This window comes from Gracilibacillus dipsosauri (assembly GCF_003176895.1).
GTDB lineage: Bacteria > Bacillota > Bacilli > Bacillales > Amphibacillaceae > Gracilibacillus > Gracilibacillus dipsosauri.
In genome coordinates, this window is sequence record NZ_QGTD01000021.1 from 54,508 (window position 1) to 169,850 (window position 115,343).

General features: G+C 36.3%; 101 protein-coding genes, 6 pseudogenes and 2 riboswitches (1 of these 109 running past the window's edge). Of the genes and pseudogenes, 69 read left to right on the forward strand and 38 right to left on the reverse strand.

All coding sequences use genetic code 11. The annotated features are described in order from the left end of the window. Window positions 1-161 precede the first annotated feature (161 nt). From DLJ74_RS19415 to DLJ74_RS19435, 4 genes are all read left to right on the forward strand, one after another. Complete coding sequence (locus DLJ74_RS19415; RefSeq protein ID WP_109985726.1) at window positions 162-476, forward strand: hypothetical protein; 315 nt, start codon at window positions 162-164, stop codon at window positions 474-476. A gap of 18 nt (window positions 477-494) precedes the next feature. Beyond that, on the forward strand, window positions 495-773 hold the full coding sequence (locus DLJ74_RS19420) for a phage holin (protein WP_109985727.1): 279 nt from the start codon (window positions 495-497) through the stop codon (window positions 771-773). Window positions 774-820: 47 nt separating this feature from the next. After that, window positions 821-1,552, forward strand: a complete 732-nt coding sequence (locus tag DLJ74_RS19425; RefSeq protein WP_109985728.1) for a peptidoglycan recognition protein family protein — start codon at window positions 821-823, stop codon at window positions 1,550-1,552. Window positions 1,553-2,544: 992 nt separating this feature from the next. Continuing rightward, window positions 2,545-3,531 (forward strand): aldo/keto reductase, encoded by a 987-nt coding sequence (locus DLJ74_RS19435; RefSeq protein WP_054788171.1) that lies wholly within the window; start codon window positions 2,545-2,547, stop codon window positions 3,529-3,531. Between the two features lie 199 nt (window positions 3,532-3,730). On the opposite strand, the gene DLJ74_RS19440 is transcribed toward DLJ74_RS19435, so the two are convergent. Further along, a complete protein-coding gene (locus DLJ74_RS19440) occupies window positions 3,731-4,537 on the reverse strand; it encodes a sulfite exporter TauE/SafE family protein (protein ID WP_109985730.1) in 807 nt (268 codons plus the stop codon). 195 nt (window positions 4,538-4,732) lie between these two features. On the opposite strand from DLJ74_RS19440, the gene DLJ74_RS19445 reads away from it, so the two are divergent. The 5 genes from DLJ74_RS19445 (at window position 4,733) to DLJ74_RS19465 (ending at window position 10,786) form a co-directional block, all read left to right on the forward strand. Beyond that, entirely contained in the window at window positions 4,733-5,698 is a 966-nt protein-coding gene (locus tag DLJ74_RS19445; protein ID WP_109985731.1) for a formylglycine-generating enzyme family protein, read from the forward strand. A 366-nt stretch (window positions 5,699-6,064) separates the two neighbouring features. Continuing rightward, complete coding sequence (locus DLJ74_RS19450; RefSeq protein WP_109985732.1) at window positions 6,065-6,559, forward strand: PTS sugar transporter subunit IIA; 495 nt, start codon at window positions 6,065-6,067, stop codon at window positions 6,557-6,559. 39 nt (window positions 6,560-6,598) lie between these two features. Next, window positions 6,599-7,426 carry a PRD domain-containing protein gene (locus DLJ74_RS19455; RefSeq protein WP_054861155.1) on the forward strand — a complete coding sequence of 276 codons (828 nt, stop codon included), beginning with the start codon at window positions 6,599-6,601 and terminating at the stop codon, window positions 7,424-7,426. Between the two features lie 452 nt (window positions 7,427-7,878). Continuing rightward, a complete protein-coding gene (gene ptsG / locus DLJ74_RS19460) occupies window positions 7,879-9,414 on the forward strand; it encodes a glucose-specific PTS transporter subunit IIBC (protein WP_109985854.1) in 1,536 nt (511 codons plus the stop codon). 31 nt (window positions 9,415-9,445) lie between these two features. Continuing rightward, the gene (locus tag DLJ74_RS19465; RefSeq protein ID WP_109985733.1) at window positions 9,446-10,786 is read left to right on the forward strand and encodes a sulfatase family protein; all 1,341 of its coding nucleotides are present in this window, start codon (window positions 9,446-9,448) and stop codon (window positions 10,784-10,786) included. Between the two features lie 192 nt (window positions 10,787-10,978). Here DLJ74_RS19465 and DLJ74_RS19470 read toward each other — a convergent pair whose 3' ends face one another. After that, window positions 10,979-11,872: a LysR family transcriptional regulator gene (locus DLJ74_RS19470; RefSeq protein WP_109985734.1), complete on the reverse strand. Its 894-nt coding sequence runs from the start codon at window positions 11,870-11,872 to the stop codon at window positions 10,979-10,981. A gap of 203 nt (window positions 11,873-12,075) precedes the next feature. Here DLJ74_RS19470 and DLJ74_RS19475 point away from each other — a divergent pair, with 203 nt between their 5' ends. The 3 genes from DLJ74_RS19475 (at window position 12,076) to DLJ74_RS19485 (ending at window position 16,823) form a co-directional block, all read left to right on the forward strand. Then, complete coding sequence (locus tag DLJ74_RS19475) at window positions 12,076-12,840, forward strand: MurR/RpiR family transcriptional regulator (RefSeq protein ID WP_181397687.1); 765 nt, start codon at window positions 12,076-12,078, stop codon at window positions 12,838-12,840. Window positions 12,841-13,016: 176 nt separating this feature from the next. Next, window positions 13,017-14,792 carry a sulfatase gene (locus DLJ74_RS19480; protein ID WP_109985736.1) on the forward strand — a complete coding sequence of 592 codons (1,776 nt, stop codon included), beginning with the start codon at window positions 13,017-13,019 and terminating at the stop codon, window positions 14,790-14,792. A 120-nt stretch (window positions 14,793-14,912) separates the two neighbouring features. Continuing rightward, complete coding sequence (locus tag DLJ74_RS19485; RefSeq protein ID WP_109985737.1) at window positions 14,913-16,823, forward strand: beta-glucoside-specific PTS transporter subunit IIABC; 1,911 nt, start codon at window positions 14,913-14,915, stop codon at window positions 16,821-16,823. Between the two features lie 219 nt (window positions 16,824-17,042). Here DLJ74_RS19485 and DLJ74_RS19490 read toward each other — a convergent pair whose 3' ends face one another. After that, a complete protein-coding gene (locus DLJ74_RS19490; protein WP_109985738.1) occupies window positions 17,043-20,330 on the reverse strand; it encodes a GH36-type glycosyl hydrolase domain-containing protein in 3,288 nt (1,095 codons plus the stop codon). Beyond that, complete coding sequence (locus DLJ74_RS19495; protein WP_109985739.1) at window positions 20,330-22,513, reverse strand: glycoside hydrolase family 3 N-terminal domain-containing protein; 2,184 nt, start codon at window positions 22,511-22,513, stop codon at window positions 20,330-20,332. Before DLJ74_RS19495 ends, DLJ74_RS19490 begins: the two co-directional genes overlap by 1 nt. A 355-nt stretch (window positions 22,514-22,868) precedes the next feature. Between DLJ74_RS19495 and DLJ74_RS19500 the strand changes: the two genes are divergently transcribed. The 6 genes from DLJ74_RS19500 (at window position 22,869) to DLJ74_RS19525 (ending at window position 29,206) form a co-directional block, all read left to right on the forward strand. Then, a complete protein-coding gene (locus DLJ74_RS19500; RefSeq protein WP_109985740.1) occupies window positions 22,869-24,101 on the forward strand; it encodes a sugar ABC transporter substrate-binding protein in 1,233 nt (410 codons plus the stop codon). Window positions 24,102-24,166: 65 nt separating this feature from the next. Next, on the forward strand, window positions 24,167-25,054 hold the full coding sequence (locus DLJ74_RS19505; protein ID WP_109985741.1) for a carbohydrate ABC transporter permease: 888 nt from the start codon (window positions 24,167-24,169) through the stop codon (window positions 25,052-25,054). Between the two features lie 11 nt (window positions 25,055-25,065). Continuing rightward, entirely contained in the window at window positions 25,066-25,887 is an 822-nt protein-coding gene (locus DLJ74_RS19510; protein ID WP_054861161.1) for a carbohydrate ABC transporter permease, read from the forward strand. Window positions 25,888-25,966: 79 nt separating this feature from the next. Then, the gene (locus DLJ74_RS19515) at window positions 25,967-26,953 is read left to right on the forward strand and encodes a LacI family DNA-binding transcriptional regulator (RefSeq protein WP_109985742.1); all 987 of its coding nucleotides are present in this window, start codon (window positions 25,967-25,969) and stop codon (window positions 26,951-26,953) included. Window positions 26,954-26,990: 37 nt separating this feature from the next. After that, entirely contained in the window at window positions 26,991-27,689 is a 699-nt protein-coding gene (locus tag DLJ74_RS19520; RefSeq protein ID WP_054861162.1) for a carboxylesterase family protein, read from the forward strand. A 53-nt stretch (window positions 27,690-27,742) separates the two neighbouring features. Further along, a complete protein-coding gene (locus DLJ74_RS19525) occupies window positions 27,743-29,206 on the forward strand; it encodes a sulfatase family protein (protein ID WP_054788179.1) in 1,464 nt (487 codons plus the stop codon). 250 nt (window positions 29,207-29,456) lie between these two features. Here DLJ74_RS19525 and DLJ74_RS20840 read toward each other — a convergent pair. After that, a pseudogene (locus DLJ74_RS20840) lies at window positions 29,457-29,720 on the reverse strand (MBL fold metallo-hydrolase); the annotation flags it as partial. A 196-nt stretch (window positions 29,721-29,916) separates the two neighbouring features. On the opposite strand from DLJ74_RS20840, the gene DLJ74_RS19535 reads away from it, so the two are divergent. Then, window positions 29,917-30,327 carry an Lrp/AsnC family transcriptional regulator gene (locus tag DLJ74_RS19535; protein ID WP_109985743.1) on the forward strand — a complete coding sequence of 137 codons (411 nt, stop codon included), beginning with the start codon at window positions 29,917-29,919 and terminating at the stop codon, window positions 30,325-30,327. 31 nt (window positions 30,328-30,358) lie between these two features. Here DLJ74_RS19535 and DLJ74_RS19540 read toward each other — a convergent pair whose 3' ends face one another. Next, window positions 30,359-31,240, reverse strand: a complete 882-nt coding sequence (locus DLJ74_RS19540; protein WP_109985744.1) for a MurR/RpiR family transcriptional regulator — start codon at window positions 31,238-31,240, stop codon at window positions 30,359-30,361. A 185-nt stretch (window positions 31,241-31,425) separates the two neighbouring features. Here DLJ74_RS19540 and DLJ74_RS19545 point away from each other — a divergent pair, with 185 nt between their 5' ends. Beyond that, a complete protein-coding gene (locus tag DLJ74_RS19545; protein ID WP_109985745.1) occupies window positions 31,426-32,808 on the forward strand; it encodes a 6-phospho-beta-glucosidase in 1,383 nt (460 codons plus the stop codon). 53 nt (window positions 32,809-32,861) lie between these two features. Here the strand turns inward: DLJ74_RS19545 and brnQ are convergent, their stop codons facing one another. Beyond that, window positions 32,862-34,181 carry a branched-chain amino acid transport system II carrier protein gene (brnQ, locus tag DLJ74_RS19550; protein WP_109985855.1) on the reverse strand — a complete coding sequence of 440 codons (1,320 nt, stop codon included), beginning with the start codon at window positions 34,179-34,181 and terminating at the stop codon, window positions 32,862-32,864. A gap of 656 nt (window positions 34,182-34,837) precedes the next feature. Next, window positions 34,838-34,935: riboswitch (TPP riboswitch) on the forward strand. 117 nt (window positions 34,936-35,052) lie between these two features. Between brnQ and tenA the strand changes: the two genes are divergently transcribed. Further along, the gene (gene tenA / locus DLJ74_RS19555) at window positions 35,053-35,736 is read left to right on the forward strand and encodes a thiaminase II (RefSeq protein ID WP_109985746.1); all 684 of its coding nucleotides are present in this window, start codon (window positions 35,053-35,055) and stop codon (window positions 35,734-35,736) included. A gap of 12 nt (window positions 35,737-35,748) precedes the next feature. Continuing rightward, window positions 35,749-36,999, forward strand: coding sequence for an acetylornithine deacetylase (locus DLJ74_RS19560; protein ID WP_109985747.1), 1,251 nt, complete (start codon window positions 35,749-35,751; stop codon window positions 36,997-36,999). Between the two features lie 196 nt (window positions 37,000-37,195). On the opposite strand, the gene DLJ74_RS20590 is transcribed toward DLJ74_RS19560, so the two are convergent. Then, the gene (locus DLJ74_RS20590; protein ID WP_181397689.1) at window positions 37,196-37,366 is read right to left on the reverse strand and encodes a hypothetical protein; all 171 of its coding nucleotides are present in this window, start codon (window positions 37,364-37,366) and stop codon (window positions 37,196-37,198) included. A gap of 110 nt (window positions 37,367-37,476) precedes the next feature. On the opposite strand from DLJ74_RS20590, the gene DLJ74_RS19565 reads away from it, so the two are divergent. Further along, window positions 37,477-38,394: an SDR family oxidoreductase gene (locus tag DLJ74_RS19565; RefSeq protein WP_109985748.1), complete on the forward strand. Its 918-nt coding sequence runs from the start codon at window positions 37,477-37,479 to the stop codon at window positions 38,392-38,394. Between the two features lie 61 nt (window positions 38,395-38,455). Here the strand turns inward: DLJ74_RS19565 and bioB are convergent, their stop codons facing one another. Beyond that, window positions 38,456-39,442, reverse strand: coding sequence for a biotin synthase BioB (gene bioB / locus DLJ74_RS19570; protein ID WP_109985749.1), 987 nt, complete (start codon window positions 39,440-39,442; stop codon window positions 38,456-38,458). Between the two features lie 197 nt (window positions 39,443-39,639). Here bioB and DLJ74_RS19575 point away from each other — a divergent pair, with 197 nt between their 5' ends. The 7 genes from DLJ74_RS19575 (at window position 39,640) to DLJ74_RS19605 (ending at window position 48,644) form a co-directional block, all read left to right on the forward strand. Further along, the gene (locus tag DLJ74_RS19575; RefSeq protein WP_109985750.1) at window positions 39,640-41,193 is read left to right on the forward strand and encodes a BCCT family transporter; all 1,554 of its coding nucleotides are present in this window, start codon (window positions 39,640-39,642) and stop codon (window positions 41,191-41,193) included. 198 nt (window positions 41,194-41,391) lie between these two features. Next, complete coding sequence (locus DLJ74_RS19580; protein WP_054861165.1) at window positions 41,392-41,697, forward strand: PTS sugar transporter subunit IIB; 306 nt, start codon at window positions 41,392-41,394, stop codon at window positions 41,695-41,697. Between the two features lie 30 nt (window positions 41,698-41,727). Next, the gene (gene celB, locus DLJ74_RS19585) at window positions 41,728-43,008 is read left to right on the forward strand and encodes a PTS cellobiose transporter subunit IIC (protein WP_054788182.1); all 1,281 of its coding nucleotides are present in this window, start codon (window positions 41,728-41,730) and stop codon (window positions 43,006-43,008) included. A gap of 207 nt (window positions 43,009-43,215) precedes the next feature. Further along, entirely contained in the window at window positions 43,216-43,521 is a 306-nt protein-coding gene (locus DLJ74_RS19590; RefSeq protein WP_054788183.1) for a PTS sugar transporter subunit IIA, read from the forward strand. Window positions 43,522-43,535: 14 nt separating this feature from the next. After that, a complete protein-coding gene (locus DLJ74_RS19595; protein ID WP_109985751.1) occupies window positions 43,536-44,924 on the forward strand; it encodes a glycoside hydrolase family 1 protein in 1,389 nt (462 codons plus the stop codon). Between the two features lie 82 nt (window positions 44,925-45,006). Further along, window positions 45,007-46,923, forward strand: a complete 1,917-nt coding sequence (locus DLJ74_RS19600; protein ID WP_109985752.1) for a BglG family transcription antiterminator — start codon at window positions 45,007-45,009, stop codon at window positions 46,921-46,923. Between the two features lie 521 nt (window positions 46,924-47,444). Beyond that, a complete protein-coding gene (locus DLJ74_RS19605) occupies window positions 47,445-48,644 on the forward strand; it encodes an MFS transporter (protein ID WP_109985753.1) in 1,200 nt (399 codons plus the stop codon). 46 nt (window positions 48,645-48,690) lie between these two features. Here the strand turns inward: DLJ74_RS19605 and DLJ74_RS19610 are convergent, their stop codons facing one another. The 4 genes from DLJ74_RS19610 to DLJ74_RS19625 all read right to left on the reverse strand — a co-directional run bounded on the left by DLJ74_RS19610 (window position 48,691) and on the right by DLJ74_RS19625 (window position 51,241). After that, the gene (locus tag DLJ74_RS19610; RefSeq protein ID WP_109985754.1) at window positions 48,691-49,377 is read right to left on the reverse strand and encodes a response regulator transcription factor; all 687 of its coding nucleotides are present in this window, start codon (window positions 49,375-49,377) and stop codon (window positions 48,691-48,693) included. Then, complete coding sequence (locus tag DLJ74_RS19615; protein WP_109985755.1) at window positions 49,378-50,457, reverse strand: sensor histidine kinase; 1,080 nt, start codon at window positions 50,455-50,457, stop codon at window positions 49,378-49,380. A 76-nt stretch (window positions 50,458-50,533) separates the two neighbouring features. Beyond that, complete coding sequence (locus DLJ74_RS19620) at window positions 50,534-50,722, reverse strand: DUF5957 family protein (protein ID WP_054861169.1); 189 nt, start codon at window positions 50,720-50,722, stop codon at window positions 50,534-50,536. A gap of 141 nt (window positions 50,723-50,863) precedes the next feature. Continuing rightward, a complete protein-coding gene (locus DLJ74_RS19625; protein ID WP_109985756.1) occupies window positions 50,864-51,241 on the reverse strand; it encodes a DUF6220 domain-containing protein in 378 nt (125 codons plus the stop codon). Between the two features lie 482 nt (window positions 51,242-51,723). Here DLJ74_RS19625 and DLJ74_RS19630 point away from each other — a divergent pair, with 482 nt between their 5' ends. The 8 genes from DLJ74_RS19630 to DLJ74_RS19665 all read left to right on the forward strand — a co-directional run bounded on the left by DLJ74_RS19630 (window position 51,724) and on the right by DLJ74_RS19665 (window position 63,544). Next, window positions 51,724-52,497, forward strand: a complete 774-nt coding sequence (locus tag DLJ74_RS19630; RefSeq protein ID WP_109985757.1) for a TerC family protein — start codon at window positions 51,724-51,726, stop codon at window positions 52,495-52,497. A 307-nt stretch (window positions 52,498-52,804) separates the two neighbouring features. Further along, window positions 52,805-54,547: a cache domain-containing sensor histidine kinase gene (locus DLJ74_RS19635; RefSeq protein WP_109985758.1), complete on the forward strand. Its 1,743-nt coding sequence runs from the start codon at window positions 52,805-52,807 to the stop codon at window positions 54,545-54,547. A 16-nt stretch (window positions 54,548-54,563) separates the two neighbouring features. Continuing rightward, complete coding sequence (locus DLJ74_RS19640; protein WP_109985759.1) at window positions 54,564-56,078, forward strand: response regulator transcription factor; 1,515 nt, start codon at window positions 54,564-54,566, stop codon at window positions 56,076-56,078. Between the two features lie 129 nt (window positions 56,079-56,207). Then, a complete protein-coding gene (locus DLJ74_RS19645) occupies window positions 56,208-57,164 on the forward strand; it encodes an ABC transporter permease (protein WP_109985760.1) in 957 nt (318 codons plus the stop codon). 12 nt (window positions 57,165-57,176) lie between these two features. Then, window positions 57,177-58,088: a carbohydrate ABC transporter permease gene (locus DLJ74_RS19650; RefSeq protein WP_109985761.1), complete on the forward strand. Its 912-nt coding sequence runs from the start codon at window positions 57,177-57,179 to the stop codon at window positions 58,086-58,088. A 71-nt stretch (window positions 58,089-58,159) separates the two neighbouring features. Continuing rightward, window positions 58,160-59,845 carry an ABC transporter substrate-binding protein gene (locus tag DLJ74_RS19655; protein WP_109985857.1) on the forward strand — a complete coding sequence of 562 codons (1,686 nt, stop codon included), beginning with the start codon at window positions 58,160-58,162 and terminating at the stop codon, window positions 59,843-59,845. A 160-nt stretch (window positions 59,846-60,005) separates the two neighbouring features. Further along, window positions 60,006-60,932: a glycosyl hydrolase gene (locus DLJ74_RS19660; RefSeq protein ID WP_181397690.1), complete on the forward strand. Its 927-nt coding sequence runs from the start codon at window positions 60,006-60,008 to the stop codon at window positions 60,930-60,932. Window positions 60,933-61,006: 74 nt separating this feature from the next. Continuing rightward, window positions 61,007-63,544 carry a glycosyl hydrolase gene (locus DLJ74_RS19665; protein ID WP_109985763.1) on the forward strand — a complete coding sequence of 846 codons (2,538 nt, stop codon included), beginning with the start codon at window positions 61,007-61,009 and terminating at the stop codon, window positions 63,542-63,544. A 55-nt stretch (window positions 63,545-63,599) separates the two neighbouring features. Here DLJ74_RS19665 and DLJ74_RS19670 read toward each other — a convergent pair whose 3' ends face one another. Further along, a complete protein-coding gene (locus tag DLJ74_RS19670) occupies window positions 63,600-64,406 on the reverse strand; it encodes a VLRF1 family aeRF1-type release factor (protein ID WP_109985764.1) in 807 nt (268 codons plus the stop codon). A gap of 168 nt (window positions 64,407-64,574) precedes the next feature. Between DLJ74_RS19670 and DLJ74_RS19675 the strand changes: the two genes are divergently transcribed. Further along, entirely contained in the window at window positions 64,575-65,021 is a 447-nt protein-coding gene (locus DLJ74_RS19675) for a YndM family protein (RefSeq protein ID WP_054861181.1), read from the forward strand. Between the two features lie 80 nt (window positions 65,022-65,101). Then, window positions 65,102-65,656, forward strand: coding sequence for a helix-turn-helix domain-containing protein (locus tag DLJ74_RS19680; protein WP_109985765.1), 555 nt, complete (start codon window positions 65,102-65,104; stop codon window positions 65,654-65,656). Between the two features lie 148 nt (window positions 65,657-65,804). Here DLJ74_RS19680 and DLJ74_RS19685 read toward each other — a convergent pair whose 3' ends face one another. The 7 genes from DLJ74_RS19685 to DLJ74_RS19715 all read right to left on the reverse strand — a co-directional run bounded on the left by DLJ74_RS19685 (window position 65,805) and on the right by DLJ74_RS19715 (window position 73,088). Beyond that, a complete protein-coding gene (locus tag DLJ74_RS19685) occupies window positions 65,805-67,127 on the reverse strand; it encodes an amino acid permease (RefSeq protein WP_109985858.1) in 1,323 nt (440 codons plus the stop codon). Window positions 67,128-67,257: 130 nt separating this feature from the next. Then, window positions 67,258-67,884, reverse strand: coding sequence for a LysE family transporter (locus DLJ74_RS19690; RefSeq protein WP_109985766.1), 627 nt, complete (start codon window positions 67,882-67,884; stop codon window positions 67,258-67,260). 126 nt (window positions 67,885-68,010) lie between these two features. Next, window positions 68,011-69,852 (reverse strand): ABC transporter permease, encoded by a 1,842-nt coding sequence (locus tag DLJ74_RS19695; protein WP_109985767.1) that lies wholly within the window; start codon window positions 69,850-69,852, stop codon window positions 68,011-68,013. A gap of 15 nt (window positions 69,853-69,867) precedes the next feature. Continuing rightward, a complete protein-coding gene (locus DLJ74_RS19700) occupies window positions 69,868-70,632 on the reverse strand; it encodes an ABC transporter ATP-binding protein (RefSeq protein ID WP_109985768.1) in 765 nt (254 codons plus the stop codon). A gap of 132 nt (window positions 70,633-70,764) precedes the next feature. After that, window positions 70,765-71,400, reverse strand: a complete 636-nt coding sequence (locus tag DLJ74_RS19705) for a FusB/FusC family EF-G-binding protein (protein WP_181397691.1) — start codon at window positions 71,398-71,400, stop codon at window positions 70,765-70,767. Window positions 71,401-71,465: 65 nt separating this feature from the next. Next, entirely contained in the window at window positions 71,466-71,771 is a 306-nt protein-coding gene (locus DLJ74_RS19710; protein WP_342767761.1) for a CD3324 family protein, read from the reverse strand. Between the two features lie 357 nt (window positions 71,772-72,128). Beyond that, on the reverse strand, window positions 72,129-73,088 hold the full coding sequence (locus DLJ74_RS19715; RefSeq protein ID WP_109985771.1) for a nuclease-related domain-containing protein: 960 nt from the start codon (window positions 73,086-73,088) through the stop codon (window positions 72,129-72,131). Between the two features lie 90 nt (window positions 73,089-73,178). On the opposite strand from DLJ74_RS19715, the gene DLJ74_RS19720 reads away from it, so the two are divergent. The 6 genes from DLJ74_RS19720 (at window position 73,179) to DLJ74_RS19745 (ending at window position 77,953) form a co-directional block, all read left to right on the forward strand. Further along, entirely contained in the window at window positions 73,179-73,541 is a 363-nt protein-coding gene (locus DLJ74_RS19720; protein WP_109985772.1) for a nuclear transport factor 2 family protein, read from the forward strand. Window positions 73,542-73,581: 40 nt separating this feature from the next. Beyond that, window positions 73,582-74,337 (forward strand): DUF817 domain-containing protein, encoded by a 756-nt coding sequence (locus DLJ74_RS19725; RefSeq protein WP_109985859.1) that lies wholly within the window; start codon window positions 73,582-73,584, stop codon window positions 74,335-74,337. 147 nt (window positions 74,338-74,484) lie between these two features. Next, window positions 74,485-75,423, forward strand: coding sequence for a metal ABC transporter solute-binding protein, Zn/Mn family (locus tag DLJ74_RS19730; RefSeq protein ID WP_181397692.1), 939 nt, complete (start codon window positions 74,485-74,487; stop codon window positions 75,421-75,423). Between the two features lies 1 nt (window position 75,424). Further along, window positions 75,425-76,195, forward strand: a complete 771-nt coding sequence (locus tag DLJ74_RS19735; RefSeq protein WP_109985774.1) for a metal ABC transporter ATP-binding protein — start codon at window positions 75,425-75,427, stop codon at window positions 76,193-76,195. Next, window positions 76,170-77,075, forward strand: coding sequence for a metal ABC transporter permease (locus DLJ74_RS19740; RefSeq protein ID WP_109985775.1), 906 nt, complete (start codon window positions 76,170-76,172; stop codon window positions 77,073-77,075). The genes DLJ74_RS19735 and DLJ74_RS19740 overlap by 26 nt, the downstream gene beginning before the upstream one ends. Next, complete coding sequence (locus DLJ74_RS19745) at window positions 77,072-77,953, forward strand: metal ABC transporter permease (protein ID WP_109985776.1); 882 nt, start codon at window positions 77,072-77,074, stop codon at window positions 77,951-77,953. Before DLJ74_RS19740 ends, DLJ74_RS19745 begins: the two co-directional genes overlap by 4 nt. 71 nt (window positions 77,954-78,024) lie before the next feature. Here DLJ74_RS19745 and DLJ74_RS20595 read toward each other — a convergent pair whose 3' ends face one another. After that, window positions 78,025-78,195, reverse strand: a complete 171-nt coding sequence (locus DLJ74_RS20595) for a hypothetical protein (protein WP_181397693.1) — start codon at window positions 78,193-78,195, stop codon at window positions 78,025-78,027. Between the two features lie 78 nt (window positions 78,196-78,273). Here DLJ74_RS20595 and DLJ74_RS19750 point away from each other — a divergent pair, with 78 nt between their 5' ends. Continuing rightward, on the forward strand, window positions 78,274-79,236 hold the full coding sequence (locus DLJ74_RS19750; RefSeq protein ID WP_109985777.1) for a LacI family DNA-binding transcriptional regulator: 963 nt from the start codon (window positions 78,274-78,276) through the stop codon (window positions 79,234-79,236). A 365-nt stretch (window positions 79,237-79,601) separates the two neighbouring features. Here DLJ74_RS19750 and DLJ74_RS19755 read toward each other — a convergent pair whose 3' ends face one another. Next, entirely contained in the window at window positions 79,602-80,132 is a 531-nt protein-coding gene (locus tag DLJ74_RS19755; RefSeq protein WP_054860872.1) for a YceI family protein, read from the reverse strand. Between the two features lie 139 nt (window positions 80,133-80,271). Here DLJ74_RS19755 and DLJ74_RS19760 point away from each other — a divergent pair, with 139 nt between their 5' ends. The 9 genes from DLJ74_RS19760 (at window position 80,272) to guaA (ending at window position 91,416) form a co-directional block, all read left to right on the forward strand. Then, entirely contained in the window at window positions 80,272-80,595 is a 324-nt protein-coding gene (locus tag DLJ74_RS19760; RefSeq protein WP_054789253.1) for a winged helix-turn-helix transcriptional regulator, read from the forward strand. Between the two features lie 98 nt (window positions 80,596-80,693). Next, on the forward strand, window positions 80,694-81,626 hold the full coding sequence (locus DLJ74_RS19765; protein WP_109985778.1) for a nucleoside hydrolase: 933 nt from the start codon (window positions 80,694-80,696) through the stop codon (window positions 81,624-81,626). A gap of 13 nt (window positions 81,627-81,639) precedes the next feature. Continuing rightward, window positions 81,640-82,509 carry a ribokinase gene (gene rbsK, locus DLJ74_RS19770; protein WP_109985779.1) on the forward strand — a complete coding sequence of 290 codons (870 nt, stop codon included), beginning with the start codon at window positions 81,640-81,642 and terminating at the stop codon, window positions 82,507-82,509. A gap of 5 nt (window positions 82,510-82,514) precedes the next feature. After that, the gene (locus DLJ74_RS19775; protein WP_109985780.1) at window positions 82,515-83,195 is read left to right on the forward strand and encodes a uracil-DNA glycosylase; all 681 of its coding nucleotides are present in this window, start codon (window positions 82,515-82,517) and stop codon (window positions 83,193-83,195) included. A gap of 101 nt (window positions 83,196-83,296) precedes the next feature. After that, complete coding sequence (locus DLJ74_RS19780) at window positions 83,297-84,664, forward strand: TrkH family potassium uptake protein (protein ID WP_109985781.1); 1,368 nt, start codon at window positions 83,297-83,299, stop codon at window positions 84,662-84,664. Between the two features lie 542 nt (window positions 84,665-85,206). Next, window positions 85,207-86,160: an AAA family ATPase gene (locus DLJ74_RS19785; RefSeq protein WP_109985782.1), complete on the forward strand. Its 954-nt coding sequence runs from the start codon at window positions 85,207-85,209 to the stop codon at window positions 86,158-86,160. Next, window positions 86,157-87,431 carry a DUF58 domain-containing protein gene (locus DLJ74_RS19790; RefSeq protein WP_109985783.1) on the forward strand — a complete coding sequence of 425 codons (1,275 nt, stop codon included), beginning with the start codon at window positions 86,157-86,159 and terminating at the stop codon, window positions 87,429-87,431. Before DLJ74_RS19785 ends, DLJ74_RS19790 begins: the two co-directional genes overlap by 4 nt. Further along, entirely contained in the window at window positions 87,428-89,638 is a 2,211-nt protein-coding gene (locus DLJ74_RS19795; RefSeq protein WP_109985784.1) for a DUF4129 domain-containing transglutaminase family protein, read from the forward strand. Before DLJ74_RS19790 ends, DLJ74_RS19795 begins: the two co-directional genes overlap by 4 nt. Before the next feature lie 31 nt (window positions 89,639-89,669). Continuing rightward, window positions 89,670-89,770, forward strand: a riboswitch (purine riboswitch). Between the two features lie 125 nt (window positions 89,771-89,895). Continuing rightward, window positions 89,896-91,416, forward strand: a complete 1,521-nt coding sequence (guaA, locus tag DLJ74_RS19800; protein WP_109985860.1) for a glutamine-hydrolyzing GMP synthase — start codon at window positions 89,896-89,898, stop codon at window positions 91,414-91,416. 586 nt (window positions 91,417-92,002) lie between these two features. Here the strand turns inward: guaA and DLJ74_RS19805 are convergent. Further along, a complete protein-coding gene (locus DLJ74_RS19805) occupies window positions 92,003-92,188 on the reverse strand; it encodes a hypothetical protein (RefSeq protein ID WP_109985785.1) in 186 nt (61 codons plus the stop codon). Between the two features lie 423 nt (window positions 92,189-92,611). Here DLJ74_RS19805 and DLJ74_RS19810 point away from each other — a divergent pair, with 423 nt between their 5' ends. The 3 genes and pseudogenes from DLJ74_RS19810 (at window position 92,612) to DLJ74_RS19825 (ending at window position 94,617) form a co-directional block, all read left to right on the forward strand. Next, on the forward strand, window positions 92,612-93,328 hold the full coding sequence (locus DLJ74_RS19810) for a DNA alkylation repair protein (RefSeq protein WP_109985786.1): 717 nt from the start codon (window positions 92,612-92,614) through the stop codon (window positions 93,326-93,328). 10 nt (window positions 93,329-93,338) lie between these two features. After that, window positions 93,339-94,053 (forward strand): annotated as a pseudogene (locus DLJ74_RS20940) (SDR family oxidoreductase); the annotation flags it as partial. Window positions 94,054-94,344: 291 nt separating this feature from the next. Next, complete coding sequence (locus DLJ74_RS19825; protein WP_245902405.1) at window positions 94,345-94,617, forward strand: conjugal transfer protein; 273 nt, start codon at window positions 94,345-94,347, stop codon at window positions 94,615-94,617. Window positions 94,618-94,880: 263 nt separating this feature from the next. On the opposite strand, the pseudogene DLJ74_RS21060 reads toward DLJ74_RS19825, so the two are convergent. Next, window positions 94,881-94,967: pseudogene (locus DLJ74_RS21060) on the reverse strand (helix-turn-helix domain-containing protein); the annotation flags it as partial. Window positions 94,968-95,083: 116 nt separating this feature from the next. Further along, on the reverse strand, window positions 95,084-95,644 hold the full coding sequence (locus DLJ74_RS19830) for a TetR/AcrR family transcriptional regulator (protein WP_109985788.1): 561 nt from the start codon (window positions 95,642-95,644) through the stop codon (window positions 95,084-95,086). 320 nt (window positions 95,645-95,964) lie between these two features. Between DLJ74_RS19830 and DLJ74_RS19835 the strand changes: the two genes are divergently transcribed. Next, window positions 95,965-96,405 carry a carboxymuconolactone decarboxylase family protein gene (locus tag DLJ74_RS19835; RefSeq protein WP_109985861.1) on the forward strand — a complete coding sequence of 147 codons (441 nt, stop codon included), beginning with the start codon at window positions 95,965-95,967 and terminating at the stop codon, window positions 96,403-96,405. A 250-nt stretch (window positions 96,406-96,655) separates the two neighbouring features. Here the strand turns inward: DLJ74_RS19835 and DLJ74_RS20855 are convergent. From DLJ74_RS20855 to DLJ74_RS19875, 8 genes and pseudogenes are all read right to left on the reverse strand, one after another. Beyond that, window positions 96,656-96,887: pseudogene (locus DLJ74_RS20855) on the reverse strand (site-specific integrase); the annotation flags it as partial. Window positions 96,888-97,034: 147 nt separating this feature from the next. Then, window positions 97,035-97,799: a hypothetical protein gene (locus DLJ74_RS19845; protein WP_109985789.1), complete on the reverse strand. Its 765-nt coding sequence runs from the start codon at window positions 97,797-97,799 to the stop codon at window positions 97,035-97,037. Continuing rightward, a complete protein-coding gene (locus tag DLJ74_RS19850; RefSeq protein ID WP_109985790.1) occupies window positions 97,783-98,718 on the reverse strand; it encodes an ABC transporter ATP-binding protein in 936 nt (311 codons plus the stop codon). The genes DLJ74_RS19845 and DLJ74_RS19850 overlap by 17 nt, the downstream gene beginning before the upstream one ends. Beyond that, window positions 98,715-99,488: a MerR family transcriptional regulator gene (locus DLJ74_RS19855; RefSeq protein ID WP_181397694.1), complete on the reverse strand. Its 774-nt coding sequence runs from the start codon at window positions 99,486-99,488 to the stop codon at window positions 98,715-98,717. The genes DLJ74_RS19850 and DLJ74_RS19855 overlap by 4 nt, the downstream gene beginning before the upstream one ends. Before the next feature lie 175 nt (window positions 99,489-99,663). Next, window positions 99,664-99,843 (reverse strand): DUF3173 family protein, encoded by a 180-nt coding sequence (locus DLJ74_RS19860; protein ID WP_109985792.1) that lies wholly within the window; start codon window positions 99,841-99,843, stop codon window positions 99,664-99,666. Between the two features lie 198 nt (window positions 99,844-100,041). Beyond that, window positions 100,042-101,196 carry an acyltransferase family protein gene (locus DLJ74_RS19865; protein ID WP_245902400.1) on the reverse strand — a complete coding sequence of 385 codons (1,155 nt, stop codon included), beginning with the start codon at window positions 101,194-101,196 and terminating at the stop codon, window positions 100,042-100,044. Between the two features lie 100 nt (window positions 101,197-101,296). Further along, the gene (locus DLJ74_RS19870) at window positions 101,297-101,518 is read right to left on the reverse strand and encodes a hypothetical protein (RefSeq protein WP_054788050.1); all 222 of its coding nucleotides are present in this window, start codon (window positions 101,516-101,518) and stop codon (window positions 101,297-101,299) included. Window positions 101,519-101,542: 24 nt separating this feature from the next. Continuing rightward, window positions 101,543-102,256 (reverse strand): GAP family protein, encoded by a 714-nt coding sequence (locus DLJ74_RS19875; protein WP_109985793.1) that lies wholly within the window; start codon window positions 102,254-102,256, stop codon window positions 101,543-101,545. 96 nt (window positions 102,257-102,352) lie between these two features. Here DLJ74_RS19875 and DLJ74_RS19880 point away from each other — a divergent pair, with 96 nt between their 5' ends. Next, window positions 102,353-102,958: a TetR/AcrR family transcriptional regulator gene (locus DLJ74_RS19880; protein ID WP_054860889.1), complete on the forward strand. Its 606-nt coding sequence runs from the start codon at window positions 102,353-102,355 to the stop codon at window positions 102,956-102,958. 149 nt (window positions 102,959-103,107) lie between these two features. Here DLJ74_RS19880 and DLJ74_RS21065 read toward each other — a convergent pair. Beyond that, a pseudogene (locus DLJ74_RS21065) lies at window positions 103,108-103,323 on the reverse strand (IS4 family transposase); the annotation flags it as partial. A 182-nt stretch (window positions 103,324-103,505) separates the two neighbouring features. Here DLJ74_RS21065 and DLJ74_RS19885 point away from each other — a divergent pair. Beyond that, window positions 103,506-104,048, forward strand: coding sequence for a hypothetical protein (locus DLJ74_RS19885; RefSeq protein WP_054788049.1), 543 nt, complete (start codon window positions 103,506-103,508; stop codon window positions 104,046-104,048). A gap of 1,051 nt (window positions 104,049-105,099) precedes the next feature. Here the strand turns inward: DLJ74_RS19885 and DLJ74_RS19890 are convergent. Together DLJ74_RS19890 and DLJ74_RS19900 are read right to left on the reverse strand one after the other, a co-directional pair. Further along, complete coding sequence (locus DLJ74_RS19890; RefSeq protein WP_109985794.1) at window positions 105,100-105,378, reverse strand: DUF1572 family protein; 279 nt, start codon at window positions 105,376-105,378, stop codon at window positions 105,100-105,102. Between the two features lie 923 nt (window positions 105,379-106,301). Then, complete coding sequence (locus DLJ74_RS19900) at window positions 106,302-107,054, reverse strand: alpha/beta fold hydrolase (RefSeq protein ID WP_054860893.1); 753 nt, start codon at window positions 107,052-107,054, stop codon at window positions 106,302-106,304. A gap of 319 nt (window positions 107,055-107,373) precedes the next feature. On the opposite strand from DLJ74_RS19900, the gene DLJ74_RS20600 reads away from it, so the two are divergent. Beyond that, window positions 107,374-107,514, forward strand: a complete 141-nt coding sequence (locus DLJ74_RS20600) for a hypothetical protein (protein ID WP_181397695.1) — start codon at window positions 107,374-107,376, stop codon at window positions 107,512-107,514. 12 nt (window positions 107,515-107,526) lie between these two features. On the opposite strand, the pseudogene DLJ74_RS19905 reads toward DLJ74_RS20600, so the two are convergent. Then, window positions 107,527-108,436: pseudogene (locus DLJ74_RS19905) on the reverse strand (conjugal transfer protein). 184 nt (window positions 108,437-108,620) lie between these two features. On the opposite strand from DLJ74_RS19905, the gene DLJ74_RS19910 reads away from it, so the two are divergent. From DLJ74_RS19910 to DLJ74_RS19935, 6 genes are all read left to right on the forward strand, one after another. Next, a complete protein-coding gene (locus tag DLJ74_RS19910; RefSeq protein WP_109985795.1) occupies window positions 108,621-109,646 on the forward strand; it encodes an ROK family transcriptional regulator in 1,026 nt (341 codons plus the stop codon). A gap of 186 nt (window positions 109,647-109,832) precedes the next feature. After that, a complete protein-coding gene (locus DLJ74_RS19915; RefSeq protein WP_109985863.1) occupies window positions 109,833-111,038 on the forward strand; it encodes a Bcr/CflA family efflux MFS transporter in 1,206 nt (401 codons plus the stop codon). Between the two features lie 540 nt (window positions 111,039-111,578). Beyond that, window positions 111,579-112,241, forward strand: a complete 663-nt coding sequence (locus tag DLJ74_RS19920; protein ID WP_109985796.1) for a hypothetical protein — start codon at window positions 111,579-111,581, stop codon at window positions 112,239-112,241. Window positions 112,242-112,314: 73 nt separating this feature from the next. After that, the gene (locus DLJ74_RS19925; RefSeq protein ID WP_181397696.1) at window positions 112,315-113,154 is read left to right on the forward strand and encodes an AraC family transcriptional regulator; all 840 of its coding nucleotides are present in this window, start codon (window positions 112,315-112,317) and stop codon (window positions 113,152-113,154) included. 56 nt (window positions 113,155-113,210) lie between these two features. After that, window positions 113,211-114,176 carry a DMT family transporter gene (locus DLJ74_RS19930; RefSeq protein WP_109985798.1) on the forward strand — a complete coding sequence of 322 codons (966 nt, stop codon included), beginning with the start codon at window positions 113,211-113,213 and terminating at the stop codon, window positions 114,174-114,176. Between the two features lie 311 nt (window positions 114,177-114,487). Then, on the forward strand, window positions 114,488-115,343 hold the 5' portion of the coding sequence (locus DLJ74_RS19935; RefSeq protein ID WP_109985799.1) for an ABC transporter substrate-binding protein. Its footprint extends 140 nt past the window's final position; the window shows 856 of its 996 coding nt (coding positions 1-856); its start codon is at window positions 114,488-114,490; its stop codon lies off the right edge, out of view.

The window sequence follows — 115,343 nt, forward strand, 5'->3', positions numbered from 1 at the left end:
TTTTTTTATTACCAAAGGCGGGAGTAGGGATCAGCTACTCCCTGGCACTACCCGCATAGGGTGAGGTAGTGTTAAGAATCATTATACAAAGAAACGCTTGCAAAAGCTAGATAATATTTTGAAATTGAATCTTTATTACTAAAGCGTAGGGGGTTACGAAATTGAATGAAAAAGAGGAGATGGAAGGTGTGGCTGACAAACAAATCACGATACCAGAGGCGTTAATCGATCATGAAGGGCGCATTGTTCGACTAGAAGCAGAGCAAAACAAGTTGTTTGAAAAGCTAGATGACATCAACAATAAGATGGATAAGCAAAACGAGGAGCAAAAGAATCTATTAAACAAATTAATCGAACACCACCTATCGACTAGAAAATTAAATATAACTAGTTTCTGGAAATGGTTTATCAGCATTACAGGAGCAGGCGGATTAATAACTGTTGTCGTAGTGGCGATAGTTAATTTTTTTAAATAATTTTAAGGAGGTGAGAACATGAAATTACAAAGCGAAGTAAAACAAGAAGTGAAGAACGAAGCTGTCAAAGGTTTAATTATGCAGTTTATTGGAGTGCTCACAGCTTTATTACCATTCCTAGGCGTGCTAGGCATCAACTTAGAATGGTTCAATGAGGACTTCATCGGTGGCTTAGAAGTAGTCTTATTCGCAGTTGCTGCACTAGCTATTAACGTCTATACCATATATAAGAATCATTATAGCGGTAAGAAAGCACAACAACAAAATGCTGAATTAAAATCTAAAGGATTAAAATAAGGACGCTGTCTAAATGCAGTGTCCTTTTTATATAAGGAGGATAAATAATGGTTAAAATTAAAAAGTGGATTCTTCCTAATGATGTGGCTAAACATGTTGTCTATGGCTTTAATAACCAAAAGAAAACAATCACTGTCCACCAAACAGGGAACACAAGTAAAGGCGCAGATGCTAAGGCTCATGCTAAATTACAGCTGAAAGGTAACTCTCGTAACGCATCATGGCATTATCAAGTGGATAATTTAGAAGTTATCCAATCATTCGAAGATAACGCTCAATGTTGGCATGCAGGGGATGGCAGAGGACCAGGTAACTTAAATTCCATTGCTGTAGAATTATGTATCAATTCAGATGGTGATTATAAGAAAACACTAGAAAACGGTGCTGAATTAGTTCGCCATTTAATGGACAAGTATAACCTTTCCATTAACGATGTAAAACAGCATTATAATTGGTCTGGAAAGAACTGCCCTGCTCAAATAAGAGCTAATAAAGATGGCATATCATGGTCAGATTTTTTAAATATGGTAAAAAGGAGTGGAAAGCAAATTAAAACTTCAAGCGTTAGCAATTCCGTACTAATCGAAACTGGCGGTCTAGGTATGGGTAGCATTAAAGAAGTGGTTAACTATTGCATGGATAAAGGATGGGCATTCTCTATAAAATATGACGGAGATGGTAATCCTAAGGCTACAGTAGGAAGATTAAATACTAGCATGCAAAGGGAATTTGAATCTTTCCTTAAAAAACAAGACTGGTATTACAAGATAATTGAATAGGATCATAGAATATAAAGCATAGGGGCAATATACATTGCCCTTTTATACATAGAAAGAGCCACTATGACAGGTGGCTCTTAATACATATATTGATAAAAACCGATTAAACATGACAGAACAATAAATGTTATTGCTATCAAAGTTTCCGATCCGCCTATATGCCCTTTTTCTTTCATCTGAAATATTAAAACAAAAGTATAAAATCCTGATCCTAACCAAACAGAAAAAATGGTAAATGATATCATAGTTGATAATGCCATATTTATAACCATCCTTTAAAAAATATAATTATTTACGAATTATAACACTCTTATTATATCAATAGTTGAAACGCTATTGTGTGAGAATGGATTTTCTCACAAAAATCTCACAGTGCAGTTGAAAATTGCGTATACTCATTGAAAATATTTTTCGTTTTATAGATTTTCTTATCAAATTATTTTAAAAATTTGAAGTACGTTTACATCGCTTGAAATGGTCGAAGTATGGGCGGCATGATGTAATAACCGCTCAAACACTTAATGTATAAGGGTTTTTGTTTGTTAACAAAATGCTAATATCAAGTATATAAAAAGGCTTCTCATTAGTTGATTTAACTTTTGAGAAGCCTTTTTCATTGCTGACGGTTAGAGATGATGTATTTTAATAATTACCGAATCATCTAAAAGTGACACCTTAATTAAGGAAAATGTGCTTAAAGAGTAGCATTTCTTCAATAAGAGTGGATCCGGTTTGAGTGAACTAGCAGGTTGGTCGAAGAAATAATGGATAAATGGATGGAGAAGTTTCACTTTTGAAAAACTTTGGAAGGTTCAAAACGACATCCGTTGAACTTTGATTCCATTCATAGTGAGTTGGCGTAGCCTAATACGCTGTCTCCCCTTCTTACCATGATTAATTTTTTCAAAAGAAAAGTAATCAGATTTGTTTGAATTATATTAATCTCCTATAATGTAAGAGAGAAGCTAAGTACATAGGAGGAGGGGAAATAAATGGAATACACCAATCTAGGTCGTACAGGCATGAAGGTAAGTAGACTTTGCTTAGGAACCATGAATTTTGGTCCGTCTACTGAAGAAAAGGAAGCACACAAAATTATGGATGCGGCACTTGATGCAGGCTTAAACTTCTTTGATACCGCAAATGTATATGGTGGTTATCGTGGTCAAGGTCGTCACGGCTGGACAGAAGAAATTATTGGTCGTTGGTTTGCTCAAGGCGGAAATCGCAGGGAGAAGGTTGTACTTGCTACCAAAGTCTATAATAACATGGGGGATCAGAACGATGGACCGAATGAGGGAAGATTTTTATCTGCTTATAAGGTACGTCGTCATTTAGAAGGGTCACTTAAACGATTGCAGACCGATCACATTGAACTGTATCAAATGCACCATATTGATCGTAATGTTTCTTGGGAGGAGCTTTGGGAAGTATTTCAAGCAGAAGTACAGAAAGGCACGATTGATTACGTTGGTTCAAGTAACTTTGCAGGTTGGGACCTTATTAAAGCGCAGGCAGCTGCGAAAGAACGCAATTTCTTAGGCCTCGTATCTGAACAACATAAATACAGTTTACTGTGCCGTCTTCCAGAATTAGAAGTACTACCTGCAGCGAAGGATCAGGGAATTGGTGTGATTGCCTGGAGTCCACTAGATGGTGGCTTGCTTGGGGGAAATGCATTAAATCCAGATAAAGGATCTCGAACTGCTGGTCAAACAGAACGAATTGAAAAACATCGAGCACAATTGGAAGCCTTTTCAGATTTTTGCAAGGAATTGGGAGAGCGTGAAGCTGATATAGCTCTCGCTTGGGTATTGCATAATCCCGCATTAGATGCACCAATTATCGGTCCACGTACACTGGAACAATTTGAAAAATCTCTGCGTGCCGTTGACATCAAATTAGATCAAGCATCCCTGGACCGTTTAGACGAAATTTTCCCAGGTTATGGTGAAGCACCAGAAGCATACGCTTGGTAAAGTTTTTATAGAGTAGAAAGGAATAAGGGCTTGTTATAGTTTTCTATTATTTATAGCTGATTAGCGCCGTGATCATGCTAAAATGTGTGAGGAAATTATTTTAAAACCTTCAGATTCTTTTTGTTAAAGTCTCTGAAGGTTTTTTAGATTTATACTAACTTATAAACTTATGAAAAATGGATTATCATTCTTAAAAGCCTCACCCAAAGTACATCCGAAACCCAATCACAACCAAAACAATCGAAAGCATTTGCATGATGACTTTACCAGGTAATTTCTGAGATAATAAGACACCAAGCTGTGATCCTAAAATAACTCCAATTCCACCCCATGCTACGATCATCCAATCAATACTACTGTAGAATAGCTGTGAAACAACACCAACTGATGTATAGAGACATAAAGAAAAGATCGATGTGGCGACAGCGTAATGGGTAGAAAGCCTAAAAGTATAAATTAAGATGGGAACAAGTAGCCATCCACCACCAATACCTAAATAACTTGATAATATCCCCATGAAAAAGCCTAGCGGAATCAACCATTTAGACTGAATGGCTGTTGTCTTCTCAACAATTGGTTCCACTGCATCAGTTGTCCTAGCTCGAGTAACACTTTCTTGTTGCCTCTTTCTTAAAATCGTGGTGTTCTTACTAAAAAGAAATATTCCTAATCCAACTAAGATTGATGCAAAAATAACGTAAAAATAATTGGATGAGTAGACCTGTAATAACCATACTCCCAACACAGATCCTGGTAATGCACTTATTCCAATAGTGAGACCTGTTTTGTAAACAATTTTCTTTTGCTTAGCATAGCCAATCATTCCTGAGATGGAATTGATCAATACAATAACTAAGCCAGACCCCGCAGCGATGGCAGGGTCTGTATGTAGAATTAGTAGCAATGCCGGTACGAAGATGAATCCTCCCCCGGCCCCGACAATTGTACCATAGCACCCGGCTATTAAGCCGATAATTAATAGTAATAGTCCTGTTGTGATATCCATAGTAGTTGCCCCCAAGATAAATTTTTCTATATACATCATCTCAGAAGTTGGGCTCTTTGAATATTCACTATTTGTAATAGGGTATAACCAAATGGATGACTTGGTTTTCTAGCATTGTTATATAAAAATAATGTACACTAGTAAAAGAACTACAAAAGTATTTGGTTTGGTTTAACTTAAAGGATGTGAATACAAATGGATACAGAGAATACACCATGTTCTTGTTGTGCTGGTAGTCGTGCTGATTTGGAGAAAACGATTAAACCAGAAAAACAAACGGAAAAAATAGAACAAAGTCAACAGATAAAATATAAAGAAAAAATGATCCACCTCACGGGAGGGGAATTTTTAATGGGAACCGAAGATAATGAGGGGTTTCCTGCAGATGGTGAAGGACCGATAAGAAAAGTAACCGTAGCACCATACTATATCGATGCTTATGCGGTAACCAATGAAGAATTCAGTGCTTTTGTGAAGGATACAGGTTATATTACAGAGTCGGAAAAGTATGGATGGTCGTTTGTTTTCTATAAATTTATCTCGCAAAATGTAGCAAAAAGGGCAAAACAATTACCACAAACCCCATGGTGGTATGCAGTAGAAGAGGCTTATTGGTACCAACCAGAAGGGCCAGATTCAAACATTGATGACCGCATGGATCATCCTGTCATACAAGTCAGCTGGAACGATGCGTTAGCTTTTTGTAAATGGGCTGGAAAACGTCTCCCGACAGAGGCAGAATGGGAATATGCAGCAAGAGGTGGCCTTGAGCAGAAGCTTTTTCCTTGGGGGGATGAGCTGACACCGAATGGAGAGCATTATTGTAATATTTGGCAAGGTGATTTTCCAAAAGAGAATACAGAAGCGGATGGCTATACTGGAACAGCACCTGCAAAATCTTTTCCTGCGAATGGATATGGACTCTATAATGTTGCGGGTAATGTATGGGAGTGGTGTGCAGACTGGTTTACAAGGACACCTGATTTATCCCAGGTCGTAAATCCAGTTGGACCGAAGACAGGTCAAAGTAAAGTAATGCGTGGTGGCTCGTACCTTTGCCACAAATCCTATTGTAATCGATATCGAGTTGCGGCACGAAGTTCGAATACGATCGATAGTGCTACAGGTAATTTAGGATTTCGTTGTGTGGTCAATGCATAAGTTAGGGTGAAGATGTATTTCAGGAGTTCTAAGTTAAGTAGTAGAGCTGGAAGTTAATCAATTCCTAGCCACTACTGGCCAAGCAAATCACCAGTAATAAGAACTTGTTATATCCATGCTAACCGTCTCCTAGAATATTTATTTTTTAATCAACATGAATTTTATGCTTGTAAATATTCACTATTTGTTATAGGGTATAACTAAATGGACTGACTATTTTGTTATAAGTTATGGTAAAGTATCGTTATAGTAATCGTAATTAGGTGAATATGAGGATTGTGACTGGTAAAGCAGGCAAGACCTAAGTTGGTGATTAATTTCACTAATTTGGGTCTGTTTTTTTATACGATAAAAGGGGGATTTTCCATGTTTAACAAATTATTTGGAAAAAAGAAAATCACTGAAGAATGGGTTACACCACTATCAGGTAAATTAATTGCTATAGAAGAAGTGCCAGATCCAACTTTTTCTAAAAAATTAATGGGAGATGGTGTAGCGATTGTGCCGAGTGAAGGAAAAGTAGTATCACCTGTAGATGGTGAAATTATTCAATTATTTCCAACGAAACATGCTATAGGGATAAAATCGGAAAACGGAATAGAGATCCTCATTCATATTGGATTAGAAACCGTATCATTGAATGGAGAACCATTTGAGACATATATTAAGACAAATGATAAAGTAAAAGCTGGCCAATTATTAGTATCTTTTAATTTGGAGCAAATAAATGTCGAGGCAGCAAGTATTATTACTCCAATTGTTATTACGAATGAAGATAAAATAGACAACCTTTCTAAACAGGATAGTAGGGAGGTATCCGCTGGAAAGACAGCGATTGTCAGCTATGAAGTAAAAAAGTAAATGGCAGGCTAGCCATCCTAGGAAGAAGGTGATGTACACATGAAAATTAATCGGGTATTGAATAACAATGCGGTTGTTATCAAAGAAGGAAATACGGAGAAAATAATTTTGGGTCCTGGTATTGCTTTTCAAAAAGGAAAAAATGATCTGATTGATCAGGCTAAGGTTGAAAAAATATTTATCTTAAAAGAAGAGAATAAAAAATTTCAAGAGCTATTAGAGACCTTGCCTGAGGAACATATTCTATTAGGAGAAGAGATTATCAGTTATGCAGAAGAAAAACTCGGAATTAAACTCAATGAACATATTCATATCTCGCTTACAGACCATCTGTCCTTTGCGATTGAACGTTCCCAAAAAGGAATTAATATTAAAAATAAGTTAATAAATGAAATAAGGTTACTTTACCATGAAGAATTTGATATCGGTTTATGGGCAGTAGAAAAAATGGAGGAGAGAATGGGGATCCCAATACCAATAGATGAAGCTGCTTATATCGCTGTCCACATTCATACTGCTAAAATGAATTTTCAGAATGTGGAGAAAACGGTGCAAAAGGCTGCGATCATCCAGGATATGGTAGATATTATTTCGAGTGATTTAAATATTGCTATAGAAAAAGGAAGTATGACCTATCAACGACTGATTACACACTTAGAATTTGCAATAAATCGTTATTACAGTGATCAAGATTTTTATCAGTTAGATGAGGAAATGCTGAAGATGATTAAAGAGAAACATGAACAGGCATACACATGTGCATCTGTCGCAGCCAATTTTGCTCGAACCGAATATAATATTGATTTTCCGGAGTCAGAGTTAGCATATATTGCACTTCATGTACAGAGACTGATTTATGAAAAATAAATTTAGTAGTTGACTCATTTTATGTAATGTAATGATAATCAGATAATAATTTAAATAAAGTGGGATTGTGACTGGTAGTGCAGGCAAGACCTAAAATAGTTAAGAGGACTTTGATTATCTTAACTGTTTTAGGTCTTTTTATTTTTTAATGGAAAGGAGACTTCGTGATGACAAACCAAGAGCTTTACCAACAAATTTTATCGAAAGTCGGTGGTATATCGAATGTGACTAGTGTTTCGTTAGATGGATCACGGTTGTCACTTACATTACTAAATCAAGATTTAGTAGAGGAAGAACAATTAAAACAAATGGATAATATCCACGGAGTGTTAGCACGAACAGATCATATTGAACTTATTATTGGAAATGAAATTGGATTTTCTATTTATACCAAAATAGACCAATTGCTACAATCGTCACAAACACCAATAGATAAAAAGGAGAGAGGTTCCATGTTTAACAACTTGTTTAGTAAGTTCCAAGTATTTGGAAAAGCAATTATGCTACCAATCGCTGTACTTCCGGCGGCCGGTTTATTATTAGGGATTGGTGGAGCATTTTCTAATCCAGCAACAATTGAAAATTATCCATTTTTAGATCTAGTATGGCTGCAAGCAATCTTTACGATTATGAGCTCTGCAGGTCAAATAATATTCTCTAACTTACCTATAATCTTTGCTATAGGCATTGCCGTAGGGCTGGCGAAATCAGATAAAGGTGTTGCAGGTTTAGCAGCCATTTTATCCTACTTTGTTATGAATGCGACAATCAATGCTATGTTACAAATCACTGGAAAACTTGCTACGGAAAACCTTGCTGGTGCTGGCCAAGGCATGACGGTAGGGATTCAAACATTACAATCAGGTGTTTTCGGAGGGGTTATTGCTGGTTTATTAACGGTTTACCTACATGGTAAATTTGGTAAGGTTCAATTACCACAATTTCTCGGTTTCTTCAGTGGTTCACGCTTTATCCCAATAATAACTGCTTTTATGTCTATTTTTCTTGGTGTTGCAATGTTCTTTGTTTGGCCGCCAATTCAATCAGGTATTGCAAGTATGTCCGATCTTGTAGATAAAACAGCATACTTTGGTACCTTCCTATTTGGATTTATTGTGAAGTTGTTAGGGCCACTAGGATTGCACCATGTTTTCTATCTTCCGTTCTGGCAAACTGGTCTTGGTGGAACAATGACAGTAAATGGCGAAGTTATCCAAGGTGCACAAAATATCTTTTTTGCTCAATTAGCAGATCCTAACTTAGAACATTTCTTTGTTGGCACATCAAGATTCATGAGTGGTAAATATTTGCCTATGATGTTCGGGTTATTAGGGGCAGCTTTAGCGATGTATCATACTGCTAAACCTGAACATAAAAAAGTTGTTGGTGGTCTGTTATTTACAGGAGCATTAACCTCTTTCTTAACAGGTATAACGGAACCGCTTGAATTTACGTTCCTATTTGTAGCGCCAGTGCTATATGTTATTCATGCTGCTTTGTGGGGAGTTGCTTATGTTGCCGCACACCTTTTAAATATTACAATCGGTATGACATTCTCAGCTGGACTTATTGACTTCACTTTATTTGGAATACTACAAGGAAACGACAAAACAAACTGGATTCTTGTACCAATCGTAGGTATCTTATTCTTCCTTGTTTATTACGTTGTCTTCCGTTTCATGATCGTGAAGTTTAATCTAAAAACACCAGGTCGTGAAGATGAGGAACTAGAGGAAACAACTATCGCAGGGTCAGAACGAGCTCAGGCGATTATTGCAGCACTTGGTGGGGGAGAGAATATTGAGGATGTAGATAATTGTGCAACTCGCCTACGTGTCACAGTAAAAGATGGTGATAAAGTTTCTGAAGAGCAACTCAAAAAATCTGGCGCAAAAGGTGTTTTTGTAAAAGGACAAGGTGTTCAAGCAATTTATGGTCCGCACGTAACGATTATTAAAACAGAAGTAGAAGAAGGTCTCGGTGACTAATAAAGATTCGTTGAAGGAAAGGATGCTATAAATGAAAAGACCAAATATTATCTTTATGATTACTCATGATACTGGTAGATATCTAGGAACCTATGGACACCAAGTAGAAACACCAAATCTTGATAAGCTAGCGGAAAACGGTGTCCGATTTGATCAATACTATTGCCCAGCACCACAGTGCAGCCCAAGTAGGGGAAGCATTTTAACGGGAAAATACCCGCATAACAATGGGTTGATTGGACTTGCACATTTAGGATTTCATATAAATGAAGGAGAAACAACTACACCGAATGAGCTAAGAAAAGCAGGCTACGAAACTTCTTTAATTGGATTCAGCCATGAAACAATTGGAGAAGAGGAATTTGGTCAATACAGTTCCACCTATAAACTAGGTTTTGATCGCTATGAGGCTATCGAGGGCGCACGTTCACCTCAGGTTGCTGACAAGACCATTGAATTTCTTAAGGAAAAAGCGGACAAAGATGATGATCAACCTTTTTTCGCTAATGTAGGGTTTTGGGAAACTCACCGTTCTTTTGATGAATACGAACCATTAGCAGATGATGTCGATTCCATTAATGTGATTGACTACTTACCTGATACGCCGAATATCCGAAAAGATTTGTCACAGTTTCATGGATCGGTAAAGGTGTTAGATGAAGCAGTTGGCCGAATTATGCATGCATTAGAAGAGACGGGTCTTTCAGATAATACAATCGTAATTTTTACAACAGACCATGGAATTGCTTTTCCGAGAGCTAAAGGAACAATGAAGGATGCTGGTTTAGAAACGGCACTCATTTTTTACAACCCAGCACTTTTCGGAAAAGGTAGAGTTATTGGTGATTTACTATGTAACATTGACATGATGCCAACTATTTTAGAATTAACGGAAACCGCGATTCCGGATCAGATTGATGGTAGGAGCTTTGCTTCTTTACTAAGAGGTGAGTCTTCGGTTGTACGCAATGATTTCTTCTGTGAGCTTACGTGGCATGACAAGTACCATCCGATGCGAGGTATTCGCACAAACCAATATAAATATGTAAAAAATTTAAAGGATGGACCAAAAATTTATATGCCTGTGGATATTCACCGAAGCCTTTCAGGTCCCGATGTTCGTAAAGAATATTATGTAGCTAATGAACCTGAAGAGCTTTATGATCTAGAGAAGGATCCGTTTGAGGAGCATAATCTCATAAATGACCCTGCTTATAAAAAGGTTGCAAGTGAATTACGAGAAAAGGTGTCTAAGTGGATGAGGGAAACAAAGGACCCACTATTGAGTGGGCAGGATATTCCAGGTGTTGAGTCAAAGAAATGGGCAGAGGAAACACATAAAGGCAATACTTATGAAGCGATGAAGAAATAATAGAACAGCTATTCAGCATTACGCTGGATAGCTGCTTTTTTTCAAAATAGTAAAAAATGTTGCTGAAAATTATAACAAGACAGATATCCTATCTATTTATTGAAATGTAGAGGAGAAGTAATAAATTTAAATTTTCGCTGTGGATGAAAGCATAAGCTTTTTGTTAAATGGAAAAGATGAATTCCGTAAACTTCATCTTTTTTCCTTCGCACGTATGTATGCCATAAAGATTTGTACACTTTTTTTGGTGAATCTTTTAGATTTCCACACCATCCATAAATTACGTTTTAATTCAGCGTCATGTATTTTCTTTTCATGTAAATATCCTTGCTCAATTTCACGAGCAACGGTTAGTCTTGAGACGATACTAATTCCAAGACCTGCCTCTACCGCACTTTTTATCGATTGGGTACTACCAAGCTCCATATAGCTTTCGATTTTTTCTAATATACCCCATTCATTTAAGAAATTTTCGATAATCGCTCTCGTTCCAGAGGTGGGCTCTCTCCAAATCATTCTCTCTTGAGCAATCTCGTCTATTTTGACTTCACTTTTCAAATTCCAGGGATGATCTGGTGCGTGGATGAGAACTAATTCATCTTCTTTAATTTTATCAATCGATAGTTTTGTATCATCTACGATTCCTTCGACTAGTGCAATGTCAATCATATCGTCTAACAGCAGTGCTAAAACCTTTGGAGTATTTTCCACATATAAAGATAAATGAAAATCGGGGTTTTCCTTTTTAAATTTTCCTAGTAAACCGGGTAATAAGTATTCCCCGATTGTGAGACTTGCACCCATCTTTAATGTGCTTTCATATCCTGCTACACTTGCAATAACTGCTTCCTTTGATTGGTTGTAATCTTGAACAATCGACTTGGCAAATGGATATAGCACATGTCCGCTCTCAGTAAGTAACAATCTCCCGTCTTTTCGATTAAAGAGGAGCGCTCCATATTCTGCTTCGATTTGATGTATTTGCTTTGTTATGGCAGGTTGAGATAAATATAAGGATTTCGCCGCCTGATTGATACTACCAGTCTCTACGACCAGACAGAATGTTTTTAATACTTGGATGTTCATACGATCGGCTCCTTTAATGGTGTTGTAGCGTTTGTAATCATTATATATCGGAGATAGAACTGTGTCACCTTTGGAAAGAATCAAAGGTTTATAATTTTATTTGGTTGTACTATTATTAAATAAATAAGTATCAAACTTGATGATTTATCATGGTGTTAAGGTAACTAGAAACAAAACATCAATAAAATAAGAAGGTGATTCTAGTGAAGCTAGAAGAATTAATTAATGATAACCACACGACCTTTAGTGAAGGAGAAAGGGTCTTGGCAAAGTTTATATTAGATAATAGGAAAGATATCTATGATCTAGGAATTAATGAGCTTGCTAAAAAAAGTTTAAGCTCTAAATCTTCTGTATTACGATTTGCACAGAAGCTAGGGTTCTCTGGATATACAGAAATGAGAAACTTTATGAAGTGGGAAAATCATTCGGAAAAATCTTTTACACAAGAAGACTTCGGAAAAATAGTGATTAGCAATGTAGAGCAGACCGTTAATCAGTTAAATGAAATGGATCTTACTAAAATTTGCGAAGCTATTGATAGAAGTCCAAATGTCTATATAACGGGGACTGGTCTCATGCAACAAGGTCTTGCCAAAGAAATGCAAAGAATGTTTCTAGGTATTGGTAAAAATATGCAAACCCTCCCTTTGGATATTGGTACAAATATCTACCAATTGTTGATGGAAAGAATTTCGGAAGAGGACTTGATAATAGTATTTTCAGGTTCTGGCAACAATGCGACTCTTAAGGAGGCGCTTAGTATTCCCTTAATTAAGAATGTTAATATCGTTGCCATCACTGGTTCTCATCATAACTGGTTAATGAATCATGCAACCTTCTGTATTCCGGTAAATATCAATCATAATTCCAGTTGGTTTTCTTCCTCAAGTGCCTTTTACAGTGTCATCGATATCTTTGCCTATCATTATTTTGAATATAAAAATAAAACGTTACAGGATAAATAAACTATATCGCAGAGGCTATTGCAGTTATGTAATAGCCTTTTTCTCATGATCTAAAATATTCCCATCTCATGAATCCGTTTCCCAATATGGCTGGAAGACCTTCTTTTACAGTGTTTTCTATACTATAATCTCATCATGATAGAGCAACATGAAAATGCTAGGGAAGGAGATAGATGATGAGAGCGATTCAAGTTATGTTTGACACCTTAAAAAGAAATTATTTAAATGCTTATGAACATTCTGATGTAATAACACCTAATTTCGACCGATTGCAAAGAAAGACTGTTCAATTTGATAATTTTTTTGCTGGCAGCTTACCTTGCATGCCTTCAAGGAGAGAGTTGCACACAGGTCGTTACAACTTTTTGCATCGTGGTTGGGGACCAATCGAACCTTTTGATGACTCCATGCCAGAAATATTAAAACAAAATGGGGTTTATACACATCTTGTTACAGATCACAAACATTATTGGAGAGATGGTGGTTCCACCTATCATACTCGTTATTCCTCCTATGAATTAATACGAGGACAGGAAGGAGATAACTGGAAAGCAAAAGTTGATAAGAAAATGGATGTTGAAGGGCTAGACAACCTTCCTGATTTTGCAAAAAAACGAAAGCAGGCTAGTATTTCTCAAGATCTAGTGAATCGAACCTTTATGAAAAAAGAAGAAGATCACTCCTTATATCGAACTGTCGATGCAGGTATGGAGTTTTTGAACGAAAATAAGGATGCGGATCAATGGTTCTTGCAAATTGAATGCTTTGATCCACATGAGCCATTTTTTGTACCTGAGGAGTATTTACATTTATATGGGCTATCGAAAGACGATTTCAATGGTTGGCTCCAATATTCACACGATGATTTTTCTCCAGAAAAAGCGGATGTTGTGAAAGGGTATTATAAAGCCCTATTGACAATGTGTGATGCATATTTAGGGAAGGTACTAGATTTTATGGATGAGAATAATATGTGGGAAGATACGATGTTAATTGTGAATACAGATCATGGACTACTCCTAGGAGAACATGAATGGTGGGGTAAGAATATCATGCCAGTCTATAATGAAATTGCTCATATACCATTTTTTATATGGGATCCAAAACTAGGTGTTCAAAATGAAACTAGAAACCAGTTAGCACAAAACATCGATATACCTGCAACTATATTAGAGTTCTTTGAAGTAGATTTACCAGAATACATGATGGGGAAACCGTTAAGCTCGGTAATTGAATCAGAAGAAATAATTCACGATGCTGCTTTATTTGGTTATTTTGGTAGCAATATTAATGTGGTCGATGGTGACTATATTTATATGAGAGGACCAATGCCTGGTCGAGAAGCGGAGCTACATGAATATACGTTAATGCCAATGAGGATGAATAGACGCTTTACTAAAGAGGAACTACAGGGTGCTGAATTGGATAATTCTTTTGCCTTTACAAAGGGGATCAGTACTTTAAAGATGAAAACGACTGATTATATGGCGAAAAGTTATCAGCGTTTTGGTAATAAATTATTTAACTATAAGGAAGATCCCAATCAAGAAAAGCCGCTTTATGACCTAGAGAAAGAATTTGAAATGATAACAAAATTAAAGGAATTAATGAAGGAAAATGAAGCTCCTGAATCGCAATATCTCTATTATGGTCTAGATCGAATTAATAGTATAGAGGATTTATTAGAAGAGCATAAGACTTTTGATAAAAAGCAAGAAATTGTTTGTGAAAATATTAAATTCTCCAATCACTGTGTGAAAGAGGGCTATTTGGCAATGGTAGCTATCATGAAAGAAGAAAAAGTGGCATTGTTGAAGGCAGATCTTGAAAAAACAAGTGAGCATAATGCAGTAACAGATGAACATTTGAAGAATTGGATAACAGAACATATAGACAAGCAAGATCAAGGATTTATTTTTTATCAATTAGACCTAGCTCTTCGAATAGACTAGCTTCTACTATCGAAAAAGCTCGAAAAATGATCAAAAACTTATGAGGGGTTAAAAAAATGAGATAATCCTGCATGTTACAGGATTATCTCATGAATCTATCAAAGAAAGAGGGTTGGAGAGATGAAATACGAACAATTGGCAAATGACATTATAAAAAATATTGGAGGAAAAGAAAACGTTAACAGTGTTGTCCATTGTGTGACACGCTTGCGTTTTAAATTGAAAGACGAAGATAAAGCAAATACTAGTGTATTAAAAGATATGGATGGTATTGTTACCGTTATGAAAAGTGGTGGGCAGTACCAAGTAGTGATTGGCAATCATGTATCTGATGTATATAAAGCAGTACTATCTGTTGGAGGGTTTGATACTCAATCATCTGCGGATGAGGAAAGTGAAGAAAAGCAGGGATTATTTAACAAATTTATTGATATTGTCTCTGGAATATTTGCACCAATACTGGGTGTTTTAGCTGCTTCAGGAATGATTAAAGGTTTTAATGCTTTGTTTGTTGCATTAGGTTTGTATGCGAATACAACTGGAACCTATCATATTCTACAGGCTGTTGGTGATGCTCTCTTCCATTTTTTTCCTGTATTTTTGGGCTTTACAGCAATGAAAAAATTTGGTGGAAACCATTTCGTTGGGATGGCTATAGGTGCAGCGTTAGTGTATCCTTCACTTTCTGGTATTACGGAAGGGGAACCACTTTATACCTTATTTCAAGGAACTATATTTGAATCACCTATCCATATTACATTCCTTGGAATACCAGTTATTCTAATGAGTTATGCATCTTCTGTGATTCCAATTATATTGGCAGCATATGTTGGATCAAAATTGGAAAAATGGTTTATCAAAGTAATTCCTGATGTTGTAAAGTCCTTTCTTGTACCATTTTTCACATTGCTAGTAATCGTCCCAATCACTTTTATTGTGATTGGACCAATTGCTACATGGATTAGTTCACTATTAGGACAAGCTACTGTCTGGGCATATGATCTAAGTCCATTATTGGCAGGTTTGATACTTGGTGGATTATGGCAATTATTTGTAATGTTTGGTCTCCACTGGGGCTTCATTCCGATTGCAATGAACAACCTAGCAGTTTTTGGTTATGACTTTATATTAGCTTTAATATCAGCCACATCGCTAGCAACAACTGGTGTCGTACTTGGGGTAATGGCTAGGACGAAACAGCAAAAGATTAAAACTCTAAGTATACCTGCTGCTATATCCAGTATCTTTGGTGTGTCGGAGCCTGCGATTTATGGGATTACCTTACCTTTAAAAAGACCGTTTATTATAACTCTTATCACCTCTGCAGTTGGAGGAGGTATTATGGGAGCAACAGGTACGAAAGTATATATGATGGGTGGACTAGGTGTTTTTGGTATACCATCTAAAATTGGTTCCGAGGGTCTTGACATCGGATTCTGGGGTGGAATCATTGCAATGGGAGTAAATTTAGTATTAGGCTTTATACTTGCTTATTTATTTGGATTGAGTAAAAAAAATAAAGATGGAGAATCCCTGAAAGAAGAAGATAACCATAATAGTACAGACAACAATCAAGACGAAAACATCACTAGTCCACTGAAGGGAACTGTTCTATCATTATCAGAAGTGAAGGATGAAGCTTTTTCTACTGGAGCGCTTGGAAAGGGGCTTGCAATTGATCCTACAGAAGGTAAATTGGTTTCTCCAGTTTCCGGGACAGTAACTGCACTATTTCCAACCAATCACGCTGTCGGAATAACAACTGATAATGGTGCTGAAATCTTAATGCATATTGGATTAGATACTGTTCAATTAAACGGGAAGTTTTTTAAATCCTCGATTAAACAAGGAGATAGGATAGAGAAAGGTCAATTACTGATAGATTTTGATGTAGAGCAAATCAAACAAGCCGGTTTTTCAGTAGTAACTCCTGTTCTCATTACTAATAGTGATAAGTATAAAGAGCTTATTCTAACAAATGCAGATAATGTAGATCCTGGTGGACAATTAATCAAAGCAGTGATTCATTAATTACATGACTTTTAGAAAAAAATAGAAAAATCTAGACTTGATAGTTAATTAAGCGACTTCCGGAGTATGGAAATAAAGGGTTTCCAAATGCCTAGTAAAGCTGAGGGGCATTTCCTTTAATCTCAATAGTTTTTCGGAAGTCGCTTTTATTATAAGTATTGTTACTGTACTATACTAATTTATCCAAGTGGTAAAATCCCCACTGAGGGAAGTTTCCCATTATAAATATACTTTTATTATATTTTGTGAACCATTTAAATGGTGTAAAAGTTCTTTTTTATAAAGCTTAAACCCGTTATTGCGATAGCGGTTTTGAACTTTTTTAAATGCTATTTTGTGGTTGTTCACATATACTCTTTTTTCCTTGCTACTTGTATAATAGATAAAGGTAACTGGCTGGTCTTCATATTGAAAATCAAACATTAGTTGATTCAATTCCCTTAAAATGATCGGATCAATAATAAGAGCATCGCTTACTTCTCTAATTCCCAAGACGTTGGAAATCAATTGATTCATAAAGATTCCGGGACCGCTTGAATAAATTCGCCAACCACCTTTTACTTTTACGCTACCATCTTTCAATTGGTTAAATTTTTCTAGAGCTTCATATCTAGTGTGAAATTTCCCATCAGAACTGCTAAAATAAGCATTACTCTGACGAATGTCAGCATTAGGAACTGATTTATTTAGAAGTATTGGGTTAATGACGTTTAAACCGTTCCAAACTTCTTCTTCCTTTCCAAGTTTAGCCATTGCTTCAATGAAGCGTATATGTGCATGTACATACTGTAGTCCTATTTCGCGACCGAAGTTACTTGCTTGCTCTGCACGTTTAAATTGATAACTAACCCCACCGTTGTATGATGCAGGTCGATTCATTAATCGGACACCGTCGGGGAAGAAAAGATGTTTTTTGATATATCCATAATGCATATTTGCCTGGTCAGACGAAAATAATTCACTGATAATAGCACGTTGCATTGGTAGTAAACGGTATTGTATTCCTGTATCGTGATCAGATGGATGTAGCATTTTTTTAACTTTACTAGGATCTTCCATATAGATAAAACCTGGTATAACATCACTATCTAGAATATAATGTTCTATATCATTTTGAAGCAACAATACGATATCTTTTAGTTTCCCTAGCTCCCTTTCATAACAAGTGGTTAATAGTGTTGCTAGCTTTTTCATTGATTGATACATCAATGCGACAGACCAGGTGCTGACCATGTATTGTTTTAAATCCTGATTTGCAGGCTGTAACGTGTCGTCCCAGTCCCCATCATCATAAGCTGGTAATGATGTATTGTGTAAAAAGGTGGATGTAATATAGTTAATTTGTTTTCTTAAATGATCTATTATCGGTATTTCTTCAGCAGAAAAATTCTTAGTAAGACGATCCATATAAGGAACTTTTTCTTCCAGTAAAGTAAAATTTCCTGTCGCTTCAATATAATCACCGATAATTTTGAGTGGCCAGATAATAATGTCTCCGTGGCTATCTTCTTGCTGAATGGAGACATATTGATCAAACATAAACCATTGCGGCCAATCTCCACTATCTTGGTATTGATGAGAATAGATTGTTTTGATAATTTCCTTAGCGGTTTGATAATGTCTAGTTGCCATAAAGTATTCAAAAGGTCCTTGACTCACATCTCGTGTTCCCCATGCAGCACCACCATATTGCTCCAGACCATGTGGAGTGGAGAAATGGACTAGCATATTGTGTGTATACCACCATGCTATTGCATTAGTTTTTTCTAGATATTCCGTTGTATCACCTTTCATAGAAAGGTGGAAACCTCTCATTACATCATGGAAAAATATACGGTAGCGTTCTTTTTCTAATGTAAAGTCTTTTACCTGCAATGGTTGTTGACTATGTTTTAGCTGACCTTCTATCACCATACTCCAGCTATCTGTCTTGTCCGTGGTGAAACATACTAATGAAGTTGAGTTGTTATCTTGAAATACCTTGCTATTAGTGGGTAACTTCATCCGGTATTGTAGATCAGGATATACTTGGTTTGCTTTCTCCTTCCAGTTAAATAGATAGGTACCTGTTGCTTGGTCATTGGTAAAGATAAATCCTTTTGTGTGATCAATTTGCTGTGTAACAAAGTAACGATAGCTCTTCCCTGATGCACTCTGAACTTGCAACTGTACATCATTTGTAGCTACTGCTGTAAAATTAGTAACAATCAATAGATCTTGTTCTGTTTTATAGTACCATTTGCAATAATTAAAGCCCATTTCAAAGGCAGAGGGCATAGCTAACAAATGGAGGGTTTTATCAATTTCTATATAAATTCGTTGTCCAGATGTTTTATGAATATTTAAAGGATTACGAGCATTGGTCGATAATTTATTCATCTCAACATTGCCAACAGATAATTGGGAATTAAAAATGCCATACATGTAAGAAGTTGTAGTAAATACATCATCTCGTATTTGATCATTGCTACCGCTCATTAAGATGTGTCCATGCGGTCTTTCCATCCATCGCTCTTTTTCCTTTAGTACAACATGTTCATACTGATTAGTGAAAAAAGATAATAGATTCCCATTCTTGTACTCCTCTAATTGTCGGATAGGATAATAAGCATTTAATTCTTCCTCGGTTAATGGCAAAGTATTTAGTGATACGTAGTTAAACAAATTAGCATTTATTTCAACCTGTTGATAAGCTGGCGTTGGCTTACTTTGGATACTTTCCCATGTTTGCATAATATCCGCTAGTCCATCCATTTTTGTTATAGCAGGTGGCTGGTTAGGTCGATAGGATCCATAGAAAACAAATTGATCTTTACCCTTCAATGTAACAGCTTCTGTTTGTAAGGCGGTATAGGCAAATTCATATTGATATACTTCCTTTGCCAAATGTCTTTTTGAAAGCACTTCTGGTAGATTGATTAATTTATAGGATATCCCGAAAAATTGAAATCCATCTGTTGAATAACCAGTGGCCTTGTTTAATGTCCCTTGCTGAATAAATGGAAAGCGACCATTTTGTGGTTGATTTTGACGGGAACAGATTGTATAGCCTACCTGTTCGTCTTCAAATACCGTATGATCGATGTATTGAGAAACATATGCTTCATTTGAACGGACAGCTGCTAGCTCGGCAAGTCCTAAATCCTGTCCATATATTATATCTACATCATTGTTGTTTCCCTCTAGGTTGACTTCCCAGAACCAAGTATAATCAACAGCATGAAAAATAACTTCATAATGAACATTAGAAAATGTACCTACCCATTTCAATGTATGATCCGATTGATAAAAGGTACTTTCAGAATGAACACCTAGTAAGGGGTGATAGATGATTTGTCCATTATCCTCTATAATACGTAAGTAAATATTCTGCATAGAACCATCTATAGTATTGGATAATTGCTGGTTTATAAGTAAATTGTCTTTTGTAATAGCATATAAGTCACCACTTGATAAAAAGGAATAGCTTAACCCACCTGTTTTAATTTCAATGTTATTATTGGACATTATTGATCCTCCTTAGTTGGTATTAATTGAAATGAAAGTTCGATTACTTCTGTACTACTACTTCCGACAGAAACAATAAACGTACCAGGATCGCTTTTATATGCTAGATTGCTATGGAAATATCGTAAGTCTACTTCTGACAATTCAAAATAAATCGTTTGTTCTTCATTTGAATCTAATTCTATTTTTTTGAATCCTTTTAATTCTTTTACCGGACGTACGACTTCACCAACCGTATCACTAATATATAATTGAACTATTTCTTTTCCAGAAACACTGCCGGTATTTTTCACATTAAATGAAACAATTAGCTTGTCTGTTTTGGTGATTTGATTTTTTGAAAGTTTCAGATTACTATACTGAAAAGTCGTATAGCTTAAGCCGAAACCAAATGGGAATAGAGGGTCATTTGGACTGTCTAAATATTGGGAAACATAACGTACTTGGGCATCTGGTGCACCTTTAGGACGTCCTGTATTATAATGATTATAGTAAACAGGAATTTGACCTGCTGAGTAAGGAAAAGACATCGTTAATTTTCCAGATGGATTTTGATCACCGAATAAAATGTCACCTATTGCGTTACCGCCTTCTGTACCAGGGTACCATGCTTCTAACAATGCATCAGAATGCTCTATTACACCATGTAAGTCAAGTGGTCTACCATTGAATAGAACCGTTACAATAGGTTTTCCAACGGTTGATATTGCTTTGAGCAATTCTAACTGTGCTTCTGGCAATTGAATATTCGACCTCGATCCTGCTTCACCACTCATACTCGAATGCTCGCCGACAGCCATGACAATTACATCTGCCAATTTAGCTGTCTCGACAGCTTGCTTCTTTAAATCTTCTGTAATCATTGTAATGTCAGAGCCTTTAGAAATAAGGACTTCATTTTTTTTAACTTTTTTGCTTAGACCAGCTGCTATGGTAACCGCATCGTCGGTTGAACCTAGCCAAGACCATTGTCCAAGAATGTCTCCGCTATCCACAAATGGGCCAATTAACGCTATTTTTTGCATTGGCTCTAGCGGAAGTACGTTCTTCTCATTTTTTAACAAGACACAGGACTCTGCTGCTAATTCTCTAGCAGCTTTCCGATGAGAGTTGGACATGACTACTTTTTGCTCTCGCTTAATGTCAGCACCACGATAAGGATTTTCAAATAAGCCTAAATCATCTTTTAATTGCAAAATTCTTATCACTGCTTCGTCGATGAGAGATTCATCGAGTTCTCCACTCTCCACTAAATTTTTTAAGTTTTCTGTATAACAATGAGTCATCATTTCAATATCTGTTCCTGCTTCTAGTGCTTTTAAGGCAGCTTCACGCTCGTTTGATGCAACACCATGGGATATTAGCTCTTTGACAGCACCCCAATCTGAAATAATAACACCATCAAATCCCCATTGCTCTCTCAGAATGTTACGCATTAAATATTTGTTTGCGGTTGCAGGAATGCCGTCAACGATATTAAAGGATGACATGATCATTTTAACTCCAGCATTGATAGCATTTTTAAAAGGAGGTAAATAGTTTTCGTGGAGCTCGCGATCAGACATATTTACAGTATTATAGTCTCGACCTCCTTCTGCAGCTCCATAACCTGCGAAATGTTTTACGCAAGCAGCTATATGATCTAAGTTAGTCTTTAAATCTTTTCCTTGAAATCCTTTCACTTGTGCTTTTGCAAACATACTATTAAGAAATGGATCTTCACCAGTTGACTCCATTACCCGTCCCCATCGCGGATCTCTGACTAAGTCAACCATTGGAGCAAATGTTACATGGATTCCAGAAACTGCTGCTTCTTTTGCAGCTATTTTGGCGCTTTGTTCAGCAAGATCAATATTCCATGAACATCCAATTGCTAAAGGTATAGGAAAAATAGTTTTATATCCATGGACAACATCCGACATGAATAATAAAGGTATTCCTAGTCGGTTTTCCTCTAAATGTTTCTTCTGAATAGATATAATATTTTCAGCCCCTGAGGCACCTAGTACAGATCCAGCGTTTTGAACATTTTTTACGTCTACCTTTAAATGAACCATTGGACCAGTGATTTTACCGTTGTCTGAAGCTCCTTTAAAAAAGGGAGTAGCCAACTGCATAAGTTGATCAATTTTTTCTTCTAAAGTCATTTTTGCTAATAATTCAATAGCTTTATTGCTTTTCATCCGTTGTTACCTCCTGTTAATTGATACACAAAAAAATAAATCTATTGCAATTGATTTTAAAACTACTATAATCTATTTGTAGAAACGTTTCAACAAAAAATATATAATTAAATTTGTGTTTATTAACATATATCGTCTATAAAACAATGTTCACAAAAAAATAAAAATCACTTGAAACCGATTACAGATTAATCTATAATAAAATTGTTGAAACGTTTCGATTCGTTTTTTTGAAAGGGGTTGTTTTCCAAGAACGCACTATCGTTTATAAGATTAGTTTATTGGATGTAAATGAATGGAAGATAATACTTAGAAGAAATTTTATTGCTGTATAAATTTATGAAAGGGTGTTCCTATGTTTAAAGTGAAGCCATTTATTTTTGTATCTTTTTTAACAGCCATCATTACATTAAGTGCATGCTCTTCAGGAGATAGTTCAGGGGAAGATGAAGCAGGTGATAATACTATCCAGGTATGGACAATGTCAGAAGGATTAGATGATTTTGTAACAGATTTTGAAGAAGAAAGTGGCATAACAGTCGATGTTCAATCAATTCCTTGGGATAGTGCACATGATAAATTATTAACTGCTGTTGCTTCTGGAAAAGGACCAGATGTCTTACAGATTGGAACGACTTGGGTGGCAGAGTTTGCGGAAGCAGATACTTTTATGGATATCTCTGAATACATTGATGATTATGAAAATCTAGCTCCGGATAATTTCTATGATAGTGCGATAGGGACAACGGAATTTGATGGTAAAACAATAGGTATTCCGTGGTATGTAGATACGAGGGCATTATTCTATAGAACGGATATTTTAGAAGAAGTAGGCTATCCGAATGGTCCAGAAACATGGGATGATATGATCGATGCTTCCAGAAAGCTAGCAGATAGAGGGGAAGATCAGTATGCGATTGATTTACCTACGACTGATCCGCAATTTCCATTTATTTTAGCATGGGAGCATGGTTGGAATTACGATATCGATAAGGGTGCGGAAAGCTTCGATAGTGAGAATTTTAAGGAAGCGATTGAGTTACATCATTTATTTTATGAGGAAGGACTATCTCAAATGGGAGAAGGGAAAGAATTCTTTCAAGCATTTAGTGATGGGTCAAAACCAATGTTTTTCAGTGGGCCATGGGATATTGGAACAATAAAAGACAGAGCTCCTGAAATTGAGGGTAAATGGAATGTAAAAGTAATGCCGACCGCTGAAAATAATAAGTCTATGATGGGTGGTGCACATCTTTCTGTATTCGCTAATTCTGAAAAGGTGGACCAATCACTAGAATTTATTAATTGGATGGCAGATCCTGAAACACAGGTAAAATGGTATGAAACAAAAAGTGAATTACCTGCTAATAAAGAAGCATGGCAAGATCCTGTTTTAGCCAATGACGGATTGGTTAGTACTTTTGGAGAACAATTGGAGTCGACGCAACCATTACCCTTAATTCCAGAATATGAACGATTAGGTAACGAGATTTTAAATGTCCTAGAGGAAATCAATCGTGGTGGAGCAGATATTGATCAATCATTAGAGGAATTCCAAGTAGAGGCTTCAAAGATTCTCTCAAAATAATGGAGTGTATTAAAGGAGAGGGATGCACGAGATAGCATTCCCTCCTTTGTAAAGGAGTGATTTCGTTGAACGCAATGAAAAAGAAATGGACACCGTTTCTTTTTATCGGACCAGCAGTACTGCTTTTAATAGTTTTTTCGTTTTTGCCTATTATTGTCGCTTTTAGTATTAGTTTCACAGATACTAACTTAATAGGATTAGCGAACTGGTCGCAAATTAACTTTGTTGGCTTAGATAATTATTTTGAATTGTTTAAAGATGAAACATTTATGCAATCAATGAGAAATACGTTTATCTATGTAATTATAGGTGTACCGTTAGCTGTAGGAAGCTCTTTCTTTATCGCTTTCTTTATCAATTTAGTGGGACAGAAATTAGCTTCGACATTTCGGGTGATTTACTATGTCCCTTCGGTGACGAATATTGTAGCAATTGCGGTTGTTTGGGGTTTTTTATATAACCAAGAGTATGGGTTGTTTAACTATCTATTATCCTTAATAGATGTTGGTCGAATCCCATGGTTAGAAGACCCATTTGTAGCTAAATTGTCTTTGATTTTATTGGCTGTTTGGAAAAGTAATGGTGTTAGCATGCTTATTTTTTTAGCTGCATTGCAATCCATTCCAAGAGTATATTACGAAGCTGCGGATATTGATGGAGCCAATAGATGGCAGAAATTGATTAGGATTACATTGCCATCGATGAGCTTTGCTACTTTCTTTGTTACGGTAACAACATTGATTGGCTGGCTACAGTTTTTTGAGGAACCTTTTGTTATGACAGAGGGTGGTCCCTTAAATGGAACGAATTCGATAGCACTTTTTATCTATCAAGAAGGTTTTCAATACAATGAATTTGGCTATGGTGCTGCGGCCTCTTTTATTTTGTTTGCAATCATTATTGTAGCAACATTGATTCAATTCAAATTCAGAAAATCTGATCAAACATTATGAGGTGATCGACCATGTACTTGAAAAATAGAGTGGAAAAGACGGTTGTTATAGGAATTATGACCTTTGGTGGACTGCTCGTTTCCCTTCCTTTCGTATGGATGATCTTAAGTTCGCTCAAAAATGAGCGTGAAGTATTAAATATTCCACCAACATTGTTTCCAAATGAACCAACCATTGAGCATTATATTAATTTGTTCCAAAACTTAAACTTTGATGTATATTTAATTAATACGTTAATCCTTGTCTTTTTTTCCATGGTCGGGCTATTTTTAAACACAATGGCTGGTTATGGTTTTGGAAAATTTCAATTTAAAGGAAAGGAAACATGGTTTATCATTGTTCTGATTACGATGATGTTGCCAGGGCAAGTAACGATGATTCCGACCTACCTTATTTTAAATGAAATGGGATTAACGAATACAATGAGTGGTATTGTATTGCCTGGATTAATAGCAGCTTTTAATATTTTTTTAATCAGGCAATTTATGGTGACGATCCCAGACGATCTAATAGAAGCAGCAAGGCTAGATGGAGCAGGAGAATTTTATATTTTTATACGGTTGATTATTCCGTTAGCAAAGCCTATTCTGGCCGTGCAAGTTATATTAACATTTATCGGCTCATGGAATAGTTTCTTATGGCCGTTAATTATCGCGAATGATGAATCGTTGTATACATTATCGGTCGGATTAGCATTATTGAAAGACCAAAATGTTACCAATTATGGTTTGCAAATGGCAGGTTCTACCTTTATGGTAATACCAGTATTAATCATATTTGTAATTTTTCAAAAATATATTATTGAAGGGTTTAACGTGTCTGGTATTAAATAATCGGATGAAAAATGACTTCAATCTATCGTTCTGATAAAGTTAAATACAAGGAAAAGAAGCAGTAATGGAGGAAGTAGGAATGGCAACAATCAAAGATGTCGCTAAGTTGGCAGGTGTAGCGGTTTCCACCGCTTCATATGCATTAAATAACAGTACAAGGATCAGTGCAGCAACTAAACAAAGGGTGGAGGAAGCGGCCAGGACACTAAATTATAAAAAGAATGGTATAGCTTCTGACTTGAAACGGACGAAGACCAATACGATCGCTTTGATTTTAAGTGACCTATCTGGCCCATACTACTCAGAATTAATTAAAGGTGTTCAAGATGTAACAATGGCCAATGGTTATGATTTAATCGCTTGTAGTTCAATAGGAGGCCCACAGTCAACAGCTGTTAAATTTTTACGGGAAAAACGCGTAGATGGAGCAATTATTTTGGCTCATAACATCAGTGACCAAATTACAATAGAATCTGCCCAAGAGGATTTTCCGCTAATTGTTCTGGATAGAGATATTTCAAATAAATATGTGTATCATGTAGAAGTTGATAATGAGCATGGTGGTTATTTAGCGACAGAATATTTAATTGAGAAGGGTCTTCGTAATATTGCATATATTGGGGGACCGCAAGATTCTAATGATAATAAGAAACGTTTAAAGGGATACATGGAAGCATTAAAAAATCACAACTTAACTGCCTATTCCAATCTGAATTCGATCGGTAATTTTACGAGAGAAGGAGGATATAAAGCAACCAAATTATTGATTGCTCGTGGTGAGTTGCCCGAGGGGATTTTTTATGGTAATGATGAGATGGCAATAGGTGGTTTGCAGGCATTTAGAGACCACCAAATCAAGGTGCCAGAAGAAATTTCTGTCATCGGTTTTGATGATATTCAACTATCTGAATATGTTTCACCACCATTGACAACAATCAAGCAACCAAAATATGAAGCTGGAGCACTTGCTGTAGACCTTATTTTTCAATTGATAGAGGGAAAACAGATCAATCAAAAGTATACATTATCCACGGAATTGGTCGTTCGAGAATCAGTTAGAAAATAGTTATCCATCTATTAGCCAAGAAAAGAGGGGGAGCTTTTTGCAAAAGGAAAAAGTATTTACGAAACAAGAAAAAACTATTCGTTATTTGTTATATTTGCCTGATTCGTTAGAAAAGCAGCCAGAATATACATTTCCATTAATTCTTTTTCTCCATGGGGCTGGAGAGAGAGGTGACAATTTAGAAACTGTTAAATATCACGGAATTCCGTCTTTTCTAGATAAGGACAGTTCCTTTCCGTTTATCGTAGTGTCACCACAATGTTCGGCTGATTCTTATTGGACTGAAGATTTAGACGTGCTAATGTCACTAGTGACAACCATTGTTACTTCTTACCATGTTGATACAAAGCGAATTTATTTAACAGGAATGAGTATGGGGGGAGTCGGTGCATGGAATTTAGCGTTACAATACCCTGATTACTTTGCGGCATTGGTTCCAGTTTGTGGAGCTGTGACATTACCGCAGCATAGAAGAGAGGAATTTACAGAGATAGTCACAGAAGAAATGCTCCCGGAGAAATTACAGGTATTACGACATATGCCGGTTTGGGCGTTCCATGGTGATCAAGATGATATCATACCAATGAATGAATCGGTAATGATAACCAATTATTTGAAAAACATTCACTCTAATGTCCATTTAACGATTTATTCTGGAGTTGGACATGATTCATGGGTAAATGCTTATCAACATCGAGAGTTGTATAAGTGGTTGCTCCAACAGAAATTAACATAGTTAATATAAAGAATCGAAGAGTATTTACAAATTTTTTACTAGGAGGATTCTTCATGCGAGTATTATTGTTAGATTTAGATTCCACAAGACCAGATCATTTAGGGTGTTATGGATATCACCGAAATACAACACCAAATATCGATCGAATTGCAGAAGAAGGAGTCCGTTTTACTAATTATTACACCACAGATGCTCCTTGTGCTCCTTCCAGAAACGCATTTATGACTGGAAAATTTGGCATTCATACAGGGAATGTTGGACATGGTGGCACAGCTGGAGATATGCGAATTGAGGGACCAAACCGAGAATTTTTTGATCAATTAAAAACAGATAGTTTTCCAAATATATTTCGTCAAGAAGGCATGAAAACTGCTTTAATTAGCCCTTTTGCTGAAAGACACTCCTCCTGGCAATTCTATGCTGGCTTTAATGAAATGTATAATACAGGGAAAACAGGAGACGAATCCGCTGAGGAAGTGACGCCGACAGTATTGGATTGGCTAGACCGTAATGGACAAGAGGATGATTGGTTTTTATATGTGAATTACTGGGATCCACATACACCATATCGAGCACCGGAAAGCTATGGAGAACCATTTAAGAATGATCCTTTACCGAAATGGATTACAGATGACGTACTACAAGAACATTTGAAAAGTGTTGGACCACACTCTGCAAGAGAAATCAATATGTATGATAACAATAGCCTGCCACAATTTCCGCGTCACCCTGGTGAAATAACAGATCGTGAGAGTTTAAGAAAAGTGATCGATGGTTATGATACAGGCCTTCGATTCATGGATGAAAACATCGGTATGATTTTCAAAGAAATGGAAAAGCAAGGAATTATGGAAGATACAATTATTATTGTCACAGCAGATCATGGTGAAAATTTAGGGGAATTAGGTATTTATGCTGAACATGGAACAGCTGACCAAATGACATGCCGAATCCCAATGATTGTACGTTGGCCAGGGATGCAGAAAGGGTATGTCGATCATGATTTGCATTACCATTTAGATTTTGCTCCAACTGTTGCAGAATTATTGAACCAACAGCCTAAATCATCTTGGGATGGCCAAAGTTATGCTTCTGTTTTATTAAAAGGAGAAAGTTGTGGCAGAGACTATTTAGTGGTTTCACAAAACGCCCACGTATGTCAACGAAGTGTAAGGTTTGATGATTGGTTGTATATTCGAACTTATCATGATGGTTTTCATTTATTTAAGAAAGAAATGTTATTCCATCTTAAAGAAGACCCATATGAGCAATATAATTTGGCTGAGCAATATCGTGATACTTGTATGGAAGCAGTGTATTATTTGAATGAATGGCATGATGAAATGATGATGTCAATGGATTATGATGTAGATCCACTGTGGACAGTAATGAAAGAAGGCGGACCATATCATGCGCAAATACACAGCCTAAAAGGATATTTAAAACATTTGAGAAATACAGGAAGAGAAGAAGGGGCAAGGGCATTAGAAAATCTCTATGTAAAAGAACTTAACTAAAATTAAAAGGTCAGATCAGACAAGCCAAATGAACCTTACCGAATTCAATGTATTACTTGTGAGTCTATGAGTATATTGACAAATCGTTTATAATCTTGTCAATATACTCAGATTATCAGAATATCAGAGAAAAGTCACAGATCTCTTGGTCTAACAATACTTGCTCCTTGTTTAAAAAACGTCAGGGGAAGTTTATGCAATAAAAAGGGAAAATTTCTCTTGTACAAGTCAAGCATGCGTGTCTTTTATTTTAAAATGTGTAAGATTCACCATCATCAGGGACCAACAGATAAGATCTCTGTAGCAAGCTTCTTAATTCTTCTCTCGATAAGGTCCAGTGGTTGACAGCTTCCATATGAACAGCTATAATCTTTGCCTCAAGAGCAGCCCTGTGCACTTTATAAACATCCACTTTCCTCATTACGAGGGATCCACCTTCCAAGAATGGATTATTCCCAGTATTGCTTACTATAATTTCTGGTTTCTATTTGTCGATCACTTCTTGAACCGCATCATCCAAATGAAGATGTGTGACGATAGCTGCATCTATATTTTCCTGAATCTTATTCATAGATATTGGTAAGTTTTCTAAAATGACTCTTTTCTTTTAAAATTGCTTGTAACACTGTATATTCTAAACTATGAGCTGTAGAACGCTACATAGATAAAATAAAGTATTTTTTACTTTATTAATGAAAGGAATGAAGGTTATGTTAGATCATACAGATAGACATATTTTAGATGAACTTTCCAAGAACAGCCGCCTAACCATGAAAGAATTAGGGGAGAAGGTACATCTGACTGGACCTGCAGTTGCAGCAAGAGTTGCCAAGTTAGAGGATAAAGGAATTATTGAAGGCTATACCATTCACATTAATCAAGTGAAAATGGGCTATCCTGTTCACACAATCATTCATATCTATACCAAGAGCACGAAACACCAGCCATATTTATCCTTCATAAAAAAGCAGAACCAGTATGTTTTACATAATTACAAGGTAAGTGGAGAGAGTTGTTACATTCTCGAATGTAGGTTTCCATCGAATGAAGAATTAGATGAATTTTTGACAGATATCAGTAATTACGTGGGCTATAAACTTTCGATCGTTATTAATAAATAGCTATGTAGAAAACTTAGATTATCAAACAATCTTATTTATCGGAATCAAGCTCTTCCATTACTTTGTTGGAGCTTTTTCTTGGATCAAATGATTTTGATACACCTATTGTATAATGAAGGTTTTTTTGATAATCCACGGAGAATACGCATGAATACAAAATATCCAATAGGAAACAGATCGAATCATTTAAAGTAAAGCTACCTATCTTGGAATACAATCGTTCGCGTGTCGTAAGTCTGAATATACAGTCCGCATATTTAGTTAAAGTGTTATCACCAATACTAGTTAAGGCAATAATAGATGAATGACGTTTCTTTAGCATCGGTAAAAGGCTGGTAGTGCCCGCCGTCTCTCCAGTGTAAGAGATGACAATAGCACAGGTTTCAAAAGTGCAACTCGCAGCTTCATAGTCTGGATCAACCATGGCAAGATCTACTTTTCTACCAATTCGGTTCATTTTTGCTTTGAAATCATGACAGAGGATTAAATTATTTTGGATCGCAAATATTTTTATACTGGTCGCATTTTTTAATAGCTTTGTTGCTTTATGTAGTTCTTCATTATTAATAAGAGATAAAGTATCGTTAATGGTCATTTGATTCAAATGTGCCATTTTATTTGCTATGGTCATCAGATGATCATCTTCATTAAAAGGATAGTTGGCATCAATGTTATGAAAGTGACTGTTGAGATAGTCAATTTCTTCAAGGAAAGCCTCTCTTAAATCGATCCAACCATTAAAACCAAGCTTTTTTCCTATCCGAATGAATGTGGAGGGATGAGTATAGGTTTCCTTAGAGATTTGTTTTACGGTTTTATTTTTAATATTTTCTCTTTCTTTAAACATATAATCAATGATGATTTCTTCGGAAGGGGAGAAAGCTTCCTCCTTCATTTTTTCTGTTAATAACATTTCTATCACCCACTAAACTATAGCATATAAATGGATATCACTTCTATAAAGACACTCTTTGTAAATAGCATTTACAAAAAAGTAAGATTATTATCATGAATTTGAGAATATCAGTTGATTATCACGATAACTTATTGTATCGCTTTCTTCTTTTTCTATAATAGAGTTAAGAGGGAGGAATGAAAATGACAAAAGGTGTAAAAATTGTAACCATTGGTGGGGGCAGCAGTTATACTCCAGAATTAATGGAAGGTTTTATTAGAAGGTATGATGAACTGCCAATAAGAGAGATATGGCTTGTTGATATAGAAGCAGGGAAAGAAAAGCTTGAAATAGTAGGCGAGATGGCACAAAGGATGTGGGACGCATCTCCTTATGATGTGAAGGTTCGTTTAACCATAGATCGACGTGAGGCGTTGAAGGATGCAGATTTTGTCACCACTCAATTCAGAGTAGGACAACTGAATGCTCGTGTTAAGGATGAGAGGATTCCTCTATCTTATGGGATGATAGGTCAAGAAACGAATGGTGCAGGTGGCATCTTTAAAGCATTAAGAACTATTCCTGTTATTCTAAGCATTGTCGAAGATATGAAGGAATTATGTCCAGATGCTTGGTTAGTTAATTTTGCTAATCCAAGTGGTATGGTAACAGATGCTATTATTCGTTATGGAAAATGGGAAAAGGTAATAGGTTTATGCAATGTACCTGTTATGGCGATGATGGAGGAACCAAAATTAATTGGCAAAACTACAGACGAACTAGTGTATTCATTCGCTGGGATTAATCATTTTCATTGGCATCGAGTCCAAGATTTAGAAGGAAATGATGTAACTTCTCAAATAATTGATAAGCTGTATGAGGAAGAAAACGGAACTCCAGCAAATATCTTTGACGTTGCTTACTTTAAAGAACAATTAAAACAAATGAATTTAATCCCATGTGGTTATCACCGTTACTATTACCGCTATGATGAGATGTTAAATCACATGTTAGAAGAATACAATGATCCGAATATAGGAACAAGGGCTCAACAAGTCAAACAAACAGAAGCAGAGTTATTCGAATTGTATAAAGATCCTAATCTACATGATAAACCGGAGCAGTTGACGAAACGTGGAGGGGCATATTATTCAGATGCTGCTTGTGAAACCATTGCATCTATTTATGCAAATAAAAATACACAAATCGTCGTGTCTACGAAAAATAATGGAGCTGTGCCTGATCTTGCCCCAGATGATGTAGTGGAAGTATCTGCTTATATTGGTGCTGCAGGTGCACGACCAATCGCCTTTGGATCCTTTGAACCGGCAGAAAAGGGCTGGTTGCAGCTGATGAAAAGCATGGAACTTTGTGTAGAAAAGGCAGCAGTGACAGGTGATTATGGCGTATTATTGCAAGCATTTATCATCAATCCTCTAATACCTAGTGGAGAAACGGCAAAACGTGTGTTAGATGAATTATTGCTTGCTCATAAAGAGTATTTACCACAATTTGCTGAGAAAATAGAGGAATTAGAGACTGCAGAAGTAATCATTAAAGACGAAATTGCGAGAAATTTAAATTAATAAAAGAAAGGAGCTTCTCATAAGTAAAAAACTATTGAGAAGCTTCTTATCCATTAAGAAACGTCTTTTTTGATCACACTAAAACCATATCCTATTATGCCCCCAACAATTGCTGGAGCTACCCACCCTAGACCTTGATTATATAGAGGGAGAATTGTTTGAAATAAATCATTCACTGCCACAATTTTCAAGCCTGCAGCATTTAATCCATCGAACAATGAAACAATAAAGGTAAATAATATACTAGCTTGATATATTTCTTTTTTTCCTTTAAAGACAGGATGGAGAAAGGTTAAGATCATCAAACACATTGCCATTGGATAAAGCATCGATAAAACTGGAACAGAGAACTCAATAATGGTCGTAAGTCCAAAGTTAGAAATGACGGCACCGAGTATTGTAAAAATAATTGCCCAGATTGAATAGGGAATTTTAGGTATGATTTGATGAAAATAGGATGCACAAGACGTTACTAGACCAATACTTGTTGTTAAACAGGCTGCAACGACAATTACTCCGAGTATGATTTTTCCATACGAACCAAAGTAAAAAGCAGAGGCAGCAGCTAATATTGAACCACCATTCTCCATATAGCCGATTTCTTCGACACTAATCGCGCCAAGGTATGCAAGTGATGAGTAGACAATACCTAGAAGAAGTGCTGCAATTAGTGCAGCTTTCGATGTCGAGATGATTAGCTGCTTTTTCGTGCTATAACCGATGTCCTTCATCGCATTAATAATAATAATTCCAAAAACAAAGGCAGCCAACAAATCCATCGTTAAATAGCCTTCTTGAAAGCCTGTGAAAAAACTGTTCGAGATATAAGCATCTGTCGGTGGTTGGATTTCTCCAATTGGATTTAGAAAGGAAACTATAATTAATAAGGCAATTACCACTAATAGGAGTGGAGTTAACACTTTTCCGATTATATCGATTAGTTTCTTCGATTGTAAGGAAAAATATAGTGTGAAGCCAAAGAATACGATCGTAAAAATAAGTAAGGCAACATTACTTGTCTGGTTACCGAAAAAAGGCGCAATGCCCATTTCATATGCAACGGTATTGGTTCTCGGTAGAGCAAAAAAGGGACCAATAGTTAAATATAAAGTGACAGTGAAAATAAGACCGTATATTGGGTGTACCCGACTTGCTAATGACTGTAAGCTCTCTTTTCCTGAAATAGCAAGTGCTAGGACGGTGAGCACCGGCAATCCGACACCTGTAAATAGAAAGCCTAGGTTTGCTAGAAATAGGTTTTCTCCAGCAGCTTGTCCTAATAATGGTGGGAAAATTAAATTACCCGCACCAAAAAATAATGCGAAAAGCATAAATCCTATCGTGATAATACTTGTTGTGTTTCGTGATGACATAATAACCTCCGCAACAATTAATGTTTCATTTATATGAAATGTTAAGCTTTTATTTTTATTTTCAAAATATTTAAATAGTAGCATGTAATTATTCGAAAAGCAATGATATTTATTGATAATTTGAAAATTAGTCATTTGTTCCACTTACAATACTTAGATAGATAAATTTGGATTTATTGTAATATACCCCAAAATCTCCTTCTTTCCTATTTAAATTGGTTGCATTAATTGCTGGTCTTTCGGATTATATTTAGTAAATATACAAATTGTCATTAATAAAAAGTAAAATTATTAAATAGTTTGTAAAAATAAATAATCTTTACTAGTTATTTACGAAGACTTTACACTCAGCATTTATAATGAACAACAGATTTTTATTATCTACAAACAGAGTTGGCGAATGATAAGGAATACAGAGATTACTTGTGATTAGTAAAGAATAAATCAACAATGCAAGCAGATGTCCAGGTTAGTGAGAAGGACAAGATCACATTATCGACATGTGTAGTCTGTTAGGTCCTGAACAGGGTAGGCTCGTGATTCATGATAAGATAAAGAGCGAGGATGTGCTACACGACTAAGTGACCTCCTTATTTCCAATTAATTTGTCATTCTATAATCGATGTCTTATACTGGTAGGGAATAAAAAAATAAGTAGATTCGACTAGGGGAGCATGTAGGTGCTGAGAGATTTGATCGACCCTTTGAACCTGATCTAGTTAACACTAGCGTAGGGAAGTGGAATTGGCAGTTTGTGCATAGACGAATCATTGGCTATGTATGTTCAACCCATCTCCTTACATTGGTGATGGGTTTTTTGGTTTGTCACGAGATGTTACCGCCTAGTCGGAAATAAAGAGGAGGAAATAAATTGAATCAATTATTTACGGATCATCTTTGGAAAAAGGTGGAACCAATTTGGAGCTCTTACTTAGAGCATCCTTTTGTGAAAGGCCTTGGAAACGGTACTTTAGAGCAGGATAAGTTTAAGCATTGGTTAAAGCAGGATTATGTCTATTTAATGGATTATTCGAGACTATTCGCATTAGGGAGTGCGAAGGCAGAAGACTTAGAAACGATGACTATATTTGCCAAGCTACTACACGGTGTGCTTGATCTTGAAATGGATTTACACAGAAAATATGCGGCTGATTTTGGTATAACCAGAGAGGATCTCGAGTCTACAGAACCTTCCGCTATTACTACTGCCTACACTAGCTATATGCTAAATGTATCTCAGCGTGGAGGGATAGAGAATGTCGTCGCATCGGTACTTGCGTGTGAATGGAGTTATAATTTTATCGGTAAATCACTAGCAACATGGCCAGGAGCATTAGATGAAAATTTTTATAGTAGCTGGGTGAAGATGTATCAATCTCCCGAATTTACAGAGCTTGCAGACAATTGCAAACATTTAATGAACAAAATGGCAAAAGGAAAATCAGAAGAGGATTTAACTAGACTAGAAGAGATTGTCATTCGAACAAGTCAGTTTGAATATATGTTCTGGGATATGGTAGAAAAACGAGAAGATTGGCCAGTAAGCCTAAATTAGGAGGAATAGCTTATGATTGATTTAGTCGATGAACACGCGCAGGAGTTAAAAGAAATATTAGCAAAATTGATTAGCTTTCCTACTGTTAGCCCACCAGCTAGAAATACAGAAGGAATTCAGTCCTATATCGCCAATTTTCTAGAAAAGAAAGGATTTGATACAACGAGGTGGGATGTCTTTCCACAGGATCCTAATATGGTTGCAGTGAAAAAAGGTGAGGAAAGTAGTTCATACAATAGCTTGATTATAAATGGTCATGTGGATGTTGCTGAGGTTGGGGATAAAGCAGATTGGACAGTGCCGATATTTGAATTGACAGAAAAGGCTGGCTTCGTCTATGGTCGTGGTGTTTCCGACATGAAGGGAGCAATTGCTGCTACTTTGTTCGCAATGAAACTATTAAATGAGCAAGGTATCTCATTAAAAGGAGACTTGCAGATTCAAACGGTGATCGGTGAAGAGGCAGGAGAAGCAGGGACATTATCCTGTCTGGAAAAAGGTTATACTGCCGATTTTGCACTAGTTGTCGATGGAAGTGATCGAAAAATCCATGGTCAAGGAGGTGTAATCACTGGATGGATTACTGTAAAAAGCAAGGAAGTTTTTCATGACGGAATGCGTGCAACTATCTTACAAACATCCGAGGGTGCAAGTGCAATAGAAAAAATGATGAAAATTATTGCGAGCTTACAAGATTTGGAGCAAGAGTGGGCAGAAACCAAACAATATCCAGGCTTTAGAAAAGGAACAACTACAATTAATCCTGCGGTCATAGAAGGGGGCAGACATGCGGCATTTGTAGCAGATCAATGTAGTCTATGGGTGACTGTACATTTTTATCCGAATGAGAGCTATCAATCGGTGGTGGCGGAAATTGAAAATCACCTGAGAAATTCAATAAAAGACGATCTGTGGTTCCAAGAAAACCCGCTCCTCTTTCGTTGGGGAGGGAAATCTATGCTAGAGGAAAGAGGAGAAGTTTTTCCTTCTGCCGAAATTAGTAAGGATCATCCTGCAATCCAAATGCTCCAACAATCCCATCAAAAAGTGGAACAATCAAAGGCGATGATAGGTATGTCGGAAACCGTTACAGATGCAGGGTGGTTTCATGAAGGTGGTATCCCCACCGCCATTTATGGACCAGGGAAATTAAAGGAAGCCCATTCTGTTGATGAAAAAATAGAATGGGACGAGTTATTACGCTTTGCCAAAACATTAATGATCTTCATTACAGACTGGTGTAACAAGAGAAAAGAAGGATAAAATCTGGATATCATCGTGTTATAATTGAACCGGATTGCCAAGATATAAAAAGATATATCTTGGCGATCCCAGAATGTCGAGACAACATGGTCAAGATAAAAAGATATATCTTGGCGATCTCGCAATGTCGAGACAATATGGCCAAGATAAAAAAATGCACCTTAGCAACTCCATCATTAGAAATCATAGCTGCACTTTATATAATCGGATAATAAGACTGATAGATCGGATTACAATAAAATGGGGGTCTCGGCCCAATCATGGGAGCTTCGAATGGTTTTGAGTTGTGAGCATATAAGATTTTTTCTTTATGATATGCCTCTGTTAACAGTAAATATTTCACCTCAGGGTTATAATAGTATTGCATGTTTTGCACCTCCTTCTTCTACATTATGCTCGTATAGTAAAAAATGGGCACATATCCATTCTAAATTCATAAAGTATCTATATAACATGTTGATAGGAAGGTGCTTTCGCATGAATGAAGAGAGATCAGATCCACAACATTATCCTATACCTCCTAATTACGGGAAAATAACCAAGTATGAGGAAATAGCGTTGACAGTGCCTGAACAAAGGCAATACCGCCAGCCTGGGGTAGAAAAATTAATGGTGCCAGAACCAGTTGTCGAAAATCCACATTATAAAGGAAGTGAGAAGTTACAAGGGAAAGTAGCACTTATAACAGGTGGAGATAGTGGAATTGGAGCAGCAATCGCTATTGCTTTCGCAAAGGAAGGAGCAAATGTTGCAATTTCCTATTTAGATGAACACGAGGATGCTGGTAGAACAAAAAGAAGAATTGAAGAACTAGGTAGAAGTTGTCTCCTCTTACCGGGAGATTTAAGAGAAAAGCAACAATGTATGACCATTGTAGAAAAAACGGTAGAAGTATTTGGTCAGCTGGATATTCTATGTAATCATGTAGGGATCCAGTTTCAACAATTAAATTTAGAAGATATCTCTGACGAACAATTCGACGAGACCTTTAAAGTGAATGTTTACTCTCATTTTTATACAACCCGTGCTGCATTACCATATTTACATGCTGGTAGTTCGATCATTAATACCGCCTCAGTAGTGGCATTTGATGGAAATGAGCAACTGATGGATTATACAGCAACAAAGGGAGCAAATGTAGGATTCACACGTGCATTGGCGAAGAATTTAATCAAGAAGGGAATTAGAGTGAATGCTGTTGCACCTGGGAGGTTTTGGACTCCTTTGATTCCTGCTAGCTTTTCTCCTGATCAAGTGCCGCTTGCAGGTAACCCAATGGATCGCCAAGGGCAGCCCTTTGAAATTGCTCCAACCTATGTGTATCTTGCTTCTGATGATTCTAGGTTTGTCACAGGACAAACACTTCATGTAAATGGTGGTCAAATCTTTGTCTGATCAAATGGCCAAAGCCCTTGCTAGAAAAAGTTTTAGCTTTTCTTCCCTTATTAAATAAGGGCTAATCATCCATTGTCACATAATCAATTTGGAAACCTAAGTCTTCAATCATTTGATGGTCGCTTAAACCTTCTTGTCCTTTTGTTGTTAAATAATCACCGATAAAAATGGAATTAGCAGGATAAAGTCCAAGTGGTTGAAGACTTCTCAAATTTATTTCTCTCCCTCCTGATATACGAATTTCTTTACTAGGATTTATGAACCGAAATAGGCAGAGAACCTTTAAACAATAAGTCGGATTCAATTCGTTCGTCCCCTCTAATAATGTTCCATCTATTGCATGTAAAAAATTAATAGGTATAGAATCAGCATCAAGTGCCTTTAATGCTCTTGCCATATCGATAACATCTTGTTTTGTTTCTCTCATCCCGACAATGACACCAGAGCATGGCGAGATCCCGACATTTTTCACTTTAGTTACTGTTGCTACACGGTCATGGTAGCTGTGACTTGTCGTGATGCTAGAATGATGGTTTTCAGACGTATTAATATTGTGATTGTATCGGTCAACCCCAGCATCCTTTAGCTTTCGAGCTTGTTCTGGCTTTAACAATCCAAGGCAAGCACAAATACGAATATCATATTGTTGTTTGATGTCTTTAACAGCAGCAGTTACGATATTCAGCTCTTTTTCTGAAGGGCCTCTACCACTTGCTACGATACAGTAGGTTCCAGATTGAAGCTCATGAGCATTTTTCGCCCCTTGGACGATTGTTTCTTTATCCATCATTCTGTATTTTTTTATCGGTGCTGTTGAATCTCTTGATTGAGAACAATAGCCACAATTTTCTGGACATAATCCAGATTTCGTGTTGATGATCATATTGAGCTTAACCCTATTGCCGAAGTAATGCTCGCGAATGTGGTAAGCGCTATGTAATAAAGAGAGCAACTCCTTATTTGGGCATTCTAAAATATGGAATGCCTCTAAATCGGTAATATCTGCTCCATGAAGAACTTTTTCCGCTATTGATTGCCAGTTTGTCATCTTCTCTCCCCCGTTATCTTTATTCGTAAACTCCTATTTTTCCCTTTACTTTTCCTTAACAGCTTAAGCAATAAATTTTCTATTGTCAACCTATAAAATTTATAAGTTAACATATTGACGTGGTTTAAACCAATACAAACGTGGTATAGAGTTTAATATCTCGCAATTTTCATCATTACCACAGGAGGAAGAAGGTTATGGAAAACAAAACTTTACAAAAAAATAGAAAATTAATCGATTATGGGATCTTTCTCCCAGCCTTACTAATCATTCTAATCATTTGCATCCCTTTTTCTTTATATGAGTCTGAATCACTTGCTTTACTAAATAGTATTTTTGATAAGATTGTAGAAGTTTTCAGCTGGGGCTATATATGGTATGCCTTGATTTTATTGGCTGCAGGACTTTATTTATCGTTTTCGAAATATGGAAAAGTAGTATTAGGAGACCCGAAAGAAAAGCCTTCATTTACCATGTTTGAATATGCTTCGATATTAATTGCAATGGGCATCGGTTCTACAATTATGCGTACAGGGATGGTGCAGTGGACACAAGTAGCCATTGATCCACCCTTTGGGGTGCAGCCAGAATCTTCCGAGGCGGTATTGTGGGGAAATACATATAGTATGTTTATTTGGAGTTTTCAAGTTTTTGCGATCTTCGTGATGGCCGCTCCAGCAATGGCGTATATCCTCCATGTGAAAAAAAGACCTTTCATGCGTATTTCTGAGGCTTGTCGTTGTATTTTGGGAGATAGATTCACCGACGGGATTGGTGGAAAGGTGATCGATGTTCTATTCCTAATAAGTATTCTTTCAGGAGCTGCCGTTACACTAGGGCTTGGAACACCAATTATTACATCCAACCTATCCAATTTATTAAATATTGAAGTTACCTTTGGGATGACGATGATTGTAACCATTATATGGGTGGTTTTATTTTCCGTAAGTGCCTATTTAGGAATTGAAAAAGGCATTAAGCGTTTGAGTACCTTCAATATTTATTTAGCAGGTGGGTTAGCCATTTTTATTTTGACAGCAGGACCAGGGATTTTTATTTTAGACTTTTTTACAGACACGGTTGGTCATTTAGTGAACCATTACTTTTCCCTATCCTTTTATACGAATTCAACCGATTTAAACTCCACTACTCATATACAGAGTCATATGATCTTTTGGTTTGCCTATAGTGCAACATGGGCAATGCTTCACAGTGTCTTTGCTGCTAAAATTTCGAAAGGGCGAACGGTAAAGGAAATGATTCTAACTTATTTGTTAGCCCCGACGATGATATCCTGGGTGGCAACAGGAGTCCTAGGTGGATTAGGGGTACACCGTTTTCTAACAGGGGAGGTAAATATTCTTCAATTAGTGGAAAGCAACCAACCTGTTAACGCCATACCCAATATACTAATGACATTACCGTGGTCAGAGGTAATCATGATTCTATTCATTGTGGTTTCGATGATTTTCTTAACCACAACTTTAGATTCCACTACTTATACTATTGCGGCATATACTAGTAGACAAAATATGAGCAAGTATGAACCATCAAGGAATTTAAGAATAATAGTTGCTGCTATTATTACAACACTTGCCCTCATTCTGATGCAGATTGGAGGATTAGCTCCACTTGAGGTCATTTCAGGATTAATGGGCTTACCTATCATTGTGATTCAGTTTCTCACCATTTATGCCGCAAAGAAAATGATGGATCAAGATAAAGCGTGGATTTATAATATAAGAGGATAAGTAGGATTATGTAACTATTATTACCATTATGGCTGACAGAGACATCCCATCTGTCAGCCTTTTTATCTGAAAAGATACTGTAATCGTTTTAGAGACTTCCTACCTATAGAGGAAAAACAATAGGTTCAGTTTTGAAAGCGTAACACTTACAATAATGATAGATTCAAAATAAAACATTAACCATTGGAGGAATTATAAATGAAAAATATTTTACTAGCATGTTCATCAGGTATGTCTACAAGCTTACTAGTCTCTAAGATGGAGGAAGCTGCAGCTGCACAAAATCTTGAAGTGAAGATTTGGGCTGTAGGTCAAGATAAAGCGATTGCTGATATGGAAAAAGCGGATGTGCTTTTAATCGGCCCACAAATGCGTTTTATGAAAAAAAAGTTTGAAACAGCAGCGAAGGATTTTAATGTACCAGTAGATGTCATTGATCCAGTCGCTTATGGAAGAGTAGATGGGAAAGCAGTTTTAGCTAAAGCACTTGAGCTTATTGGTTAAATAAGTTTATTAAATAAGGGGGCAAAACAAGTGAATAAATTTATGGATTTTTTAGAGAGAGTGCTATTACCTATTGCGGATAAATTAAATAATAACCGTTATTTATCTGCATTGCGTGATGGCTTTATGGTTGCATTGCCATTGATCATATTTGGTTCCATTTTTGTTGTTATCGCTAATTTCCCGTTTTTAGATAAGTTTTTAAGTGAGGATGCCTATGCAGCTTACCAGAATGCTCTTGGACCAGCATCTGCTGCAACCCTTAGCATCATGGGTATATTCGTTATCATAGGTATAGGGTATAAACTAACCGAGCATTATGGAGTCGATGCCATCTATGGAGGGGTAGTTGCGCTTGCTGCATTTCTTATCTTAACCCCTCAAGTATTAGAAGGTGTTTCCGGTGTTATCCCAACATCAAGTATTGGCGCTGAAGGGATGTTCTTAGGAATCTTTACTGCCTTTATTTCAGCAGAATTATATCGTTTTTTCGTACAAAAGAATTTAACAATCAAAATGCCAGCAGGTGTACCAGGAGCAGTATCCAGATCATTTAGTGCACTAATTCCGATTACATTAACGTTATCCGTATTTTTAGTGATTCGTATTATTTTCAGCTATACACCATTTGATACCGTACAAAACTTTATTTATACCGTAATCCAACAGCCACTAACGGTGTTAGGAAGTGGACTTCCTGCAACACTTATTGCAGTTCTACTCATCCAAATCTTCTGGTTCTTTGGATTACATGGACAAATTATTATTAATTCCGTATTTGATCCAATTTGGTATGCGTTAAATGATGAAAACTTACAAGCATTTCAAGCTGGAACAGAGCTTCCGAATATTGTAACAAAGCAATTTATTGATACCTTCCTTGTTGGAATGGGTGGATCAGGTATGACCTTAGCTGTTGTTATCTTAATCTTTATGATTGGGAAAAGTAGACAGCTAAAAGAATTAGGTAAATTAGGTGGACCAGCAGGTATCTTTAACGTGAATGAGCCTATTATCTTTGGATTACCGATTATTATGAATCCAATTATCATAATACCGTGGTTAATAGCGCCAGTAGTCGTAACGATCATTACCTATTATGCAATGTCCATTGGGCTAGTTCCACCACCAGCTGGTATTATCGTACCGTGGACAACACCACCAATCTTGAGTGGATTCTTAGCTACCGGTAATGCATGGCAAGGAGCAGTGCTTCAAATGTTCAACATTATTGTAGTTGGTATTATTTGGTGGCCATTCTTGAAAGTATTAGACAAAAATTATTACGAAAATGAAGCAAAAGGTGAATAGAGTGTGACTCTATCAAGGGGGGTAACCTTCTGTGATAAGTATACTTTGGAAAGAGATTTACCATTCGTTTGTCGCCAAATAGCTAGATTTATTGGAAATTGGAAGTGGACGTCAAACGGACAGTCAGCGCAGTATAAATGAAAACCCCCAGGCCTTTCCCTGGGGAAACATTTTATTCTTATCAAATTGTTAGTAGAGGTGAAGAGCATGGACTCAGTTACGGAAATCGCATTTCAAATTATTTTGTATGCAGGAAATGGTAGATCAAGTGCAATGGAAGCAATCCAGTATGCAAAAGAAAATAATTTTGATGAAGCAGATCGTCTAATTAAAGAAGCAACAGAAGAGTTAGGAAAAGCCCATGGCTTTCAAACAAAGCTATTGCAAGAAGAGGCTAATGGAGAAGGATCTAGTGTGAATGTTATACTTGTTCATTCACAAGATCATCTTATGACAGCAATGACCGTTAGAGATCTTGCTGTAGAAATCATTGAGATATACCGTAACAAATAAGAGGGGGTAAAAGGATGACAATCAATTACAAATTTCCAGAAGGCTTTTGGTGGGGAAGTGCAACTTCTGCTACACAAATTGAAGGAGCAGCTGAAGAAGGAGCTAAAGGAAAAAATATATGGGACTACTGGTATGAAGTAGAACCAAATCGTTTTTTTGAAGATGTTGGACCAAAAGAAACATCCGACTTTTACCATCGTTATCAAGAGGATATTCAGTTAATGAAAGAGATTGGTCATAATACGTACAGAATGTCCATTTCATGGTCTCGTCTTATTCCTGGCGGTCGAGGAGAAGTAAACCCTGAAGCAGTCGCTTTTTACAATAAGGTGATCGATGAATTACTTGCCAAGGATATTGAACCATTTGTCAACTTATTTCACTTTGATATGCCACTAGAGCTACAAGAAGAAGGTGGCTGGGAAAGTAGAGCGGTAGTTGATGCTTTTGTTGACTATGCGAAGGAAGCATTTCGTTTATTTGGAGATCGCGTAAAAAAATGGTTTACCTTTAATGAGCCGATTGTGCCAGTAGAAGGTGGATATTTATACGATTTCCATTATCCGAATGTAGTTGATGCTAAAAGAGCAACACAGGTTGCCTATCATACTGCCATTGCAAGTGCAAAGGCAGTGGAGGCATTCCGAGAATTTGAGATAAAAGAAGGAAAAATAGGTATTGTCTTAAACTTAACGCCATCTTATCCTAGAAGCAATAACCCTGCAGATCTAAGAGCTTCTCGTATTGCGGATCTATTCTTTAATCGTAGTTTTCTTGATCCTGCTGTTTTAGGTGAGTACCCACAAGAGCTAATTAATATTTTGGAAGAGCATGGGCAATTACCTGTTACCGAAAAAGGTGACAAAGAGCTACTAAAGCAGAATACAGTTGATTTATTAGGTGTAAACTATTACCAACCACGACGTGTAAAAGCGAAAGAACATTTGCCAAATCCATATAGTCCTTTCATGCCAGAATGGTTCTTCGATCATTACGAAATGCCGGGACGTAAGATGAATGTATACCGTGGCTGGGAGATTTACGAAAAAGGTATTTATGATATTATGATGAATTTAAAAGAAAACTATGGTAATATAGAATCCTTTGTTTCGGAAAATGGAATGGGTGTGCAAGATGAGCATCGTTTCCTAAAAGATGGAGAGATTCAAGATGATTACCGAATTGAGTTTATTAGCGAACATTTGAAATGGTTGCATAAGGCAATAGAAGAAGGCTGTAATGCGAAAGGCTATCATATGTGGACATTCATGGATAACTGGTCATGGTCCAATGCCTATAAAAACCGCTATGGTTTCGTATCCGTAGATGTAAAAACGAAAGAGCGTACATTGAAGAAAAGTGCTCATTGGTTTAAGCAAGTATCCAATCAAAATGGTTTTTAATAAGTTATGCTATGTGAAGGGGCTGGTTTTTACCAGTTCCTTTGCGTACACTTATTGATGATGATGAAGGGAGGGAGACATATTGTTGAACTCACGATTAAAAACGATCTTACGTGAATTAATGGCGGGAGAAGGACCGATATCCGGCACCTATTTAGCTAACATGAATCAAGTGACATCAAGGACAACGAGAGAAGATATTAAGAAACTAAGTGAGCTATTAAATGAAAATGGTGCAACAATTGAAACGATAATGGGTAAGGGCTATCAATTAATGATTCAGGATGATAACCAATATCGGGAATTTTTGAAAACAATGTTTGCAGAGGAGTCTAATTCTGAGAAGCTGCCGAGGTCACCAGAAGAACGAATAGCTTATATTATAAGAAGATTGTTATTAAGTGAGGATTACCTTAAATTAGAGGACATAGCTGATGAAATTTATATAAGTAAGTCAACCATTCAAAATGATATTAAAGAAGTAAGGAAAATTTTATTAAAATATGATATTACATTAGAATCACGTCCAAATTATGGCTTGAAGGTAACAGGAGATGAATTGAAGCTTCGTTTTTGCATGTCTGAATATATTTTCGATCGTAATGAACCAGTTACTGAGGTTTATTTAGATAGTGTCTCACAAAAGGATTCGGACAAGGTCGCAGAGATTATTTTAAAGGAAATTAAATCCCATCACATTACGTTATCCGATATTGCAATGAATAATTTAGTAATCCATATTTTAATTGCTTATAAACGAATTAAGACAGGTAATCATGTAACCTTGTACAAACAGGATATGCAAGAGATTATCGAACAAGCAGAATATAATGTGGCAAAAGAAATTGTCCAAAAAGTGGAAGAGACATTTGATGTTACTTTTCCAGAAGTGGAAGTTGCCTATATAGCGATTCATTTACTTGGAACGAAGTTACTAACACAATCAAGTGATGTGGTAGAACAAGTAATGGATCAATCGATTATAGATTTAGTGAAAAAAGCATTGGATAGAGTGGAAGAAAAGCTTCAATTGGGTATTAGTGAGGACAAGGAATTGATTATGGCATTACGCCTCCATCTTAAGCCTGCGATTAACCGATTTAAGTTTGGAATGAACATCCGAAACCCAATGCTTGAGGATATTAAAAATAATTATCCGCTTGCTTTTGAAGCAGGAATTATTGCAAGTATGGCAATAGAGGAAGAAAGCTCGACGAAAATCGACGAAAATGAGGTAGGATACTTAGCTCTTCACATTGGGGCTGCAATTGAACGAAGAAAGCTAGTGTCTGGACCGAAGCGTTGTATTATTGTTTGTGCTTCCGGATTAGGAACATCCCAGTTGATTTATTATAAGTTAAAGTCCCACTTTGGTCAGTACCTGGATATTGTAGGTTCAACGGAATACTATCAGCTTCACCAATATAACCTGCAAGAAATAGATTTTATTGTAAGTTCTATCCCAATACCTAAAAAGCTGCCAATACCCGTGATTGAGGTGAATGCAATCCTTTCAAACCAGGATTTAGGTAAAGTAGAAACACTCGTCCTAGAAGAAAAGCATGAAATGACACGCTTTCTCGGAAAGGATTTCACTTTTCTAAGAAAACAGCTTCATACAAAGGAACAGGTATTAGAGTATGTTGCAGAGAAATTGGGCGATATTGGTTTAATCGATGATGATTTCCTAGAAGCCATTTATGAAAGAGAGGACGTAGCACCAACAGCGTTCGGTAACCTTGTGGCAATCCCCCATCCGATTACACCGAAGACAAATGAAACCTTTTTATCAATTTGTACATTGGATAAACCTATTATGTGGGCCGAAAAGCCAGTTCAATTTATCTGTTTCCTCTGTGTAAAGAAAAACAGCCAAGAGGATTTACAAGCAATGTATAAGGTTTTAGGAAAAGTAATTGAAAGCAGAAGGCTTGTGCAGCAGTTAATTAAGGCATCAGAGTTCGAGGATGTAGTTAAAGTATTTCATGATATTGATTAAATGGCATTCCAGTAACGGAAAAAGGGAATGTCTTTTTTGTTTGAATTAGAAGCTATCACATTCGCTAAAAGAATAGCGGATGTGCGTTTTTTTAATTTGTAAATTTTTCGTCCCTTATAGAATGCGTTATAATGTGAGGAAATGGTTCTAAAATGTCTGAATAAGGGGTGCTGAGGATGGGCTTAAAATCAAAACTTTTTAAGGCGTTACGAATATATAATAATGTACAAGCTGTCCGAAAGGGAAGAGTACATCATCGAACAAGCAACAGTATGAAACGGAGAATCATTTCCAAATTGATAAGGAAATTTTTTAAATAAACGAAGGAGGGATCTAAGATGGGTCCCCTTTTTTAAAATGTATGTAATACTCAGATAGCCATTTGCAAGAACGATAAGCCGCTTTATTTCCAAAAACAATGGAATAGGAGTACAATAATATTTAGGGAATCGAAATAAATATTAAAGAAGGGATTAGACATTTTAGATCAAGAAAAACGAACAAAACGTAATCTTGGGATCATGTGGTTCGCCAATTTCTTTATTGGCGGTAGTATGACAATGGTTATTCCTTTTCTTTCATTATATATAGAAACACTAGGGGATTATCCTGATAAACTCGTGCAGCAATGGTCTGGATGGGTTTTTGCTATTACCTTCTTCATCGCCTTTTTAGTTGCACCGATTTGGGGGAGATTTGGTGATAAGCATGGACGGAAGAAGTTTTTAGTAATTGCTGGCTTTGGTTTAGGGGTTTGTGTGTTTTTTATGGGGTTTGTTACTACTGTGTTTCAGCTCTTTCTATTACGTATGTTAATGGGCTTTTTCTCTGGATTTATCTCCATGTCACAAGCGCTCATATCGACACAAACTCCAAAACGAATCGCAGGAAAAGTGCTCGGAACATTACAAACAGGTAATGTAACAGGAAGCTTACTCGGTCCACTATTTGGAGGGATTTTAGCTGATTCATTAGGCTATGCAACCACCTTTCAGATCACATCAATCACTTTATTTATGGCCGCTTTCTTTGTCTTGTTTGGTATAAAAGAAGTAAAGGTAGAGCAAAAAACATCCGAACAGCGAAAAAGCTATTCAACGAGAGAAGTATTACAACATATCTTTTTCAATCCAGTACTTGTCATGGTAATGGTTATATCGATGTTTGTGCAAATTGCGAACTTTAGCATTCAGCCAATCCTGTCATTATTTGTGCATGAATTACATGGATCAGAGAGTATCGCCTTTTTCTCGGGATTAGCGTTTTCGGCAACTGGCCTAGGAAATTTGTTAATGGCACGTAATTGGGGAAAGCTCGCCGACAAAGTGGGTTATGAAAAGATTCTAATTTTACTATTGTTCTTATCAGCATTGTTCTATCTTCCAGAGGCTTATGCATCGAATATTTGGCAATTAGTTGGATTGAGATTTTTATTAGGTATCGCTATAGGGGGAATTATACCGTTACGAACTGCTTATATTCGTCAGGTTACACCATTAGCCATTCAAGGAGAAGTACTCGGTTATAATACAAGTGTCCGATTCTTAGGCAATATTATTGGACCATTAATCGGTGGCTGGATTTCTGGCTTATATTCTATTTCCGCCGTTTTTTATTTTACAAGTGCCTTATTATTGATAAGTGGTATTGCATTATGGATAACGGTGTATCGAAATACAAACTCCTCCTCACACCGATATCCAGCTCATTCTAAAGTGTAAAACAGTGGGAGGGAATACCCCTTTCCACTGTTTAAATGGTTTGTTACTAATGCTTAAATCTGTAGCCAACACCCCAAATGGTTTCAATGTAGCGGGGCTTTGCAGGATCCTTCTCGATCTTTTCTCGAAGCTTTCTAATATGAACTGTGACAGTAGTACTATCTCCAAGTGCATCGTAACCCCAAATTCTCTCCAACAACTGCTCTTTACTAAAAACCTGATTTGGATTATTTGTGAGAAAGTATAACAAATCAAACTCTTTAGCGGTAAGAATTCTTTCTTCCTCATTTACATAGATTCTTCGGTCACGATGATCAATTACTAAGCCATTTATTGAGATGCTGGAATCCTTTTGCTGCTGATTTGTTAAACGATCATATCTCGAAATATGCGCTTTTACTCTAGCAACAAGTTCATTAGGATTAAAAGGCTTAACAATATAATCATCTGCTCCTCTGTTAAAGCCTTTTATCTTATCAATATCTTCTTTTCTTGCCGTCACCATCAAAATAGGAATATCTACAAATTGACGGAATTTTTGACATAATTCAAAGCCATCGATTCCTGGTAGCATAATATCAAGGAGAATCAACTCATATTTCACTCGTTTGGCGGAGACGAGCCCTTCATCACCTGTCGAAACAATATCTACTTCAAACCCACTTAGTTCGAGATAGTCTTTTTCTAAATTTGCTATGCTTTCTTCGTCTTCAATGATTAAAATTTTGCGCATTTATCTCACCTTTTTAAATCGGATATAGATGGATGTTCCATTCTTTTCTTTGCTTTCTGCCCAGATCGTACCACCATGTGCATCGACTATTTTCTTGACAATGGATAAACCTAAACCACTCCCGCCTGTTGATGAATTTCGAGAGCTATCAGCTCGATAAAAGCTGTTAAATATAAAGGGCAACTCATCAGGGGCAATGCCTAGACCGTTATCTCTTATCACCATTTCTACATGGTCTTTGACAGATTGTAAGCTAACATCTATTTTTTGATCTTTCTTATTCATATATTTCAAGCTATTCTGCATAATATTGGTAATCGCGCGGTATATTTTATCACGATCCGCATAAATCAGATACTGCTCATTCTGATTTGCATTCAATTCCACTTCTAAATCGTCTTGATAGAAGGTGAGCTCCCCTAAAAAATCACGAAGAAATGCATGTAAATCAAGTGGTTCAAAGTCGAATGGTACTTGAGCTAAATCTAGCTTAGAATACAAAAAAAGTTCATCTATCAAGCCATCCATTTGTTCTGCCTTTTGGTAAATAGTGGATAAATAGCGCGATAGTTTTTCAGGAGAGTTGGCTACACCATCATGAATCCCTTGTATATATCCCTTTATGGAGGTAATCGGTGTTTTTAAGTCATGGGAAATGCTTGCTATTAATTCTTGACGGTTCTCTTCATATTTATCTTGAAGAGTTCTTGCTTCTTTTAGACTAATACGCATTTCTTCAAAGTTGTTGGATAATTTGGCAAGTTCATCTTTCTTATTAGAATAGACACTGTAATCTAAATCTCCTTGTTTAATCCTTTCTGTAGCCTGGGATAGTTTTTGTATAGGTTTGAGAATGCTCCTCGAAACAAAATAGGTTAATAATCCGTTAGTGACAATAAGGACCAATAGAAGAGTAAAAAATCGAAGCCCACTAAAAAGCTCGATTGTTCTGCTATCGGTCTCTCTATTTAAAAATACAAAGAAAATAAACCCTAATACGATTTCAATCACAAATAGGCTCAATATAGGAAGGATGATCATGCCTATATTCGAGAGGATTAACCGTTTTTGGATAGACATGACGGCCACCTCCTTTTACTTTTAGTATGGGATCTTTTCCTCATTATAATAAATACTCAGAAAAAGGCTATACCTTTCACTTATTTTTTTGATCTATTATAGGAACAATAACTGCACAAATGAGGGCAGTATAGTATGGAAGAAATTTAATTCCAATAGGTTGGTGGAAAATGGTCATACCAATAATTCCAATTATACTAGATAGTGCGATACCTAATATGAATCCTCCAATTAATCCCACTAATATGGCAATAAAAACTCTCATAATAATGCTCCTTTCTTCATTTTCTAATAATGATTAAATAAATGATGGTAAAAATAAATAAAGCAATAAAGATTATAAAAATACTAATAATGAAATATTTAACTGAAAGCATTTGTAGAGAAATTTCTAACATTTCCCTATTCACCTTCTAATAAAATGCAATGTTCTTAATACTAATCTGTAGGAAACCAACACGAGAAATACAGCAATAACAGGATGAATAGCCCCGAGCCAAGGTAAATTAGAAGTGATATTTGCGGTGAAATACATCATGAATACACCAAGTAACATGCTAAAAATATACCAATATGCCCATCGTGGAGTTTTAGCAAAAAAAGCTACTAAAAGCATGATCACCGGAAGATTAAAACCAAATAGATGGACAAACATCGTGTGGTTTTGCCAATGCGATGGATGGATAAAAATAGCCGCTCCAGCTAAAAAGATTTGCACCGTAATTGCAGCTGCAAATAACATGGCTAATACGAGAAATAGTGTTTTATTAAAACTTTTGTTCATTATTCAACATCCTTTCTATCTGTTGATACAACAAATATAAAAGCTAATTCTAAATAATTCATTAGCAAAGAATTAAATATTTCTTAAATAAAAACCATAAATTAGACCCTAGATTAAATAATCTGTAAATTGTCTTGACTTTTAAAGGTTTGTTTTGGTATATTTTTATTACGAAGAAGGGGAGTAGCTTTTACAGTATTGTCGTCATTACAGAACATTTTAGTTCTCGGCAATACTGGCGACTTACACGTTGTTAGCAAGACCTTTGCCATGATTGGTAAAGGTCTTTCATTTTTTTAGAGATCTTTGCCAATAATAAGTGGTAAAGATCTCTATTCTCGTTTGGATGATTATAGAAAAAGGCGAGGTATCGCTAGTCGACTTTTGCAAAATGCAATGGAGAATTAGCTTGAAATGAAGACGATCATGATACTTACCATTCCATTCGTTTTGGAGGTTGTTATTTTAAAGGAGGAAATCTGTTGGAATCGATTTGGTTGGAGTATGGTTGGACATTACTAGTATTAATTGGATTAGAGGGGTTGCTATCAGCTGATAATGCATTAGTTTTAGCGGTTATTGCAAAGCATTTACCTGATGATCAGAAAAAACGTGCGATAAATTACGGTATTATTGGTGCATTTGTATTTAGGTTTGGTGCATTATTTGCTATTTCATTTATTGCGAATGTATGGCAAGTACAAGCAATTGGGGCTATTTACTTAATTTATTTAGGTTTAAAACACATTATCCCGAAAAAAAAGAAAGAGGGAGATGCGGAAGAAGAGAAGGAAAAGGCGGGAAGTGGCTTCTGGCCAACTGTTGCCAAAATTGGTTTAGCAGATCTTGCATTTGCGATTGACTCGATTCTCGCAGCTGTTGCTTTAGCAATTGCACTACCTGATTCCCCATTAGGAGATTTCGGGGGAATGGATGGTGGCCAATTTATCGTAGTTGTCATCGCAGGTATTGCTGGTCTAGTTCTTATTAAATTTGCGGCAACATGGTTTGTGAAGTTGTTAGAGATCCGTCCAGGCTTAGAAACTACCGCATATGCTGTTGTAGCTTGGGTTGGGGTGAAGCTTGCCGTAATCACCTTATCTCACCCTTCTGTTGGTGTGTTGGATTCACACTTCCCACACAGTACGGGTTGGACCGTTGTCTTCTGGGGTATATTACTCGGAATCGTTATTGTGGGTTGGTTCCTATCTGGTAAAAATGCTCCAAAGAATCCGGAAAGCACGGAAGTTAACTAATATTAAGGAAAACAGTGGAGAAATAAACATCTATTTCTTCACTGTTTTTTTATCCTCAAAAACATACCTCTAACTACTTTTATCCTGAAAAAATAGCCTAGTTAAAATTATTAAGTTATAATATGATAAAATGTAAGTGTTTTCATTAATATACTTACTTAAAGGAGAAGCTAATAATTAAATTTATTAGCTAATTGGATCAGATTTTTCTTCAAGAAATCATCTCGTTATGTAATATAAGAAGCACATATACTTAAACAAAGAGGTGAGCTATATTAAAAAATACCTTAAAGAGAAAGTCAACCATATGAAATTACGAAATAAGCTTTTTATCTCCTTTGTTTTGGTTGTTTTTATCCCTGTTATCATTATCGGTGGTTATCTGACGAATGAGTTAAGACAAGTAGCCCTAGAAGAGGCAGAAAAGCAAGCCACCATTAATATGGAACGTGTTAAGGAGCGAACATTAGAAGTTTTAAAGGTTCCTGTCTACTTGGCTGATAATATTAGCATCGATAAGCGATTCATCCAACTAGTCAATAAAGAATATCAGTCTGTTTATGATGTAGTAGATGCCTACTGGCAATATGACACATTAAAATATTATCAAGATATGTATAGTTCGGAAATTTCGAATATTCGATTTTATATGGATAATCCAACATTATTAAACAATTGGGAAATAATCCCTGTTTCGAAAGAATTGAAAGGTAAGGATTGGTATCAGCATGCCATGAATAAGGATCCTACTCCACATTGGCTTTATCTGAAAGATGAAACGAAAAACAACTATTACTATTTAAGTTTAGTTAGAAAGATAACCTCATCGGAATTTGACACAAATGGCCTTTTGGTCATAAATGTGAATACTAAAACGTTAAATCGAATTTTATCCCAGGAATCAGAGCCGATTCTTCTTGTAGATGAACAGAATGATGTAATTGCTACAAATCAAAAAGAATTTCGTGGGAAAAAATTGAACTCCATTCTTACTGCGCCAGAAGTAATGGAAGGGGAATTAGGGATTTTTCAAGATGTAACTTCTGACGAATCGAAGAGAATTTTTGTTGACGAAATTTCCTTAGAAAAAAGTGATAATAAGCTACGAATTATCTCCATTATTTCAGATGAGACGATCGTACAAAACGCTCAGCACTTTGGAAAAATGGGTGCCACTGTTGTGATGATAAGTGTAAGTGTTGCACTAATAATTATTTATTATCTTTCTAAATTGCTTTCCAATAGACTTATCATCCTAACAAAGCAGATTAATCAAGTAGCTAAGGGCAATTTTGAAACATCTATCGTAATCGATGGTAATGATGAAATAGGGATGCTATCGAAACAATTAGACGTCATGGTGAGTAATACAAGGAATCTCTTAGCAGAAGTATATGAATCCAATAAACAAAAAAGGTTATTAGAGAGAAGGCAAAATGAAATCAAATTTAAAATGATGGCAAGTCAAATCAATCCACACTTCCTGTTTAATTGCCTTGAATCCATTCGAATGGAGGCACATTATAAAGGGGAAAAGGAAATAGCGCGTGTGATCAAATTACTAGGAAAATTAATGCGAAACAGTATTGAAGTAGGTTCTGGAAAAATTAAGTTAGAAAGCGAAATAGAAGTAATTGAATGGTATTTAGAAATTCAAAAATTTCGCTATGATGAACGGTTAAACTATTACTTAGATATAGATCCTGATACAAGGGATTTTTTGATTCCTCCACTTATCATCCAGCCATTAGTAGAGAACAGTGTTATTCACGGACTAGAAGGAAATCGTTCGGGTGGGACTATACATGTGAAAACACAGTTGGTAGAAGGAGGATTATATGTAGAAGTAAGCGATAATGGTATCGGCATAACGAAACAAAAATTAGATGCCATTATAGCATCCCTCTCGGAAAAGGAAGAAAAATCCGGTGTGAGAATCGGACTACGCAACGTTCATCAAAGAATTCAACTCACGTATGGTGCCCGAACAGGATTATCGATTCAAAGTATTCCAAATGTAGGGACTAACATATCGTTTCATATAAAATGAATGGAGGGGATACAAGATGTATGAAGTAATGATCGTTGATGATGAGCGAAGAACACGCCAAGGATTAGCTACACTTGTTGATTGGGAGAGTTATGGTTTTACAATTACTAATATTGCTGCTGATGCTACTGAAGCAATGGAACTCTTTGAGAAAAGAAGACCTTCCCTTATGATTGTAGATATAAAAATGCCAGGGATTTCGGGTATCAAACTAATCGAAGCCATTAGAAAAAAGGATCAGAAAATTTGTTTCCTCATATTAAGTGGTCATGCGGAATTTGATTACGCTAAAAAAGCCATACAATATCATGTTTCAGGATACTTGCTTAAACCAGTAGATGAAGAGGAATTATTAAGTTATTTAGTAGAGATAAAGAAAAATCTGGATCTAGAAAAGACAAGCCATCATGCAAACAAAAAAGGGAAGATAGAAAAACTTATCCAAGCTGCTCTATCAGATGAGATTACGACAGAAGCTGCGGTACAGCTTCAACAAATGATCTATTGGAACAAGTTTACTATTATACTAATTAAATGTTATAAAAAGAATGATCTTGACTTAAAACAAATGCTTAAGGAATCCTTACAAGAAAGTGTACCTTTTACGAAGGACTCTTATTTGGGAATAGTAATAGAACAAAAGGGAGAAGCCGTTACGATCCCATCTGAATTAGACAACCTCTTGGGAGCATATGGTATTTCCTATTTCTCCGTACGATCACAGGCTGTTGGCAAAGTAGAAGATTTAGCAACCTGTTACAGAGAGGCTTTAGAGTTAATGAGAAAAAGCTTTTTCTATATCGAGGATCAAATAGTAACAAAGGATTCTCTCCATATTAGGGAATATGTGGAGGAGTCTCGGATATCCTTATCAGCATTAGAGGAACAGTTCGTGTATTCTGTAGAGATAGGGGATTGGAGTAACATCCATCCACTAATTTGGAAAATAACAGCAAGTCTAGAGGCAAAAGAATACACAGAAGCAAAAATAAAAAAGCGATTTATTCAGCTTTTATCCTCCATCGTCAATACACTAAGCACAGAATATCCTGAAAAACGAGAAACATTCTCTCATAAATTATATGAATTAACAGAAATAGAATACCTCTATCATGTGACACAATTAGTAGAATTTATTCATCAATTTATCAAAGAAATAGTCGAACTGATCGATTGCAATAAAGAAAAGATCGTTGTAAACAAAATGATCCATTTAATCGAACAAAATTATCATAAGAATATCAAATTGGATAATATTGCAGAAGTTGTCCATTACCATAAAGTCTATCTAGGTAAATTATTTAAAGCCCACACGGGAGAATATTTTAATACGTATTTAGATAAAGTTAGAATGGAAAATGGTAAGAAGTTTTTGCTACAAGGCTTCAAAGTTTATCAGGTTGCCGAAAAAGTAGGTTATTCTAATCCTGATTATTTTCATAGTAAGTTTAAAAAATATGTAGGTATGTCCCCTTCCACGTTTCGAAAAAAGAGTCAGAAGAAGGAGTTTTCTAAAAAGGAGCTGGGTTAGACAGCTCTTTTTTTGATCCATTATCAGTAAGCGCTTTCTTTGATTTTTATATGATTTTTGTGTTAATTTGTATGGTATTTTTAACTAATAGATTAAGTTAGAATTAACCTAAGAAGAAGGGGGGATTAGATGGAATTAGCATCAAAAAAATCAACAAACACTTCCAAAACAAAAGTTCATAGCTTTTGGAAGACAGCAAAAAATCAGAAAATATTATATTTAATGTCACTACCATTTGTTGCATGGGTTTTTGTTTTCAATTATTTACCTGTTTGGGGCTGGACGATGGCCTTTCAGAACTTTCGTCCAGGTAATGCAATATGGGAGCAAGAATGGGTAGGATTTGAGCATTTTATTGCACTATTCCAAGATGAGCGGTTTTTCTTAGCATTAAGAAATACGCTTGCTATGAGTTTTCTTGGATTATTATTTGGTTTTACAATCCCCATTATTTTTGCCATTTTATTAAACGAAGTTCGTCACTCGATATTCAAAAGAGTGACTCAAACGGTTACGTACTTGCCACACTTTGTATCCTGGGTGGTTGTTGCAGGGATTGTGACAAAAATGCTCTCGACAGATGGTGGGATTGTCAATGATTTATTAATGGGAATAGGTATTATTGATGAACCATTTCAATTTATGGCCCAAGAAAAATGGTTTTGGGGTATTGTAACGGTTTCGGACATTTGGAAGGAAATGGGTTGGAATGCGATCATCTTTTTAGCAGCAATAGCGGGGTTAGATCCTCAATTATATGAAGCAGCGAAAGTAGATGGAGCAGGAAGATTCAGGCAAATATGGCATATTACCTTACCAGGGATTCGCCCCACTATTTTAGTTGTACTAATCTTAAATATTGGCCATTTAATTCAAATCGGTTTTGAAAAACAGATGCTATTAGGTAACCCACTTGTGGTGGATTATGCAGAAGTCCTAGAATTGTATGCGCTTAACTATGGGATTGGACTTGGGCAATTCTCGTATGGTACAGCTATTGGTATTTTCAATTCTGTTGTCAGTATTTTCTTATTATTCCTAGCAAATGGTATTTTTAAGAAATATTCGAATCAAAGTGTTATGTAGGAGGAGTGTGAAGTGGCGAAAAAATCTTTAAATCAATTATCGTATAAGGACTATCTGTTTGACATCATTAATTATAGCTTCTTAATCGTTGTAATTATTGTCACTTTGTATCCATTTTTAAATGTGTTGGCGATTTCCTTAAATGATTCAACAGACACCATCCGAGGTGGCATTTATTTATGGCCTAGAGAGTTTACCTTTAATAATTATATGGAAATTATGAAATACGATAATCTCGTTACAGGCTTTTTTAATTCTGTGTTAAGAACAGTTATTGGGACGGTTTTAGGTGTATTTATCCAAGCTATGGTAGCGTTTACTTTAAGTCGGACGGACTTTCAAGGAAGGCGGTTTGTATCTACTGCAATTGTTCTCACGATGTATTTCTCTGGTGGGTTAATTCCTGGTTATATGCTGATTCGTGATTTAGGATTAATCAACTCCTTTTGGGTGTACATTCTGCCTGGTTTAGTTAGCGCCTTTAATATCATCATCATTCGTTCCTTTATGGATAGCTTACCATTTTCCCTTCAAGAATCTGCCAAGATGGATGGGGCGAGTGATTTCACGATTTTCTATCGAATAATTCTTCCATTATGTAAGCCAGTACTTGCTACGATTGCATTATTCGTCGCTGTTGGCCAGTGGAATCAGTGGTTTGATACGTATTTATACAATAGTATGAATGAAAATTTAACCACACTGCAATATGAGCTGATGAAAATATTAGAGAACACGACAATGGGCGGGAGTCAGGATGCCAATCTGATGCGTCCAAATGAAGGCGAGCAAGCCAATATGGTATCTCCCCAATCGATTAAAATGGCGATTACCATGGTTACTGTTATTCCGATTATTTTAGTTTATCCGTTTGTTCAAAGATATTTTATTCAAGGAATGACATTAGGTGCTGTGAAGCAGTAAAACTACTGGTATTAACAGGGAACCCCTGTTTATGCAATAAATAAATGATAGGAGGAAAAAAAGTGGGTACAATGAGAAAGCTCTTATGTTTTGTTTTTATTACGATGTTTTTATCTATTCTTGTCGCATGTCAAGGCTCTGATGACAAGACATCAAGTGAAGAGAAAGAGAAGCCTAGCACAGAAAGCTCTTCAGGAGATGAACCGGTAACCTTTACTGTATTTGATTCCGATACGAACCCTGACTGGGTAGAGGAAATGGATACACCAATTGGTCGTAAAATCAAAGAAGATACTGGTGTTACCCTAGATCCAGAATTTGATATTGAAGGTGGGCAAACCAAAATTCCTTTAATGGTTGCAAGTGGAGAATATCCTGATTTAATTGTCTCAAAAGGTGCGGGACAGTTAGTCGATGCCGAAGCACTAATAGATTTAGCTCCATTAATCGAAGAGCATGCCCCAAATTTGAAAAAAATGCTTGGTGATGGAATCAACCGATTGAAATGGAGTGAAGAGGATCCATCGATTTATGTCCTAACAACTGCAGCCATTGATAACCAGGCAATGACACCAACCTACGGAGCATGGGTACAGCACGCTGTCGTAAAGGAATTAGGTTATCCTGAATTAAGGACATTAGATGATTTAAAAAATGTGATCAAAGAATATAAAGAGTTACATCCACAGATTGACGGTCAGCCAACGATAGGTTTAACAATGAATACAGATAGCTGGAGAATACAAGCATCCTTCTTAAATTCAGGATTTATGATGACAGGGGCTGGTGATGATGGTGAATATTACGTAGATCCCGAAACATATGAGGCTACGTTACATTACCGCCGTCCAATCGAAGAGGAAGTGTTCAAGTGGTACAATGAACTAAATGCAGAAGGATTATTAGACCCAGAAACATTTGTCCAAAAAAGTGATCAATTTGATGCTAAGCTTGCATCTGGTCGCGTGCTTGCTACCATTGGTCCTGATTATATGATGAACAGCGGACAAGAAGCATTAAGAGAAGCTGGAAAAACGGAGAGAATGTATGGTGTTTATCCAGTGACATTAAGTGAGGAGTATGTCAACCATTCTTATCAAAGCATCGGCTTGCAAGCGGGATGGGGCATTAGTATCACAGAGGATTGTGAAGACCCCGTTCGTGCTATTAAATTTTTGGATTATCTAGCATCAGAGGAAACACAAATTATGCTGAACTGGGGAATTGAAGGAGAGCATTACGAGGTCGTTGACGGAAAACGCGTGATTCCAGAAGAGGAATGGGAAAAGCGTAATAATGATAAGGATTATTTGAAGAAAACTGGTATTGGCTATAACTTCCTTCGATTTGCACCACGCTATGGAGATGGCGTTTTAGATTCAACTGGCCAGACCTATACAGTAAATACACGGGAAATCGCCATTAAAAATCAAACAGATATAGAAAAAGAAGTATTAGCAGCATATGGAGTGGAGCTTTGGAAGGATTTATATCCATCTGCAGAAGAATTCCCAGTTAAGCCTTGGGGAGCTGCCTATAATATTTCTATCCCTGCTAATTCAGAATTACAAGGCTTGAATCAAAGAGCACTGGATATTACGAAGAAGCTTGTACCAGAAGCTGTATTGGCTAAACCGGATAATTTCACAAATGTGTGGGATGAATTTATGACGTCCTTGGAAAATGCAAATATTGAAAAAGCGGAAGAAGAATATACAAAGCTTATTCAAGAGAAAGTGGAATTATGGAGTAATTAAGCTTATTTCATTCAATCCTCGGAAAGAATACAGTCTTCCCGAGGATTGTTAACATTGGAGAAATGTAAAGCGCGCTAACTATGCAAAAGGAAATTTTCGTTCACAGCGTTACATTCACAATGCTTAACTCATGAAAACGAATAAAGGAGGAAATATTAATTTGGAAGGAAAAATAAATGTAAAAAAAAATCATTTATCTAATTCAAATGCAAGTTATGAAGCAAAAAAATTATTTGAATATATCTGTGGAATTTATGGAAATAACATTCTTTCAGGGCAACAAGAATCCGATTGGAAAGCACCCGCAAATGATGAGCTAGATTATATTAGAGAAAAAACAGGTAAACTTCCTGCGATTCGTGGTCTTGATTATATCAATGAAGATTATGAAGGTGTCAATAAGCGATCAATTGAATGGTGGGAAAAAGGCGGGATCGTATCTATATGCTGGCACTGGGGATCACCACCAAATGGGATAGGATATGAATCCTCTAAGGGAACGATTAATTTGGAAGAGGCATTAACAGAAGGAACAGATCTATATAATGGTATGATTGCTAAAATGGATGATGTTGCAAAACAACTTAAAAAGTTGCAAGATGCTCGAGTGCCAATTCTTTGGAGACCATTTCATGAATTTGATGGAGCTTGGTTCTGGTGGGGAAAAGGTGGCTCGGAACAATTTATAAAACTTTGGCGGCTAATGTATGATCGTTATACTAAATATCATGGTTTGAACCATTTGATTTGGGTGCTTGGTTACTCTGGAAAAATAAAAAATGGCTGGTACCCAGGAAATGATTATGTTGATATTGCCGGTGCAGATACTTATAACTCAGGACCACAGACTGAATTGTATCAAAAGGTTATTGACATAGTAGGTAAGAAAATGCCAGTAGCTTTTCATGAATGCGGGCCAATTCCAAATCCTGATGAGATGATAGAAAATGGGGCAAAATGGGTGTGGTTTTTAACATGGCATACCATTCACATTAAGGAACAAAATACTCCGAGTTATTTAAAGGATATATATAATCACGAATATGTAATTACGTTAGATAAAGTGCCTAACATGAAATTAAGATAGATAGTGATTTTCTCTTTTGGTACTATTTTGTAAGCGTTTTATATAGGAGATTAATTTTGTGGAGGTAGTTAATAATGATAAGGTATTTGTTAAATAGAATAATTATTCTTCTATTTTTTGTTACTTTGGTACTAAGTTTAGCTGAATCAGGTGTTGTATCAGCATACGCGGAAACGGGAAACGAAGTTGATGAATTAAAACTTGAGGCGGAAGAAGCTACATTAAGCGGACTTACCGTGCAAGATGACATGCCTGGTTACTCTGGGACTGGATATGTTGGTAATTTTACTGAAGATGATGCGAAAGTTACTTTTACTATGGATGTGCCTGACAAGGCTTTATATAACTTAACTGTTGGTTATGGCGGAATATATGGTGGAGGTAAACATGCAAATATTCAATTAAATGGGGAGGCCTTTACTTCCTTCGAATTGGGAGAAGGTTTTGGAGAATCCCCAGTAGGAAAAGTATTACTAAATGAAGGATCGAATACTATTGCCTTTACACCAAATTGGACACACTTTGCAATTGATTTTATTAAGCTATCTTTGGCACAACCTTCAATTGATCATGAAGTGAAAAAACAATTAATCAATCCTAATGCAACGACAGAAACGAAGACTTTGTTTAGCTATTTAGTGGATAACTTTGGTAAAAATATCATCTCAGGTCAACAAGATGATGCTAATAATGATTTAGCTGATGTCAAATATATTAAAGAGTTAACAGGAAAAACGCCAGCTATTCTAGGCTTAGATTTGATGGATTATAGTCCATCACGTGTCGAAAGAGGAGCAGTTTCTCATGATGTTGATCTCGCACTTGAATGGTCTGAGAAAGGGGGAATTGTTGCATTTGCTTGGCATTGGAATGCACCTAAGGATCTGTTAGATACGGAGGAGCAGCCATGGTGGAGTGGGTTTTATACAGATGCAACAACGTTTGATGTGGAATATGCCATGAATCATCCTGAATCAGAGGATTATCAATTACTCATTCGGGATATTGATGCAATCGCTGAGCAATTAAGGCGATTACAAGAGGAAAACGTGCCCGTTCTATGGAGACCATTGCATGAGGCAGAGGGCGGTTGGTTTTGGTGGGGAGCGAAAGGACCAGAGCCAACAATAAAGCTATGGAAGGTAATGTATGATCGACTAACGAATTATCATGAATTAAATAATTTAATATGGGTATGGAACTCTGTTGATCCAGCTTGGTATCCAGGTGATGATTATGTCGATATTGTTAGCTTTGATTCTTACCCAGGTGCATATAATTATTCCCCACAAAATAATAATTATGAAGCACTTGTTGATCTTTCCTCTAATAAAAAGCTAATTGCGATGACGGAAAATGGGCCAATCCCAGATCCAGACATGTTAGACCGCTACCATTCCATGTATAGTTATTTTACAACCTGGATTGGTCTAATTACAGAAAATAATAGCAAAGAGCATTTACAGAAAGTATATAATCACGAAAAAGTAATCACATTAGAGGAATTACCGGACTTAACGACATATGGACAGGAGAAAAGTTCTGATACCAGTCTGCAAAATTTAACGGTTTCTACAGGACAGCTGAGCCCGGGCTTTTCCAAAAATGTAAAGGAATATACGTTAGAGGTTGAGAAAACAGTGGATGAAATCATATTGTCACCTGTTGCTAATTCTCATTCTGCAACTGTTACGATTAATGGTAATACGGATTTGACTAAAGGGATTAAGCTCCAATCAGGCGATAATATTATTCACATTGAAGTAACTGTAGAAGATGGAACAAAGTCTAAATACTTAATCCGTGTAAAAAGGCTGACAAGCTATTTGTCATTGGATTTAGTAAAGAAAAGTGATCATTATGTTTTACCTGATAAGAGTATCGAGAATCTCGATATCAATGGATTATTAGAATTGAAGATACCAAAGAATACTGATCATTTACAGATTGTCTTCAATCACGAGCAAATGAAAAGCTTAAAAGAGAAAAATAATAAAATTCATCTAAGAAAAGATGATCTTCGAATGAATTATAATATGAAATTATTCCCATCGGATTCACCACTAACTTTATCGATAGAAAGAATAGAAGAAAAGGCATTAGAACATGGGGAGCATGCCACAACAAAATTATATGATTTAAGATTTGAGCAAAACGATCGGGTTATCAGTCAGTTCTCTTCTAGTGTTCAACTATCCTTCTTAATGAAAGAACCTAATGACAATCAAAAAATTTATTATTGGAACATACAGCAGTCAGAATGGATAGGGATCGGTGGCAAAATCGAGAATAAGTGGATAACAGTGGAAACAGATCACTTTACTATCTTTTCGGTATTTGATGAAAAAGAACTCTCGCAAGCATCTGATCATGATAAGCAAGTGGAGCACAAAACAGATGCAAACGAACAACCCTCCACAGATCAAAAAAAAGACAAAATGGTTAAAGAAGTAATAGGGATGGAGCAAGGTAAGCTGACCACTGATGATTCAAAAAAGGAACAATCACTACCTAATACCGCGACATCTATGTATAATTGGTTGGTAATCGGAGGAATTACCCTTCTATTTGGTATTGGTGCCCTCTTATTCAGGAGATTGAAGCGCAACTAATAGTAGTAAATCCACCCGATTATGGGTGGATTTACATCGATTTAAACAAAAAGTTTTAGTGAAGGACAACTTCATGAATGATTTTCATCTCTTCATGATCGAGCATATTTTTATTAACGACCTTTTTAATCGGCTTGTTCATATTTTCTCTAAGATCGTTTACTTCATCTTTATCTCCAACAATATAAATCTGCTCCCAATTCAATCCCTTAGCAAATCGATCCAATGTAGAGGCAAGGCTTTTATACCAACGATAACGGTTTGCGTTAAACCTTTCCTTGAATTGCTCTTGTTTTGTACTTTTGCCACCACTTCCCATGGATACACGAGCACGGTGTGGTCCTGAATGTTTTTTCCAGTTTTCTGTTTCGATGTCTAATTCGAATATATGTGAGTCTTTAACGGTTCCAAGCTCTGTATCTAAAACCTTTACGGCTTCCTTTTGTGTAAGAATAATTCCTGTTTTAGGGAATTCGTTATACATCTGTTTTAATTGGTCAAGCTTTGCAGAGTCGCTCCATTCAAATTCTGATTGAACAGGCATTTGAAATTTTTCTGCAAACCAGATCGAATCATCCGCTGTGGCGAAGATGACTACACTTTTAGCAAGTTCTAATTCATTTTCCTTCATATATTTTTCTACTTTTTCTTTCACGGTCCAGTAATTCCGCTTCTCCTCAGAATTACCATCCTCTTGTAAGTAGTTATCAAAATTTTTTAATCCATTCTTCAGGTGGATTTTCCACTCTCCGCCTTGTTGTTCAGGATCTGCTGGGTCTGTATTTAAGTACATGGTAAAAACGCGATTGGGCTTCTCTAGATAAATGGATTCTAATTTCTTCATTTCCTTAGCGATATTCATTTTATTCTACCCACTCCTTCGTTTAATATTAGACCTTCCCTTATCTGTAACCTGAAATCGATCCATTAAAACATATGAATAATTTTACTGTCCAAAATTTTCCACAAGAAATTAGGAATAGGTTTATCAACATTACAAAAGCTACATAAGAAAAAGGAGGTGTTTGGTGTGGAACATATAAAAATGATGGCAGTAAAGTTTTTCATTAGTTTAGCACTCCTCTATGTAATTTTAGGTATAGGTTACGATGTTTCGTTTGGTAATGTTTTTCTCATTACATTAGTATTAGGAGTCTTGTCATATATTCTTGGAGACCGAATAATTTTACCTAGAACGAATAATACGGTTGCGACTATTTCTGATTTTGTTTTGTCTTTTGTCGTTATTTATTTGATGACAGATGCATTAACTGTTGGGGATGATGTTTTACAAGCGACGCTCATTTCATCAATTGCCTTAACAATATTTGAATATTTCTTTCATAAATACGTTGCATCAAATCTGGATGATCAAGAGTCAACTACTGATATGAGACCTAGATCCATTCAGACAGAATCAGCAGAAGAAATTCATCCAATTGACAAGGAAGAAAACTACAAGAAGAACGAGGAATAAAGAAAACGAGAAGGGCCTTTGTGATATGCTCCCCCTAAAGTAGACAATGAAAAAAACAAATCTACTTTAGGGGGAGTTTTATGCGTTCTTATAGTAAGCATACCGTTGAAGAACTTGAAAGATATATTCAAATGTATCTGGATGAAGGATGGAGTTATAGAGAGCTATGTGAAAAAGGTTTGTTGCTAAGTGATTCGATATTTAATGATAAGGTACTAAGATACCAAGAACATGGGCTTACAGGCATTCAAACGAAAAAGAGAAATAATCGTTATTCTAAAGAGTTTAAAGACTCTATTGTTAAAGAGCACATAGAACAAGGCATACCAGTCATTCAATTAGCTCGTAAATATAACATTCCATCTGATTATACTGTTCGAGAATGGATCATCAAGTATACTAAGGGAGAAGGATTAAAAACTTATTCTCCATATCCCGAGGTGTATACAATGAAAAGTAGAAAAGTGACACAAGAAGAAAAAATAGAGGTTGTCCAAGCATGTTTAGCCAATAACTTATCGTATAAAGAGACAGCTGAAAAATATCGAGTTTCCTATAATAATGTTTACTCATGGGTACAAAAGTATAAAACCCACGGTTCTGAAGGACTAGTAGATGGGCGTGGCGTATATTGAGTTCTATAACACAAAGCGCGTGACATTGAAGATGGGTTTAAAAATTCCAGCATAAAAAGGCCATGCATGAAAGTCATACATGGCACAAAATGTTTTGTTTATTTACCTGTCTACTTGACAGGGGGCAGTTCATTGCTCTTCTCGTTTTTTAACTTTTCTTATTGCGATAAATAGTGACAATTCCAATGATGATGAGTAGCAGTATGGAAATATAAAATCCTGGTCGAATGCTTTTTTCAGCAAGTGTACCTATAACCGTAATGCCTAACAACAAAACCCCGAATAATCCAACAAAGGAATGTAGCCTATTTCTTTGTTTTTGCAATTTCAAGGACGAAGCGATGATACATGCCCAATTGTACAGCAGTAATATCCCCGCTGCTGTGGTGATGTATTCGTAAATTTTTTCAGGTAATAGCAATGCGATGATAATAGATGCTAATAGACCAACTGTTGCAAGAGCTAGGGATGGTAGCGGTAAATTTTTAAATTTGTTGATCTTTTTTGCGAAAAGTTGAGGCGCATCACCATCTTTTGCTAAAGTTACGAGAAGTGTCATGACACCAAATAATGTAGCCGTCATTGCAGAAAAACCCGCAATGATAATAGCTGCATTAAATCCATGCTTAAAATAAGACAAATGATAATCAGCCAGTGCTGTAATAAAAGGACTTTCATTTGGATCAAATGCTTCAACTGACACCAAAGTAACGGAAAGACCAATAGAAACAATGTATATCAATGCTAATAGTAGGAGCATCAATTTACCTGATTTTGGTGCATCTTCCTTTTTCTTTAAACGAATCGTCATTAAGCCGATTACTTCAATTCCTCCAAAAGCATAAAAAGCATAAATGAGTGAGGACCAAAATCCTTGCCATCCACCAGTGAAAAGCTGTTTCAAGGAATTTGGAATCCCAGGTTGTTTGACATTGGTACCAGTAAACCAACCGAATAATGCCCCAAATGCCATGATAATGAATATGATAATAGCAGCTGTTTTAATAACTGCCAAAATGTCCTCTACCTTATCAAATCCTTTTGTTCCGAGTAATACCACTAAAATAGCAAGAATAGAGTAGATGGCAGCAAAAACCCATAGTGGGATATTTGGAAACCAAAGCTGTGTTAAGATAGAGAGAGCAATAAGTTGACTTCCCATTATTAGAATACTCGAACTCCAGTAATTCCATCCACAGCTGAAACCTGCCCATTTACCAAATGCTTTATTGGCATAGTAGCAAAATGAACCTTCTTGAGGGTCATCTGCGGACATCTTGGCAAGAAAATGGAATACAATATAGGTTCCAAGTGCTGCTAAAATAAAGGAAAAAACGATGGAAGGGCCAGTAAGGCTAATCCCAATACTTGAACCGAGAAAATAACCTGTTCCAATGGTGCACCCTATTCCAGTTAAGGAAAGCTGCCACCATGTCAGATCTCCTTTAGTAGAGGATTTTTGTCTTGTCATCCGATGCATGCTATAACTCCTTTACAATAACATGATCCTTATTGTACCCAAATCGTTTTAGAAAAACTCATTAGAAGAGCTTGAGTGAAGAAGCTTAAAAAAACGCATTATCCAAAGTTAGATAATGCGTTTAACGGAAGATTAAAAAATATGCTTGATAGCCGAAATAGACAGCAAACCCAATTAAGGAAATTCCTGTTATCATCGAAATCCATTTAATAGTGGTTTGATTAAGAAGATGCCGAAAGCTACTTGAAACACAAGCCATAAAAATATCCCACACGACCAATCCAATCACAATCGCTGCTGTATATAAAAACAAATGACTAGTATCATATTTGTGAATCGTATTAGCTAGGACAGATCCATAAATCCCTAGCCAAAAAAGAATCGAAAGCGGGTTACTAATGGAAATCAAAAATCCTGTTGTAAAAACTTTAAGTAAGCTGTCCTTTGATCGATGATTATCTGTCGTTAGTTTATGTGAACTTTTTAAGCTTTCGATCCCTGTATAGCCTAGTACGAATGTTCCAAATGACCAAAGGAATGTTTTCATTAGTGGCGTTTCCAAGAAATGTACTACCCCAAAAAATACAGCTAAAATAAATAATAATTCAGCAAATAAAGAACCAATCGCAAGGAACCATGAATGAAGGAAACCATTTTTAATTCCTTGATTAATTTGTGCAGCATTGATCGGCCCAAGCGGTGCCGCTAGTGATAATCCAAGAAAAACATAGCTGAAAAATATCCCCAAAGTTTTCACCCCTTAACAATATATGGCTTGTACTATTTCTATTCAATAGTTGGATAAGTAGAACAAGTGTGGAGATATTTGCGTAAGAGGCTAGGGAAACGGCATTAGATTTATGCCGTTTTCCTATTATTTCTTTTTGGGTAAAACAATCCTTTTATACATTTGTACTGTCAATAAATAGTACAAGAAGTAAATAATAAGGAAAATAACCACAGGAATCCAAAATTTTGTGAATGGTTCGATTAAAATAATGGAGAACATTTCCATTCCCACTAATACATGGACAAATCCGAGTAGGGCAGGGAATAAGAAGATCAAAAATAATTCTTTATGGATAGAATTGGATAATTTTTCTCTTCTCACCCCTATTTTGTTTAACATATGATATCTCTTTATATCAGCTGTGGCACTGGATAGTAATTTAAACATTAGCACACTCGCCATCATCATAAGAAAAGCGACGCCTAGAAACAATCCCATAAAAATAGTCCCACTTGCAAGGTTTTTTAAGGAGGTATAAGTTTCTGATTTACTTCCAATCATGAGTGGCTTTTCTCCGGTGTACGCTTTTGCAAGATTAACATGTTTTTTATCTATCTGTTTTAATATCTCGATATGATCAGTGAAGCTTTCCACTTTACCTAGTATTATTTGCTCCGCAGAAGCATTTAGCTGTTCAAAGCTTTGTTGATCAAGTATATAGAGTTCCCGTTCACCGAAAAGGCTAGGAGTTACCAAGAGTTCGGATCGGAAAGCCTCTAACCAATCTTCAGGAATTTCTCCTTGAGAATATTCGGGTTGACTTAGTGGTGTTGTTACTCTTTCCTCTACTGGTAATGCACTAGGATCATCACTATACGTTTTGATGGATGGTGGGCTGTTCTGTAAGTCATTTTTAAGAAAATAAACGCCATCCTCTGTCACCTTGTAGCTATAACTGTTTTTTTCAATGAATTCCCAGCTCTCGATTTCACTTAATTCTTCCTCGGTCGGTTGATGAATGGTGACATCATTTGCATGTACAAGAGATGCTTGAATAGCTGTATTGTGATAGAACGATAAGCCTGCAGCCATCGCCCCTAAACCTAACGCAATTAACATCGCAACCGTTCCAAGTACTTTTGTTAGCTGACTAATCCGAAATCGTAATTGAGCGAACGTGAAGGAATTTAGTCCTTTTTCATTGATAGAGCGAATTGATTTAACCCTTCTGATGAGAAAAGGTAACAATGCCATAAAGAAAAAGTAAGTTCCTGGTGTTACTGTAAATACAGCTACGATGACGCCAACATGTAGGAAGGTACCCATATGAATCATCACATAGTATCCAATAGCTATGAGGAGCAATGAAATAAACGCTCCTATAGCCGTTTTCCATCCTTTTGATGTGAGAATATCCGCCTTTTGTTCAGAATGTAACAATTCCAATACCGTTTTCTTAGCTACTTTCCATGCATTGACCATTGCTGTTAATAGAAAAAGAATCACATAGAAAATAATAGTTGTTATCAGAGAGGAAGGATAAAAAGGTTGAAATCCTTCTCCAGAGAAATTTAATTGATTCATGATCATTTTAGAAATGACTTCTGTGATTCCAACTCCAACAAAGAGACCGATGGCAAGAGAAATCATCCCTATCATTAGTGTCTCGATAAACATCATTTTTGTCACTTTGTTTTTCTTAGCTCCTAAGGTCATATACATTCCAAGCTCTTTTTGTCTTAATGACAAAATAAACGAAGTAGCATAGAAAATATAAAATATCGTGACAATCGCTAGGATAAAAGAACCCGCATGGAAGACGAACACAATTGGGCTAATCAAGGCATTTTCTTCAAGAAATGTTTTATTCTGAGCGAGTGTTTGAAACATATAGAAAATAGCAATGGATATGGTAAGTCCAAACAATAATACAAGATAATCCTTCCACATTTTTTTCATACTAGAGCTTAGTAGTTTAAAAAGCATTTTCCTTCTCCTTCCTTATGACATCTCCAAGCTAGAGAATTCTGCTAATACATTTAATATTTCTTGATGAAAGGCTGCTTGATCACTTAGCCGATGGATTTCCTTATAGATTGTGCCATCGTGAATAAACAAAATTCTTTCGCAATAGCTGGCACTAAGAGGATCGTGTGTGACAAGCATGATGGAAACTTCATGATGGTCGTTTAGCTGTTTTAATGTTTCCATTAAGCTTCGGGCATTTTTGGAATCCAATGCACCTGTAGGTTCATCTGCGAGGATTATAGCTGGTTCATGAACGAGCGCTCTTGCTGCAGCAGTTCGTTGCTTTTGTCCCCCAGAAACCGTAGCAGGATATTTTTCTAATATCTCGCTAATGCCTAGTTTATTGGCTACTTGTGTGACAAGTGGTTTAATTTTTTTAATAGAAATCCCTTGTAAGGAAAGAGGTAGGGCAATGTTTTCATAAATCGTTAAATTTTCTAATAAGTTAAAATCCTGAAAGATAAAACCTAACTGATCTGAACGAAAATCAGCTAACTCTTTTTGCTTCATCGAAGTAATATCTTTGCCCGCAATTTCAATGGTTCCAGATGATGCTGTATCAAGTGTGGATACGACGTTTAATAGAGTCGTCTTCCCAGCTCCTGAAGGGCCCATGATTCCAACAAATTCCCCCGGATAGATATCAAATGATACATCATCTAATGCTTTGAAGTTTGTTTCAGATTTTTTTCCAAATATTTTTTGAACATTTTTTACATGTACAACGGATTGTTCCATGTTTTTTCCCTCCTGTAACAATTTGCTGTTTCTATTGTAGACTAGCCCTTTATAGATTACCTATCGATTTTTCTTTCAAGTGTCTTACATTTTTGTAAGAATAAAAAAGAAGCCATCTTAATCGATGACTCCTTACTTCAAATTTTCTATAAATTGGTTTAATTGTTTCCGGTCACTTAAATGACCATTACAAACTGCTGGATCCTTACAGATATAATTTCCTTTTTTGGAATAGGTTCCACGAATTTTGCCTTTCTTCTCACTCGTAAATAACGATACTTCTTCAAGTCCATTGCAGATGGAACAGATTCCTTTATGTTGTGTGGTTTCTAAATAACCTTGCACACCTATGAATTTATCTTTGAAAGGTACGATCAAAAAGCTTTTATTTAATCCCTTGTCAAACCAACGAAGATAGACGGTTTCTTTAAAATCCAGCTCAGAAAGGTCAGGGGCTTTTAATTTTTTTATTTTTGGGAAAAGCTTTCGAATCCTTTGCTCCGATATCTCAGGAAAAGGAATGACAAGTTCTTTCAGGGATAGAAGATATTCCTCCATATCCTCTTTATTTTTTAATTGTAAAATATGATCAATTCGATCTTTTTGTTCGGATGTTATTGACTCAAGATTTTCCGTTGCCTTTTCATATGCCATCGTCTTGGCTGCATCTTGTACATGCTTATCTGTAGTGGTGGATAATGCATTCACAATTGCTTTCGCTTGTTTTCGAATTAGATGGAATTGATCTACTGTAAGAAAAGCTTCCATTGTTACCACACTCCTCATTTAAAGTGTAGCAAATATTGTGAGATGTAACTATGGAAAAAATACTCTTAGAGCAATTTTTCTTTTTTCTTGGCATAAATAATTTTCTTTATCGATTCTGTGGATAAATGATAGACCCGAGCAAGTTCTTCCATTGATTTTCCGGACCGAAAAGCTTTTCGAATTTCCTGATTGCGTTTATCTAAATACTGTCTACTCCCCGAACAAATTCCCCACTTTTGATAGGAATTCGCTCTTTTAGGGATATAGATAGTTTCTCCTTGAATGTATTCTTGTATCGCGTCTAAAAGCTCTTTTGGTAAAATTTCATGCGCCTTCATTTCAAGCCAGCTCCTTATTATTTTGTTTATCATAAGGGCAAAGCCTAGTAGCGCTTATCAGGCGATAATAGTGGTATCACCCCTAGCAAAGTATCGCCTCAATCTCTAGGCTTTGCAGGGGCCAGTGTAAATTCGGGCAATTGTCTTGCCATCCCAAACACCTCCATTACTATTACAGTTTACCTCAAGTTCGCTTTTTTTTGAATAGAGAAGGCACTCGCAAAAATACAGTGGAGGTTGCAAAAAAGCGAGAGTCACTTGCAAAAATACAGCCGAAGTTGCAAAAAAACGGGAGGCACTCGCAAAAATAAAGTGGAAGTTGCAAAAAAGCGAGAGCCACTCGCAAAAATACTGCGGAAACTACAAAAAGCAAGCACTACTCGCAAAAAATTATCTCTTAAACAAACTAGACAGATCATATCTCGCATTTTTCGTAATACCAGATCTTTTCATGCCTAATGATTGAAGTAATCTAGAAGGGGTATAAACAGAATCCATGCAAAGAAACCATCTGGCTTGGCGATTAGTAATCGTATGACCGAATAGGTAATAAAAATCTTCAAGTGCAGCTAAATGCGCTAACGAATTTCTTTTTTTACATTTCGGACATTCCCAAGAACCATAGATGCGCCGCATAATCATAGGCTTACATCTGTTGCAAAATACGCCTCTTTTTATTTTGGGAAATATCTTGTCATTAGGATTTATAAATGCACTACCACGTTCCTCGTGCAGAGATATTAATTTTCTGCCTAGATGGTATAATTCATTTCTTTGTAGAAGTTTGGTTGGATATTTTTGTGTGATCCTCTTAAGCCTTGCAGGGAGTTGTTGAGAGGTGATTAAATCAGGGTGGTTGAAAGTAAGGTGAACCTTCTTATGTGTAAAAACAACGAGGGTCTCAATTGGGATTGTGGGGTAGCCATGTTTATCCAAGAGCTGAATTAGTTGCTCTTTTTGCAATTCTACTTGGGTCAATGGATTATCAAAAACTTCCTCTGATCCTTCTTCTTGAAGTTGAATTAATTGATTTGCTTCATTTAGTAGAATTTTATTTTTAAAATTTTTCACCTCTGTTATCAAGAAAAATCCTTCAAATAAATAGAGACCATCCATTTGAAATTTGTTTCCATTTAAGTTTAAACGTAATCCATATAAATCGTAATGTGTGGAAATGGAGGAAATCTCTAAATAGTAAGGAAGGCTAGCTTCACCTAGGTATCCTGCGAGTTCGCGTCCTAGTTTTTCTTCGAGTGTCGTAGAGAGAGTTGTGCAGCGGTTATTTAAAGCTTCTAAGTGACGTAGGTGCAGCGTCTTTCGAGGGGGGAGAGGATAGAAATGGGGAGTCACTCCTTATGCATAAATTTTCCTTATTATAGCATAGCCTCTTATCTGAAGCCACCATATGGTATACTAATTTTAAAAAGGAGCGTGGAGTAATTGGAAACAAAAAATCAAGCATTTTTTCGTACATTTAATGAAGCATTCGTTAAAGGAGATATTGAGAAGATTCTCGCTAGTGTTACAGATGATATTGTATGGCGCATGGTTGGTTCCGATACGATAAACGGAATAGAAGCCTTAACCCAAGCATTGACGGGTATGGATAATGATAGTGACTTTGAATTAGAAATCGAGTATATGATTACACATGGGAAAGAAGCAGCGGTTAATGGAATGATTCATTCTACCAATTCGGATGGTGAACAGAAGCATTATAGTTTTTGTGATATCTATCGATTAAATAAGCATAAGGATGGAAAAATTAAAGAGATCATCAGTTATGTGCTGGAGGTTCACTAAATAGATGTTTGTTGCGATTACACAAAAAACCCTTCATCCCATGAAACAGCTTTGGACATTTGGCTTAGAAGAGGCAAAATCTTGCTTTTTTGCTGTTATTATTTTTTCAACACTTGCCATTACCCAAATAATGGAGACTTTATTTATTCCACGTTATGATTTTATTCTATTAATTTGTCTATTAACGCAAGCTTTTATGATGATAACTAAAATGGAAACATGGGATGAGGTAAAAGTTATTGGTGTTTTCCATGTAATTGGTCTTGCGTTAGAAATTTATAAAGTACATATGGGATCATGGAGTTATCCTGAAGAGTCGTGGAGTAAGGTATTCGGTGTTCCGCTTTATAGTGGCTTTATGTATGCAAGTGTTGCAAGTTATTTGTGTCAGGCATGGAGAAGACTCGATGTAGAGATAGTTCATTGGCCAAAGACATGGGCTGTCTTCCTTCTGAGTGCTGCTATTTATTTCAATTTTTTCACCCATCATTATATTTATGATTTTCGTTGGCTCTTAAAAATTGCAACTATCCTATTATTCTTCCGTACCATCGTTTACTTCAAGGTGAATGCCATTACGTATAAGATGCCTGTTGTCCTTGCATTCGTATTAATTGGTTTTTTTATTTGGATAGCAGAAAATATTGCTACCTTCTTTGGGGCATGGCAATATCCTAATCAATCAGAAACATGGCATATTGTTCACTTCAGCAAAATCAGCTCATGGCTATTATTAGTCATTGTTAGCTTTTTAATTGTGGCTATGCTTAAGCATATAAAAGGGAAAAGAGAATAACTTTCATCACATGGATGCGATAATCGCATCCATTTTTTATTCTGAGAAAAGTTTCCTTGAAGAAATATTCTTGACAAAATGAAAATATTGCGTTAATTTTTAGTTACAACAAAAAGTTTCCTTAGGGAAAAAGGAGAGGAGATTAAAATGAAAAGGAAATGGAGTTTATTTTTGACACTGGGATTTGTTCTATTTTTGGCAGCTTGTGGGAATGAAGTAGAATCTTCTAAGAATGATTCAAGTAGTGACAAAGTGAAAGTAGTCACAACGATTGCACAAATAGGAGAACCACTATCTGTGATAGGAGGAGATCGTGTAGAGGTCGAAAGCTTAATGGGGCCATCCGTAGACCCACATTTATATAATCCAACACAGAGTGATGTGAAAAAGGTCGATGAAGCAGATGTTATTTTTTATAATGGCCTCGATTTAGAAGTGAACATGAAGAAAATGTTTGAAGAAATAGGCGATTCTAAGCCCGTTTTAGCCATTGGGGATACCATTTCTGAAGATTCTTTGCTAGAGGATGAGGAAGGAGCAGTGGATCCGCATATTTGGTTTGATATTGATTTATGGAAGCAAGCACTAGAGGCTGCAGTGGAAGAATTGAAGGAATTTTCACCGGATGATGCAACATATTTTGAAGAAAATAAACAGGAGTATTTTGCAGAATTAGATCAGGTGAAAAAGGAAGCAGAGGTACTTCAGATTATACCTGAAGAAAACCGAGTTCTCGTCACAGCCCATGATGCATTTGGTTATTTTGGAAATATGCATAATATGGAAGTGATTGGACTGCAAGGGCTAAGTACGGAGGATGAGATAGGTGTTTCTGACATTAATGACACGATTGATATCATTAAAAATTACTCTGTGCCAGCAATCTTTGTCGAAAGTAGTATCAATCCTGACTCTATAGAAGCAGTGATTGAAGGGGCGAAGAATCAAGGAATAGATGTATCCCTTGGTGGCGAGCTTTTCTCTGATGCAATGGGTGATCCTGAAACGGAGGAAGGTACATATGTAGGAATGTACCGTCACAATATCGATACAATCTATGATTCCTTAAGTAAAGGGGAGGAATAACTTGACACATTCAGCACTAAAAGTAGTCAATTTAGCTGCATCCTACCGAAAAAACAAGGTATTATATGATGTTAATTTCGACATAGAGGCCGGGTCTCTAACAGGTGTTGTTGGTCCAAATGGTGCAGGTAAGTCCACATTAATCAAAACAGTTCTAGATCTCCATCCAGCTTTAACTGGGGAAATAGAATTTTTCGGTTTACCCTTTAAAAAAGCAAAAAAGAAAATTGGTTATGTTCCTCAACGAGGTTCCGTTGATTGGGATTTTCCTACAAATGCATTAGATGTTGTCACAATGGGGTTGTACGGTAATATTGGTTGGTTAAAACGTCCAACACGAGAGGATAAAGAAAAAGCATACGAGTCACTAGATAAAATGGGGATGGCGAGTTATGCTAATCGACAAATTAGTGAGCTTTCTGGTGGACAGCAGCAAAGAGTATTTTTGGCACGTGCATTAGTGCAAGACGCTGAGTTATATTTTATGGATGAACCACTAGCTGGAGTGGATGCGGCAACAGAGAAAGCAATCATGAAAATCTTGCAAGAATTAAAGAATTTAGGTAAAACGGTTCTCGTTGTCCATCATGACCTTCAAACAGTTGAAGACTATTTTGACCATGTTCTCCTATTAAATAAGACAGTCATTCATTATGGGAAAACAGAAACTACCTTTAATCCGACTAACATCTCAGAAACGTATGGAGGGAATATGTTGTGGATTACCTCCGGAAAGGAGAATGGTCATGTGGTCAGCTCTTTTAACAAGTAATACACAGTGGGTTCTGATGAGTACAATGGTTTTGGGAATTGCTGCAGGAACGATAGGATGTTTAGCATATTGGAAGAAGCAGAGCCTGATGAGTGATTCATTGGCTCATGCTTCTCTTCCTGGGGTTGTGATAGCCTACCTATTATTTGCGAGAAAGGATTTGTATCTATTAATTGCTGGCGCTGCAGTTAGTGCATTGCTCGGTGCTGTTTTTATCCAGACAATTCGCAAAAATTCAAGAATCACGGAGGATACAGCGATGGGGATGATCCTGTCGGTTTTTTATGGATTAGGCATCATGCTATTAACGATTGTTAATCGGTCAGCTGGTGGAAACCAGGCAGGCCTGGATAGTTTTATCTATGGGCAGGCAGCAGCAATGGTCCGATCAGACGTATGGACAATGATTATTCTTGCCTGTGTATCTATAATGATTGTTGTCATGATGTTCAAAGAATGGAAAATATATTTGTTTGATCCTGACTTTGCAAAAGGAATTGGCTTATCTTTAAAAGGAATGAATGTGTTATATACCTTAGTACTTGTCACAACCATTGTTATCGGGATTCAAGCAGTAGGAGTTATTTTAATTGCTGCATTAATCATTATACCACCTGTTAGTGCTAGGTATTGGACACACTCCTTTGGAAAGATGTTGTTATTGTCCGCATTGTTTGGTGGATTAGCTGGAGCGATTGGTACGGCAGTAAGCACCCTTGGAAGTGGATGGCCAACAGGCCCGTTTATTGTTCTATTTGCTTCGATTCAATTTGTTTTCTCACTTGTCTTTGGTATACAAAAAGGGATCTTAGTGAACTATTATCAATTTAAGAAGCGACAAAAACTAGCACAGCTTCATGCTCAGGGGGTGGGTAAATGACTTACTCAGCATGGATTATTTTAACTGCATGCTTAGTTGGTGCAACTTGTGGATTAATTGGCGTCTTCTTAATACTGAGGAAAATGGCGATGATGGCTGATGCGATTAGTCACACGGTTTTATTAGGAATTGTTATTGCTTTTTTAATGACAAGAGAGTTAAGCGGTCCTCATATGCTTATTGGGGCAATCATAGCAGGTTTATTAACAGCCTTCTTAGTACAATGGCTCCATACATTGGACATTGAACAGCATGCCTCGATGGGTATTGTATTTACGACATTATTTGCTATAGGGGTTATCCTAATTGCAACATCGGTGGGGAATGCGCACCTAGATGTAAAGCATGCCCTTATGGGAGAAATTACATTTATTCCTTGGGAAACAACTGCTGTGCCACTTTTGGGTAATATACCTGTTGCAACTACCATGCTTGGGTTGGCGTTTGTGATTGTTTTATTTTTTATCCTTGCCTTCTATAAGGAATGGAAAATCACTTCTTTCGATCCAGCTCTTGCTGCTAGTTTAGGAATCCCTGTACTTATTTTGCATTATGTTTTTATGAGCCTAGTATCTGTAACAACAGTGGCTGCTTTCGATGCTGTTGGAGCTATTATGGTCGTTGCGATGTTAGTCACTCCTGCTGCTTCTGCTTATCTTTGGACAGACAAGCTATCGGTTATGCTCGTCATGAGTAGTTCATTCGGTGTTTTGTCCGCTATTTTAGGCTATTATATTGCTACTGTTATCGATACCTCTATCTCAGGATCAATGGCTTTAGCTACAGGAGTTATATTTATTATTAGTTTTTTATTCTCTCCAAAGCATGGTTTAGTCTCCAAGTGGGTAAAGCCAGCCACAACTGATGTAATGCCCTAGAGGATTCGACTCACAGACCACCGTAGATGCACTACATACGGTGGTCTAGTCTTTTTTTCTGAATCGATCCTTTATTTTTTCTGATCTGTAACATTACGGTTATACACCTTTTCAATGTAGCCAATATAGCCCTTTAACTTCTTTTCTTGTTGTTCTCCTTCGAATTTAATGGCAAGTGATGCTAGAATAAGAATACTACTACACATAGCTAACCAAACTAAGATACCGAGTAAAATATTCATGAACACACCCTCCTTACCATTATCTTAGAGGATGAAACGCGTTCCATAGCAAGAGTTTTTTAAAAAAGGATGAAAAATATGGCAAATATTCGTGATATAGCAAATCTAGCTGGCGTATCTGTAACGACCGTTTCAAGAGTATTAAATAATCATCCTTATGTAAGTGATGAGAAAAGAAGAGCAGTATTAAACGCAATTCAAAAGACAAACTATCAAATAAATATGAAGGCTGTTCATCTTAGTAAAGGAAAGTCGCGATTAATCGGAGTGGCGGTGCCATTTGCTAATAATCCTTATTTTGGTTTATTGGTCGAGGGGATCACCAAAATGGCTTATCAACATCAGTATCATATTGTATTAATTCAAACTAATTATGAAAAAGAACGAGAACTAGAAGCGTTAAACATGCTGAAGCACAAACAAATTGATGGGATAATCATTTGTTCCAGAATTTTGGATTGGAATACAATAAAGCCTTATGCAGGATATGGCCCATTAGTTGTTTGTGAAAAAGCTACGGATATAGATTACGTACAATCTGTATATGTGGATCATTATCAGAGTTTTACAAGGGCCCTCCATTATTTATACGATAAAGGTCATCGACAAATTGGCTACTGTATTGGGCGAGAAACAGGTTCCAATAGTTATTATCGAGCAAAGGCTTATCAAAACTTCTTAAAAGAAAAGGACCTTCCATTTTTGGACGAATTCGTTTTTACGGAAAACTATTACTTTGAAGATGGGAAAAAGGTGGTAAAAATGATCATAAGTCAATCAAATGCCCCTTCTGCTCTACTAGCAAGCGATGTCGTAGCAGCTGGAATTCTTACTGCCTGTCAGCACAACGGAATAGCTGTACCAGATGATTTAGCTATTATTGGCTTTGACAATCAACCCATCGCAAAGGTGATGAATATAACTACCTTTGAGATTCCAATTGTAGAAATGGGAGAAAAGTTATTTTTACAAGTAATTGAAAAAAGGGAAAATAAGCACGAAAAATTAGAGGTAACTTTGATTGAAAGGAACACGGTATGACGTTCTTTCTACCATGCTTGAATCTTGAAAGCTAATGCAGGTCTACCATTATAAGTAGCTCTTTCAATTTTGCAACTATCCGATTATTTTTGCGAGTGGCGCTCTTAATTTTGCAACTATCTGATTATTTTTGCGAGTGGCGCTCTTAATTTTGCAACTTTCATATTATTTTTGCGAGTGGCGCTCTTAATTTTGCAACTATCATATTATTTTTGCGAGTGCTACTCTTAATTTTGCAACTTCTATATTATTTTTGCGAGTGCTGCTCTTAATTTTGCAACTACTATAGTATTTTTGCGATTAGCGCTCTCATTTTTGCAGCATATAAAAACCCAGACTGGAATAGTCTGGGTTACCGTCTATTATTATTCTGCTATAACAAACTCAAATGATCCGCTTAATTTGATTTCTTTACCGATTAAGACTCCCCCAGTTTCTAGTGGAGCATTGTAGGTTAAGCCATAATCTTCGCGGTTAATCTTTCCTTCAAGATCAATACCTGCAACAATATTACCACTCATTGGATCCTTTGCTTTTCCATTATACTCTACAACGAATGTTTCTTCATTTGTTGCATCTTTAATTGTCACATCACCAGTCACTTCGAACTCGGAGTCACTAATTTTTTTGACAGATTTACTTGAAAAAGTAATGTTAGGATAGCTTTCCGCGCTAAAGAAATCATCTGATTTTAGGTGACCATCACGATCCTCGTTGTTGGTATCAATAGACGCTACTTTAATGGTTACATTTACACTTGCCGCTTCAAGGTTGTCAAAGTCTCCATTGAAATCCACATCAAAATCATGGAATTCACCTTTCGCTTTAGATACCATCATATGTTTTACTTGAAAATGAATCCCACTATGCACTTTATCTAACGTTACATTTGCCATTTTAAAATTCCTCCTAAAAAAATATAATAACTTACTTTATGTAAGTAAGTATACAAATAGAATTAGATTACGTCAAGTAATTTAGTTATTTTATTTCTGTGCTTTTTTTTGGTATACTACTGATAAAGAGGTGAAAGGAATGACTGATAAAACGATTTGTCCAAAATTTGAATCAGCATTAGATATTTTAAATAAACGTTGGACGGGTTTGATCATATTTCAATTATTAAAAGGATCTCAGCGCTTCTCAGAGATTGAGTCATCGATTGGAATTAGTGGGCGCGTTCTTTCTGAAAGGCTGAAGGATCTTGAAAAACAAGGAATTGTCAAACGCGTCGTATATGACGAAACCCCAGTTAGAATTGAGTATTCCCTTACAGATAAAGGTTATGCATTAGAGCCTGTACTTCATAGTATTCAGCAATGGGCAGATGCTTGGATGGACTTAAAGGCTATCCTATAAAGTTTTTATAGAACTCTACCCCTAGTCAAAGTGATTAAACATGCAAAAGTGAAGAGGATGCTCTTCGCTTTTGTTATTTACATAGAGGAGGCTTTTGGATGAAAGTAATATTAGACTGTGACCCTGGCCATGATGATGCCATTGCGATTATTTTAGCAGCTTCGAGGATAAGTCCATTAGAATTAGAAGCAATCACAACGGTTGCCGGAAACGTAGAAGTAGAAAAAAATACACTGAACGCACTAAAGGTGTGTGATATGATTGGTCTAGAGAGTGTACCAGTTGCGCAGGGTGCAACTGGACCGTTAGTGAGAAAAGCAGTGATTGCAGAAGAAATTCACGGAGAATCAGGACTAGATGGGCCAAAGCTCCCTCGGCATCCATCTAAAACAGCTATTGATCAGCATGCAGTGGATGTTATTATTGAAAAATTGTTAACAACAAATGAGCCAATTACACTTATCCCAACAGGTCCATTGACAAATATTGCGCTAGCGTTAATTAAAGAACCACGGATTAAAAATAATATTCGCGAAATTGTCCTGATGGGCGGTGGAACATTTGGTAATTGGACACCAGCTGCGGAGTTTAATATTTATGTGGATGCAGAGGCAGCAAAAGTAGTTTTTGAAAGCGGAATACCAATAAAAATGTTTGGATTGGATGTGACACATCAGGTTCTCGCTACCAAACAAACAGTAGCAGATCTAAAGTCCATCAATCATACGATAGCGACATTCGTATCAGAACTACTAAGCTTTTTTATCCAGGCATATAAAAATCAATTCGACTTTGATGGAGGACCGATTCACGATGCGTGCACGGTTGCTCATTTAATCGATCCAACTATCTTTACCTTTGACCATGTCCATGTCGATATCGAAACAAAAGGCGAATATTCTTATGGAATGACCGTCATTGACAAACATGGCGTAACAGGAAAGCAACCTAATGTTTACATAGCGAAGGGTTTAGATCAGGGAAAATTCTGGTCCTTATTTTACAATGCGATTGCTTCTTATGCAGAGTGAGGAGAGAGTAATGATGAAGAAGCCAAAGATCACAGTAATTGGTAGTATAAATATGGACTTGGTGACTTCTACCGACAAATTCCCAGAACAAGGGGAAACGATCAGAGGGACACAATTCCAAACAAGTCCAGGTGGTAAAGGAGCGAATCAGGCTGTTGCTGCGGCTAGACTAGGTGCTAATGTCAACATGATTGGGCTTGTAGGAGAAGATAGTTTTGGAGAACAGCTTCTTACTAATTTACATAATGAGGATGTGGACGTGACAAATGTTGCTAAACAAAAAGGAACTTCCACAGGCTTGGCGAATATTGTATTGTCGGAAAAGGATAACCGAATTATCATTATTGGTGGAGCAAACGAATATGTCATCCCATCCTATTTGGAAAAGTGTAAGGAAGCTATCATTGAAAGTGATTATGTTTTACTTCAATTCGAAATACCGAAGCAAACGATTGAGTATTGTTTGGAGATTTGTGCTGAACACCATATACCTGTCATTGTCAATCCAGCCCCAGCGATGAAGTTATCTAAGAAAGCTTGGAAACAGGCTACCTATATTACTCCTAATGAAACAGAGAAAAAGCAATTATTCCAGAATCAACTGGATGAGAGGTTTATTATCACTGAAGGAAAACAAGGAGTTTCTTATATGGAGGATAATCAGCCAAAGCATGTCGCTGCTCATGATGTAGAGGTGCTGGATACAACAGGTGCAGGGGATACATTTAATGGAGCACTAGCTGTTGCGTTAGCAGAAGGGCGTAGTGTAACAGATGCCATTATTTTTGCAAATGGTGCTGCAGCTCTTTCGGTTCAGAAGATCGGTGCACAAAGTGGAATGCCAACTAAAGAGCAAGTATTCAATTTTTTACATAAGGATTGATCAAAATGACAAATATATTAAAAAATGATTGGGCAGAAGTCCTTGATGATGAGTTCCAAAAAGATTATTATTTGAGGTTACGAAGTTTTTTAAAAGAAGAATATCAGAAATTCACCATATATCCAAATATGTATGATATTTTTAATGCCCTCCATTACACTGATTTTGCTAAAGTAAAGGTGGTAATATTGGGACAAGACCCTTACCATGGACCAAATCAAGCACATGGACTAAGCTTTTCCGTTAATCCGGGTATTGCGATTCCACCTTCTTTGAAAAATATATATAAAGAATTAGCTGATGATATTGGATGCCCCATTCCAAATCATGGATATTTAAAGAAATGGGCAGTAGAAGGAGTACTTTTGTTAAATAATGTGTTAACCGTAAGAGCTGGCCAAGCGCATTCTCATAAAGGTCAAGGCTGGGAGACTTTTACCGACAATGTCATCAAAAGCCTAAATCAAAAAGAGACACCGGTTGTTTATATCCTTTGGGGAGCGGCAGCACAAAAGAAACAAGCACTAATCGATATGTCAAAGCACTTTGTCCTAAAATCTCCGCATCCAAGTCCATTATCCGCACATCGAGGATTTTTTGGAAGTCAACCTTTTTCGCAGACGAACGAGTTACTTGAAAAAGCGGGACAACAACGAATTGATTGGGAGATACCTTCATTAAGTTAATCCAAGCATATAAAGTTTCATTTTTCATAGAAATAGATGATTATTAAAGCCATTTATGGTAAACTAACGCCTAGTGTAAGGAATACAAGGAGTTCGCTATTATGAAAAATGAAACTTTTTTTAATCGAATTTTTAAGAATTGGTCAGCAATCCATCATATTGTGACCTACTATTTATTAGCCGTTATAGTATCGACCATTATTATTAGTATGCCTATCTTTCATGAGGATGGGGTTCACTTGTCTTTTATTGATGCTATGTTTACGGCGGTTACTTCCGTAAGTGTAACGGGTCTTACTTCTGTTTCTATTGTCGAGACCTTTAACCCATTAGGCCAAGTAGCGATAGCGGTGATTTTACACCTTGGCGGAATTGGTATTATGACAATGGGTACTTTTATTTGGGTTATTTTAGGTAAAAAAATTGGCATCAAAAGCCGGAAATTAATTATGGCCGATCAAAATAGTAAAACCTTATCCGGATTGGTAAAATTAATGCTCGAAATATTTAAGTTAATGTTACTAATTGAGTTAGTTGGTGCGATAATCTTAACCATCCATTTTCTTAACTATTTTGATACTTTCCAGGAAGCTTTATTGCACGGGGTTTTCGGTGCGATTAGTGCAACAACAAACGGTGGCTTAGATATAACAGGTGCATCACTCATTCCATATGCCAATGATTATTTTGTTCAATTTATTAATATGGTACTTATCATTCTAGGTGCAATAGGCTTTCCGGTATTAGTGGAAGTAAAAGAAGTATTAAAAGGAAAAATGGAGGATAGGCACGATCGATATAAATTCTCTTTATTCACGAAAATTACAAGTGTTACTTTTTTTAGTCTTGTAGTTATCGGTTGTTTGTTGTTTTTACTCCTTGAGAGAAATGCCTTTTTAGCGGATAAAAGCTGGCATGAATCCTTTTTCTATAGTTTATTTCAATCTGTCACTTCTAGAAGTGGTGGATTGGCAACAATGGATGTGTCAGAGTTAACATTGCCAACACTGGTTATGACTAGTGCTTTAATGTTCATTGGTGCATCACCGAGCAGTGTTGGTGGGGGGATTCGAACAACGACATTTGCGATCATGCTACTTACGATTTGGAATTATGCAAAAGGTAACTCTGGTGTAAAGGTTTTTGGTCGTGAAATTCATCAAGAGGACATGCTTAGGTCTTTCATCGTTATTACAACGGCCATGATGCTTTGTGTGACAGCAGTTGTCCTCTTAACATACACAGAGGATTTTTCCCTAATCGCGATTGTATTCGAAGTAACTTCTGCCTTCGGGACTACCGGATTATCATTAGGCATTACTCCCGAGCTATCTAATTTTGGTAAGCTCCTAATTATGGCTTTGATGTTTATCGGTAGAATTGGAGTTTTCTCCTTCCTATTTTTAATTAGAGGAGATGCAGGTCAAGACAAATTTCATTACCCGAAAGAACGAGTTATAATTGGCTAAGCTCCCGGTGTGAACTGGGGGTTTTTTTGTTGAGAAATAGAGCACGATTCTGAGCCATTTGGCCGTTCAATTTAGACTAACGTAAGGATAAGAACCATTTTGGAAGGAGCAGCAGCTCAAAATGGTCGTAATAGCTAGGATAAGAACCATTTTGGAAGGAGCAGTGGCTCAAAATGACAGTTATAGCCAGGATAAGAACCATTTCGGAAGGAGCAACAGCTCAAAATGGTCGTAATAGCTAGGATAAGAACCATTTTGGAAGGAGCAGTGGCTCAAAATGGTCGTAATAGCTAGGGTAAGAACCATTTTGGAAGGTACAGCAACTAAAAATGCCCGTTATAGCCAGGATAAGATAAATTTACAAGAACTCTATCTCGTTCTTTTGCTATTGCCGACTATTGCACTTCATACATGCTACCGCTGATTTTTTATGTTTTTTATAATTCAATAGGTGGTCGGGATAGCTAGCTATATAGTATAGTTATAAGTAGAGAGGTTAGAATAATAATAACTAGATTTGCGATAGATTTGGAGGCAAAAGGATGATAGATTACCATAAACAAATAAATGAGGTATTAGAGAATATTCAAAAGGTTATTATTGGAAAAGAGCGAGAGGCAGCATTGAGTTTAGTTGCACTACTAGCTAACGGGCATGTACTGATTGAGGATGTTCCTGGTGTTGGTAAGACAATGCTTGTAAGAGCGTTGGCGAAATCCTTGAATTGTGAGTTTAAGCGAATCCAGTTTACACCTGATTTACTTCCATCTGACGTCACAGGTGTTTCGATATATAATCCAAAGGAAATGATATTTGAGTTTAGAAAAGGTCCCATTTTCGGTGATATCGTATTAGCAGATGAAATCAACCGTACCTCACCTAAAACGCAATCCGCCTTGTTAGAAGCAATGGAAGAAAATAATGTCACTGTAGACGGTGTGAGCAAGCCACTGAACGAACCTTTTTTTGTCATGGCAACCCAAAACCCTATTGATTATGAAGGAACCTATCCACTGCCAGAAGCACAGCTAGATCGTTTTATTATGAAGCTTAGCTTGGGCTATCCGAACGAATTGGATGAACTAGAAATGCTCAATCGTACAGATCAGCAGCATCCTATTGATCAATTAGTACCAATAATGGACCGAAGTCAATTAATAGAGATACAGCAATTTATAGATAATATTTATGTTGATGAAACGGTAAAGCATTATATTGTTCAACTAGTTTCTGAAACGAGAGAAAATGAGTATGTGCAATTAGGTGTTAGTCCAAGAGGTTCGATAGCCTTAATGAAGGCTGCAAAAGCATATGCTTTTATCCAAAATAGAGATTATGTAATTCCAGATGATATCTTATTTCTGGCACCATATGTGTTGGCACATCGGATAATACTACGGCCAGAGGCGCGTTATGATGGTATTACTCAACAAAATTTAATCACACAGCTTTTGAAAAAAATAGATGTGCCAATTAGGAAGGAAGTACATGGATGAAATCAACGATGCACCGCATTCGGAAAATCATTCAACTATTGCTATTGAGTGGTGTTCTTTTCGCATTTGCTATGTTTCAAGGTGGTTTTGTTAGTTGGTTCTTATTTTATAGTGTCGTACCACTCCTAATTTATATGCTATCCATTCCCTTTTATCCATTTAACAAATGGAGGGTTAACAGGGTGCTATCCTCTAAGTATGGTCAAGCAGGTGGTTCTGTACTGATTACAATTACGTTAGAAAGAAAAATTCCTTTTCCATTATTTTATCTTGTGGTAGAAGAAAACAGTCCTACCACATTAAACTATCAGGACATTGGTCAGGGAAAATATAAATATTTAAATGATCAGCAATTTTATGTAGAAAATAGAGTCTTTCGTAAATTATTATTTCCATTGTTCAAAAGAAAACTTACAGTGACGTTTCGTGTAGCAAATCTACCGAGAGGTCAGCATTCATTTCATTCTATAAATGTTCAAACAGGTGATCCGTTTGGGTTAATTTCTAACCAATATGTATGGGAAATAGAGGATAGCTTAGTCGTCTATCCAGCTGTTAGAAGCCTGGAATGGAAGCAAAGGATGGACAGCAATGAGGCAGGGGCAAATCCTGTCCTCCTACACGATCATAAGCAAGCAAATGTCGTATCAGGTGTTCGAGAGTATATTCCAGGAGATAGGTTTTCCTGGATTGATTGGAAAACAACCGCTAGAAAAAATTCAATTATGACAAAGGAATTTGAACAAGAAAAGGATGCTCATATGGCGATAGTTCTAAGTGCTGAGCTTAAGTCTAGTATGCAACAATTGTCATTTGAGGCATTGGTGGAGCTTGCGGCATCTATTCTGGTAAGTACGAGGAAAAAAGGGCAGAGTGTATCCTTTCACATGTTAGGAGAGGCCGAAAAGCATTTTACGGAACAACAAGTAAAATTCGAGCCAACAGTGATACAAAATTATCTAGCATTGATAAATCCAGACAAAAAAGATTCCCTTTTCACTAGTAAACTAGTAACTTCCTTGAATCATTTGCCAAAAGGGTCGTTATTATTATGTATTACTAGTCAATTGGATCAAAAATTAGTAGATAGTTTAGTGATAAAAAGTAAACAAGACCTTCAGATAGCTCTCTATTCCATCATTTCCAAAAATGACTATACATCCTTTCACCAATCATTAATAGAGTCATTGCGTATGCATCGAATTTCTGTACAAATCTTATCAGAAGACGACTTAAAAAAAGTGCGATGGGAGGTGAATGCATCTCTATGAGAATAGCTAAAGAGAAAAAATCAATACCTTCGTTCTTTATCATGACTGCAGGATTTCTATTATTCTGGGAATGGCTGAGACCGCTGGGGCAAGTAACTGATACAGGTCATATTCCATTACTTGTTCTATATGCTGCTCTGTGCTTTTTGGTATCCTTTTTCATCCAAAATGGTTTGTGGAAGTTTATCATAAAAGGATTAAGTCTTTTATTTATACTTGATTATCTTTTCTTACCGGGAATTTTCCTATCAAGTGAGTCAATACAATTCATTAGTCAAGAGCTTTCCTATAACCTGAGTGCAGTATGGGATAGTCAATGGTATTTAATGACCCCGTTCTTTCGAAGCTTGTTATTTCTAATGGTTCTCTGGTTAATGAGCTATTTGTTGCATTATTGGTTTTTAGTTGCAAATAAGTTTTTCTTATTTGTTGTACTAACCATTATGTATTTAGCTGTTTTAGATACTTTCACGAGCTATGAAGCGGAAATAGCCATTGTCCGAACGTTTGCTATTTCGTTTATTGCACTTGGACTAAGTCGGTTTATGAAGTTTAGGGAGCAAGGAGTAGAGGTTGAGATACAGAAATACAGTATTCTAAAATGGATCATTCCTATTATTGGAGGAGTGCTAGTAACGGCATCCATAGGTATTTTTGCACCTAAGTTGGCCCCACAATGGCCCGATCCTGTTCCGTTTATTCAAAGTCAAGCGAATCATGTGGGATTCGGGAATACGGTTCAAAAGGTAGGCTATGGAGAGAATGATTCACAATTAGGTGGATCGTTCGTTCAGGATGATACAGCGGTCTTTGAAGCCATATCGAAGGAAAGGTTATATTGGAGAATTGAATCAAAGGATCTCTATACAGGAAAGGGCTGGGAGCGTTCCTCTTCTCTTGATTATAACCCATTGCAATCTGGTGCTGTCCAATGGCAAGCTTTTTCCACACAAGCAGTAGATACAACGGAAGAAGAAGCTTCTGTTACTTATACGAAGGAAAGTAATTTAGATAAAGTACCTATTCCATATGGTGCTACGGAAGTTACGACATCCTATAGTGCTCTTCTTTTCCAAGACCTAGAATCTGGTATGATGGAGATGGAAGTAAGTGAACAGCAGGGCAGATCACAGCCATATACGGTTCAATATGAAGATCCATCTTTTTCTATTGATCAATTAAAACAAGTCAGTGATAAAGATCCGTCTGCGATCCAAAACAAATATTTACAACTACCAAGCTCGTTACCTGATCGTGTTCGTGCGTTGGCTCAAGAGATAACGACAGATAAGCCGACTCGATATGATAAAGTAAAAGCAATTGAACGCTATTTTTCGCAAAATGGCTACACCTACCAGATAGAGGATGTTTCCATACCAGAGGCTGGGGAGGACTATGTGGACCAGTTCTTATTTGAAACAATGGTCGGATATTGTGATAATTTCTCTAGTTCCATGGTAGTCATGCTTCGTACCTTAGATATTCCTGCAAGGTGGGTAAAGGGGTTCACTGGTGGTGAAATCAAATCAAATCAGCCTGATTTACCAAATGGTTATAAGCTATATGAAATCACAAACAATAATGCTCACTCCTGGGTTGAAGTGTATTTTCCAAATGTAGGTTGGGTACCGTTTGAGCCTACGAGTGGGTTTACCAATCCAACTGAATTCTATCAAGAAACGGTAGCGGAGGATATGGACTCAACTAATCCTGAGGAACAAAGAATAGAAGAAACAAATCCTCAACAAGAGCAACAGGAACAGCAAGCAACAGATCCAGCCGATAATGAAGAAGATGAATCAGCTTTAGGAAGCTCCCGATCTAGTCGTATTAATATGCCGATCAAAGTGATGATAGTTATTGGTGTCATCCTTTTGGTTTTACTCGGTGGGTTTTCGTATTGGAAAAGGCAAGAAATCAGAACTTGGTATTTACAGAAGAAATGGCGTAAAATTTCTGAGCAGCTGGATATCGAAGAATGTTATCATTATTTGCTAAAGTTACTTGCTAAAAAAGGCTTTAATCGTAACAAAGGACAAACGCTTCGCCAATATGCTAAAGAGGTAGACGAAACAATCGGTAAAAGTGATATGTATGATTTAACCCTTTTATATGAACAATATTTATATCGAAATGGGCAGGTAGAGGTCGATTCCTCTACACTTAGGAATCTTTTCCAACGCATTGTTCATCAAATAATCGCTTGACCAATGAATACAACCATTGATAGAATAAGATAAATTAACAGGATTAGACCTTCATATATGTTTGGGAATATGGCCCAAACGTTTCTACCTGAACACCAATATGTTCAGACTATGAAGGCGAGGGTCTGTCGTGGCATCTGCCTTTCTGATAAGGACAATAAGAGAAGGGCAGTTTTCTTTTTGCTATCTGGAAGTGGGTAGTAAACATAGATAGAAGAAACCTTGAAGGAGTGGACAATTTGGAAATAAACAATGAAATGATTTTAGTGATTGATTTTGGTAGTCAATATAACCAACTGATTACAAGACGAATCCGTGAATTTGGTGTATATAGTGAGTTGCATTCCCATCGATTAACTGTGGAAGAAATTAAACAAATGAATCCTAAAGGAATTATTCTTTCTGGTGGACCTCACAGTGTTTACGGAGAAAATAGCTTCCGTTGTGATGAACGTATTTTTGACTTAAATATTCCTATCCTAGGTATTTGTTATGGTATGCAGTTAATGACCCATCATTTTGGTGGAAAAGTAGAGCGTGCGAACCAACGTGAATATGGAAAAGCGGACATTCATGTAAAGGATGACTCCATCTTATTTGAAGGTACTCCACAAGAGCAAACGGTTTGGATGAGCCATAGTGATAAGATCATTGAGGCACCTGCAGATTTTAAAATCGAAGCAACGAGTGCTTCCACTCCAGTTGCTGCAATGAGTAATACGGATAAGCAATATTATGGAGTTCAATTCCACCCAGAAGTACGTAACACAGAGTATGGAAATGACCTACTTAAGACTTTTGTCTTTCATGTTTGTCAATGTTCTGGGGATTGGACAATGGCGAACTTTATTGATATGGAAGTAGAGAAGATCAGAGAGCAGGTTGGTGACCGAAATGTTTTATGTGCATTAAGTGGGGGAGTGGATTCTTCTGTTGTTGCTGCTCTAATTCATAAAGCCATTGGTGATCAATTAACCTGTATTTTTGTAGATCATGGTTTATTGCGTAAAAATGAGGCAGATACCGTTATGGAAACATTCCGTGATCAGTTCCATATGAATATTATTAAAGTCGATGCACAGTATCGCTTTTTGAATAAGCTAAAAGGTGTTTCAGATCCTGAGCAAAAACGGAAGATTATTGGAAATGAGTTTATCTACGTATTTGATGATGAAGCAGCTAAGCTTGAAAACATGGATTTCTTAGCACAAGGAACCCTATACACGGATATTGTAGAGAGCGGAACGGAAACAGCTCAAACGATTAAATCTCACCACAATGTCGGTGGTTTACCAGAGGAAATGGAATTCCAATTAATTGAGCCTTTGAACACGTTATTTAAGGACGAAGTACGCGCACTTGGGACAGAATTAGGTGTCCCAGATGAAATTGTGTGGCGTCAACCATTCCCAGGGCCTGGCCTAGGTATCCGCGTTCTTGGTGAAATTACTCCTGAGAAGGTAGAAATTGTTCGCGAATCAGATGCTATTTTGCGTGAAGAGATTAAAAAAGCGGGGTTAGATCGTGATATTTGGCAATACTTCACCGTTTTACCTGACATCCGTAGCGTTGGTGTAATGGGGGATGCAAGAACCTATGATTATGCTATCGGTATTCGTGCTGTCACTTCCATCGATGGAATGACTTCTGATTGGGCACGTATCCCATGGGATGTTTTAGAGAAAATTTCAGTGCGTCTTGTAAATGAAGTAGATCATATCAATCGTGTACTTTATGATGTGACAAGTAAACCGCCTGCGACTATTGAGTGGGAGTAAGACGCTAATTTAATTTGAAGAGGAAACGCCTATTTATAGAGGATTTTAACCTAGCTAAAATGGATAAAACAATTTAAAATATTTGGTTCCCTACCAATGAAAATTTTGGTAGGGATTATTTTTGGGTGATTTTTCCTTGTTTTGAACTATGGCATTTAACTTTTTTTAATAGGCATTTTCCACTTTAAAAGTGTGGAATGTGTAGGATGTATAGCTTTTTTTGAAAGCCTATTTATCGTGATATTTATATTGTTTAACCCAATTTAATAAAATGAATAGTCAATCCCTGGTGATTTAGCTATTGACTTTACACCTTCTGTTCCATTTTGATAACGAATAACTACTTGTATTTTTTCATCTTCCGTGAATTTGGCCAAAAGAAGCTACACCTCCAACTATTAGATTTGTGACTAACAATTAGGGTGCAGTTCATTACCACGGGTGGTTTTGATTCAATTTTTGCTACTTTTCCAGACCGTATAAGCGGTTGTAAAAACGGCAGCAACCTGAAACACTAACCAACCAGGATGCCGGACATTCCAAATAAAACCGATTTCCAGAAAAATAACAGTCGCCAATGGCCAAATTACCGCATGAATTCAGCCATGTTTGCTCGATTTCTCATATTTCCATATTCTTCATTATTAGTAACCAATCGTTCGCTCTCCATTGCCGACCCTGCAATAATGAACAAGTATACAGCAAATGCCCATGTTAGAGGCATTAGTACTAAGAGGGGATCACTGTCTGCATGGCATGTGTCGTTAGTCAAAAAAGATATCCCATAACTTAATATAATAGTCACAATTCCAGTAACGATTAATATTCCATACCTTTTACGATTGGCCAAACTTTTCTGTCTAAAATCTTGAATAAACGAATCATCAAAAATTAATGGTTGTGTTTTCCCACACTTTTATAAGACAGGACGTTTCTTCCATAACGGAAAAAGTATCTTCATGGCTTACTCGAAATGAGATTCGGTCTTGACCGGTCGAATTGGCCCCTTCGTCATTGTACAAGCGTGTTATTGTGGAAACAGATCAGCCTGAGCAAATCAAGCAGCAGTTGATGGCTCGTTGTTCGTTATTTATCTAAAGAGTGATTCCTTGCTTGCAGCAATCCAGAAGAAATATTTGAATCGTTAGTATGCTATACTTTTTTTATCCTAACAACCGAAAGGAGTTTTGTATTCATGGATACTCATACCTCTGAACGCTTTATACATGAGTTGCAGCAATACCAAAATGAAGCGGGAATCGAAAAAATGAAAAGGTTTTTTAAAGGTTCAGATGAAAATACGAAGTGCTTAGGTCTTAACATGCGTACGGTATTCCAAATTGCTAAACAATTTACGGATATGCCTTTAACAGAAGTCGAACGGCTTCTAGAAAGCGATTATTATGAAGTAAGAATGGGCGCCGTGAGCATTATGGATTTTCAGGCCAAAACCAAGAAACTCCCGGAGGAAAACAGGCAAGCTTTGTACGATCTGTATATTCGGAGGCATGATCGAATCAACAATTGGGATTTCGTTGATCGTGCCGCTCCTTCTGTAATCGGGACTTATTTGCTGGATAAACCAAAGGATAAACTATACGAAATGGCACACTCCTCTAATATTTGGGAACGTAGAACAGCGATGGTAAGCACGTATAGCTTTATCAGAAACGGCAATACGGAGGACACATTTGCTATCGCTGAGATTCTGGTACATGATCCTGAAGATTTAATCAACAAGGCGGTGGGCAGCTTTATTCGTGAAGCTGGCAAGAAAGACGAAGACAGGCTGAAATCTTTCTTAAATAAACACGCTCACACCATGCCCAGAGTCACCTTGAGATACGCTATAGAAAAGTTTGATAAAAGTACAAGGGACTACTACTTAACTTTAAAGAAGAAAGAGAAGTAGGTAGTCAATGATGAAGCCTCTATCAGGGAAAGTGGCTTTGGTAGCCGGAGGAACTCGGGGCGCAGTCAGAGGGATCGCTATTGAATTGGGTGCAGCAGGTGCAACGGTCTACGTCACCAGAAGTACTACACGGACGAGGCGATCTGAATACAACCGGCCGGAAACGATTGAAGAAACTGCTGAACTGGTTGATCAGGCGGGTAGCACAGAATTGCGATGCAAGTCGATCACCTCGCACCTATTCAGGTTCAGGAGTTAATCGCACCAATTGAACACGAGCATGGTCAACTGGATATTTTGGTCAACGATATCTGGGGTGGCGAATATATGGTGGAGTGGAATGTTCCAGTTTGGGAACACTCTTTAGAAAACGGGTTGCGTATGCTGAACCTGGCCATAGACACCCATATCATTACAAGTCACTACGTGCTCCGCTACTTATCCGCAACCCCAACGGGCTCGTTGTTGAAGTCACGGACGGCACGAAAGCCTATAATGAAACAAACTACCGGCTGTCGTTATTCTACGATTTGGCAAAGAACTCAGTCATCCGAATGACCAAGTCTTTGGCACTTGAACTCGCCTCTTACCAAGGAACTGCCCTATCCATATTGCTAGGCTGGCTGTGCTCCGAAATCGTGCTGGAGGAATACGGCGTAACCGAAGCAAACTGGAGAGATGCACTTGCCCGCGAACCGCATTTCATCATTTCCGAACAAGACAAACATTTTCAAATACTTTTATTTCCTCATTTGCACCTAAAGACTTGAGCTTGTTAGTAAACTTCGTATAAAGTGTTTTCCAATCAACATTAATCTTTTCAATACTTTTTTATCCTAGACTTATTTGCCTCATTCTCCATAGTCTCTAATGACAATAAAAATTCAAGTACTCTTTGCTTAACATCCATAATTCCATAGTTAGGCACACGTGCTAATATATCGGTCAAACCACTTTTTTGTTCAATAAAGAGAGCTCCAAATATAGTAATTACACAAAACCCTATCTTTTGGGGCATACCGAATAAATCAGATTATGAGCCACAACAACCTGAAAGTAATGGAACAGTTGATTCCAATACCGTGCAAAAAGTGACAGAGTTTTTGGAAACATTTTTTTGCCTATTATGTGAAAATGCCTTACCACCAATAGGTAAGGATTATTTATTTTCAGAGCTAGTCCATCCAGTATTTCGGACAGTAGATTATCGAATAAAAGTATGGGTGACTGTTAAATATATTGATGAAGCAACAATAGCAACACAGTTTTCACAATATTACTCACATTAGAAAAAGATATAAATTGGATGATTGTAGAATAAAAATTTAAACACCACGACTTGTTCTTACTGGTTGATTAAGTCGTGGTGTTTAATAATGATTAGTTATCAATAAATATATTACTCCATTAAAATTCATGTATTAATTGTCAAGTCTTGAAGTGAATTACTTTATATCATCGTTTTCATCATCTTCAACAATAGAAAAACTTCATTCATATCTTCAATATCAAGTGCCTGAACAATTTTTTCTAAATGTTCAAACTGAATTCGCTACCTTTTTCCATTTGCAAGTTCGCTCAATGTAGCTAAGCGAATACCCGTTTTAACATAGAGTTGAGGAAGAGAAATATCACGATCAGATAATAATTTATATTAACTTAGTAGGATAATGATACTCCTTACGTTAGAAAATATATAAATGTGATGATTAAAAAACTTAAAAAAGTATGAACCTTTGCTTCACCACCATATTTTTATTTTTTGACAAAGTTAAAATTACTTATTTCGTAAAATGCTTTTACTATATCTGTATAAGAATGGACAAAATCTTCATCAATCCATTTCATAAGCATATTCCACATGCCTCCTGCATTAAATGCTAACGCAAATTCTAAGTGTTCTTCACTAATTGTATGAGGAAATTTGTCTTGAGTGAGTTTATGAATATAAGGTAAATACTTATTAAAAGCATCTAACAGAAAACCAGATAGCCCATTTTTTCTGAGGGCAGAAATGAAGTCAATATGTTCATACATCAATTCTAGAAATATCTTTGATACCTTCCTCATATCGATTTCACCTGCTTCAACAAGGTTGTTTACATACTTCTCTGCTAACTCGTTTAAATATAAATTTAGGACATTCTCTTTTGACTTAAAATTTCTATAAAAAGTACTCCTGTCTAAATCAGCCTTTTCAGCAATTTCCTTAATCGAAATTTTGTCATAGGGTTTTTCTTTCATCAAATCTAGTAGAGCAGCTACTAACCATTTTTGAGATTGTATTGCGATCGGATTATCAGTTGAATATATCATAAGTCTATCTCCTCCTAGTACAACATATCGTAGTGATTTGTAGTATTTGTTGTCATTCTATTGATATTAGGTTATCACTACAATACAATATAAATATAAGTGCAACAAGTGTGGCACTCTAAACAATCTTGCTAAGTAAAGTTCATGTATTATTCTTTCTTGATTATTGTGAATATGGCAATGATTATTATTGATGAATACGATTTCTTCAAATTTGCTACAGTGGCTTAATCAATAAAATAGTTTAAAATTATATGAGGAGAGATAACATGAGCAAGCTCGTTAATAAAGGTATTGTAAAAGCAGCAGGGTTTATGGATATGAAAAATAGATTTAACTATTTCAAAGTGGCACCCAATGCTTTAGAAAAAGTAATGGGGTTGGAGCGATATGTTAGAAAAGCAGTCATTGATAAAAAATTTGCGGAACTAATCAAGTTAAGAGTATCGCAAATTAATGGTTGCTCTTATTGTATAAACATGCATACAAAAGGGGCAAAAAAGTTAAAAGTAACAAATGACCAGCTTGTTCAATTAAAAAATTGGAATGCAAGTGATATTTATAGCCCAAAAGAGAAAGTGGCACTACATTTAGCGGAAAATATGACTTTAATTTCGGAAAAAGGCGTCAGTGATGAGTTGTATGACCAAGTGAGAGAGCATTATGATGAAAAAGAATATGTAGATTTAGTGATGATTATTAATCAGATTAATATGTGGAATAGGCTATCTATTTCCATGGGCAATCAAGCTAGTGAATAAATGGCAATAATGATTAACATATGAAAGCGACCAATAATAATTGCCATTTTAAAATTTTAACACTTTTTCCTTAAAGGAGATAAAAATAAGTTCCGCCAGAATCCCCGCCAAAACAATTTGAAGGTGCGAAAAACGTTGGTATAGAAATGTTTTGGCGTCACCTGTAAACTTGGAGCCGGAGTAATAAGAGATGTCCTAAAATCCTTGGTAACACAAGATTTTTAGGGCTTTTATATTCTTCATGGCACAGTTATGGCACACTTTGATAAGTGGTCCTCATATATTGAATCAGTTCAAGTTGTGTATCATTGCTTGTTTTTAACTGAATAAAACTGCTTAATATATCGGAAACTTGAAAATGGCTGTTTGGATAGAGGTTCCTATAAGTTCCTAAAGTAGTTTGCTATCTTCATGTCCAAATCTATTTGAATCATCAAAGGGTTTTCTCCCGTACTAATTAACAAAGAAGTATGAGAGTGTCTCTGAAGTAGTTCCATCGCCTTATCATAAGCAATATGAAAGTTTCCTTTTCCCTTCATAAAGGTAAATGGTCAATCAGCAAATGCCTCTTACACACGGATTTTTACACTTAATACCTCCACTAAACAATCTTCTTTTTATGAAATTTGCTAGAAATCAGCTTTTTTTAGTTTCCACAATCCAAGGATATTTGAAATGAGTATCCATGATAAAAGGATTAATATGGCACTCATCAACTGACCATTAAATGTGACAGTACTCATTTCAGTAAGGGTATGCAATGACTTTTCTGGTAGCAACATTAAAACCATATCTGAGAAACTAGCTGGGAATAGTTTAATTAAAGCAGGTAGGAACATTACACCAATTGCAAATATAATTCCACCAGCAGCAGATCGAAAGTAAAATGTACCAGCTGCACTTAATAAACTATAAAATAAGGGCAGAATGACAGTCCCAAACAGTTTAGACAGCAATACTTGATCGTTGAGTGAAACTGTACGCATGTTATTTGTAAGAAGGACAAGTTGATCTAATCCAAAAATGATTAAAGTCAAGGTTATACTAATAATGAGAGATAAAATCATGATAAACAAAATTTTAGAGAGATAGAATTTTTGACGAAGTGGCGTAATCGCCAAAGATGTATGTATGGCATCATGTGAAAACTCTTTAGAAATAAAAGTTGCTGAAAAAATTATCAGCATGATGGCCGCAACATCCATCCCCAGCAATGAAATATCAATAACTTCCATAGCTGGCAGTTCAGTTAAATCCTTTCCCTGGGTCACCCCAAGTGTAAATAAAAAAATTAAACCAAAAGATATACTCAACAAACTTAAAACTATTAAATAATTTCGGTGGCTTGTCAGAAAACTGATTTTCTTAAAATCAGCATTAATTAAGTGCTTCATTGTTTTTCCCTCTTTCATTTTTATGTGAGACGTAATCAGCTTTCCCTTTAGTTATTTCCATAAATAATTCTTCCAATGTAGGTTGAACTTTTTTGAGCTGGTAGATGACAATATCATGTTCACGGGCAAGATGACCAATTTCTCTTGAATCTAAATTCCGTACTTCCAAACCATCTTTTTTTTGCACTACTTCAGCACCATTTGTTTTTAAAGCCGCAGTCATTTTAACTAAATCATTTGCTTCAACATAGACATAAGAATTTAAACTTTTTTGATTCATTTCTTCAATGGTCATATCTGCAAGAAGCTTACCCTGCGCAATAATGATAATACGATTGGCTACGGCTTGTATCTCACTCATCAGGTGACTCGATACAATAACAGTTTTTCCTTCATCAGCAAGCTGTTTAAATAACCTCCGAAGCCACTTAATACCATCTACATCCAAACCGTTAAATGGTTCGTCAAGAATAATTGTATCAGGATTACTGATCAAAGCAGTTGCAACTCCTAATCGCTGTTTCATGCCTAAAGAGTAAGACTTTATTTTTTTATTTTTAACTTTTTCCAATCCCGTAATTTTTAACATATCCTCAACCTTGCTTTTATCAATATTAGCGGCTGTTGAGAAGAATGATAAATGTTGACGTGCTGTTAAGTTAACATCTATAGCCGAAGGATCAATTAATGTACCAATTTTTTGTGTCGGTTCAGCAAAGGAATGGTAATATTTATTATCCACGGTAACCTTCCCAAAGGTGGGATGTACAAGTGAAATTATCATTTTCATTGTTGTTGATTTACCCGAACCATTAGGTCCTAAAAAACCTGTTACCACACCTGGTTTAAATGTTAAATTCAGCCGATCTACAACTGTCTTTTGATCATATTTTTTCGTTAAATTGTTTAATTGTATCAATTTTTCTCACCCTTTTTCTCACAATAATAGTTATATGTACAATCAATAAAATCACGGCAGAAATTAAATAAAAACAGATCCTCTTCCGGCCATTGATGACTTTGTTCCAAACCGCTAGTATAAGCTTCAATCACTTCAGAATTGTGATCTGTCGCCCTTTCGATAAATTCATACCATTTCTTTCCAAAGTGATAGCCTGTATCACTTTTGTAAAGTATGTTATTTATTTTGTGTGATGTTGCCTCCAAAATAAGTTTTTTCCAATGCCAATAAACTTCAATGATTTCTTTATAGCTGGGATCCCTTTCTTTAAAAAGTTCAGTTGTTTTTTGGTCAAATGAGACAGTAGAATAATCAAGAATCGTTTCTTTATTCAATTTAAGTGCAAGTTCCATCATCGACTCCAAATCATGATTTGAATGGCCCGTATCAATGGTTGCAACTATGGCCTCGATAATAGCAATGTTCATTTTGATTTCCATTTCCTTTTGAAAAAGGATTTCGGATTGATCTTTTAAAATATCTCTTACACCGTGTTTATTATTGACATTGACAAGATGGTTTTTAATCTCCTTGAGTGGAACGCCCAACTTTTTATAAAAGAGAATTTGTTGAAGGGTTAATAAGTCATTTTGTGTATAGTACCTCTGTTTTTTATTTTTATCTCGTTTTGCAACGAGCAATTCGATTTTATCGTAATACTGAATAGTTCTGATGGTTGCTCCTGACAATGCTGCTAACTCGCCAACGGAATACAGTTTTTCACACACATGATCACCTCTTAACATTTATTAAACCATGTAACGTAACGTCACTTGCAAGTAGTTTATAGGGAAAAGTTAAATTTAATCTACCAAAACGCCTTAAACAATAAAATGTGCTTATTCAAAAACGCTTCATTGGAATAAGGAGCTACTAATCTGATATGGTGAGCATCAACTTAACTCATGAATATTTAGATAAACAATATGTGTTTTCCGGGGAAACTGTAAATTTTTCTGCGTGTTGTAAGAAACATGATAAAGAGGATTTAGTGGGAGCTTCTGCAGGTAATTGACCTAATTTTTTCGTATTGTAGAAACCATATCCTTTCTTTACCCATCGACATTTAGCTTCACGGATCATAGCTTGGAAGATTAGCAAGGCATAAAAATTAATAATATAAGAATTAAAAAACAGGAGCTATTACAATGCTCCTGTTTTTTAATCCCTTATTGCTTCGCTAAAGAACTTACCAAATGGACTTTCTCTTGAATATTCAATGATACAACTTTATATACACGTAATCCGCATCTCCATTTTTTATTTGAAATTCACCATCCCCTAAAGAATTCTTGACACAAAGGGAATCTGTCGAATTATATAACCTAACATGAAGCAAAGTGGTATCGTGATCAGCACCGTAGCGAGAAACATGAAAGAAGGGGGAAACTGGATGACCTTCAATCCAGAGATAACAATAGCGATAATCGGTATATGAATGATGTAAATCACGAAGGAGTGGGTTGACAAAAAGCTCCAACCCTTTCCTTGATAAAAAATTCTTTTACGAAAGAATATGATTAATCCAAGGTTGATTCCAACGCAGAATAGAGCTTCCCACAGAGAGAAGACCAAAGATGTCCAGCTCCAGCCGCCAGAGAACTGTAATCGGTCTAATCCAAATATAAAGGCTAAAGGAAGAAGAAGAATCGATGCTCCAATTGCGATTCCAAACCCCGCCCTACCCATAGAATCAGAAGTATTTCGAAACCAATTGCGTTGGTAAGCGATGATTCCCATAATGAATAGCCCGACATATTGTGGGAGATCATAGCCACTTGCGGTAAAAAGTCCAACGAATGATTGAACTTCGGGAGCCCCGCCGGGTAAACCGAGAGCCGGGATCCACAATCTTATGATGAAATACGATACTGCTAATATCATGACAAAGAAGGTAAGCATCGTGTAGGTAGGTGGCGTACTCTGACGAACTACCGATAGCTTATTTTTGCTCATAAATTTTATCCAGACTGCGTATAAACAAATGAATACGAAAAGTAGCTCTACATACCACATCGGCCCATAGGTTAAATGTGAAAAATAGGTTTGCCATGTAAATGGCTCCTGACCGAGTATATAAACTTCAATGTGTTGAACTTGGCTAAGAATGAGAACGTAGAAGATAAACGGGAATAAGAAGCGGATGCATCTATCTTTGATAAATCGAGTTGCTCCCCTACGTTCAAAAGATGAAGGGACAAAATAACCAGAAATTAGAAAAAACGTCCCCATGAAAAAAGTCTGATTAAAAGCAAGAAATAGAAGGCCTATAAAAACCTCAATAGACCCTTGTGTTAATACATCATTATATATGGAAAAATAAACCAAGTGGTGTAGTACTACCAATATTGTAAGTGCTGCCCTTAGGTTATCAATAAAGTATAACCGACCTTCCTTTTGTGGAGATGAACTCCCTATATGGTTTGGATTCATCATAATTCTTATGTTCTCCTCTATAAAAATTTAAAAATATATCTCAAAGGAACATTCGCAAAACTGCACGGCTATATATAAGCCGTCCTATTTGCTGTATATTTTAATTTTCACTTTTAGTTGATCCTCCTATTTTCCAAGAGGCTAAACCTATGATCCCACCAAGTACAATAAATACAATGTCCATAACAATTTCAAATCCCTGTAACGCATCAATATAATTTACCAAAAACCAACTTTTCCCACCGTTAGTCAAATGATTGATTAATCCGCCTATTCCTTGTATAAGAAATAGTAAACTAAGCCCACTAATAAATTCTTTCATGATGAACACCTCATTAATAATTTTTTAATTTAATATGCCTCTAAGACCGATGTTGAAAAAAACTGCACCTACTATTCCTATCGCTACCAAAAGTGAAGAAATTGGAGCTTCAATTAATTTTGATCTGATTTTATTAAGAAATTGTTGCAGTTTCTCTTTAAACATAATATTAACCCCCAACAGAAGAAGAGAAGGAAGTACCATTACTAGATTGTAGCCAATTATAATAAAGATAGAAGAGGAAGGCTCAATTGTTAGGTGATTCATTAACAAAATGGAATAAAAGTAAGGCAATGCAGTTATAAATTCAATTAGAAAAACAATGATACCTAAGACGATTATCCCTTTCATCGTTATTTTTTGGGGGATAAATGAAATTAAACGTTTTTTTGTAGTAGCTTTTGGTTTACTGAAACTAATTAGAGCAATAATCGCTCCAAAAAGCATATAAAACCAATTGATAAAGTCAAATTCAGATAATTGTCCGATTCCTCTCAATAATGAATCTCCACCAAAGTATAGTAATAAACCCACCAGAAAATAGCCAAACTGCGTAATAAACAAAAAAACAAGCAGGTGAGAAGAAAATTGATTAGGCTGTGTCAGTAATAAATAGGCAGTTACTGCAAGTACACCAGGACTTAATATATCAACTAATGAGCAAATAGAAATAATTAGCAAAGCTATTGGTGTGTCCATTGATGAAGAAGGCATTAAGGCTTCAATACTTTCGATCAAATATAGAGTCCCTCCTTTTTATATGTTATCATTAAAATAACACATCGTGCTAAAAAAATAATAACACACTGTGCTAAAAAAAGGAAGTGATTTTATATGCCAAGGATTGTTAATCATGAAAAAAGAAGGAAGTCAATTGCTGTAGCGGCTTGGAATATTATTAAGAAAGAGGGAATCGAAAAAGCATCTATAAGAAGAGTTGCAGTTGAAGCAGGGATGTCTGCTGGAGCGTTAAGACATTATTTTTCAACTAAGGATGAAATGTTATTATTTATCATGAATTATTACTTGGAAGAAGGGAAAAAACGTTCTCAAAGTAAAAGTTGGTCAGAAAATCCATTGCAGGCAGTCGAGGAAGTTTTATTGGAACTTGTACCAATTGATGAAGAAAAGAAGATCGAATCGAGTGTATGGTGGATCCTTGCACTTCAGTCACTTACAAGTGACCCATTAAAGGAAAAAAAAGATGAAATGACTAACGGTACGTATGAATTAGCAAATTCAATGATCGAGATACTAGTTCTTCGAGGGATTTTATCTGATTCAACTAATGTAAAATTAGAAAAAAGTAGGCTATCGGCATTAATTGATGGATTGTCCATTCATGCTCTGTTAAGACCTGATGTCTACTCTCCGGAAAAGGTGAAGGAAGTAATCCATTATCATTTAGAAACACTCTGTAATGAAAGTCAATTGAGTTAGTTGATCATGTATCAATATTATTCGATGAGTTAGTAGATTTTGTTTTTTAGAAAAAATTGAATTTTTTCACTTAAAAGCTGCAATAGCCGAGCAAGGAGTGACTCAAAATTTGGCAACTACTATTGTGTTAAAAAAGCAGATTAGTGGAAGAAACCAACTGTTCGTTTGTCTATATTCGAATCGATGTTCTGGTACCGATTTTTCTCTGTTTTTGAACTCAAAGAAAAAAGCAAGCGGCCTAAAAGACACACCATCTGACCAGCCAAGAGTGAGCATACGAAATCCCTTGAAAACCTTCCAGTTGTGTGGTTCTTCATTCTGCTAAACAGTTCAATCTCCTTACTTCGATTAGATGAAAATAAGGAGGATGATTCTGAACCTCAAGAGAAGACAATAAGAAGAAAGCTAACCCAATGCTTGTTTTATTCACGTTGGCCGTGGCCAGTTAATAAATGAAAATCGTTTAGTAACTGTTATGCAACTGTAAATCCATTAAGATTATATCATTGTCGATAAACAAAGTATTGTGCTAGGAGGAGAAAAAATTATGTTCAATGAAAGAATTATATTACAAAATGATATAGACTCATTCCCAGGAAGATGGTTAGGAGGGCTTTCTTTAATAATAGCTCCTATCTTATTAGTTATTTCTGCACTGCTTAGAATACAATATAATTTCTTTTTCCCTGATCAGTTAGCAACTTATGATACACATCCAACCTTAATGCTCACATCCTATAGTCTATTTTTAATTGGAATGATTTTATTATTTCCAGCTATTTTAATCCTTGTACAGTTAATTAGTAAAAAAAAGCCACGTCTAGGTCTTTGGGGTGGTTTATTAGTAATTGTTGGTTTATTTGCAAGGGCGTTCCACTCGGGAGTAGATCACTTCGCTTTTCAAATTGTAGAAATTGAAAATGTTGAAGTAGCTACAAATTTTGTTGGCGAGTTTTACGGTATGTTCCATGTTGTTAATATATTAAATTTTTCTATCCTTTTTGGCTGGATTGTATTAGCTATAGGAGCATATCTGTCTAAGGTTTTTGGGTGGTTTCGATCACTTGCTTTAGGAATGATGTTTGTCTAAGCATTGGGGGTACTAAAAGGAACAAATACGACAACAATAATCTCACTAACAGGACTCTGCATAGCTCTTCCTCCTTTAGGTGTTCAAGTTTTGAAAAGTGGGAGTAAGCCCAAATTGAAAACCGTACTTTTTTACGTAGTTATTATTGTATTGGTGCTCAGTTCGTGGTTATTCATGAGTGAAATGGAAAGACCTAATTAAATTCATGTTGTGTTTATTACAAATTAGAGGTATATGTAAAAGGTGCTTCTGTTGATGTAATGGGACTTCCCTAATCCACAGAAGCTTTGCATCTCTTTCACATTTCAATTTTCCACAATCGGGCGCTATTCTTATAAACAAATTAGCCCATTTAAGGCCATTTTCTTTGTGAATCTGATGTGGATTTGAAAAAATTGTTATAATTCAAGTTTTGGATATGAAAAATAAGCTCTAACGATTGGTATGAAAGGGATTTGAAAGGGATAGGTGCAATTCTATTATTTATTCTAAATGTGTCCCATAAAGCTTCCCACGAAACTTTTTAGTGAGCTGTCTGTTTCCCTCTTCAAGTTTTTTGATACGCTCATTCTTTGCTGCCAGGAGGAGATCCTTACCTTTATCCGTTATCTGTTTTTAATTTTTTGTACGTGTATGGCTTTCCTTTTGTTCCCTTAGCACTTCAATTTGCTATCTAATATCCGGTTGATTGTAAGCCGCTGGCAATATTGATCAACTGATTCAATAATTCCGTGCAGTATCAATTGATCATAAGGGTGAAAAACCTTTACATAGATGTTTGTTTACTGGTCTATAGCATCAAAATCGTTCTAGCAACCTCTTCTATTCGCTAAACATAAGGAAAACGTGAACTAACGTTCCCTTCCTCATTTTTGCAATGTCATAATTTGCCCTGTAGGGTTATGTATTCCTGGCATCATTTGTACCATCATATTGAGTATTGTTAAATTCGTTACTATTAGCACTAAAAGTAAGTGGAGGCATATTCAGATGAGGTTGCGACACTAACAATTGGTGTTTTAATCTCGCATCTTCTAAAATCTGAATTATATCAAATGTTAGCAAGTGTAAGAGCTTCTTTTTTTGATAAATGAAGCCCTCGCTCAAACTCTTTATCTCTATCTCTTTTATCTGCTACATTAAAAAATACTGTTTCAAATCGTTGAGGCACTGGACCTTTTATATGAGATATTAGATTTGCTATGGTTACTCTCTGGAGTTGGATGCCATAGTCTTCTTCTGATAATTGTTTAATTGCTTGATAAACCCCATTTTTTTCAGATATACATTTTTCCAACATACTATCAATAAGTAAGATAGAAATATCCAATGAGCAACCTACTTTTCTGTACTAGTTTGAAATACTATTATACCTATTTCTACGTCGTAAAATAAATTCCCTTCTTAGCTACCTGCTAGTTCGCTTAAAAACTTCAACAAAAAAGCATTAATTCTTACTCAATTAACTACCTCTTTAACAGAATATGGATGCCTTGGCATTCCCTTCAGATTTTTAAGTAAAGATGTTCGGCTATAAGAATGATGAGAAAATTGACATTTACGCGATATTAAAGAGAGTTTTATTTATACCGGAAAAACTTATCATAATCATCAATTTGATCCGGACTTATTCCAGTTTTATTAATCGCTTCTTGTTGAAATGAATTATTGCAACTTTTACATATATAGTATTTATTTTCTCCTTTTTTGATTTTATAATATTGTGAATCAGAATGATTAATCGTAAATTTATTTTTGCAAAAAAAACATATAGTATCCAACATATTTTTTTCACACTTCCTATCAGATTTTTATTGAAAAGTAACTATTTTTTAAACCTATGATTCAAAATATGAATTTTTCCTCTAATTTCCTGCCATTCTAAAATAATTTATTTTTAACTTCAACAAGTTACAAGCTTATCCGTGAACTGTATTTTTACTAAAAATATGACGGCTATGCCTGTAATGGAAGGAAAAGCTGTAATATAATAAAGCTACTTCATGCAACTGTTCAACAAAATGCCCCTTTGAAGTGCAACTCGTTTTAACACAAACGGACTATAACTTCAAAGGCATATTCAATGTATTTCATCTACCTCAAGCCATTTAGGAGTCTCAAACTTAAATGATAAGTAGTCTTTAAAGACTTTCTGACGGTAACCACATTCTGGATAACATTATGGTGAGTCGATTGCTTCCACTTACGATTTTCCCGAACTGGAACGGATCCCTTATCTGTGTTTTCGTGATATTACCATTCTAGTAAGGTCAAAAAATGACTGATGTGGTCGGAAACCTTCTTAGGATGGGTCAAAGTGATGATGTGATTAGCGCCAGGTATACTCACAAAGTTAATATTGGGAATTTCCTTATATAATTGTGCGATTTTAAAGAGATCTTCTGAGTCCTCCTCGCCTATGATAAAAAGTGTCTTCGTTTTAATATCTCCCAATCTTTCCATCGCTGAATTGAAGGAGACAGTTTCGAATGTTTTCCAATCAAAGGACTTTTGAATATTATGTATCATCATTTCGCGCAATAAATCGTATGCTTTTCCGATAGAAACGCTCCAGGAAGGCTCACTTAATGTTATATTAGTCATTTTCTCGACATCTGGTGCAGCTTTAGAAACTCGGCTCTCTAATTCCGCATGTTCGGAAGAAAATTTAAACCCCGACAGGCCTGGAGCGACCAATACCAGTTGAGAAACCCTTTTCGGATAGGTCAGAGTAAAATCAGTTGCAATTTGTCCGCCTAGGGAATGTCCAACGAGGGCACCTTTCTTAATTTTAAGATGGTCCAAAAGTTTTCTAAGATCCTCAACATAATCAATGGGTTCATTCGGAATGGGTGACCTTCCTGCACCCCGGACATCAAGAGTGATTACTTTGAACGACTTTGAAAGATGTGGTGTGATGAATTCCCAGTCACGTGAATCCATAGCTCCACTATGAAGGAGTATAACCGGCTTTCCGTTTCCTTTAATTTCGTAATGAAGATCCATCTATTTCAATCTCCTTTCCCTGAAAAAAGTAGGCACTGCTCATGACTATCTTCGTTTCATTTCTAAGATTCCTTTTCATATCCCCCAAACAGTTCATAAAACCATTTATTAAACTTGTTCGGTTAAAAAGGAAGTTTAATGTACCTTACAAATGATTTAATTGTTTAAGAAGGTCCTATTTCACGACTTTATTAATGTCCATCCGCTTTAATGTTCCAATGAGTGATTTTAGAACCTAAACATCCCCCTTATTTATTTCACACACTGTGATGAAACGATAATAACACAGTGTGTGAAATAAAAGCAAGAGGTGATTTAAATGCCGAAAATAGTTGATCATGATCACAAAAGAAAAATGATCGCTGAAACAGCTTGGTTCAAAACGGGTTCTTTTAATTTAATTATGGGTCTGCGGGTTGTTTTTGATCAAACCTTTATTCTAAAAAGCTACAGTAAATAAACTTAATCATTTTTACTCGACAATCATCCAATTTGTATCTTTTTCTAACGTGATTATATATTGCGAATACTGTGTGGCTTTTGTTGCTTCGTCAATATATTTAACAGTAACCCATACTTTTATTTGGTTCTCTATGGTCTGGAATACTGGATTGACTAGCCCTGAAAATAGATAATCCTTACCAATCGGTGGTAAAGCATTATTTTTCACATAATAATCAAGTTCCTGTTCTGTTGCAGTCGGATAAAATGTAAAGAACGTCTCCAAAAACTCTGTCACTTCTTGCACAGTATCGGAATCAACTGTACCATTACTTTCAGGTTGTTGTGGCTCATAGTCTGATTTATTCGGTAGCTACATAAGGTAGGGTTTTGTTTAATAACTAAGTTACCTATATTATCTTGATGTAGTATGATTCGATAGGTGGATCGGACCCTTTCGCTATTTTTATCTTCCGTAATTTTTTGATCTACCGAATAAACAACCGCATAGGTACTATCATTCTTTGGTGACACTGACCAGATATCAATACCACTCACACTGGAACTAGTAGGAATATCCACTCTAACAGTATCGGTATTTAATGCTTGTAATTCCTCTGTCAAATAGTGACTGATCTTTTCCACCCGTTGTTCAATGGAATCTTTTTCATTTTGCCATGTGTAGTAATCTTTCACAAAGTTTTTCGTAAAGCTCTCAATCGCATTGGTATCCATGATCTTGGTTTCAATGATTTCTCTTTCATGAACGGTATGTTGATCAATTGCTGTAAAGTTTTTATAGATCCCAAAGGCTAGGCTACCAATAAGTAATATCCATAAAAGAGTTACTGTTTTTTACGTGTACCGACAGTCCGTACTTTCATTTTTCTGGATTTTGCTTCGGTCGTTTGTTTTTCTTTTCTTTTAAAAAATCTTCTCATCTGATTCAAACCTTTCTATTGTTTAATACGTCCAGCTCCAATTAAGTGCTTTTGCCAGTAGGTTGTAGTCTACAGATGGAGTTTAATAATAAGTATAGACTTATTGAATTTCATCATGTGGTATGCTACATTAGGAATGTCACTTATTAAAAGGCTTTAATAAGTTGAATGAGGTGTAATAATGATGAATGAGACCGAAAAATCATTAGATAAAGAAATCCTATCGAGCATCCGTCAAGTGATGTTCAAAAATGGAAGTGCAACTAAAGGCGAACTTAGAGATACATTAGATATTAGCTTCCCGACAATAAGTAAGTTCCTCTCGCGAATGGAGAAAAATGAGGAAGTGGTATCAGTTGGTTTAGATGAATCGAGTGGAGGAAGAAGGGCCAAACGATACCTGTATAATCACGACTGTATGTTAGGTTTGGCTATTATCTTAGAGCGTGACAAGGTGAATTATCTTATTTTTAATTGTGCGGGGGAAGTTAAAGAAGAAGGGAAAGGACCAAGTGTCTTAACAGATGATGGGCTTTCTTCATTAACAACTTTTATTGAAGAAATAATCACAACGCACTCTTCGAAAATTAAATCTTTAGCAATTGGTGTGCCGGGTTCGGTTAATAATGATCGAATATTTTATATACCAGACTATAAATCATTTCAAAATGTTGATCTAAAGGGCCACTTTGAGGATTATTTTTCATTGCCTGTTGTCATTGAAAATGATATGAATGCAGCTGTACTTGGGTTTTACTATCACAGAAGGATGAAGGATAATCGATCACTCGTCTATTTAAATGTTAGTCACAATGGTCAAGGTGCTGGATTTATGATAAATGGTGATGTCGTTCGTGGAAGCACATTTTTTGCCGGGGAGATTTCCTTTGTGCCTCAATATAGTGATCGAAATTTTGGACAAGCTTTTGAAAAAAAAGCCAGCTTCGGTAAGAAACTGATTTATGAAAATAAACAAATCGATGCTATCAGCAGGTTAGTCGCCTCCTTCGTAGCAATCATCAACCCTCATACAATTATTTTTTGTAGTGATGAAATGAATCAACGGCTGGTAAAAGAGATTAATAGGATTAGCTCAACCTATATCCCATCAGAGCATCTTCCCGAGATTGTGATGAGCAACTGGAGACAAGACTATTTATTTGGGTTACGGAAGTTAGGTCTAGATTTAATAATGAATCGACCAATATAGAATATTTTTTAAAAGATTCTAAGGAATTTATGTTACTACTTATTAAAGTAGTTTAAAAAGTGGTTAATAGCTTCAAGAATGAGGGAATCATTAATGAAAAAGCAAATGAGGAAGCTATGGGATGAAATCAGTGAGTTTTGATATATTTAGGAGTGATGATAAATGAACCTTGAAAAAGAAGTAGCAATACAACATAATCCGACAGGAACAGCTCGATTGGGATTAGCATTGCTCCTTGGATTGCTTGCCTTTTTAGGACCACTTAATATTGATATGTATTTGCCTAGTTTCCCTGGAATTGCTCAAGATTTAGATACAAGTGCTACACTTGTGCAATCAAGTTTAACGGCATGCCTACTAGGGCTGGCGATAGGACAGTTGCTAGTTGGCCCTATTAGTGATGCTGAAGGAAGACGGAAACCGTTAATTGTTGCTACGTTCCTGTTTGCTTTAGCGTCCATTCTATGTGCCCTTGCTCCTAATATTGTGGTATTGATTGCAGCACGATTTATACAAGGACTAACCGCCTCTGCAGGGGTTGTTCTTTCACGTGCAGTAGTACGAGATGTGTTCAACGGACGAGAACTTACGAAGTTTTTTTCATTACTAATGGTTATTAATGCGGTAGCTCCGATGATAGCACCAATAATGGGTGGTTTCATCTTGTCTTTTGAAGCGACCAGTTGGAAAAGTATTTTTTTCTTTTTAGGCTTCATTGGGCTGTTAATGGTCATGGTAGTTGCAACAAAACTAAAAGAAACATTACCAGCAAGTAGACGGATTCCAAGTTCGGTAGGAGCTTCATTAACAACGATGGGCAGCTTGCTCAAGGATCGTTCATTTATTGGCTATGCCTTAGTAGTTGGTTTTGTCCATGGCGGCAGTTTTGCCTATGTATCTGGTACACCTTTTGTCTATCAGGATATTTATGGAGTATCTCCTCAAGTATTTAGTGTGTTATTTGGTATCAATGGACTGGCAATTATAACAGGTAGCTTTCTTATAGGGCGTTTTAGTGGAATTATTCACGAACAAAAGTTGCTTCAGACCGCAGTTGTGGTTGCGTTAACTGCAACCTCGCTTTTGCTTGTGATGACAATCATAGAAGGACCATTAGTATCGCTCGTTATCTTAATTTTTATATACATGATTACGATGGGGATGATTACGACAAGTACCTTTACATTAGGGATGGCTAATCAAGCTCATCGTGCAGGAAGTGCAAGTGCAGTTTTAGGTATGCTTCCATTATTGCTTGGTTCCATATTTTCACCACTTGCGGGTATTAATGAGGCATCGTCGATTCCAATGGGGGCAATATTATTTACAACCTCCCTCATCGGTTTTATTATATTATTTACATGCGTTAAAAAGGTTGAGGTTGAGGCATGATGTACCTTTTGTTTTCGTACAATGCTAGTTATGAAGATTATTAGTTCTCATGAAAATGAACATATACAATTATTTGTCCCACTGATTTTATTTCAGTTGGGCTTTTTTTATGGGAAAAAGAATAAAGATATGCTCAATTGTGTCTAGCTCCAAGCATCCAAAAAATCGCTGTCATTCTTTTCAATTTCTGTACTTTCAATTCATTTGTGAATGACTATATCGTGATTATTAGGCTTGTTGCTCTAGCATCATTTCGATCCTTATCAAAATTATATTGAGGTAATAGTCGAGTGCAGAGTAAGATAACCTTAATAAATCGATATAGTAAGCGGGTGCTTAAGATAGCCTAAAATAATGAAATACAAGTTGCACAATGTTACACAGACACATTCAATTCTATTTTTAAACCGTTTAGAAAGTTTGTCTTTAGCTCAAATTCCATTGCAATAGGTAAATTTAACTTTCTTTCCATCTATAAATTGTGTAATCTATATTAATAGAGTAACCTATTTATTTCCACCAAAAATAGAGGTGATCATGATGCTAAAACAATATAAAAAATGGCAGCGAAATAAGAGAGTGAAGAAAATTAAAGAAGGTGATGGACATCGGATAAAGCCCTTTCGGTTCTGGCAATTGTTTACGAGGACAATCTTTCATATACATTTGAACGATCAAGAAGGTGTAAGGAGGAAGTATTCTGTCAGTGTAGAGTTTTTTGACGAGAAAGAGCAGGCAAAGCTTTATATCGATGATCGGCATACCGCTACATCTGATGTACCTGCATCTTTTCCGGTGCCAGATGGATACATTGAGCTCGACATGACCATGTATGGCTTGAAGCGTATGCATTATGTAAGTGGAGAAGCAGAACAAATGCTTGAACCAGATCGCAGAAGTGCTGAGGGCTTGAGGAAAAGGTTTCACTGGAAATTTCCAATGATTAGTAAATGGATTGGTTGGATTGCTGTTTTTACTCTACTTGTGTCACTTGTACTTGGAATTCCGCAAATCATTGAGGTTATTACATATATGGACTTTATCAGAGAGCATGTCGCTACTTTTACCTCACCTATTCAACTGCCACAATCGCTGAACATAACCTTACTTATTCTCTCAGCTATTGCTGCCCTTGAACGTGCACTGACACTTAAAAATCATTGGCTGATAGATATGGAAACAAACAGCTTCGAGGATTTTTAGGAGAGTACGAGAAAAAGAAATGCATTTAGCTTTAAAAAAAGAAGTGGAGGAGAAAGCAAGGGGGCATTTTATTTTGAACACACAAACAGATAAGGTGAATTTTTGGAAAAGTAAACATTTGGATTTAATGGCTTGTTTACGTGCTAGCTATGTTAATCATGCTTTCTCTAAGCATGCCCATCGTGAATTTGCTATCGGAGTTATTGAAGATGGTGTGGAGGGATTTTACTATAAGGGAGAAATACAATTTGCGCGGAAAAATAATTTGGTTATTATAAATCCTGAAGAAGTTCACACAGGCTATCCAGCTAACACTTGTGGCTATACTTATCGTATGATTTATCCAGAAAAAAAATTAATTGAAGAGATATTAGGGATCGAGCATACAGCTAAAAATCATTTGTTTTTCAAAAAAGTGCTGATTAGCGATCCTGAAATAGTCTATTTGTTCCTAGATTTGCATTACACTCTAGAATATTCAGACTCTGAACTGGAGCAAAAAGAGAAATTTATCCGTTTTTTTTCAATGCTGCTACAAGGTTTTGCGGAAAAATCATGGAATCATGTGAAGGAAAGCACTTTACCACAACAAAGAATCCAAAGAGTAAAAGACTACATACACGAATGTTATGATGAAGATATTACGTTATCAACACTGGCAAGAATATCAGGTTTAAGTGAGTTTCAATTCTCTCGAACATTTTCGAAGCAATGCGGTATATCACCTCATGTTTATCTTAGTCAAATTCGAATGGAAAAGGCAAAGAAATTATTAGATAACGGAATAACAATTGCGGAAGTAGCGGTAGCTGTAGGTTTTGTCGATCAAAGCCATTTCTCCAGACGTTTTAAGAAAATTTTTGGAATTACGCCCGGACAGTATGTAGCTGCCAGCAAGGATGTACAATACTGATTACCATCTTTCCCCTATAATCAAATCACATCACGATTTTTTGAGGGGGAACAGAATTGAGCGATAATAACCAATCATCTTTTTTAGGAGTTATATTTGGTATAGTTGCAGGCGCAGCATGGGGTTTAGCCTTTCTTATACCGAGTATGCTCTCCACTTTCACTTCGTTGGAAATTACTTTAGGGCGCTATTTGATGTATGGTTTATATTCTCTTACTTTATTCATTATCTACAAAAAACATATCTTACCTATTCCGATAAGAATATGGTCTAGAGCGTTGCTTTATGCTTTTACTGGAAATGTCGGTTATTTCTTCTTTCTAGTATTAGGAATCCAATATGCAGGAGCTACCATTACTACATTAATTATTGGAACATTGCCGATTGTCATCAGTTTTGTTGGAAATTTACTGAATAAAGAATTTCCTTTTAAAATCATGTTAATTCCTGCATGTTCCATACTAATAGGAATCCTTCTGGTGTATAGTAGTGAACAAGGAAATGACAGTAGTATCCTTGTTTCAAAGGGGAATCTTTTGCTCGGATTGCTATGCTGTTTCATTGCGCTCACCTTTTGGACCTGGTATGGAATATCTAACGCCAATTTTCTTAAAAAAGAATCCCAAGTTTCTGCTGATCTTTTTTCTACGATGGTTGGGATTCAAACATTAACATTGGTGTTATTCGTTTTGTTTATTAGTTGGGTAACCAATCAGCAAATAATGAGTAACCTTTTGGCTAAAGATTATCTTACGCATTATTTTATTGGTATTATCGTGTTAGGTATTATTGCTTCATGGATAGCGACATGGGCTTGGAACCAAACTTCAATGCGCTTAACCGTATCTATGGCTGGGATGATGATTGTTTTTGAGACATTATTTGGGCTCCTTTATTCTTTTGTCTATCACATGACCATTCCTACTATTTGGGAATGGATGAGTATCTTTTTTATTCTATTCGGTGTTACATTTGGCATTTGGAGAATTAATGGATTTAAAATTCTAAACAAAAGTCTATAGAAAACGATTAACTTATTAATAAAAATAAAGCAACCTAAGCCTTATATTGCTACGTGCTCTGGTTGCTATATTTTACCCAGCGTAAACTGGCAGTAAACTCCTCTGATTGAAGTTCACTTTATTGTAAGATGCTAGAGGGAAAAAAGGTTGCAACTCTCAGAAAACATGATATAATACGTAATCATTACGATTTATTCCGATGTATATAGTTATTTAATAAAGGGGAGTGAAGAAAGACGCACCTTACATAAATGGAAAGTTTTTTTATTCAGTAAATCGTAATAATTACGATAAAGGCGGGGAATATTTTGGTGAATTTATTAAAAACGAGCAAATCATTCATAATGGTACTTGCTATTTTCGGGATTGTGTTTATGGCGGCCTGTCAACAAAATGAATCTTCATCTAAAGAGGCTGTCGCCAAGAATCAAGATGATATAGATCAAGAGCAACTATCCTTTACAGATAGCATGGAAAGAGAAGTAATCCTTGAAAAACGTCCAGAGAAGATAGTTGTACTATCACCAGAAATGCTTAAAATGATCTACGATTTAGGTGGCGAAGCGGTCGGAAGAATGTCAACTAGCGCAATTCCTATTCCTGAAGAAGCACAGGATTTACCTGAATTAGGGACGGTGAATCAAATTAATACAGAGCAATTAGTAGCCCTATCTCCAGATCTAGTCATAGGGTCACCAAATTTCCATGCAAATTTGGAAGGGATCATGGAGAGTAGCAACATTCCATTTGCGTTGCTGCAAATGCGTTCTTTTGATGATGTGAAAGAAGTGGCATTGCTGATCGGTGAAATATTGGATAAAGAAGACATAGCTAGTCAGAAAATAAAAGAAGCGGAAGAGGAGATATCCAATCTCCAAAATAAGTTACCACAAGATGACCACCCTTCCGTAGTTGTTCTAAATGTTACCGCGAAAAGTGTTTCTGTTCAAAGAGCCAATACGACTGCAATTGAAATCGGAGATTTACTCCATGTAGAGAATATTGGAAAAGATATGCAAGCAAATCCTGATTCTCAAACGTCTGCCCCATATAGTCTAGAAACTATTGTTGAAAAGCAACCGGACTATGTGCTATTAACGATTCATGGAAGTGTAGATGCAGGAAAGGAAAAAATCAAAGAAGATTTAGAAGCGAATCCAGCTTGGA

Bases quoted from the DNA above. Each gene is read 5' to 3' on its own strand.
- DLJ74_RS19420 (WP_109985727.1), top strand. From the start codon at position 495: ATGAAATTACAAAGCGAAGTAAAACAAGAAGTGAAGAACGAAGCTGTC.
- DLJ74_RS19425 (WP_109985728.1), top strand. From the start codon at position 821: ATGGTTAAAATTAAAAAGTGGATTCTTCCTAATGATGTGGCTAAACAT.
- DLJ74_RS19435 (WP_054788171.1), top strand. From the start codon at position 2,545: ATGGAATACACCAATCTAGGTCGTACAGGCATGAAGGTAAGTAGACTT.
- DLJ74_RS19440 (WP_109985730.1), bottom strand. From the start codon at position 4,537: ATGGATATCACAACAGGACTATTACTATTAATTATCGGCTTAATAGCC.
- DLJ74_RS19445 (WP_109985731.1), top strand. From the start codon at position 4,733: ATGGATACAGAGAATACACCATGTTCTTGTTGTGCTGGTAGTCGTGCT.
- DLJ74_RS19450 (WP_109985732.1), top strand. From the start codon at position 6,065: ATGTTTAACAAATTATTTGGAAAAAAGAAAATCACTGAAGAATGGGTT.
- DLJ74_RS19455 (WP_054861155.1), top strand. From the start codon at position 6,599: ATGAAAATTAATCGGGTATTGAATAACAATGCGGTTGTTATCAAAGAA.
- ptsG (WP_109985854.1), top strand. From the start codon at position 7,879: ATGTTTAACAACTTGTTTAGTAAGTTCCAAGTATTTGGAAAAGCAATT.
- DLJ74_RS19465 (WP_109985733.1), top strand. From the start codon at position 9,446: ATGAAAAGACCAAATATTATCTTTATGATTACTCATGATACTGGTAGA.
- DLJ74_RS19470 (WP_109985734.1), bottom strand. From the start codon at position 11,872: ATGAACATCCAAGTATTAAAAACATTCTGTCTGGTCGTAGAGACTGGT.
- DLJ74_RS19480 (WP_109985736.1), top strand. From the start codon at position 13,017: ATGAGAGCGATTCAAGTTATGTTTGACACCTTAAAAAGAAATTATTTA.
- DLJ74_RS19485 (WP_109985737.1), top strand. From the start codon at position 14,913: ATGAAATACGAACAATTGGCAAATGACATTATAAAAAATATTGGAGGA.
- DLJ74_RS19490 (WP_109985738.1), bottom strand. From the start codon at position 20,330: ATGTCCAATAATAACATTGAAATTAAAACAGGTGGGTTAAGCTATTCC.
- DLJ74_RS19495 (WP_109985739.1), bottom strand. From the start codon at position 22,513: ATGAAAAGCAATAAAGCTATTGAATTATTAGCAAAAATGACTTTAGAA.
- DLJ74_RS19500 (WP_109985740.1), top strand. From the start codon at position 22,869: ATGTTTAAAGTGAAGCCATTTATTTTTGTATCTTTTTTAACAGCCATC.
- DLJ74_RS19510 (WP_054861161.1), top strand. From the start codon at position 25,066: ATGTACTTGAAAAATAGAGTGGAAAAGACGGTTGTTATAGGAATTATG.
- DLJ74_RS19515 (WP_109985742.1), top strand. From the start codon at position 25,967: ATGGCAACAATCAAAGATGTCGCTAAGTTGGCAGGTGTAGCGGTTTCC.
- DLJ74_RS19525 (WP_054788179.1), top strand. From the start codon at position 27,743: ATGCGAGTATTATTGTTAGATTTAGATTCCACAAGACCAGATCATTTA.
- DLJ74_RS19535 (WP_109985743.1), top strand. From the start codon at position 29,917: ATGTTAGATCATACAGATAGACATATTTTAGATGAACTTTCCAAGAAC.
- DLJ74_RS19540 (WP_109985744.1), bottom strand. From the start codon at position 31,240: ATGTTATTAACAGAAAAAATGAAGGAGGAAGCTTTCTCCCCTTCCGAA.
- DLJ74_RS19545 (WP_109985745.1), top strand. From the start codon at position 31,426: ATGACAAAAGGTGTAAAAATTGTAACCATTGGTGGGGGCAGCAGTTAT.
- brnQ (WP_109985855.1), bottom strand. From the start codon at position 34,181: ATGTCATCACGAAACACAACAAGTATTATCACGATAGGATTTATGCTT.
- DLJ74_RS19560 (WP_109985747.1), top strand. From the start codon at position 35,749: ATGATTGATTTAGTCGATGAACACGCGCAGGAGTTAAAAGAAATATTA.
- DLJ74_RS20590 (WP_181397689.1), bottom strand. From the start codon at position 37,366: ATGCAATACTATTATAACCCTGAGGTGAAATATTTACTGTTAACAGAG.
- DLJ74_RS19565 (WP_109985748.1), top strand. From the start codon at position 37,477: ATGAATGAAGAGAGATCAGATCCACAACATTATCCTATACCTCCTAAT.
- bioB (WP_109985749.1), bottom strand. From the start codon at position 39,442: ATGACAAACTGGCAATCAATAGCGGAAAAAGTTCTTCATGGAGCAGAT.
- DLJ74_RS19575 (WP_109985750.1), top strand. From the start codon at position 39,640: ATGGAAAACAAAACTTTACAAAAAAATAGAAAATTAATCGATTATGGG.
- DLJ74_RS19580 (WP_054861165.1), top strand. From the start codon at position 41,392: ATGAAAAATATTTTACTAGCATGTTCATCAGGTATGTCTACAAGCTTA.
- DLJ74_RS19590 (WP_054788183.1), top strand. From the start codon at position 43,216: ATGGACTCAGTTACGGAAATCGCATTTCAAATTATTTTGTATGCAGGA.
- DLJ74_RS19595 (WP_109985751.1), top strand. From the start codon at position 43,536: ATGACAATCAATTACAAATTTCCAGAAGGCTTTTGGTGGGGAAGTGCA.
- DLJ74_RS19605 (WP_109985753.1), top strand. From the start codon at position 47,445: ATGTGGTTCGCCAATTTCTTTATTGGCGGTAGTATGACAATGGTTATT.
- DLJ74_RS19610 (WP_109985754.1), bottom strand. From the start codon at position 49,377: ATGCGCAAAATTTTAATCATTGAAGACGAAGAAAGCATAGCAAATTTA.
- DLJ74_RS19615 (WP_109985755.1), bottom strand. From the start codon at position 50,457: ATGTCTATCCAAAAACGGTTAATCCTCTCGAATATAGGCATGATCATC.
- DLJ74_RS19620 (WP_054861169.1), bottom strand. From the start codon at position 50,722: ATGAGAGTTTTTATTGCCATATTAGTGGGATTAATTGGAGGATTCATA.
- DLJ74_RS19625 (WP_109985756.1), bottom strand. From the start codon at position 51,241: ATGAACAAAAGTTTTAATAAAACACTATTTCTCGTATTAGCCATGTTA.
- DLJ74_RS19635 (WP_109985758.1), top strand. From the start codon at position 52,805: ATGAAATTACGAAATAAGCTTTTTATCTCCTTTGTTTTGGTTGTTTTT.
- DLJ74_RS19640 (WP_109985759.1), top strand. From the start codon at position 54,564: ATGTATGAAGTAATGATCGTTGATGATGAGCGAAGAACACGCCAAGGA.
- DLJ74_RS19645 (WP_109985760.1), top strand. From the start codon at position 56,208: ATGGAATTAGCATCAAAAAAATCAACAAACACTTCCAAAACAAAAGTT.
- DLJ74_RS19655 (WP_109985857.1), top strand. From the start codon at position 58,160: ATGAGAAAGCTCTTATGTTTTGTTTTTATTACGATGTTTTTATCTATT.
- DLJ74_RS19665 (WP_109985763.1), top strand. From the start codon at position 61,007: ATGATAAGGTATTTGTTAAATAGAATAATTATTCTTCTATTTTTTGTT.
- DLJ74_RS19670 (WP_109985764.1), bottom strand. From the start codon at position 64,406: ATGAATATCGCTAAGGAAATGAAGAAATTAGAATCCATTTATCTAGAG.
- DLJ74_RS19680 (WP_109985765.1), top strand. From the start codon at position 65,102: ATGCGTTCTTATAGTAAGCATACCGTTGAAGAACTTGAAAGATATATT.
- DLJ74_RS19685 (WP_109985858.1), bottom strand. From the start codon at position 67,127: ATGACAAGACAAAAATCCTCTACTAAAGGAGATCTGACATGGTGGCAG.
- DLJ74_RS19695 (WP_109985767.1), bottom strand. From the start codon at position 69,852: ATGCTTTTTAAACTACTAAGCTCTAGTATGAAAAAAATGTGGAAGGAT.
- DLJ74_RS19700 (WP_109985768.1), bottom strand. From the start codon at position 70,632: ATGGAACAATCCGTTGTACATGTAAAAAATGTTCAAAAAATATTTGGA.
- DLJ74_RS19705 (WP_181397691.1), bottom strand. From the start codon at position 71,400: ATGGAAGCTTTTCTTACAGTAGATCAATTCCATCTAATTCGAAAACAA.
- DLJ74_RS19710 (WP_342767761.1), bottom strand. From the start codon at position 71,771: ATGATAAACAAAATAATAAGGAGCTGGCTTGAAATGAAGGCGCATGAA.
- DLJ74_RS19725 (WP_109985859.1), top strand. From the start codon at position 73,582: ATGAAACAGCTTTGGACATTTGGCTTAGAAGAGGCAAAATCTTGCTTT.
- DLJ74_RS19730 (WP_181397692.1), top strand. From the start codon at position 74,485: ATGAAAAGGAAATGGAGTTTATTTTTGACACTGGGATTTGTTCTATTT.
- DLJ74_RS19740 (WP_109985775.1), top strand. From the start codon at position 76,170: ATGTGGTCAGCTCTTTTAACAAGTAATACACAGTGGGTTCTGATGAGT.
- DLJ74_RS19745 (WP_109985776.1), top strand. From the start codon at position 77,072: ATGACTTACTCAGCATGGATTATTTTAACTGCATGCTTAGTTGGTGCA.
- DLJ74_RS20595 (WP_181397693.1), bottom strand. From the start codon at position 78,195: ATGAATATTTTACTCGGTATCTTAGTTTGGTTAGCTATGTGTAGTAGT.
- DLJ74_RS19750 (WP_109985777.1), top strand. From the start codon at position 78,274: ATGGCAAATATTCGTGATATAGCAAATCTAGCTGGCGTATCTGTAACG.
- DLJ74_RS19755 (WP_054860872.1), bottom strand. From the start codon at position 80,132: ATGGCAAATGTAACGTTAGATAAAGTGCATAGTGGGATTCATTTTCAA.
- DLJ74_RS19760 (WP_054789253.1), top strand. From the start codon at position 80,272: ATGACTGATAAAACGATTTGTCCAAAATTTGAATCAGCATTAGATATT.
- DLJ74_RS19765 (WP_109985778.1), top strand. From the start codon at position 80,694: ATGAAAGTAATATTAGACTGTGACCCTGGCCATGATGATGCCATTGCG.
- rbsK (WP_109985779.1), top strand. From the start codon at position 81,640: ATGAAGAAGCCAAAGATCACAGTAATTGGTAGTATAAATATGGACTTG.
- DLJ74_RS19775 (WP_109985780.1), top strand. From the start codon at position 82,515: ATGACAAATATATTAAAAAATGATTGGGCAGAAGTCCTTGATGATGAG.
- DLJ74_RS19780 (WP_109985781.1), top strand. From the start codon at position 83,297: ATGAAAAATGAAACTTTTTTTAATCGAATTTTTAAGAATTGGTCAGCA.
- DLJ74_RS19785 (WP_109985782.1), top strand. From the start codon at position 85,207: ATGATAGATTACCATAAACAAATAAATGAGGTATTAGAGAATATTCAA.
- DLJ74_RS19790 (WP_109985783.1), top strand. From the start codon at position 86,157: ATGAAATCAACGATGCACCGCATTCGGAAAATCATTCAACTATTGCTA.
- DLJ74_RS19795 (WP_109985784.1), top strand. From the start codon at position 87,428: ATGAGAATAGCTAAAGAGAAAAAATCAATACCTTCGTTCTTTATCATG.
- guaA (WP_109985860.1), top strand. From the start codon at position 89,896: ATGATTTTAGTGATTGATTTTGGTAGTCAATATAACCAACTGATTACA.
- DLJ74_RS19810 (WP_109985786.1), top strand. From the start codon at position 92,612: ATGGATACTCATACCTCTGAACGCTTTATACATGAGTTGCAGCAATAC.
- DLJ74_RS19830 (WP_109985788.1), bottom strand. From the start codon at position 95,644: ATGATATATTCAACTGATAATCCGATCGCAATACAATCTCAAAAATGG.
- DLJ74_RS19835 (WP_109985861.1), top strand. From the start codon at position 95,965: ATGAAAAATAGATTTAACTATTTCAAAGTGGCACCCAATGCTTTAGAA.
- DLJ74_RS19845 (WP_109985789.1), bottom strand. From the start codon at position 97,799: ATGAAGCACTTAATTAATGCTGATTTTAAGAAAATCAGTTTTCTGACA.
- DLJ74_RS19860 (WP_109985792.1), bottom strand. From the start codon at position 99,843: ATGATCCGTGAAGCTAAATGTCGATGGGTAAAGAAAGGATATGGTTTC.
- DLJ74_RS19865 (WP_245902400.1), bottom strand. From the start codon at position 101,196: ATGATGAATCCAAACCATATAGGGAGTTCATCTCCACAAAAGGAAGGT.
- DLJ74_RS19870 (WP_054788050.1), bottom strand. From the start codon at position 101,518: ATGAAAGAATTTATTAGTGGGCTTAGTTTACTATTTCTTATACAAGGA.
- DLJ74_RS19880 (WP_054860889.1), top strand. From the start codon at position 102,353: ATGCCAAGGATTGTTAATCATGAAAAAAGAAGGAAGTCAATTGCTGTA.
- DLJ74_RS19885 (WP_054788049.1), top strand. From the start codon at position 103,506: ATGTTCAATGAAAGAATTATATTACAAAATGATATAGACTCATTCCCA.
- DLJ74_RS19900 (WP_054860893.1), bottom strand. From the start codon at position 107,054: ATGGATCTTCATTACGAAATTAAAGGAAACGGAAAGCCGGTTATACTC.
- DLJ74_RS20600 (WP_181397695.1), top strand. From the start codon at position 107,374: ATGCCGAAAATAGTTGATCATGATCACAAAAGAAAAATGATCGCTGAA.
- DLJ74_RS19910 (WP_109985795.1), top strand. From the start codon at position 108,621: ATGAATGAGACCGAAAAATCATTAGATAAAGAAATCCTATCGAGCATC.
- DLJ74_RS19920 (WP_109985796.1), top strand. From the start codon at position 111,579: ATGCTAAAACAATATAAAAAATGGCAGCGAAATAAGAGAGTGAAGAAA.